The organism is Grimontia sp. SpTr1, from assembly GCF_947387585.1.
Taxonomy (GTDB): Bacteria; Pseudomonadota; Gammaproteobacteria; order Enterobacterales; family Vibrionaceae; genus Enterovibrio; species Enterovibrio indicus.
Genome location: NZ_CANDOD010000006.1, coordinates 115343 through 230685, shown reverse-complemented (window position 1 = coordinate 230685; position 115343 = coordinate 115343). Strand labels below are relative to the sequence as shown.

At 50.7% G+C, this 115343-nt stretch carries 104 protein-coding genes (1 of these 104 cut by a window edge); 61 read left to right on the top strand and 43 right to left on the bottom strand.

What is annotated here, in order from left to right:
- From mutL to QL223_RS11600, 9 genes are all read left to right on the top strand, one after another.
- On the top strand, window positions 1-1531 hold the 3' portion of the coding sequence (gene mutL / locus QL223_RS11640; protein ID WP_281544822.1) for a DNA mismatch repair endonuclease MutL. Its footprint begins 458 nt before the window's first position; only the last 1531 of its 1989 coding nucleotides appear in the window; its start codon lies beyond the left edge, outside the window; the stop codon is at window positions 1529-1531.
- Window positions 1524-2450, top strand: a complete 927-nt coding sequence (gene miaA / locus QL223_RS11635) for a tRNA (adenosine(37)-N6)-dimethylallyltransferase MiaA (protein ID WP_281544821.1) — start codon at window positions 1524-1526, stop codon at window positions 2448-2450. The genes mutL and miaA overlap by 8 nt, the downstream gene beginning before the upstream one ends.
- A 95-nt stretch (window positions 2451-2545) precedes the next feature.
- Window positions 2546-2815, top strand: a complete 270-nt coding sequence (gene hfq, locus QL223_RS11630) for an RNA chaperone Hfq (RefSeq protein ID WP_002539397.1) — start codon at window positions 2546-2548, stop codon at window positions 2813-2815.
- Window positions 2816-2841: 26 nt separating this feature from the next.
- Complete coding sequence (gene hflX / locus QL223_RS11625) at window positions 2842-4131, top strand: ribosome rescue GTPase HflX (RefSeq protein WP_281544820.1); 1290 nt, start codon at window positions 2842-2844, stop codon at window positions 4129-4131.
- 53 nt (window positions 4132-4184) lie between these two features.
- Window positions 4185-5339, top strand: a complete 1155-nt coding sequence (hflK, locus tag QL223_RS11620) for an FtsH protease activity modulator HflK (protein WP_281544819.1) — start codon at window positions 4185-4187, stop codon at window positions 5337-5339.
- Between the two features lie 2 nt (window positions 5340-5341).
- The gene (gene hflC / locus QL223_RS11615) at window positions 5342-6229 is read left to right on the top strand and encodes a protease modulator HflC (RefSeq protein WP_002539403.1); all 888 of its coding nucleotides are present in this window, start codon (window positions 5342-5344) and stop codon (window positions 6227-6229) included.
- A gap of 78 nt (window positions 6230-6307) precedes the next feature.
- Window positions 6308-6502 (top strand): DUF2065 domain-containing protein, encoded by a 195-nt coding sequence (locus QL223_RS11610; protein WP_002539404.1) that lies wholly within the window; start codon window positions 6308-6310, stop codon window positions 6500-6502.
- 122 nt (window positions 6503-6624) lie between these two features.
- Window positions 6625-7941, top strand: coding sequence for an adenylosuccinate synthase (locus QL223_RS11605; RefSeq protein ID WP_002539405.1), 1317 nt, complete (start codon window positions 6625-6627; stop codon window positions 7939-7941).
- Between the two features lie 220 nt (window positions 7942-8161).
- The gene (locus tag QL223_RS11600) at window positions 8162-8782 is read left to right on the top strand and encodes a tetratricopeptide repeat protein (RefSeq protein ID WP_002539406.1); all 621 of its coding nucleotides are present in this window, start codon (window positions 8162-8164) and stop codon (window positions 8780-8782) included.
- Window positions 8783-8843: 61 nt separating this feature from the next.
- Here the strand turns inward: QL223_RS11600 and hmpA are convergent, their stop codons facing one another.
- Window positions 8844-10031, bottom strand: coding sequence for an NO-inducible flavohemoprotein (gene hmpA, locus QL223_RS11595; protein ID WP_281544818.1), 1188 nt, complete (start codon window positions 10029-10031; stop codon window positions 8844-8846).
- A gap of 251 nt (window positions 10032-10282) precedes the next feature.
- Between hmpA and nsrR the strand changes: the two genes are divergently transcribed.
- From nsrR to rplI, 7 genes are all read left to right on the top strand, one after another.
- Window positions 10283-10717: a nitric oxide-sensing transcriptional repressor NsrR gene (nsrR, locus tag QL223_RS11590; protein WP_039850120.1), complete on the top strand. Its 435-nt coding sequence runs from the start codon at window positions 10283-10285 to the stop codon at window positions 10715-10717.
- A gap of 114 nt (window positions 10718-10831) precedes the next feature.
- The gene (gene rnr / locus QL223_RS11585) at window positions 10832-13348 is read left to right on the top strand and encodes a ribonuclease R (protein ID WP_281544817.1); all 2517 of its coding nucleotides are present in this window, start codon (window positions 10832-10834) and stop codon (window positions 13346-13348) included.
- A 3-nt stretch (window positions 13349-13351) separates the two neighbouring features.
- Window positions 13352-14089 (top strand): 23S rRNA (guanosine(2251)-2'-O)-methyltransferase RlmB, encoded by a 738-nt coding sequence (rlmB, locus tag QL223_RS11580; RefSeq protein WP_002539410.1) that lies wholly within the window; start codon window positions 13352-13354, stop codon window positions 14087-14089.
- A 197-nt stretch (window positions 14090-14286) separates the two neighbouring features.
- The gene (gene rpsF, locus QL223_RS11575) at window positions 14287-14673 is read left to right on the top strand and encodes a 30S ribosomal protein S6 (protein ID WP_002539412.1); all 387 of its coding nucleotides are present in this window, start codon (window positions 14287-14289) and stop codon (window positions 14671-14673) included.
- Between the two features lie 9 nt (window positions 14674-14682).
- Window positions 14683-14985: a primosomal replication protein N gene (gene priB / locus QL223_RS11570; protein ID WP_039850121.1), complete on the top strand. Its 303-nt coding sequence runs from the start codon at window positions 14683-14685 to the stop codon at window positions 14983-14985.
- Between the two features lie 17 nt (window positions 14986-15002).
- Window positions 15003-15230, top strand: a complete 228-nt coding sequence (gene rpsR / locus QL223_RS11565) for a 30S ribosomal protein S18 (RefSeq protein WP_002539422.1) — start codon at window positions 15003-15005, stop codon at window positions 15228-15230.
- Window positions 15231-15263: 33 nt separating this feature from the next.
- Window positions 15264-15713 (top strand): 50S ribosomal protein L9, encoded by a 450-nt coding sequence (rplI, locus tag QL223_RS11560; protein ID WP_062712349.1) that lies wholly within the window; start codon window positions 15264-15266, stop codon window positions 15711-15713.
- A gap of 225 nt (window positions 15714-15938) precedes the next feature.
- Here rplI and QL223_RS11555 read toward each other — a convergent pair whose 3' ends face one another.
- Entirely contained in the window at window positions 15939-16682 is a 744-nt protein-coding gene (locus QL223_RS11555) for a DUF481 domain-containing protein (RefSeq protein ID WP_281544816.1), read from the bottom strand.
- Window positions 16683-16858: 176 nt separating this feature from the next.
- On the opposite strand from QL223_RS11555, the gene QL223_RS11550 reads away from it, so the two are divergent.
- Genes QL223_RS11550 through QL223_RS11540 form a run of 3 tightly spaced genes read left to right on the top strand, consistent with a single transcriptional unit; the run spans window position 16859 to window position 20682 of the window.
- Window positions 16859-18268 carry a replicative DNA helicase gene (locus QL223_RS11550; protein WP_046302979.1) on the top strand — a complete coding sequence of 470 codons (1410 nt, stop codon included), beginning with the start codon at window positions 16859-16861 and terminating at the stop codon, window positions 18266-18268.
- Window positions 18269-18302: 34 nt separating this feature from the next.
- Complete coding sequence (gene alr / locus QL223_RS11545) at window positions 18303-19379, top strand: alanine racemase (protein WP_281544815.1); 1077 nt, start codon at window positions 18303-18305, stop codon at window positions 19377-19379.
- A 34-nt stretch (window positions 19380-19413) separates the two neighbouring features.
- On the top strand, window positions 19414-20682 hold the full coding sequence (locus QL223_RS11540; protein WP_281544814.1) for a BamA/TamA family outer membrane protein: 1269 nt from the start codon (window positions 19414-19416) through the stop codon (window positions 20680-20682).
- A gap of 43 nt (window positions 20683-20725) precedes the next feature.
- Here the strand turns inward: QL223_RS11540 and QL223_RS11535 are convergent, their stop codons facing one another.
- From QL223_RS11535 to QL223_RS11525, 3 genes are all read right to left on the bottom strand, one after another.
- The gene (locus QL223_RS11535) at window positions 20726-22471 is read right to left on the bottom strand and encodes a hypothetical protein (protein ID WP_281544813.1); all 1746 of its coding nucleotides are present in this window, start codon (window positions 22469-22471) and stop codon (window positions 20726-20728) included.
- Window positions 22472-22904: 433 nt separating this feature from the next.
- Window positions 22905-24584, bottom strand: coding sequence for a GGDEF domain-containing protein (locus QL223_RS11530; protein WP_281544812.1), 1680 nt, complete (start codon window positions 24582-24584; stop codon window positions 22905-22907).
- Between the two features lie 198 nt (window positions 24585-24782).
- Entirely contained in the window at window positions 24783-25208 is a 426-nt protein-coding gene (locus QL223_RS11525; RefSeq protein ID WP_002539432.1) for a secondary thiamine-phosphate synthase enzyme YjbQ, read from the bottom strand.
- Between the two features lie 356 nt (window positions 25209-25564).
- On the opposite strand from QL223_RS11525, the gene pgi reads away from it, so the two are divergent.
- Window positions 25565-27217 (top strand): glucose-6-phosphate isomerase, encoded by a 1653-nt coding sequence (pgi, locus tag QL223_RS11520; RefSeq protein WP_281544811.1) that lies wholly within the window; start codon window positions 25565-25567, stop codon window positions 27215-27217.
- Between the two features lie 238 nt (window positions 27218-27455).
- Here pgi and QL223_RS11515 read toward each other — a convergent pair whose 3' ends face one another.
- The 3 genes from QL223_RS11515 to QL223_RS11505 all read right to left on the bottom strand — a co-directional run bounded on the left by QL223_RS11515 (window position 27456) and on the right by QL223_RS11505 (window position 29119).
- Window positions 27456-27917 carry a chemotaxis protein CheX gene (locus QL223_RS11515; RefSeq protein ID WP_002539436.1) on the bottom strand — a complete coding sequence of 154 codons (462 nt, stop codon included), beginning with the start codon at window positions 27915-27917 and terminating at the stop codon, window positions 27456-27458.
- A 17-nt stretch (window positions 27918-27934) separates the two neighbouring features.
- Complete coding sequence (zur, locus tag QL223_RS11510) at window positions 27935-28393, bottom strand: zinc uptake transcriptional repressor Zur (RefSeq protein WP_002539437.1); 459 nt, start codon at window positions 28391-28393, stop codon at window positions 27935-27937.
- A 162-nt stretch (window positions 28394-28555) separates the two neighbouring features.
- Window positions 28556-29119, bottom strand: a complete 564-nt coding sequence (locus QL223_RS11505) for a MarR family winged helix-turn-helix transcriptional regulator (protein WP_281544810.1) — start codon at window positions 29117-29119, stop codon at window positions 28556-28558.
- Window positions 29120-29234: 115 nt separating this feature from the next.
- On the opposite strand from QL223_RS11505, the gene QL223_RS11500 reads away from it, so the two are divergent.
- From QL223_RS11500 to QL223_RS11480, 5 genes are all read left to right on the top strand, one after another.
- Window positions 29235-29969 (top strand): hypothetical protein, encoded by a 735-nt coding sequence (locus QL223_RS11500; RefSeq protein ID WP_281544809.1) that lies wholly within the window; start codon window positions 29235-29237, stop codon window positions 29967-29969.
- A 14-nt stretch (window positions 29970-29983) separates the two neighbouring features.
- Window positions 29984-30244 carry a DUF2024 family protein gene (locus QL223_RS11495; protein WP_046305634.1) on the top strand — a complete coding sequence of 87 codons (261 nt, stop codon included), beginning with the start codon at window positions 29984-29986 and terminating at the stop codon, window positions 30242-30244.
- Between the two features lie 198 nt (window positions 30245-30442).
- Window positions 30443-31483 (top strand): tRNA dihydrouridine(20/20a) synthase DusA, encoded by a 1041-nt coding sequence (gene dusA, locus QL223_RS11490; protein ID WP_281544808.1) that lies wholly within the window; start codon window positions 30443-30445, stop codon window positions 31481-31483.
- 170 nt (window positions 31484-31653) lie between these two features.
- Entirely contained in the window at window positions 31654-31920 is a 267-nt protein-coding gene (pspG, locus tag QL223_RS11485; protein WP_002539445.1) for an envelope stress response protein PspG, read from the top strand.
- Window positions 31921-32062: 142 nt separating this feature from the next.
- Window positions 32063-32704, top strand: coding sequence for a TIGR04219 family outer membrane beta-barrel protein (locus QL223_RS11480; protein ID WP_002539446.1), 642 nt, complete (start codon window positions 32063-32065; stop codon window positions 32702-32704).
- Window positions 32705-32780: 76 nt separating this feature from the next.
- On the opposite strand, the gene QL223_RS11475 is transcribed toward QL223_RS11480, so the two are convergent.
- From QL223_RS11475 to QL223_RS11460, 4 genes are read right to left on the bottom strand one after another with little or no spacing between them, the layout of a single operon-like run.
- A complete protein-coding gene (locus QL223_RS11475) occupies window positions 32781-33575 on the bottom strand; it encodes an ABC transporter permease (protein ID WP_281544807.1) in 795 nt (264 codons plus the stop codon).
- On the bottom strand, window positions 33572-34294 hold the full coding sequence (locus QL223_RS11470) for an ATP-binding cassette domain-containing protein (protein WP_281544806.1): 723 nt from the start codon (window positions 34292-34294) through the stop codon (window positions 33572-33574). The genes QL223_RS11475 and QL223_RS11470 overlap by 4 nt, the downstream gene beginning before the upstream one ends.
- A gap of 20 nt (window positions 34295-34314) precedes the next feature.
- Window positions 34315-35292 carry a PQQ-dependent catabolism-associated beta-propeller protein gene (locus QL223_RS11465; protein ID WP_281544805.1) on the bottom strand — a complete coding sequence of 326 codons (978 nt, stop codon included), beginning with the start codon at window positions 35290-35292 and terminating at the stop codon, window positions 34315-34317.
- Between the two features lie 41 nt (window positions 35293-35333).
- Window positions 35334-36521 carry an ABC transporter substrate-binding protein gene (locus QL223_RS11460; RefSeq protein WP_281544804.1) on the bottom strand — a complete coding sequence of 396 codons (1188 nt, stop codon included), beginning with the start codon at window positions 36519-36521 and terminating at the stop codon, window positions 35334-35336.
- Between the two features lie 191 nt (window positions 36522-36712).
- On the opposite strand from QL223_RS11460, the gene pedF reads away from it, so the two are divergent.
- The 11 genes from pedF to QL223_RS11410 all read left to right on the top strand — a co-directional run bounded on the left by pedF (window position 36713) and on the right by QL223_RS11410 (window position 49570).
- On the top strand, window positions 36713-37165 hold the full coding sequence (pedF, locus tag QL223_RS11455) for a cytochrome c-550 PedF (RefSeq protein WP_002539454.1): 453 nt from the start codon (window positions 36713-36715) through the stop codon (window positions 37163-37165).
- A gap of 15 nt (window positions 37166-37180) precedes the next feature.
- Window positions 37181-38128, top strand: coding sequence for an ABC transporter substrate-binding protein (locus QL223_RS11450; protein ID WP_046305641.1), 948 nt, complete (start codon window positions 37181-37183; stop codon window positions 38126-38128).
- A 125-nt stretch (window positions 38129-38253) separates the two neighbouring features.
- Window positions 38254-40011: a PQQ-dependent methanol/ethanol family dehydrogenase gene (locus QL223_RS11445; protein ID WP_281544803.1), complete on the top strand. Its 1758-nt coding sequence runs from the start codon at window positions 38254-38256 to the stop codon at window positions 40009-40011.
- A 317-nt stretch (window positions 40012-40328) separates the two neighbouring features.
- The gene (locus tag QL223_RS11440) at window positions 40329-41837 is read left to right on the top strand and encodes an aldehyde dehydrogenase family protein (RefSeq protein WP_002539459.1); all 1509 of its coding nucleotides are present in this window, start codon (window positions 40329-40331) and stop codon (window positions 41835-41837) included.
- Window positions 41838-41978: 141 nt separating this feature from the next.
- A complete protein-coding gene (locus QL223_RS11435) occupies window positions 41979-44120 on the top strand; it encodes a NosR/NirI family protein (RefSeq protein WP_281544802.1) in 2142 nt (713 codons plus the stop codon).
- Between the two features lie 119 nt (window positions 44121-44239).
- On the top strand, window positions 44240-44311 hold the full coding sequence (gene pqqA / locus QL223_RS25895) for a pyrroloquinoline quinone precursor peptide PqqA (protein ID WP_081796241.1): 72 nt from the start codon (window positions 44240-44242) through the stop codon (window positions 44309-44311).
- A 102-nt stretch (window positions 44312-44413) separates the two neighbouring features.
- A complete protein-coding gene (gene pqqB, locus QL223_RS11430; protein WP_281544801.1) occupies window positions 44414-45331 on the top strand; it encodes a pyrroloquinoline quinone biosynthesis protein PqqB in 918 nt (305 codons plus the stop codon).
- 14 nt (window positions 45332-45345) lie between these two features.
- Window positions 45346-46104, top strand: coding sequence for a pyrroloquinoline-quinone synthase PqqC (gene pqqC, locus QL223_RS11425; protein WP_002539464.1), 759 nt, complete (start codon window positions 45346-45348; stop codon window positions 46102-46104).
- Window positions 46105-46138: 34 nt separating this feature from the next.
- Window positions 46139-46405 carry a pyrroloquinoline quinone biosynthesis peptide chaperone PqqD gene (gene pqqD / locus QL223_RS11420; RefSeq protein WP_281544800.1) on the top strand — a complete coding sequence of 89 codons (267 nt, stop codon included), beginning with the start codon at window positions 46139-46141 and terminating at the stop codon, window positions 46403-46405.
- Window positions 46377-47507, top strand: a complete 1131-nt coding sequence (gene pqqE, locus QL223_RS11415) for a pyrroloquinoline quinone biosynthesis protein PqqE (protein WP_281544799.1) — start codon at window positions 46377-46379, stop codon at window positions 47505-47507. The genes pqqD and pqqE overlap by 29 nt, the downstream gene beginning before the upstream one ends.
- Window positions 47508-47539: 32 nt before the next feature.
- A complete protein-coding gene (locus tag QL223_RS11410) occupies window positions 47540-49570 on the top strand; it encodes an insulinase family protein (RefSeq protein ID WP_281544798.1) in 2031 nt (676 codons plus the stop codon).
- Window positions 49571-49596: 26 nt separating this feature from the next.
- Here QL223_RS11410 and QL223_RS11405 read toward each other — a convergent pair whose 3' ends face one another.
- Window positions 49597-50265 carry a response regulator transcription factor gene (locus tag QL223_RS11405; RefSeq protein ID WP_281544797.1) on the bottom strand — a complete coding sequence of 223 codons (669 nt, stop codon included), beginning with the start codon at window positions 50263-50265 and terminating at the stop codon, window positions 49597-49599.
- A 312-nt stretch (window positions 50266-50577) separates the two neighbouring features.
- On the opposite strand from QL223_RS11405, the gene nosP reads away from it, so the two are divergent.
- From nosP to QL223_RS11375, 6 genes are all read left to right on the top strand, one after another.
- The gene (gene nosP / locus QL223_RS11400; RefSeq protein ID WP_281544796.1) at window positions 50578-51780 is read left to right on the top strand and encodes a nitric oxide-sensing protein NosP; all 1203 of its coding nucleotides are present in this window, start codon (window positions 50578-50580) and stop codon (window positions 51778-51780) included.
- Between the two features lie 3 nt (window positions 51781-51783).
- On the top strand, window positions 51784-54414 hold the full coding sequence (locus QL223_RS11395; RefSeq protein ID WP_281544795.1) for a NahK/ErcS family hybrid sensor histidine kinase/response regulator: 2631 nt from the start codon (window positions 51784-51786) through the stop codon (window positions 54412-54414).
- A 117-nt stretch (window positions 54415-54531) separates the two neighbouring features.
- Window positions 54532-54762 (top strand): hypothetical protein, encoded by a 231-nt coding sequence (locus tag QL223_RS11390; protein ID WP_002539472.1) that lies wholly within the window; start codon window positions 54532-54534, stop codon window positions 54760-54762.
- Window positions 54763-55004: 242 nt separating this feature from the next.
- Window positions 55005-56828 carry an assimilatory sulfite reductase (NADPH) flavoprotein subunit gene (locus QL223_RS11385; protein ID WP_281544794.1) on the top strand — a complete coding sequence of 608 codons (1824 nt, stop codon included), beginning with the start codon at window positions 55005-55007 and terminating at the stop codon, window positions 56826-56828.
- Window positions 56828-58546 carry an assimilatory sulfite reductase (NADPH) hemoprotein subunit gene (gene cysI / locus QL223_RS11380; protein ID WP_281544793.1) on the top strand — a complete coding sequence of 573 codons (1719 nt, stop codon included), beginning with the start codon at window positions 56828-56830 and terminating at the stop codon, window positions 58544-58546. Before QL223_RS11385 ends, cysI begins: the two co-directional genes overlap by 1 nt.
- Window positions 58539-59297, top strand: a complete 759-nt coding sequence (locus QL223_RS11375; RefSeq protein ID WP_281544792.1) for a phosphoadenylyl-sulfate reductase — start codon at window positions 58539-58541, stop codon at window positions 59295-59297. The genes cysI and QL223_RS11375 overlap by 8 nt, the downstream gene beginning before the upstream one ends.
- A gap of 82 nt (window positions 59298-59379) precedes the next feature.
- Here the strand turns inward: QL223_RS11375 and QL223_RS11370 are convergent, their stop codons facing one another.
- A complete protein-coding gene (locus tag QL223_RS11370) occupies window positions 59380-60279 on the bottom strand; it encodes a LysR family transcriptional regulator (protein ID WP_281544791.1) in 900 nt (299 codons plus the stop codon).
- A 239-nt stretch (window positions 60280-60518) separates the two neighbouring features.
- On the opposite strand from QL223_RS11370, the gene QL223_RS11365 reads away from it, so the two are divergent.
- Window positions 60519-61295: a hypothetical protein gene (locus tag QL223_RS11365; RefSeq protein ID WP_281544790.1), complete on the top strand. Its 777-nt coding sequence runs from the start codon at window positions 60519-60521 to the stop codon at window positions 61293-61295.
- 286 nt (window positions 61296-61581) lie between these two features.
- On the opposite strand, the gene QL223_RS11360 is transcribed toward QL223_RS11365, so the two are convergent.
- The 8 genes from QL223_RS11360 to QL223_RS11325 form a co-directional block, all read right to left on the bottom strand.
- On the bottom strand, window positions 61582-62136 hold the full coding sequence (locus QL223_RS11360; protein ID WP_281544789.1) for a DUF2380 domain-containing protein: 555 nt from the start codon (window positions 62134-62136) through the stop codon (window positions 61582-61584).
- Window positions 62123-62992 (bottom strand): quinoprotein dehydrogenase-associated putative ABC transporter substrate-binding protein, encoded by an 870-nt coding sequence (locus tag QL223_RS11355; RefSeq protein WP_002539480.1) that lies wholly within the window; start codon window positions 62990-62992, stop codon window positions 62123-62125. The genes QL223_RS11360 and QL223_RS11355 overlap by 14 nt, the downstream gene beginning before the upstream one ends.
- Window positions 62993-63001: 9 nt before the next feature.
- Window positions 63002-63379, bottom strand: coding sequence for a hypothetical protein (locus tag QL223_RS11350; RefSeq protein WP_002539481.1), 378 nt, complete (start codon window positions 63377-63379; stop codon window positions 63002-63004).
- A gap of 12 nt (window positions 63380-63391) precedes the next feature.
- On the bottom strand, window positions 63392-63841 hold the full coding sequence (locus tag QL223_RS11345; protein WP_002539482.1) for a plastocyanin/azurin family copper-binding protein: 450 nt from the start codon (window positions 63839-63841) through the stop codon (window positions 63392-63394).
- 117 nt (window positions 63842-63958) lie between these two features.
- Window positions 63959-65767, bottom strand: coding sequence for a methanol/ethanol family PQQ-dependent dehydrogenase (locus tag QL223_RS11340; protein ID WP_002539484.1), 1809 nt, complete (start codon window positions 65765-65767; stop codon window positions 63959-63961).
- A gap of 512 nt (window positions 65768-66279) precedes the next feature.
- Window positions 66280-67065 (bottom strand): quinoprotein dehydrogenase-associated SoxYZ-like carrier, encoded by a 786-nt coding sequence (locus tag QL223_RS11335; protein ID WP_002539486.1) that lies wholly within the window; start codon window positions 67063-67065, stop codon window positions 66280-66282.
- A 15-nt stretch (window positions 67066-67080) separates the two neighbouring features.
- Window positions 67081-67977, bottom strand: a complete 897-nt coding sequence (locus tag QL223_RS11330; protein ID WP_002539487.1) for a quinoprotein relay system zinc metallohydrolase 2 — start codon at window positions 67975-67977, stop codon at window positions 67081-67083.
- Window positions 67974-68474: a rhodanese-like domain-containing protein gene (locus tag QL223_RS11325; RefSeq protein WP_239643980.1), complete on the bottom strand. Its 501-nt coding sequence runs from the start codon at window positions 68472-68474 to the stop codon at window positions 67974-67976. Before QL223_RS11325 ends, QL223_RS11330 begins: the two co-directional genes overlap by 4 nt.
- Window positions 68475-68670: 196 nt before the next feature.
- Between QL223_RS11325 and QL223_RS11320 the strand changes: the two genes are divergently transcribed.
- Window positions 68671-69606: a LysR family transcriptional regulator gene (locus QL223_RS11320; protein WP_002539491.1), complete on the top strand. Its 936-nt coding sequence runs from the start codon at window positions 68671-68673 to the stop codon at window positions 69604-69606.
- Window positions 69607-69828: 222 nt separating this feature from the next.
- Here the strand turns inward: QL223_RS11320 and QL223_RS11315 are convergent, their stop codons facing one another.
- The gene (locus tag QL223_RS11315; protein ID WP_002539493.1) at window positions 69829-70449 is read right to left on the bottom strand and encodes an FKBP-type peptidyl-prolyl cis-trans isomerase; all 621 of its coding nucleotides are present in this window, start codon (window positions 70447-70449) and stop codon (window positions 69829-69831) included.
- A gap of 243 nt (window positions 70450-70692) precedes the next feature.
- Between QL223_RS11315 and QL223_RS11310 the strand changes: the two genes are divergently transcribed.
- Complete coding sequence (locus QL223_RS11310; protein ID WP_281544788.1) at window positions 70693-71316, top strand: LysM-like peptidoglycan-binding domain-containing protein; 624 nt, start codon at window positions 70693-70695, stop codon at window positions 71314-71316.
- Window positions 71317-71376: 60 nt separating this feature from the next.
- Here QL223_RS11310 and QL223_RS11305 read toward each other — a convergent pair whose 3' ends face one another.
- Complete coding sequence (locus QL223_RS11305; protein WP_281544787.1) at window positions 71377-71829, bottom strand: GNAT family N-acetyltransferase; 453 nt, start codon at window positions 71827-71829, stop codon at window positions 71377-71379.
- Between the two features lie 166 nt (window positions 71830-71995).
- Window positions 71996-73948 (bottom strand): bifunctional 2',3'-cyclic-nucleotide 2'-phosphodiesterase/3'-nucleotidase, encoded by a 1953-nt coding sequence (locus QL223_RS11300; protein WP_281544786.1) that lies wholly within the window; start codon window positions 73946-73948, stop codon window positions 71996-71998.
- A 271-nt stretch (window positions 73949-74219) separates the two neighbouring features.
- Between QL223_RS11300 and cysG the strand changes: the two genes are divergently transcribed.
- The 5 genes from cysG to cysC are packed head-to-tail and all read left to right on the top strand — an operon-like array spanning window position 74220 to window position 80413.
- On the top strand, window positions 74220-75641 hold the full coding sequence (gene cysG / locus QL223_RS11295; RefSeq protein WP_281544785.1) for a siroheme synthase CysG: 1422 nt from the start codon (window positions 74220-74222) through the stop codon (window positions 75639-75641).
- A 14-nt stretch (window positions 75642-75655) separates the two neighbouring features.
- Window positions 75656-76564: a sulfate adenylyltransferase subunit CysD gene (gene cysD, locus QL223_RS11290; RefSeq protein ID WP_002536513.1), complete on the top strand. Its 909-nt coding sequence runs from the start codon at window positions 75656-75658 to the stop codon at window positions 76562-76564.
- Window positions 76565-76574: 10 nt separating this feature from the next.
- Window positions 76575-78008: a sulfate adenylyltransferase subunit CysN gene (gene cysN, locus QL223_RS11285; RefSeq protein WP_002536512.1), complete on the top strand. Its 1434-nt coding sequence runs from the start codon at window positions 76575-76577 to the stop codon at window positions 78006-78008.
- Window positions 78009-78013: 5 nt separating this feature from the next.
- Window positions 78014-79741 (top strand): SLC13 family permease, encoded by a 1728-nt coding sequence (locus tag QL223_RS11280; protein WP_281544784.1) that lies wholly within the window; start codon window positions 78014-78016, stop codon window positions 79739-79741.
- 51 nt (window positions 79742-79792) lie between these two features.
- Window positions 79793-80413: an adenylyl-sulfate kinase gene (gene cysC / locus QL223_RS11275; protein WP_002536509.1), complete on the top strand. Its 621-nt coding sequence runs from the start codon at window positions 79793-79795 to the stop codon at window positions 80411-80413.
- A gap of 95 nt (window positions 80414-80508) precedes the next feature.
- On the opposite strand, the gene QL223_RS11270 is transcribed toward cysC, so the two are convergent.
- Together QL223_RS11270 and QL223_RS11265 are read right to left on the bottom strand one after the other, a co-directional pair.
- A complete protein-coding gene (locus tag QL223_RS11270) occupies window positions 80509-81426 on the bottom strand; it encodes a TIGR03899 family protein (RefSeq protein WP_281544783.1) in 918 nt (305 codons plus the stop codon).
- 293 nt (window positions 81427-81719) lie between these two features.
- On the bottom strand, window positions 81720-82274 hold the full coding sequence (locus QL223_RS11265; RefSeq protein ID WP_046303061.1) for a YtfJ family protein: 555 nt from the start codon (window positions 82272-82274) through the stop codon (window positions 81720-81722).
- Between the two features lie 383 nt (window positions 82275-82657).
- Between QL223_RS11265 and QL223_RS11260 the strand changes: the two genes are divergently transcribed.
- Window positions 82658-82864 (top strand): DUF1107 domain-containing protein, encoded by a 207-nt coding sequence (locus QL223_RS11260; RefSeq protein WP_002536503.1) that lies wholly within the window; start codon window positions 82658-82660, stop codon window positions 82862-82864.
- Between the two features lie 60 nt (window positions 82865-82924).
- On the opposite strand, the gene msrA is transcribed toward QL223_RS11260, so the two are convergent.
- Complete coding sequence (gene msrA / locus QL223_RS11255; protein ID WP_281544827.1) at window positions 82925-83560, bottom strand: peptide-methionine (S)-S-oxide reductase MsrA; 636 nt, start codon at window positions 83558-83560, stop codon at window positions 82925-82927.
- Between the two features lie 303 nt (window positions 83561-83863).
- Between msrA and QL223_RS11250 the strand changes: the two genes are divergently transcribed.
- Window positions 83864-85588 carry an autotransporter assembly complex family protein gene (locus QL223_RS11250; RefSeq protein ID WP_281544782.1) on the top strand — a complete coding sequence of 575 codons (1725 nt, stop codon included), beginning with the start codon at window positions 83864-83866 and terminating at the stop codon, window positions 85586-85588.
- Entirely contained in the window at window positions 85585-89307 is a 3723-nt protein-coding gene (locus QL223_RS11245; RefSeq protein WP_281544781.1) for a translocation/assembly module TamB domain-containing protein, read from the top strand. The genes QL223_RS11250 and QL223_RS11245 overlap by 4 nt, the downstream gene beginning before the upstream one ends.
- A gap of 49 nt (window positions 89308-89356) precedes the next feature.
- Here QL223_RS11245 and fbp read toward each other — a convergent pair whose 3' ends face one another.
- Window positions 89357-90373, bottom strand: coding sequence for a class 1 fructose-bisphosphatase (fbp, locus tag QL223_RS11240; protein ID WP_046303057.1), 1017 nt, complete (start codon window positions 90371-90373; stop codon window positions 89357-89359).
- Between the two features lie 303 nt (window positions 90374-90676).
- On the opposite strand from fbp, the gene mpl reads away from it, so the two are divergent.
- Together mpl and QL223_RS11230 are read left to right on the top strand one after the other, a co-directional pair.
- Complete coding sequence (gene mpl / locus QL223_RS11235) at window positions 90677-92032, top strand: UDP-N-acetylmuramate:L-alanyl-gamma-D-glutamyl-meso-diaminopimelate ligase (protein WP_281544780.1); 1356 nt, start codon at window positions 90677-90679, stop codon at window positions 92030-92032.
- Between the two features lie 7 nt (window positions 92033-92039).
- The gene (locus tag QL223_RS11230; protein ID WP_281544779.1) at window positions 92040-92672 is read left to right on the top strand and encodes a flavin prenyltransferase UbiX; all 633 of its coding nucleotides are present in this window, start codon (window positions 92040-92042) and stop codon (window positions 92670-92672) included.
- Window positions 92673-92736: 64 nt separating this feature from the next.
- Here QL223_RS11230 and QL223_RS11225 read toward each other — a convergent pair whose 3' ends face one another.
- The 3 genes from QL223_RS11225 to argR form a co-directional block, all read right to left on the bottom strand.
- Window positions 92737-93174 carry a universal stress protein gene (locus tag QL223_RS11225; RefSeq protein WP_046303054.1) on the bottom strand — a complete coding sequence of 146 codons (438 nt, stop codon included), beginning with the start codon at window positions 93172-93174 and terminating at the stop codon, window positions 92737-92739.
- A 51-nt stretch (window positions 93175-93225) separates the two neighbouring features.
- Window positions 93226-95796, bottom strand: a complete 2571-nt coding sequence (locus tag QL223_RS11220) for a TRAP transporter permease (protein ID WP_002536490.1) — start codon at window positions 95794-95796, stop codon at window positions 93226-93228.
- 405 nt (window positions 95797-96201) lie between these two features.
- A complete protein-coding gene (argR, locus tag QL223_RS11215; protein ID WP_046303052.1) occupies window positions 96202-96672 on the bottom strand; it encodes a transcriptional regulator ArgR in 471 nt (156 codons plus the stop codon).
- 308 nt (window positions 96673-96980) lie between these two features.
- Between argR and mdh the strand changes: the two genes are divergently transcribed.
- Window positions 96981-97916 (top strand): malate dehydrogenase, encoded by a 936-nt coding sequence (gene mdh, locus QL223_RS11210; RefSeq protein ID WP_002536486.1) that lies wholly within the window; start codon window positions 96981-96983, stop codon window positions 97914-97916.
- Between the two features lie 61 nt (window positions 97917-97977).
- Here mdh and QL223_RS11205 read toward each other — a convergent pair whose 3' ends face one another.
- Window positions 97978-98664 carry a DUF3313 domain-containing protein gene (locus QL223_RS11205; protein ID WP_281544778.1) on the bottom strand — a complete coding sequence of 229 codons (687 nt, stop codon included), beginning with the start codon at window positions 98662-98664 and terminating at the stop codon, window positions 97978-97980.
- Between the two features lie 56 nt (window positions 98665-98720).
- Window positions 98721-99692 (bottom strand): octaprenyl diphosphate synthase, encoded by a 972-nt coding sequence (ispB, locus tag QL223_RS11200; protein ID WP_039849616.1) that lies wholly within the window; start codon window positions 99690-99692, stop codon window positions 98721-98723.
- A gap of 269 nt (window positions 99693-99961) precedes the next feature.
- Here ispB and rplU point away from each other — a divergent pair, with 269 nt between their 5' ends.
- The 4 genes from rplU (at window position 99962) to folA (ending at window position 102714) form a co-directional block, all read left to right on the top strand.
- Entirely contained in the window at window positions 99962-100273 is a 312-nt protein-coding gene (rplU, locus tag QL223_RS11195) for a 50S ribosomal protein L21 (protein WP_002536481.1), read from the top strand.
- A gap of 17 nt (window positions 100274-100290) precedes the next feature.
- Window positions 100291-100548 (top strand): 50S ribosomal protein L27, encoded by a 258-nt coding sequence (rpmA, locus tag QL223_RS11190; protein WP_002536479.1) that lies wholly within the window; start codon window positions 100291-100293, stop codon window positions 100546-100548.
- Window positions 100549-100932: 384 nt separating this feature from the next.
- A complete protein-coding gene (gene cgtA, locus QL223_RS11185; RefSeq protein WP_002536475.1) occupies window positions 100933-102111 on the top strand; it encodes an Obg family GTPase CgtA in 1179 nt (392 codons plus the stop codon).
- Between the two features lie 120 nt (window positions 102112-102231).
- Window positions 102232-102714, top strand: coding sequence for a type 3 dihydrofolate reductase (folA, locus tag QL223_RS11180; RefSeq protein WP_002536473.1), 483 nt, complete (start codon window positions 102232-102234; stop codon window positions 102712-102714).
- 4 nt (window positions 102715-102718) lie between these two features.
- Here the strand turns inward: folA and QL223_RS11175 are convergent, their stop codons facing one another.
- Genes QL223_RS11175 through lptD form a run of 6 tightly spaced genes read right to left on the bottom strand, consistent with a single transcriptional unit; the run spans window position 102719 to window position 109416 of the window.
- Entirely contained in the window at window positions 102719-103552 is an 834-nt protein-coding gene (locus tag QL223_RS11175; RefSeq protein ID WP_002536471.1) for a symmetrical bis(5'-nucleosyl)-tetraphosphatase, read from the bottom strand.
- 8 nt (window positions 103553-103560) lie between these two features.
- Window positions 103561-103935, bottom strand: a complete 375-nt coding sequence (gene apaG / locus QL223_RS11170) for a Co2+/Mg2+ efflux protein ApaG (RefSeq protein WP_002536469.1) — start codon at window positions 103933-103935, stop codon at window positions 103561-103563.
- A 20-nt stretch (window positions 103936-103955) separates the two neighbouring features.
- Window positions 103956-104765: a 16S rRNA (adenine(1518)-N(6)/adenine(1519)-N(6))-dimethyltransferase RsmA gene (gene rsmA, locus QL223_RS11165; protein ID WP_002536467.1), complete on the bottom strand. Its 810-nt coding sequence runs from the start codon at window positions 104763-104765 to the stop codon at window positions 103956-103958.
- On the bottom strand, window positions 104762-105757 hold the full coding sequence (gene pdxA / locus QL223_RS11160; protein WP_039849608.1) for a 4-hydroxythreonine-4-phosphate dehydrogenase PdxA: 996 nt from the start codon (window positions 105755-105757) through the stop codon (window positions 104762-104764). The genes rsmA and pdxA overlap by 4 nt, the downstream gene beginning before the upstream one ends.
- On the bottom strand, window positions 105744-107042 hold the full coding sequence (gene surA / locus QL223_RS11155; protein WP_002536463.1) for a peptidylprolyl isomerase SurA: 1299 nt from the start codon (window positions 107040-107042) through the stop codon (window positions 105744-105746). Before surA ends, pdxA begins: the two co-directional genes overlap by 14 nt.
- 22 nt (window positions 107043-107064) lie before the next feature.
- The gene (gene lptD, locus QL223_RS11150) at window positions 107065-109416 is read right to left on the bottom strand and encodes an LPS assembly protein LptD (RefSeq protein ID WP_002536462.1); all 2352 of its coding nucleotides are present in this window, start codon (window positions 109414-109416) and stop codon (window positions 107065-107067) included.
- A 161-nt stretch (window positions 109417-109577) separates the two neighbouring features.
- Between lptD and djlA the strand changes: the two genes are divergently transcribed.
- Entirely contained in the window at window positions 109578-110405 is an 828-nt protein-coding gene (djlA, locus tag QL223_RS11145) for a co-chaperone DjlA (protein ID WP_281544777.1), read from the top strand.
- A 4-nt stretch (window positions 110406-110409) separates the two neighbouring features.
- On the opposite strand, the gene QL223_RS11140 is transcribed toward djlA, so the two are convergent.
- The 3 genes from QL223_RS11140 to rapA all read right to left on the bottom strand — a co-directional run bounded on the left by QL223_RS11140 (window position 110410) and on the right by rapA (window position 115174).
- Complete coding sequence (locus QL223_RS11140; RefSeq protein WP_281544776.1) at window positions 110410-111363, bottom strand: D-2-hydroxyacid dehydrogenase; 954 nt, start codon at window positions 111361-111363, stop codon at window positions 110410-110412.
- 42 nt (window positions 111364-111405) lie between these two features.
- Window positions 111406-112128: a bifunctional tRNA pseudouridine(32) synthase/23S rRNA pseudouridine(746) synthase RluA gene (rluA, locus tag QL223_RS11135; protein ID WP_281544775.1), complete on the bottom strand. Its 723-nt coding sequence runs from the start codon at window positions 112126-112128 to the stop codon at window positions 111406-111408.
- Window positions 112129-112255: 127 nt separating this feature from the next.
- The gene (rapA, locus tag QL223_RS11130) at window positions 112256-115174 is read right to left on the bottom strand and encodes an RNA polymerase-associated protein RapA (RefSeq protein ID WP_281544774.1); all 2919 of its coding nucleotides are present in this window, start codon (window positions 115172-115174) and stop codon (window positions 112256-112258) included.
- Between the last annotated feature and the right edge of the window lie 169 nt (window positions 115175-115343).

Sequence of the window (115343 nt, the reverse complement as noted above, 5' to 3'; positions counted from 1 at the left end):
TACACCAGCCCGCCGCAAGTTTCTCCGCACTGATAAAACCGAATTCGGCCATATTGATGAGCTTCTGAAGCGCATTGCGTTGAGCCGTTTTGATGTGGCTATTACCCTTCGTCACAACGGCACCATCGTGCGCCAGTACCGCGCAGCATCGAACGATGCCCAGCGTGAAAAGCGACTGGCGGCTATTTGCGGTTCGCCGTTTGTAAAAAGCTCTGTGGCAGTGAGCCTTGAACATCAGGGTTTAACCCTTCATGGCTGGATTTGTACGCCGGAAGGTGCGCGGGCACAGAACGATATTCAGCACTGCTTTGTGAACCAGCGGATGATGAAAGACAAACTCATCAATCACGCGATTCGACAGGGCTATGAAGCATCATTGCGTCCCGATCAATTCGCCGCTTACGTTCTTTATATTGACATCGACCCGCACCAGGTGGATGTGAATGTTCATCCAGCCAAGCATGAAGTCCGTTTCCATCAGGCCCGCTTGGTTCATGACTTTATCTATCAGGCTGTAGCCGATGCTCTGATGCAAGTTGCAGCGGAACAAGCACCTGCACTTGAGTTTGAACATCCGCCAGTGAGTGATCTCAGCAGTGGGCAGAATGCTACCCAGCCTGAAACCATGCCTGACACCCCAACACCTGAAATTCATGATTCGTTGGAGCCTCAGGGGGCGGGAAATGCCTCATACTCAAACTACCCTGGTCAGACTGAACACACAGAATGGCGGCCACAGTCGTCAGGGCAAAGTCAACGAGGGTCAAGCCTTGGCCACTCATCTGGCAGCGGCTCTCGCCGAGAGCAATATGGTGATAACGCCCCATCAAAGCGTGAACAAAAAGTGTATCAAGCACTCATGACAACGCCTGTTGTCCCACCTGCTGATACGCAGGTAGCCGAAGCGCCACCTGTCTTTGTGCCTTCATCAGTAGTGCAAACCCCCGTTTCCGTCGGGCATGCAGGAAATGGCTTAGGTAAGGCGTTGGCCGTGGTGTCGTCTAAGTATTTGTTGCTTCAACGTGCTGAGGGTATTGCCCTACTGGATTTGGATGCCGCCTCTTACCTCGCCATGCTTGGACAATTCCATGCTGCGGCAGTGGGTGAAGGCTTGAAAGCACAACCGCTTCTGATCCCACAGGCGCTACCCGCTTCGACGGAAGAATTGGCATTGATTGCGAAACATGAAAGTCTGCTTCAGCAATTTGGTATGCTTCTTCGTCAAAAGTCGCCAACCCAATTGATGGTGATGGCGGTTTGTCAGCCAGTACGCAATCATAACTTGCAGCAGCTCATTCCTTCGTTGATGACATTTCTTACCAGCGAATCTGACACTTTGTCGGCTGAGTTGCTGGCAAACTGGTTTGCAGCTCAGGCGACGCAAAAAACAGACGTCTATGGTTTATCACAAGCCGTTACACTGATCTCTGACTTAGAAAACTGCTGGCAGGAAAGGCTGGCGGTGCATTATTCAACGTTGTTGCGTCCGGTTGACGTAGCAGCGGCAATAGAAGCTTTTAAACATGACTAAGCCATTGCCGAAGGCAATTTTTTTAATGGGGCCTACCGCATCGGGTAAAACCGATCTGGCGATCGGCCTGAGAAAACAATTTCCTGTCGAGATCATCAGTGTCGACAGCGCCCTTATCTATAAAGAGATGGATATCGGCACCGCCAAACCAACTGCAGATGAATTGGCACTGGCTCCACACTGTTTGATCGACATCCTCGATCCGTCAGAAGCTTACTCAGCGGCTGATTTCCGTGCTGATGCCTTGCGGGAAATGGAAGAGATTGTCGCAAAAGGGAGAATTCCCCTTTTGGTTGGTGGTACCATGCTTTACTTCAAAGCATTATTAGAAGGTTTGTCACCTTTGCCACCCGCGGATCCAGCGATTCGCGCTAAAATTGAACAGGAAGCAAAGGAACACGGCTGGCAGGCTTTGCATGATGAGTTATGCAACATTGACCCTGTCGCAGGTGCGAGGATCCACCCGAATGATCCTCAACGATTGTCGAGAGCGCTGGAAGTTTTTCGTATTTCGGGTAAAACTCTCACTGAGTTGACCGAAACCAAAGGTGAACCATTGCCATATGAGGTTCACCAATTTGCTATAGCCCCTAAGGAAAGGGGAGAACTGCATCGCCGTATTGAGCTGCGTTTCCAGAAAATGATGGAAGCGGGTTTCGAAGCGGAGGTACGCAAGCTGTATGATCGTGGCGATCTGAATCCTGATATGCCGTCGATCCGCTGCGTTGGGTACCGACAGATGTGGGATTATTTGGCGGGTAGCTGTTCGCTTGACGATGCAGTTTATCGCGGTGTGTGCGCAACCCGTCAGTTAGCCAAACGTCAGATCACCTGGCTTCGCAGCTGGGATAATTTGACATGGCTTGATAGCGACGATGCCGAGCTATCGTTACAAACAGTCACAAAGTGTCTGACCTGATCTAGGAAGAGACAGGTATACTTTGGGTTGTTGTAAGCGGCATTGTTGATTTTATTGTTGCTAATACAACTACAAACCAATAAGGAAAATTAAAAATGGCTAAGGGGCAATCTCTACAAGACCCATTTCTGAACGCACTGCGTCGTGAACGTGTACCTGTTTCTATCTATTTGGTAAACGGTATCAAGCTTCAGGGCCAGATCGAATCTTTTGACCAGTTCGTGATCCTGCTGAAAAACACTGTAAACCAAATGGTTTACAAGCACGCGATTTCTACCGTGGTCCCAGCTCGCCCAGTGAACCACCATCATAACAACTCTGAGCGTTCGCCAAATGAACGTCAGCAAGAGAAGACTGAGGAGTAATAATCCTTTGGTAAGGAGTTGATCGCTTGTTTGACCGTTATGAAGCCGGTGAACAGGCTGTTTTAGTTCATATCAACTTCACCCAGGAAGGCGAATGGGAAGATCTCAGCGAATTTGAAATGCTGGTATCGTCAGCGGGGGTTAGCAGGCTGCAAACCATTACGGGCAGTCGGCAGTCCCCGCATTCCAAATACTTCGTTGGTGAAGGTAAAGCCCTAGAAATTGCTGATGCTGTTCGATTGACAGGGGCTGACATTGTTATCTTCAACCATGCGCTTTCTCCTGCGCAAGAACGAAACCTTGAACGTCTGGTCAAATGTCGAGTGCTTGATCGCACTGGTCTGATCCTGGACATCTTTGCACAGCGTGCCCGCACTCACGAAGGTAAGTTGCAGGTCGAGCTGGCGCAGCTTCGCCACCTTTCCACCCGACTCGTCAGAGGCTGGACGCACTTGGAGCGTCAGAAAGGGGGGATTGGTTTGCGTGGTCCGGGTGAGACCCAGCTTGAGACTGACCGTCGATTGCTGCGTGATCGCGTTAAGGCAATTTTGCGTAGACTTGAGAAAGTGTCTAAACAGCGCGAGCAAGGGCGACGAGCTCGAAGCCGTGCTGAAGTACCAACCGTGTCGCTGGTGGGATACACCAACGCTGGCAAATCCACCCTCTTTAACCGCATTACTGAAGCGGGGGTCTATGCAGCGGACCAGCTGTTCGCGACCCTAGATCCGACGTTGCGTAAGATTGAGGTGGAAGATGTTGGTGACGTGATTCTTGCTGATACCGTTGGTTTTATCCGCCACCTACCGCACGATCTGGTCGCGGCGTTTAAAGCCACTTTGCAGGAAACACAGGAAGCAGCTTTGCTTCTGCATGTTATCGACGCCAGTGATGATCGCTTCCGCGAGAACATCGAAGCGGTTGACGTGGTACTTGAAGAAATCGATGCTCATGAAATCCCAACACTGTTGGTGATGAACAAAATTGACAACATGGAAGAAGCCTCGCCACGAATTGAGCGTGATGAAGAAGGTTTACCTCGTGTTGTCTATGTATCTGCACTAGCAGATCAGGGCATAGATCTTCTTTTTGAGGCACTGACCGAGAGGCTGGCGGGGACTATGGTAAGCTATCGCTTACGTATTCCACCTGCGGCTATCGGCAGAATGCACAGTAAATTCTGTCAGTTGCGCTGTATTACGCATGAAGAATACGAGCAGGACGGACATTTGCTGGTCGACGTGCGGTTACCTCAAACAGACTGGTTGAGGTTGAAAAAAAGGGAAGGCAGTGAGTTAGGCGACTTTATCGTCAACTGACAGCCTGTTACAGTATAAAAACTATCGTCATATCATACTGATGGAGTGCTCTAATGGCGTGGAATGAGCCAGGAAACAATGGCGGTCAGGACAAAGACCCGTGGGGAAACCGCGGAGGTCGTGACCAAGGGCCGCCTGACCTCGATGAGGTGTTTGGCAAGCTAAGCCGCAAACTGAGTGGCTTGTTTGGCGGCAAAGGGCCGTCTTTTGGTGGCAGCAGTGCTGCTGGTTTGGGCGTAATTGCCGTTGTGGGTGCAGTTATCTGGGGTGTCTCAGGCTTTTACACTATCGGTGAAGCAGAGCGTGGTGTCGTATTGCGCTTTGGCGAATACAACCGCATTGTGCAGCCAGGTCTGAACTGGAAGCCAACGTTTATCGATGAAGTGACTCCGGTAAACGTTCAGGCAATCCGTTCTTTGCGCGGCTCGGGCGACATGCTGACCAAAGACGAAAACGTTGTGCGTGTTGAAATGGACGTGCAATATCGCGTTGCTGATCCGAAGAAATACCTGTTTGCGGTCACCAATGCCGACGACAGCCTACGTCAGGCAACTGACTCTGCGCTGCGAGCAGTGATTGGTGATGCTGTGATGGACCAAATCCTGACCTCTGGTCGTCAGGAAATTCGTGAACGCACTGAAGTTGAAATCAACCGTATCGTGGACCGTTACGACATGGGTCTGCTGGTGGTTGACGTAAACTTTGATACAGCACGTCCACCGGAGCAGGTCAAAGACGCATTCGATGACGCCATTGCAGCGCGTGAGGATGAAGAGCGTTTCATTCGTGAAGCAGAAGCTTATCGCAACGATATTTTGCCTAAAGCAACGGGTCGTGCAGAGCGTCTGAAGAAAGAAGCACTGGGTTACAAAGAGAAAACCGTTAATGAAGCAGAGGGTGACGTAGCGCAGTTCGAGAAACTGCTGCCTGAATATCAGGCTGCACCTGAAGTCACGCGTAGCCGTCTGTATCTCCAGACCATGGAGAACGTCTTCGGTAACACCAGTAAAGTGTTGATTGATTCACAGGAAGGCGGTAACAACCTGCTTTACCTGCCATTGGATAAGCTGATGAACCAAACTCCTCAGCAACGTTCGACCACGGTTAACAGCAATGCATCAGATTACGGCATTGAGCTGGAAAGCTCGACGCAATCTGCAGCGCCAAGCAACAGCCGTTCGTCGACTTCGCGCCAGGGGAGATATTAATTATGCGTAAGTTGTTAATTCCTCTAATCATCATATCGCTCGTTTTAGGCTTGATGTCAGTATTCGTCGTCGACGAAGGAGACCGCGGTATTGTGATTCGTTTCGGTCGTGTACTGAAAGCTGACGATGACATGGCGAAAATTTACCCGCCGGGGCTTCATTTTAAAGTTCCTGTTTTCGACAGCGTTAAAGTGCTAGATGCACGTATCCAGACCATGGATGACCAATCAGACCGTTTTGTAACGTCTGAGAAAAAAGACGTGATCATCGACTCCTACGTGAAGTGGAAAATCAAAGATTTCGGTCAGTACTACCTTTCAACAGGTGGTGGTAACCGTCTGACTGCTGAAGCCCTTTTGCAACGTAAAGTGGCAGATGGTTTGCGTGCAGAAATCGGTTCGAAAACCATTAAGGAGATCGTGTCCGAGAAGCGTGAGCAGGTGATGGCAGACGTACTGAGTGAACTTCAGGAAAGTGCTAACGACATCGGCATTGAAGTGATTGACCTTCGTATCAAGAAGATCAACCTGCCTGATGAAATCAGTGAGTCAATCTACGCACGTATGCGTGCTGAACGTGAAACTGTTGCCCGTCGTCACCGTTCACAAGGTCGTGAGAAGGCGGAAGTTATCCGCGCTCAGGCTGAACTGGAAGTGGCTACCGTTTTGGCAGAAGCAGAGCGTACTGCACGTGTAACACGTGGTGAGGCGGATGCAGAAGTTGCAAGGATCTATGCAAACACCTTCAACAAAGAGCCTGAGTTTTATAACTTCCTGCGCTCTCTGCAAGCTTACGAGAAGAGCTTCAACAACAAGGGCGACATCATGGTAGTCGACCCGAACAGTGAGTTCTTCCAGTACATGAAAGAGCCAACGTTGAAGGCAAACTAATCGTTGCCAGGCAGCAAAACAGAAAAGACAAGGCGTCATGCCTTGTCTTTTTTTTATCCAAACGAACGAGAGTAAAAAATGGGCAATGAGTTGTGGCTAGCAATGGGTTTAGTGCTGGTAGTTGAAGGGCTGGGGCCGATGTTGGTACCGAAAAAATGGCGGCAAATGGTCAGCGAAATGAGCCTGTTACCTGATGCTACGCTACGTCGCATTGGCGGGTGTTTAGTCGTCGCAGGTGCGGTAATCGCATATATGATGTGGCCGTCCAAGTAAATCGAAAGAGCAAAAAACTGTGACAGCCCGATGACCATAAGCAGGACGGCGCTCAAAAAATGACTGCATCCTTCAAACGATGGTGCTAGAATCCCGTTTTAATCATCAACTGACTGGAAAAGATGAGTAATAACGTAGTCGTTCTCGGCACCCAATGGGGTGACGAAGGTAAGGGTAAAATCGTTGATCTGTTGACTGAAGACGCTCAGTACGTTGTTCGCTACCAAGGCGGCCACAACGCAGGTCACACTCTTGTCATTGACGGTGAAAAAACCGTTCTTCACTTGATTCCTTCTGGCATTCTTCGCAACAACGTAAAATGCATCATCGGTAACGGTGTTGTTTTGTCCCCAGACGCCCTGATGAAAGAAATGAGCGGTCTGGAAGAACGTGGCATTCCAGTACGTGAGCGTCTTTTCCTGTCAGAAGCTTGTCCGCTAATTCTTCCTTATCACATCGCTCTTGATATGGCGCGTGAAAAAGCACGTGGCGCGAAAGCAATCGGTACAACCGGTCGCGGTATCGGTCCTGCGTACGAAGACAAAGTTGCCCGCCGCGGTCTGCGCGTTGGTGACCTGTTCGATAAAGAAGCGTTTGCCGAGAAGCTTAAAGAAGTGATGGAACTGCACAACTTCCAGTTGGAGCATTTCTACAAAGCTGAACCAGTAAGCTACGAAGAAACCCTGGCGAAAGTGATGGAGCAAGCTGACATCCTGACCAGCATGGTTATCGACGTGACCCAAGAACTGGATGACGCACGTAAGCGTGGCGACAAGATTATGTTCGAAGGCGCGCAAGGCACGCTACTGGACATCGACCACGGTACTTACCCATACGTAACGTCTTCAAACACTACCGCTGGTGGTGTTGCTGCAGGTTCTGGTTTTGGTCCTCGTCATCTGGGCTACATCCTGGGTATCGCAAAAGCATACTGCACCCGCGTAGGTTCTGGTCCTTTCCCGACTGAACTGTATGACGGTCAAGAGAAACAAGACCCAATTGGTAAGCACCTGGGTACTGTTGGCCATGAGTTTGGCGCGACTACCGGTCGTCTGCGCCGTACAGGTTGGTTTGATGCGGTTGCAATGCGCCGTGCAATCCAGATCAACTCGATCACTGGCTTCTGTCTGACCAAGATGGACGTTCTGGACGGTCTGGAAGAAATCAAAATCTGTACGGGTTACCAGAAAGCTGACGGCACCATCCTGAATGTTTCACCGATGGCGGCTGACGAGTACGAGAACATCACACCAATCTACGAAACCGTTCCAGGTTGGAGTGAGAAGACTTTCGGTGCTAAGTCTATCGAAGAGCTTCCGCAGGCTGCACTGGATTACATTGCACGTATCGAAGAACTGACCGGCGTGCCAGTAGACATCATCTCTACTGGTCCAGACCGTAACGAGACCATCATCAAGGTTCATCCTTTCGCGTCTTAATCGGTTTCCGGTGAAAGAAAAACCAGCCTTCAAGGCTGGTTTTTTTTTGCCCAATCGGCCCTATACTGTTGATATTAGTCGGCGGAAATTTTTCGCCGGAAAAAGGGTAAAGTTCGGCAAATCCTTGCCGATATAAGGTAGGCAAGACACACCGTATCCAAGGCCAAAGAGGCGGATGTTTCCTCTTTTTGGCAGAACAATACCTGTATAGTGGGAAGGCATGAAACTGCGTACCTTATTTATATCCATGATGTTAGCCAGCCCTTTCGCGAAAGCGGAAGTGGGTCCGGCTCTTCCTGTGTATGAAGAGTCGCAACTGATCCGCCTGTTTGAGTCGAATACGCACCTCAAGAAGGTGAAAGAAGACGATTGTCAGCTCCTTCAAGATATCGAGGCCCGCGCCATTCGCGTTGAATCCCCAGCTTACCAGTTCCTTTATGGTGATATGTTGGCATGGGGGGTGTGTGTCGACAGAGATGTCGAAACTGGCGTTTATTATATGCAGGTCGCGGCGCAGCAGGGTTTGCCTGCAGCGCTAGAGCAACTTGGTCGCTATTACTCCAAAGGCACTTTGGTGCAGCAGGACAAAGAACGGGCGATCCCATACTTACGTGAAGCCGCATCTCTAGGGAACACTCGGGCGAGGCTTCAATTAGCCGAGCTTCTGGTGGCTGATTACGGCAGCCCATTGGATTACGAAGATGCCTATCGCTGGCTGTATCACACCATTACCGCTGACACATCCACGCACAATCGCATTGCCCTACTACGAAGAGCGTTGGAAGACAAAATGCCGCGAAATGTCATTGCCCGCGCGAAACGACGCGATACCTATTGGTGATGACCAGAACGAATTAAAAAATGCCCGCAGATTGCGGGCATTTTTGCTTTTAGGTGAACGCTTAAATCACTTTATGTGGGCCAAAGCACTCATAGAATATTCGGTCTTTGCTGATGCCCGCATCCACAAGCTGTGTGGCAACAGCCTGCATGAAACCGACGGGGCCACAAAGATAAAAGTCTCGGCTCGAACCTTGGGTTAACCCTTCAACTTTGCTGATGTCTATCAGGCCTTGATGGTCAAATTGTTCGCCCGGCAAATCTGCGTTTGAAGGCTCACGGAACCATACGTCACGCTTGGCAGTATGATGCTGGCTCAGCAAGGTATCAATATGAGCACCAAAAGCGTGGTGATCGCCATTTTCAGCAGCATGTAGCCAGTGGATTTCGGCATCATGCTTGCTGCTGAGAGATTCCAGCATCGACAGCATAGGCGTCAGTCCAACACCGCCTGAAATCAGCGCGACAGGGGTGTCATTGTCTGAATGGAAGAAAAAGTCGCCGGTTGGTGGCGCGAGCTCAACGGTATCGCCAACATTGAGGTGATCGTGTAGATAACTCGAAACCGTTCCCTGAGCTTCTCGTTTCACAGAGATACGGTAAAGCTCACCATTTGGGGCGGCAGACAGGCTATATTGACGGATTTCCTGATTGGCAAACTGTTCAGGAGACAGGTAAATACCGATGTATTGTCCCGGCACGTAGTCCGCCACTTGCTGACCATCGACAGGGGCGAAAACGAAACTGGTGATCACTTCACTCTCGGGTGTTTTGCTGACCAGCTTGAAAGTGCGTGTTCCACGCCAGCCGCCGTTAGAGCCAGCATTCTGTTGGTAGATTTCCTCTTCGCGATTAATGAAAACCTGCGCGAGCACTCCATAGGCTTCTGCCCATGCATCTAACACTTCCTGACCTGGCGAGAAAAGCTCGTCAATTGTAGCCAACAGGTTTTCACCGACGATGGCATACATTTCCGGTGTGATATTAAAGCTCGCGTGCTTTTGCGCGATCTTTTCCACCACTGGAAGCAGGGCTGGCAAGTTATCAATGTTGGCGGCATAGCCGTAGACCGCATTGAAAAGTGCCTCGCGTTGAGCTCCCGTAAACTGGTTACTCATGTTGAAAATATCTTTGAGTTCAGGGTGTCGGCTGAACATGCGCTCGTAAAAATGCGCAGTCAGTTTTGGGCCAGTTTCAGCAAGCAAAGGGGCAGTAGACTTCACTATTTCAATGGTTTTCTCGTTGAGCATGAGGGTTACCTTCTTATGTTTTGTGTTTTTAAAGCTTCATTTGAAATGCATGTTTAAAGTTGTATATGAAATGAATGTTTAGATCAACCAAAATTCCATAAAACGGTCAGTGAAAACGGCGAAGACGTGTATACCCAAACAACCTGAATCCTGCTTTATCAGGTTGTTTGGGTATAAACAGAAAGAAAATCAGAGAGTACGCGCCTTTTGTCTGTGATAAGAGTACAATGTGTGCAAGGAGATTTGAAAACGTGCAATTAACCAGCTTTACAGACTATGGCCTTAGGGCGCTTATGTATCTGGCTATGCTGCCTCCCGGAGAGTTGACCAGTATTACCGTGGTCACCGAGAAGTATGGGGTTTCCCGCAATCACATGGTGAAGATCATTCACCGTATGAGTCAGGTCGGCTACGTTGAAGCCGTGCGGGGAAAGAACGGGGGGATTCGACTCGGCAAGCCAGCTGACACAATTGTTATCGGGGAAGTGATCCGTTCACTTGAACCGTTGCAACTCGTCAACTGTGCGCCGCAAAATTGCCACATCACGCCAGCCTGTCGCCTGAAAACTGCCGTAGCGGCAGCGTTGGAGGCATTCCTTGCTGAGATGGATAAATACACACTTCAAGACATGGTGTCAGGTAACAATGACCTGCATCACCTTCTTATCCCAGTTCGCCCGATCTGATTCTCACCCTGTGAGACGTCATGCCAATTTTTACTGGCAATGACTACGGGCACCCAATTTCGAAATATTTAAGCGATATACTTGATATGCCAATGTCGCTAACGGGAATCTTATATGTCTCAAGACAAACACCTACACAGCAACGACCCTTTTTTGGGGCGTGAAGCAGAAAAATATGACAACCCTGTGCCAAGCCGAGAGCATCTGCTTGAAGTGATTAAAGGCTTTACCACACCGGTAAACCGCGACCAGTTATTTGAAGTGCTGGGTTTGCGCAGCGACGAAGAATACGAAGGCCTGCGCCGACGCCTGCGCGCGATGGAGCGCGATGGCCAACTGATTTTTACCCGCCGTCAATGCTATGCACTGCCTGAGCGTCTGGACTTGGTAAAAGGTACCGTGATTGGTCACCGTGATGGCTTCGGTTTCTTGCGCCCTGAAGGGAAAGGAAACCGCGAAGACTGGCTGCTGCCACATCACCAGATGAAACAGGTGATGCACGGCGATTTCATCCTTGCTCAACCTGCTGGTACCGATAAACGTGGTCGTAAAGAGGCACGTGTTGTCCGTGTGCTGGAAGAGCGAAAAGGCCAGATTGTGGGCCGCTACTTTGTCGAAAATGGTCAGGGCTTTGTGGTACCTGACGATTCTCGTTTGGGTCAGGATATTGTTATTCCGCAAGACGAGCGCAAAGGCGCGCGCATGGGTAACGTTGTGGTGGTGGAAATCTTCCAACGCCCAACCCGCCAGCATAATCCGGTTGGCCGAGTGGTCGAAGTTCTCGGTGAGAACATGGCACCGGGCATGGAAATCGAAATTGCCGTCCGTACCCACAATATTCCGCATGAGTGGCCGCAAGACGTCGAAAAACAAATCAAGAGCTTCACCGAGCAAGTACCGGAAGAAGCGAAAAAAGGTCGTGTTGACCTGCGTGACTTACCACTGGTGACCATTGACGGTGAAGATGCCCGTGACTTCGATGACGCCGTCTTCTGTGAGAAGAAAAAATCAGGCGGTTGGCGCCTTTGGGTCGCGATTGCGGACGTGAGCTACTACGTACGACCAGACTCGGCGTTAGACAAAGAAGCGGTAAACCGCGGCAACTCGGTGTACTTCCCGTCGCAGGTTATTCCTATGCTGCCGGAAGTGCTGTCGAACGGCCTTTGTTCGCTGAACCCGCAGGTAGACCGCTTGTGCATGGTCTGTGAAATGACCATTTCAGAAGCCGGCAAGCTTTCCGGTTTCAAACACTACGAAGCGGTAATGAACTCCCACGCGCGCCTGACTTACACCAAAGTCGCCGCGATGCTGGACGGTGATGAAGAGCTTCGTGAGCGTTATGCGCCCTTGGTTCCGCATCTGGAAGAGTTGAACCGCATGTACAAAGCGCTGAAAGCGTCACGCGAACAGCGCGGTGCGATTGAGTTTGAAACCGTTGAGACTAAATTCATCTTCAACGCCATGCGTAAGATTGAGCGCATTGTGCCGGTTGAACGTAACGACGCCCACAAGATCATCGAAGAATGTATGATTCTGGCGAACATCGCGTCGGCACGTTTTGTTGAGAAGGCCAAAGAGCCTTCGCTCTACCGCGTGCACGAAGCGCCGGGCGAAGAGCGTCTAACAGGTTTTAAAGACTTCTTGAGCGAAATGGGTCTGGCACTTGAAGGTGGCTTAGAGCCATCTCCAACCGATTACGCCAAACTGGCGCATTTGATTGCTGGACGTCCAGATCAGGAACTTATCCAAACCATGCTGCTGCGCTCCATGAAGCAGGCGGTATATCAGGCCGACAACTCTGGCCACTTTGGTCTGGCGCTCAAACAGTACGCGCACTTTACCTCGCCAATCCGCCGTTATCCGGATTTGCTGCTGCACCGTGCGATCAAGTATCTGATTGCCAAAGAAGAAGGACGTAACAAAGACCGTTGGACGCCAACCGGTGGTTACCACTATTCCTTCGACGATATGGACGTGATGGGTGAACAGTGCTCGATGACGGAGCGCCGCGCCGATGATGCGACCCGTGATGTTTCAGACTGGCTGAAGTGTGAATACATGCAGGATCACGTTGGCGAAGTCATGGAAGGCACCATTGCCAATGTCACAGGGTTCGGCTTCTTTGTACGTTTGAACGAGCTGCACATCGATGGTCTGGTGCATATCTCGAATCTTGACAATGACTACTACAACTACGACATGGTGGGTCAAAAACTGGTGGGCGAGAGCTCTGGTCGCATTTTCCGACTTGGCGATCAGGTCACGGTCAAAGTATTATCCGTCAACCTTGATGAAAGGATGATCGATTTCGAGCTGGACGGAACAACCCGTAAAGCCCGCGGAGCAGGAAAAACTGCCCGTAATAAAGCCAAGAAAGGCCGCGCTGAGTCAGGGAAAAATCCTGAAGCACGCCAAGAACGTATGTCTGTTCGTCAGCAATTAAAACGCGGTGCGATTCCAAAAGGTGAGGGTGATAAAGCCCCGGCCGGAAAGCGCGGCGAAAAAGCAGCTGCTGGCAAACGAGGCGGCAAAGGCGAAAACCCGGCGAAGAAGAAAACCAAGGCTGAGAAGGTGCGCAAGAAAAAAGCGCAGAAAGGCAAACCAGCCAAAGCAGGCAAGAATAAGAAGTAATCCATGAGCAATGAAATGATTTACGGCATCCACGCCGTTAAAGCCGTACTGGAATCTGATCCGTCCCGCTTCATCGAAGTCTTCGTGCTGAAAGGCCGTCAGGATGATCGTGTATTGCCTGTACTGAATGAGTTGACCCGTCTGGGTATCACTCTGCAGGAAATGGGTCGCAAGGCGCTGGATGACAAAGCCAAAGGTGCGTCGCACCAGGGCTTGATTGCCCGCGTGAAACCAGGTCGCCAGTACAACGAAAACGATCTCGATATCATTCTGGATGGTAAAGAGAACCCGCTACTGTTGGTGCTGGACGGTGTCACTGACCCACACAATCTGGGGGCGTGTCTGCGTAACGCGGATGCTGCCGGTGTGTGCGCGGTTATCGTACCGAAAGACAAATCTGCTCAATTGAATGCGACGGCGCGTAAAGTGGCGGTAGGCGCTGCAGAAGTGGTGCCATTGGTACGTGTTACTAATCTGGCGCGCACTATGCGTGCACTGCAGGAAAAAGGCGTGTGGTTTGTCGGCACGGCCGGTGAAGCGACGCACGATGTCTACGATGCGAAACTGACTGGACCTCTGGCGATTGTGATGGGCGCAGAAGGTGACGGTATGCGCCGCCTGACCCGCGAGACCTGTGACGATCTCATCAGCATTCCAATGGCGGGCAGTGTATCGAGCCTGAACGTGTCGGTCGCCACTGGTATCTGTCTGTTTGAAGCGGTGCGACAACGCCGCGGATAACCGCAAGAAAACAGACCGTTTTCAGATAAAGCAACGCCCGGTGATTTATTTCTCCGGGCGTTGTGCTTTTTGTTGCTATTAGCGGCGCAATTCTGTACTATCCTGCCTCCAAATTCCCGGTCTTTTACTTTCGTTCCTTGCTTCCGCTGGACGACCGGGCCAAGCGTGGAAGCTGAATAATCCGTAAGGAGCAACCAATGCGTCATTACGAAATCGTATTCATGGTGCACCCTGATCAAAGCGAGCAAGTTGCTGGCATGATCGAGCGTTACACTGGTTCTATCAAAGAGTCAGGTGGTCAGATCCACCGTCTGGAAGACTGGGGCCGTCGTCAACTGGCTTACCCAATCAACAAGCTGCACAAAGCACACTACGTTCTGATGAACGTTGAAGCTGAGCAAGCTGTGATTGATGAGCTGGAAACTGCGTTCCGCTTCAACGACGCTGTGATCCGTAACATGATCATGCGTACCAAAGGCGCTATCACTGAGCCATCTGTAATGATGAAGGCTAAAGAAGAGCGCGCACCACGTCGCGAAGAGCGTGCTGAAGCACAATCTGAAGACGAAGCAGCAGCTGAGTAATTTGATTTGATGACCAATCGGATTGAGCTAGCAGGTGCTATCACCCAAGGCCCGATTCGAAAACAGAGTCCTGCCGGCGTGCCCCATTGTCACTTTGTGATTGAGCATCGTTCGGATCAACGGGAAGCTGGATTGCCAAGGCAAGTCTACTGTCGTTTACCGGTCGTAGTGAGCGGGCAAGGGTCGCAAAACAAAACACAGCACTTAGCTTTAGGCAGTAACATCAAGGTAGGCGGGTTTCTCGCTTATCAGACCGGCCGAAATGGCGTAGGAAAATTGGTGTTGCATGCTGATGAAATTATAGACATTTAAGATCAGGAGATAGCCCCATGGCACGTTTCTTCCGTCGTCGTAAATTCTGCCGTTTCACTGCAGAAGGCGTACAAGAGATCGATTACAAAGACGTAGCGACTCTGAAAAACTACATCACCGAAGCTGGTAAAATCGTACCTAGCCGTATCACTGGTACCCGTGCTAAGTACCAGCGTCAGCTGGCACGCGCTATCAAGCGTTCACGTTACCTGGCTCTGCTGCCATACACTGACAAGCATCAGTAATCGGCACTGTCCAAGTTAATAGAGGAATAGATAATGCAAGTTATTCTGCTTGATAAAATCGCTAACCTGGGTGGTCTGGGTGATCAGGTAACTGTTAAGTCTGGTTACGCACGTAACTTCCTTATCCCACAAGGTAAGGCAGTAATGGCTACTAAATCTAACGTTGAGCATTTCGAAGCTCGTCGTGCAGATCTGGAAGCTAAAGTTGCTGAAGCTCTGGCAGCTGCTCAAGCACGCGCTGAGCAAGTTGAAGCGCTGGAAGCGGTTGAAATCGCTTCTAAAGCTGGTGACGAAGGTAAACTGTTCGGTTCTATCGGTACTCGTGACATCGCTGACGCTGTAACTGCAGCTGGTGTTGCTGTAGCGAAGAGCGAAGTTCGCCTGCCAGAAGGTGCACTGCGTAACACTGGTGAGTACGAAGTCAGTCTGCAACTGCACTCTGAAGTATTCGCTACTGTTAAGCTGAACGTTGTTGCTGAGTAATTCAGACACATCGTCGCTTTGAAAAAACCGGCCTTTGGGCCGGTTTTTTTGTACGTGGGATTTGGGAAAGCGATCATAGGAAAAGCATAAGCGGACCTGGTTCCTGGGAGAAGAAGGTCCTAGGAAGGGACAAAGGGCTTACCTCTATGCCTATACCATCTAAAATCATGCAGTACCCAGTACCCAGTACCCAGTACCCAGTACCCAGTACCCAGTACCCAGTACCTAAAACTTATAAAGCATATTCACAGTAAAAATCGAATCGAGGTTTTTTAATCCCGGTGGCACTTCACTGATGTATTTCTGGGTGGTGGAAAGCTTGATCGCCAGATCGTCGATGAGGCTGGTGGAAACCGACGCCCTCGCTTCAAAACTAGTGTTACTTTGCCCACTGATAGCCGTAATTCGACCTTCAAACAGGGCGGTCTTAGTCATCTGCCATGAGAGTTCTGCCTGACCACGCAAAATTGCCTCTTCCACGTCATGAGGCAAGATGAGGTCATCGTCATCCAGCTCATCCAGATTCGGGGTTTGATAACGGTAACCGGGGCCGATCTCTAGCAACAGTGACAAATCTTCCTGCCAAATGGCCTGATAACCTAACCCTGCGGCAACGGTGAGATCCTCGTAGTATGGGCCATATTTATCATCCAGAAAGCTGATGTTTCCCCACACATAGCGTTTTGGGTCAAACTTATAGTTGGCCTGACTCTCGAACTCACTTTTACGTTTGTCTTCTTCACCGTCTTTTTCAACCAACAGGAATTTGGCTTCAGAGGTGTGTCGATAGGGACCGTCTGTGAAGTTCACGCCAAGGCGGCTGTTGATCGTCATCGAGTCTGAGTTACCGGAAAGGGCCTGAAACCCCAGTTCGATTTCAGATTGCCATGGTTCAGATGTGCTTGCTTTTGCACAAAGAGAGAGTGCCACCAGACAAAACAGAGACGGTTTCAGTAGCGACGACGCCATTTAGGTTACCATTACAACATCAGGAGCCACATTCTATATGAATCCTCCTGCATTTCGTCAGCAACACGTTAAATTGGCAAGCAAAAAAGTCGTGGTCGCTCCAAAGCGCCTACCGATAGTTATTCGTCAGAGGTTCTGGGTATAATGTCGGTCGAATCGACAAGGTAATAAGTGATATGGCAGAGCAACGCAGCAAGCAATTTAATTCCAACAAACCTAAAGACCGTCAGGTTGATGCCCTGAAGGTGCCGCCGCATTCTCTGGAAGCTGAGCAGTCTGTGCTGGGTGGTCTGATGCTGGATAACGAGCGTTGGGACAGCGTGGCAGAAAAAGTGGTTGCTGCAGACTTTTACAGCCGTCCTCACCGCCTTATTTTTGAAAGCACGAAGCAGCTGCTTGATGCAGGTATGCCGCTGGATCTTATTACCCTTTCTGAAAACCTCGAAAAGCATAGCCAACTGGAAGATGTCGGCGGTTTTGCTTATCTCGCAGAGCTGGCAAAGAATACCCCAAGTGCGGCGAATATTGTCGCCTATGCGGATATCGTCCGTGAACGTGCCATGGTGCGTAACCTTATCAGTGTCGCTAATGAAATTGCTGATGCAGGCTATGACCCAGAAGGGCGCACGTCAGAAGACCTGCTCGACATGGCAGAGAGCAAGGTTTTCGCCATTGCAGAATCGCGTACCACGGAAAACGAAGGCCCACAGAACATCGATAATGTTCTGTCGAAAACCCTTGAACGAATCGAAATCCTGTTCAAATCGCCGCAAGACGGTGTGACCGGTGTGTCGACTGGCTTTACCGATTTGAACAAGAAAACCGCAGGCTTGCAGGGGTCGGATCTCATCATCGTGGCGGCGCGTCCATCCATGGGTAAAACGACCTTTGCGATGAACCTGTGTGAAAACGCCGCCATGGATCAGGAAAAGCCAGTACTGATTTTCTCTCTCGAGATGCCTGCTGAACAGCTGATGATGCGTATGCTCGCGTCGCTTTCCCGAGTTGATCAGACCAAAATCCGTACCGGTCAATTGGATGACGAGGACTGGGCGCGTATTTCATCGACCATGGGTATTCTGATGCAGAAGAAGAATATGTATATCGATGACAGCTCAGGCCTGACGCCAACAGAAGTACGCTCCCGAGCCCGCCGTGTGGCGCGTGAACATGGCGGTCTGTCGATGATCATGGTCGACTACCTTCAGTTGATGCGTGTGCCTGGCCTTCAGGATAACCGTACCCTTGAGATTGCCGAGATCAGCCGCTCGCTCAAGGCGCTGGCTAAAGAATTAAACGTGCCTGTTGTGGCCCTGTCGCAGCTTAACCGCTCGCTGGAACAACGTGCAGACAAACGCCCTGTAAACTCCGACTTGCGTGAATCGGGCGCGATCGAGCAGGATGCGGACCTTATCATGTTCATTTACCGTGATGAGGTGTACAACCCGGAAAGTCCGCTAAAAGGCATTGCAGAAATCATCCTCGGTAAGCAGCGTAACGGTCCAATCGGTAGCGTGCGTTTGACCTTCCAAGGCCAGTTCTCCCGCTTTGATAACTATGCGGGTCCTGCGTTTGATGAAGAATAAAACAGAGTTTGTTGAGTATTAACCGCGAGGTGTTATGAAAGCGGCAACAGCAATCATCCATACCGCTGCCCTTAACCACAATATCGACATTATCCGCGCCATGGCGCCGAACAGTCGAACTTGGGCGGCGATTAAAGCTAATGGATACGGACATGGCCTTTTGCCCGTGGCAAAGGCACTTTCTTCTCAGGCCGATGGCTTCGGCGTTGCACGCCTTGAAGAGGCGATGAGCCTTCGCGCTGGCGGGATTGTGAAACCTATCCTGCTGCTTGAAGGTTTTTATTCTTCTGCGGATTTGCCAACGCTCGAAGCACAGAATCTGCAAACGGCGGTTCATTGTATTGAGCAACTGGAAGCGCTGGAAAAAGCCAACCTAGAACATCCACTTCATGTCTGGCTGAAAATCGACACCGGTATGCATCGTTTGGGCGTGCGTCCGGAATACGTGGCGGAATTTGTCGAGCGACTGAATGCCTGCCCGAATGTCGCGAAACCTCTTAACTTTATGAGCCATTTCGGCTGTGCGGATGAACCGGAAAAGCCAGTTACAGAGCAGCAAATTGCGCTGTTTGAAGAACTGATTGCTGGTCAGCCGGGTTACAAATCGTTGGCAGCATCTTCCGGCAGTTTAATTTGGCCAACCAGCCATTTTGATTATGTTCGCCCTGGAATCAGTCTTTACGGCATATCTCCGATGGTAGAGCGCTGTGGCAAGGATTTCGGCCTCACGCCAGCCATGACCATGACTTCAAGCCTTATCGCTGTGCGTGAAGCCAAGAAAGGTGAAACGGTGGGCTATGGCGGCCGCTGGATGACAGATCGTGATACCAAAATCGGTGTGGTGGCGATTGGCTATGGCGACGGATACCCGCGCGCAGCGCCAGATGGCACTCCGGTAATGATCAATGGTCGACGTGTGTCTTTGGCTGGGCGTGTTTCAATGGACATGATCACCATTGATTTGGGACCAGATGCGACCGACCGCGTGGGCGATGAAGTGATCCTGTGGGGCGAGGAACTCCCTGTAGAAGAAATTGCCCGTCATGTAGGCACCATTGGCTATGAGCTTGTCACCAATCTCACATCCCGTGTTGACCTAATTTATACCTAGGGTCAATAGACCCAAACGTAAGTTGTAGAACGTTTTGAATCTGAAATTTTCTAAAGCCGTAACCCGCGTTACGGCTTTCTTATCTTTGCCATTTTTGCTTTTTCCAAATGGCGCTCTGGCATCAAGTCATCCAGAGTCGGAATTGCTGGATATTGAAGTGGTTCCCTTTGTCTTCTCCACTGAAACCTTGGGTTTCTCCGCGGGTATGGCTGGGCTTTGGAAAGGTGCGGGACAACCGCAAGCCTCGTTGTTTGCGGCGGGGCTTGGTACATCAAAAAGCACGTGGATGGGCTTTGTTGCCGCCAATAATTACATGCTTTCTGCAGACAGTCGCTGGCTGCTGAGTGGGCAGTTTTATGAAGGTGACTTCAAACAGTTTGACTACTATCTGGGTGATGCCGCGTCCAACAACTCTGTCTATGACGATCGTCTGACTGCAGACAGTCGTGATGCCCAGCATCATCTTTCCTTCCGTTATATCTTGCCTTTGGGCGAAGCAGTAAGCAGTCCCGTTCGTGCTGCGCTTTCCCCTGAGCGAGACGTTGAAGGAAATGCGCCGTGGAACAGCGGCATCTCTTCGATTGATTTCCGCCCCTTCTACAATGCCCGAACGTTGGAAGGTGAGGGCGTCAATACGCCGAGCGATTTTTCGGATGCAACCGAAGTGTGGGGACTTGAAACCCACTTGAAATGGGATAACCGCGACAGCAGTAACAACCCAACTAAAGGCAGTCTCAGCGAGGTTATTGTCACCGTCGAGCCGGGCGCTGATAACAGGGCGAGTTGGTGGAAGTGGGAACTAAATCAAAGTTGGTACTGGGATCTCGGCGGTTGGGATGATCTCGCCAATGAGCAAGTTTTGGCATTCAACCTCTATACCTCAGATACGCCAAGCTGGAACGACAAATCAGAGATAAATGGTGAGTCGGTCTATCGCAGACCCCCGGAATTCGCCGCAGCTCGCTTAGGTGGTTTGTATCGTTTGAGAAGCTTTCAGTCCGGCCGTTATGCTGACCGTTCGGCGTTGAGTTACAGTGCGGAATACCGGGTGATCCCGGAATGGCAACCTCTGGGCCAGTTACCCGTTTTCAATTGGTATGACGTGCCATGGTGGCAGTGGGTGCTATTTACTGATGTTGGTCGTGTGGCTGATGAGTACGATTTGAGTGAGCTTCACAGTGATATGAAATGGAGCGCTGGCGCAGCAGTGCGTTTTCAGGTGGAAGGCATTGTAGTGCGCTCAGAGCTTGCAATGGGCTCGGAGGAAAGCATTTTCCGCGTCATGATTAACCAGCCATTCTGATAAAAGAAAAAGCCCCGACGCATAGCGTTGGGGCTTTTTCGTTCTACCAAGTGATTTTTTCAAATCCTATTGAGACGTCATCCCCGCCACCTGGTTCGTCAGACCTGATGTTCCACGTTAGCCTGAACTTGGCAGTGCTCGATGCAGGCGTAAAGTTGAAGCTATAGTTGGTTTTAATTGGCTTAGAAGAAATTCGCGATTGATAGTTACCCACCAACTCCCAGCCATTCCCGTGGTCAACCTCAACTTTTAACTGTGATAGCCCACCAATATCTTGCGTTGAGAGGATTTGATAATGCAATGTACTGGCAGAGCCCACGGACAGGCCAGCAATCGTTCCTTCAAAGCGAGATGAGTGGTTGGAATTGTGGTAGTCACCAACCCATGCCCTTGGGTAGGAACCTGGATCAGAGCAAAAAGTAAGACTTGCAGGTTTCCACGCCCAGCTGCCGTTACTACAAAACTTATTGAAGGTGACTTGAGCAGGATCATTATCGGTAATGGTGACACTGGCTGAACTCAGGTCACTCTTATTGGTGTTCACCCACGCATCCATCGAAAACTGTTCACTGGCCTCATGCACCGAGTCATTGACCGTAGGTACCGCAATACGCACCGATGTCACGCCTTGTGGCAGGCTGATGTCAGTACCTGTTGATGAAAGGGTGGCCGACCCGGTTGAGTTATCAGAGAACAGTAATGCCACGGTGTTTGTAAAATCAGTGGTCACTTTCGCCGTACCATCTTTCAGAGCGACGTGCAGTTTGGTGTTTGTATCACTGGTGGCTTTGTCAAAGTTAACGGTGAAATAGGCTGTCGCGCCTTCTGCTACCGAGTTCGAAGCCAGCGTAATGCCAGAGACCGTTGGTTTCAGGTCACTCGGGAACACGGTCTTATCATAACAAGTGTGATCTTCAGAGGTGACAGTGGCCATTGCACTTATGCGACTAGGGAACAAGCCCACCGCTTTTTTCTCGCCGGTAGAAGGTTTGATGCGGAACAGGTGGTTACTGTTCACGTTACCTGAAACGTTTTGGTTCTTGGCGGCAACCAGCATTTGTCCGTTTTGATCCAGCGTCGCTGCGGCAACTAAATCAATAAAGTGGAAGGCTTTCAGGGTTTGTGCACCTGTGGTGGTATTAATCACGAAGGTGCGGCTATTGGTCACAAACAGCAGTTCACCGTCCTGAAACACAAAATCGCCCCAACTGGTAAAGCCGCCAAATTTCAAGTCGTCAGAAAAGTCAGCGATGTGCGTGGTCTCACCTGTGGTTGGGTTGACCTTGAAAATGGTTCTTGCGTCTGACGCATAAAGCTCACCAGAGTCTGGGTCAAATGCCATACGCATAATCTGCTTATTGACGGTTGGACCTGCGACATGCTGTCCTGTTGCCGGATCCATATACGCCAATTGATAGCTTTCGATGCGGTTAGCGTGCAGGTCTAAGCTTTTTAGCTCTTCATCTGTGTAGGTTCCTTCAGGAATATCCACATAGTAAGACGTTGGCTGAGGTGCGCTGGCGTAATACAGACGATCAGTGACGCGATCGTATGACATGCTGGAAGCACTGAAGTGTGCACGGGAATGGAAAATCGAACGATCAACCGCATCAGCGAAGTATCGGGACGACATTTGCTTGGCTTCCTTCACATCAAGCAACATGCCTGCGTGTCCGCGACCTGCATTCATAGAGTAAACGTTACCGGCACAGTTGGCGAATGCCTGCAATGAAGTCAATGTTCCAGTAATGATTACAGCAGTGAGAAGTGATTTTTTTATTTTTGTCATATTTGTAATCCATGGGTGGTTTGTAAATCTATGCATCCTGATTAGCTATATCAGGATGGTCGATTAATTTTTGTGTTCTCGCTTATGAAACAGTAGCGATAAGAAGAGTGTATTGAAATGTTCCAACGAAATGTTGATGAAAGATGATAAGCGTATTTTTTTAATAAATTATTAGGAAATAAATACGTGTTATTTGGTGGGTCGATTAAGAAAGTAGTGCGGGCAATCTCAATAGAAATGATTTTACTGGTAAAAAAGAATGAATAATGGGTGAATTAGAGATTCTTCTTGAAATGAACTTGTATGTCTGAATTTATTAGCATCGCTGTTTGATAATTTGGTTGAGTATCAGCATGTGAGACTACATTCCTCAGAATGTTGAATTAAAAAAGGTGAACACGCAGCTCACCTTTTTATGTTTTCTCAAACATATCTATCGGCTACAGCAGTTTTTACTTTTTTGCTTTGCTCGATACATGGCTTCATCTGCATGCCGGATTAAGGAAGTGGTATCTTCAGCATCGTCTGGGCACACTGCAATTCCAAGGCTCAGCGTCACCGGGATGGTTGCACTGACCAGTTTTAGTCCGGTTTCAATAGATACGACCAACTTTTCGGCGATCTCCATGGCTTCGTCTGCTTCGCGAAGATTGGTGAACAGCAGTACAAATTCATCACCACCAATTCGGGCAACAAAGTCACCATCACGCAATGCTTCCTGAAAAATACGAGCGGCGGCTTTAAGCACTTCATCGCCAATATGGTGACCCAAGGTGTCATTGACGGTTTTGAAGTTATCAAGATCAGCGAACATAACTGCAAACGGGAAATGCTCTTTGCTGTAGCTTTTTGTCATGTCTTGCAGACGATCTGTAATGAGCTGCCGAGTTGGAAGTCCTGTTAACATGTCGTGGTGCGCCATGTAAGTCAGCTCTTTTTGTAGCTTATCTTTTTCAATGGCATTGCTTTTAAATACCTCCAGCGCTTTGGCCATATGGCCGACTTCATCTTTCCGCTCTGATACAGAAATGTTGATGTCCAATTCATTGTTAGCAATACGGTTCATCATTGATGACATGGCAGCGATCGGCTTTGCAATGTCTGAAGCAAGAAAATATCCGACGATAAAAATAACGACGGTTCCTGCCAGCACTGAAAAGGCTAACGCACTGACAAAAACGCGAAGAGGGCTCAATATTTCGTCTCGCTCTATTTCAGCGATGATTGCCCAATGCAGCGACATAAAGTCAAAAGGCGCGAAGGCAGTGAGTACTTCCATCCCTCTGTAATCTTGCTCAAACTGAACGCCAGAAACGCCACTGAGTGCTTTCACAGCAGACTCGGTATGAACAGAGGCTTCCAGAATACTTTCTCCATCAAGAAATCGGGAATTGCTTCGCATCAGCTCATCAGAACCAATCAGAATGGTTTCACCGGTCTCCCCCATACCTGCGCTGATTTGCATGACACTGTTGATATATTTAATTGGCATTTCGAAGATGAGGACGCCTATGTATTCCTCACCGTTTTTGTGTATGGGTGTAGCGAAAAAGGCTTCAGGTTGATTGAAGCTGGGCTCATATCTTTCGAAATCAGTTAGGTAGGCATTACCCACTGAAGGGTTTTTATTGACCATGGTAAATGCCCGGGCCAAGTGAGTGTCTTTCCATTTGCCATTGAGAAGATTAGTGGCAAAGTCATCTTCTTTTTTGACGGTATAAAGGATATTGCCCGTTTTATCGACGAGGAAAATATCAAAGTATCCATGCTCAGCGGCTAGATTACGGAAGAAAGGGTGATATTTTTTATGGGCTTGGCTATATGCAGAACCATCTTCGGCATTCAGCAAAGCTTCTTTCTGGCCGACATCGAATGGGTTATCAGTAATATAAAGTGATTGAAGAGTTGATTGCTGATGAGGACCTAAATCTGCCCATGCCTCAGAGATTTCAATCACTGCATCTCTCGTCTGAGGAGAGCGAGCGTGAATAAAGAGATCTCGCTTTACCGTATCAAAGTACTGAAGTAGCGATTCCTTTCTTGAATCGAGCAATGCAACAAGTTTTGACTCCGCAGAGAGGATGAGCTGTTCTGCGGCGAACTTGTAACTCATTATTCCTGTTGTAATTGAAGATAAAAGCGCGAAAGAAATAATTACCAGTGGCAGCTTTCTTGTGATTTTGACGTTTTCTAACATTTGACCTCCCCAAGCCCTTTGAAAAGTATAGGAAGTGAGTCGTCAAACGAGAGGTTGTTTATGCGGTGTTATTCATGTTTTGACAAGCTAGCAGTACAGTTAGCGTGAACGGACTCAGTTTTGCCCGCCTTGTATTGTCACAATCATTCTTCGTGTACCACCGTGGTCTCGATGCTCGCCCAGATAAATACCCTGCCAGGTTCCTAATGCCAATCTGCCGTTGCTGATTGGAATCATGACACTTGCGCCCAAGAGCGATGCCTTGATGTGCGCTGGCATATCGTCGTCGCCCTCGTAGGTGTGCTGATAGTAAGGTGCGCGCTCTGGCACGAACTGGTTAAAGTGCGCTTCCATGTCGCTTCTCACCGTTGGGTCAGCGTTTTCATTGAGTGTCAGACTGGCCGAAGTGTGTTGAATAAACAGGTTCACCAAGCCGACATCCAGGCTGCGAATTTCCGGTATTTGCTTTACCACTTCGTCGGTGATCAGGTGGAAGCCTCTTGCGCGGGGACGTAGGCTAATTGTTTTTTGTGTCCACATTTAAAACAACCTGCTTTAAAAATTTTGGGTAGAGTGCGTGACGCTGCGAGTTCAAGTTGGTTAATCGGTCGTCACTGACCTAGCGCAACATTGCAGCAAATTTTTCGTGGCAAACTGTCACGCCCTTGGTGCCTGTAATCTAGTGGCGATATTTGAATGCGGCTAAAAGTATACAGGACTTGGAGTTGATGTCGGTGACATCTTGTACTCAGGTACCCTGAAACCTACACCTTCAGGAAGTTTGGGTATACCATTATGCGATTCTGGAGGCTGCCCCGAAACAAGGCGGCCTACCTCTGTAACGTGGGAAGGCAGTGCCCGCGATAACAGACTCTGTCTACAAAGGAACAATGATTATGTTGAAGTCCATCAATCCGACGCAAACCGCAGCGTGGAAAGCGCTGACGGCTCACTTTGAAGATGCGCAGGATTTGACCCTCACCTCGCTTTTCGCCAACGATCCGAACCGTTTCGATAAGTTCTCTGTGCAATTCGGCAATGACATCCTACTGGACTATTCAAAGAACCTGATCAGCGAGCAAACGCTGGACAAACTGTTCGCATTGGCTGATGAAACGGAAGTAAAAGGCGCTATCGAAGCGATGTTCCGTGGTGACAAGATCAACCACACTGAAGGCCGCTCAGTGCTGCACGTTGCCCTGCGTAACCGCAGCAACACGCCAGTGATGGTCGATGGCGAAGACGTGATGCCTGCAGTTAACGCTGTGCTGGAGAAAATGAAAGGTTTTTCCGAGCGTCTTATCAGTGGCGAGTGGAAAGGTTACACCGGCAAAGAAATCACTGACATCGTGAACATCGGTATCGGCGGCTCTGATCTGGGTCCTTACATGGTGAGCGAAGCGCTGGCTGCTTACAAAACACGTTTGAACCTGCACTTCGTTTCTAACGTTGACGGTACACACGTTGCGGAGACCTTGAAAAATCTGAATCCAGAAACAACCCTGTTCCTGATTGCATCAAAAACTTTCACGACGCAAGAAACCATGACCAATGCTCTGTCTGCGCGTGATTGGTTCCTGGCATCAGCAGAAGATCAGGCGCACGTAGCGAAACACTTCGCTGCGTTGTCTACCAACGCACAAGCCGTTGCTGAGTTTGGCATCGATACCGACAACATGTTCGAGTTCTGGGACTGGGTGGGTGGCCGTTACTCACTCTGGTCTGCGATTGGTCTGTCAATCTGTCTGGCCATTGGCTACGACAACTTTATTGAGTTGCTGGCTGGCGCGCATGACATGGATAAACACTTCCAAAGCTCGCCGTTTACTGAAAACCTGCCTGTGCTGCTGGCACTGATTGGTCTTTGGTACAACAACTTCCACGGCGCGGAATCAGAAGCGATTCTGCCTTATGACCAGTACCTGCACCGCTTTGCGGCGTACTTCCAGCAAGGCAACATGGAATCAAACGGTAAGTATGTGGACCGTGACGGCAAGCCTGTTGATTACCAGACCGGCCCAATCATTTGGGGCGAGCCAGGTACCAATGGTCAGCACGCGTTCTACCAGCTTATCCACCAAGGCACCAAGCTGATCCCATGTGATTTCATTGCACCTGCAATCAGCCACAACCCGCTGAGCGATCACCATCCTAAATTGATGGCGAACTTCTTCGCGCAAACGGAAGCACTGGCATTCGGTAAAACCCGCGAGCAGGTAGAAGCAGAATTCGCAGCAGCGGGTAAATCGGCTGAGGAAGTGGCGGATCTGGTACCGTTCAAAGTATTTGAAGGTAATCGCCCAACCAACTCAATTCTGGTGAAGCAAATCACCCCTCGCAGCTTGGGTGCGCTCATCGCAATGTACGAGCACAAAATCTTCGTACAGGGCGTGATTTGGAACATCTACAGTTTCGACCAGTGGGGCGTAGAGCTGGGTAAACAGCTGGCGAACCAAATCCTGCCAGAACTGGCGGATCAGGATGAAGTGACCAGCCATGACAGCTCAACCAATGGTCTGATCAACGCGTTCAAACAGTGGCGTGCATAATACCAATCGTAGTAAATATCTGCTCATCCTAGCTTGTTAAAATGCTCGATAACTGCGTTGAAAAATTTAATCGTAGAATAACTACTTATCGAAATTTTCCGCCTTGTTCTCGAGCATTTTCCCTGCGCTATTTCTGATCACCTATCCACTGTGATTGGTATAACCGCTGAAGTTTGAATGTCAGAAACAAAAACGCCGCATCAATGATGCGGCATTTTTTTATAGCGGGATTTTCGGTTTAGTCGAAGCAAATTTCGATATAGGCACGGCCAAATTCGGAATCGAACGGCATGATGATGATCTGACCTTCACTCTTATGGGTGATGGTATGTTCACGGCCAGACACCACAATCGGGGTCGCCATATCAAAATCGAAGCCTTTTTCCGCCAGCAGGCGTTTTGCTCCACCGGTCACCATGTTGGTGATTTCGCCCACCATATCAGTGACATCCGCATCAATAGAAGTGGGTCTTTCGCCCAGCATGCGGCTCATGATTTCCAGCGCCAGTTCTTCTTCAAAGGTCACAGAGAAAGAGCCTTTGGTCTTTGGACCGACCATGCCAATAAGACCGGATACATCGCCCTTGGCGACTTCAGATTTCTTGAGCTGAGGTTTTTTGGGCGTAATTTCCAGCTGCGCCATGGTGGTCAGCACGTTCACCAACGAAGACAAAAAAGGGTTTACAAATTCAGCGCGCATAATAGTTATTTACCGTCCTACTGCATTTTCTGTGTCGCCACCTGGCAGGCGTGACAGGTTCCATGTGTTTCAACTACGTGATGACTCACTGCAAAGTTAACCTGATTGGCTTTTTGCTGAAGAGCTGTCGACAGTGTGTCAGTGTGACACTCTTCGACTGTGCCACAAGAGTTACAAATCAATAGCTGTGAACAATGTTGCTCATGTCCGGGCAAGCAGCAAGCAATAAAGCTATTTGTTGACTCCACTTTGTGCACAAAGCCCTGAGAAAGCAAAAAATCGAGCGCCCGGTAAACCGTCGGTGGTTTGGCTTGCGGCTCTGTTTCCCGCAATACGTCCAGCAAATCATAGGCGCTAATCGCCCTTTTACTCTGAACGATAATCTCATATACCCGTTCGCGCTGTGCTGTCAGACGGACACCGCGCTGCTCACAAAGCGATTGAGCTCGGGCAATTAATTGTGAAAGATTGGCCATAAGACCTCAAAAATCAGGCTGAGGAAAACATTCTATCACAGCCAACAAATCACGCACCCGCCAAGCCGTGACCGGCGTTCGCCTTTAGATAATTGTAGATGATACTTCAGCGCGGAAAGGGTACAACGCCTAGGGTTTGAGCGTGCTTTTCACTGTTTTGTTTTAATCGAGAGTATGTTCCCGGCAAATCAGCTCCCTTCCTGCGGCATCCAGCGTTTCCTTGGTCAACTCGCAGAAGAACTTACCATCGGCAATGGGTTGATGGAATTTGCAGGTTTTACAAAGCCCAAAGCTGGCACTATTGGTGGCTTTTTGCATGCTACGTAGCAGGGTCTCGAGTTGCTCCCTCAGTGCGTGTTGACCTTCGCCTAACTGCTCCAATCCATTTTTCAGCACGGTGGGAGGAATCGCGCTTTTCGCGACCTCTTCGCCTTTTTCCGTTAACACCAGATGGGTGACACGTCGATCAACCGGATCTTTCTCTTTGGTTAGGAAACCTTTTGAAGCCAGAAGGGTGATGGACTGAGAGGTTGTGCCTTTGGTGATCCCCAGAAACTCAGTAACAGCAGCTGGTGTGTCACTGAATTTGTTGCAGCGGGAGAGGTAATACAGCACTTCTAGGTGCACAGGGTGCAAGCCATGCTCCACGCCAACCAAGCGCACTTCATTGCGATAGAGGGTAGTAATGCGTTCGAGAATGTCACTCAAAGGGTCAATGTGGCTCATTCGTTTTCTCTGCAAAAAGGTTTTTTGTCGAAACTATATTGACAAGTCTAGCAGGATCTTTATTCTGAATAAAGTTTCGATGCGAAACCAAAATTCAAAATACAAGGAGTTCATGATGAGAAAGACATCTCTTGCTTTAGCCCTTTTGGGGGCTATCAGCTCGGTACAAGCACATACCAGCGCCCATGAGGGGCATATCGTCAGCGCTAAGAACGGTTCGATTTCCCCGACATTCGATATTGTTCACGCCAAAGTGGTGAAAAATGGCGGCTCCCTGACGTTCCAAACAGAAGTAGCCGCTGACATAGGTGAGGAAAAGCCGACAGCAGTTGGCAAGCTCGCGGGTTCATCGGTTTATAGCTACGTTTGGCCAACCTCGCTAAACTCGGCAGACATTGGCTTTGATGAAGGCAAAGGCATTGTGGCGCTCGCGGTTACTGCGCACCCTGATTTTGACGACACCCCGCGTTACGACGAGAACAAGGACGGCGACAAAGCCAACGATGGTAATGAATGGCACTCGCACTGGGTGGTGTTAACCGAAGACAAAGCCTGTCCGGCGGGGCTGAAAGTCCGCGACATTCCAGAAGGAGCCACACCCAAAGTGCCTGTGACCTGGCCGGAGCTTCCAATCTATATCGACAGTCCTGGCTATGAACCACGCTTTACCAGCACAGAACTCACGGTGGAAGTGCCAGTTAAAGACATTGGTTTTAAAGACGACTTCAACTTTGATGCCGTGACGTCAGTGCTTAAAGTGAATGCGAGTGTGCACAACCCGCTGCTTTGCGTGACCGCCGTTGATGATATTGCCTCTGGCGATCTGTCGCTGCCCGGTTTCACCAAATAAGAAGGAGTGTGCGAATGGCGATTCATGTTTATGACACCTACGCGACCTCATCTTCCGGGAAAATCCTGCATTTTGATGTGTTGCTTCGGGAGAAAAGCGACGAGTTAGCGGTGAAATATGCCAAAGCTTGGCTGGCTGAGATTGGCGAAGCGGATGCCACTGTAAAATCTGGCAACTGTGCGTTTTGCCACACCACCGCTGACTTGCCTGAGTTTGATAGTGAGATAAACGAAAAAGGATATGCGATATACAAATTGGAAGGATGCCCTGTGTGACGATGGGTAAATCTTCAGAAAATGAAGGGCATAGCCGCGGGCTATGCCCTTTGTGTTTCCGGTGTCAGAATGTATGTGAAAGCACTGCACCTTCACGACTTGGGCAAACGCCCGAGTTAGGGTAGAATCCGCACACTTTTTTATCAGGTACTGTATGAGACAGTGCCTTTGCGTGACCAAGTGCAATGAGGTTTATCCATGCTGAACGAAACAACTGACATCCAAAACTCATCATCAGGCGTTGTGTCTGAGGGTGTGTCCTACCCGTCAGCGCGCTTCAGTGTGGCTCCGATGCTTGATTGGACTGACCGTCATTGCCGCTACTTCCACCGTATTCTGTCTAAGAACGCTTTGCTTTACACCGAGATGGTCACCACGGGTGCGATCATTCACGGTAAAGGTGACTTTCTGGCGTTTAACGAAGAAGAGCATCCTGTCGCGCTGCAATTGGGTGGTTCAAACCCTGCTGATCTGGCGACTTGTGCCAAACTGGCGGTTGAACGCGGCTACGATGAAATTAACCTTAACGTGGGTTGCCCGTCTGATCGCGTTCAAAATGGTCGTTTCGGTGCTTGTCTGATGGGCGAAGCGGAACTGGTCGCGCAGTGTGTATCGGCAATGAAAGAAGTGGTCGATATTCCGGTGACCGTAAAAACCCGTATCGGTATCGACGATCAGGACAGCTATGAGTTTCTGGTCGATTTCGTGCGCACCGTGAGCGAGAAAGGCAGCTGCGATAACTTCACCATTCACGCCCGTAAAGCGTGGCTTTCTGGCCTGAGCCCGAAAGAGAACCGTGAAATTCCGCCACTGGATTACCCACGTGTTTACCAACTGAAGAAAGACTTCCCGCACCTGACCATGGCGATCAATGGTGGTATTAAATCGCTGGAAGAAGCGGAAGAGCATCTGAAGTATCTGGATGGCGTCATGATTGGCCGTGAGGCTTACCAAAGTCCTTACATGCTGGCAGAAGTGGATAACCGCCTTTTTGGTAGCGATGCGCCAATCATCAAGCGCAGCGACGCTGTGAAAGCCATGTTCCCTTATATTGAAGCGGAACTAAGTAAGGGCACTTATCTGAATCACATCAGCCGTCACATGCTGGGCCTGTTCCAAAACATGCCGGGTGCACGTCAATGGCGTCGATATATCAGTGAAAACGCGCACAAACCGGGTTCAGGCGTTGAAGTGCTGGAAGCCGCACTGGCGAAAATCCCTGCGCATCTGGATGTGTAAATTAGTCTGGTTAAATTTGACACAATAGTCGGTAAAATTTACCAAGAATAAACGAAGCGCCGCAGTCAAACTGCGGCGCTTTTTCTTTATCTATCTGTTTTAAAAGGGATTGATAAAGTTGGCCTACTTCGTGCAATACCTAATACAGTCACTGACCTTAGGAGGGTATGATGATCGAGTTTCTGTTTATTGTTGGTTTTACGATTGCACTGTTAGCAACGGGTATCAGCTTTCTGGGCATTGTCGCTGCCATGGCGGTGGGATTTATCGTGATGGCACTGGCAGGCATGATTGGCTTGGTATTCAAAATGCTGCCATGGATTTTGCTGGCTGCGGTGATTGTCTGGTTGCTCAAAGGCCGCGATAAAACAGCCACCCAAGCGCGTGATTACTGCTATAAACGCTCACGTCGCTACCACCGAGCGCGCCGTTATTAAGCGGCGCTACCATTGAATCGGGCTATGATTAAGGCAAAAGGTTTCGCATAAAAATCCGGCAGATTATGCGGAATCTTTGTCTTGGTTTTGCTATAGTGCTCGCAAACCATAAACTCAAAAAATGTAAGGCGGAGCCCTTTCAATGAAAAAACTAAACCTTTCTCTGGCTGCACTGGCAGTGGCTGGTGCATTCGCAATGCCTGCACAGGCAGCAGTGCTTTTAGGGGCTAAAGTTGGCGCAGATGCATGGTATGCAGATGCGAAAGTCAACGACGTTCGTGCCGACGATGCAAGCGTTCAGCCTTCTTACTACGCCGCTTTCGAACACTTCATCCCACTGGTGCCAAACGCGAAAATCCGTTACACCGGCGTGGAGTCTGCAAAGTTTGACGTGGACTTCACCCAGTACGATCTGATTGCGTACTACGAAATTCTGGATAACGACCTGATCTCTTTTGATATCGGTCTGAACCTACAGAAATTCGACGGTCGCTTCACTGGTCGTAGCTTCGATGAGTGGCAGCCAGCGGTTTACTCAGATGTGCGTCTGGGCATTCCAGCAACCCCAGTTTCTCTGTTTGGTACCTTCAGCTTTGGTAGCTACGACGACACCAGCACTGTTGATGCAGAAGCGGGTGTGTTGTTCACTCTGGGTCTGGTTGCCGCAGACCTGAACTTCAAAGCGGGTTACCGTGTTCAGGACTACGACTTCAACTACTTCGGTGCGAACGACGGTAAGTTCTACAACGACGGTTTCTTCGGTGGCGTAGAGTTCAACTTCTAAGCACTGAAAGCGTTGAAAAAACCGCGCAAAGGCGCGGTTTTTTGTGTCTGTAGTCTCGTGAAAGTTGCTTGTTCGCTTATGGTTTTCCGCCAGGTTTGCCCTGTTCTTTCACGGGTTGGAAACCCACGACGGCGAGAATCGCAAACGCCAGTGTACAGCCGGAGACCACAAGCAGGGCGGTGATATTCAACTGCTGATACAGCGCAAACCGGATGAGCTCCACGCCAAAGGTAAAGGGGTTAAAGCGACAGATTTCATACAGCCAGAGACTCGCTTCCTGCATTTTCCAAAGCGGATACAGCGCCGAAGAAAGGAAAAACATCGGGAAGATGACAAAGTTCATCACCCCGGCAAAATTCTCCAGTTGTTTGATGCGCGAAGCGATAACAATGCCCAGTGCACTGAGCATCAGAGCGACGAGGAAAAGGGCGGGGATCACCAGCACATAACCCATGGGCTCCAGCGGTCTATCGTACAATGCAGCGATCACAAGAAAGGCACCGACCTGAAGCACACTCACCAAAGCACTGGCTATTTGTTTGGAAAGCAGCAAAAAAGGGCGCGGCAGTGGGCTGGTCAATAGCACCTTGATGCTTCCCATTTCCCGGTCATAGACAATCGACAGTGAGCTTTGCATGCCATTGAACAGCAAAATCATGGCGCAAAGACCGGGCAGGATATATTCCTCGTAATTGATGTAGGTGGCGTAGGGTTCCATGATGGCAATGCCAAGCGCTGCCCTGAAACCTGCTGCAAACACCACGAGCCACAGAAGTGGCCTGACGAGGCTGGCTGCAAACCTTGCCCGTTGGGAGAAAAAACGCAGCCATTCGCGATAGCAAATCCCGATAAACGCATACCAATAGCTCATCGGCCGTCCCCCTCGTTATCTGCGGTCAGGGTGGCGAAGACTTTCGCAAGTGTCGGATGCTGGTGCAAGGCTCTAAGTTCACTGGCCTTGTTGTGTGCTCGTAAGGTGCCGCGATGCAGGATCAACACATCATCATGGTCGTCGACTTCTTCAATCAAATGGGTCGCCCAAAGAACACATAATGGCTGCTGCTCGCAAAGGCTTCTTACTGCGTCAGAAAGGGATGCCCGCGCTTTCGGATCAAGCCCGCTGGTGGGCTCATCCAACAACAGAATAGAGGGTGAATGCATTAATGAACGGACAAGTTCTGTGCGACGCCGATGCCCGCCATTTAAGGTGCGGACTTTATCGTTCAGACGATCGGTAAGGGAAAAATGCGCCAACAGAGGCGCTGCTTTTTCGAGGCTCTGTTTTTTGCTGTAGCCATGCAGGGCGCCGTAATAACTGAGGTTTTGCCCTACGGTCAAATCAAGGTCCAGAGTGCTTTGCTGGAACACCATGCCGAGCTTCGCCATGGTCTGGCGAGATGGCGTTTCTCCCAGTAAAGTGATTTCGCCCTGTTGGATAGGCGTTAAACGGGTGAGTAAGGAAAACAGGGTGCTTTTCCCGGCACCATTCGGGCCAAGAAGCATGTGGAGGCCGCGCCCCAGCACAAGGGAGAGATCGCTCAGGGCGCAGCGCGAACCATAGTGGTGAGACAAACCGGAAACTTCAATCATGTCAGGTGTCTCACCTCTCCTTATTCCGCTTGACCAACAGCCACTCCCCAAGGATAGCGACCGACTTTTACGGTTTTCACCACTTTGCGGTTCGGAACGTCAATGATCGACACATCGCCGCTCACGCCATTGGTCGCCAGCAATTTATCCTGTTCGCCATTGAAGGCCATTTGCCATACACGGCGACCCACCAAAAGATAATCTTCCACTTCCAAGGTATCAGTATTAACCACGGCAACATGGTTTGCTGGTCCCAATGCGACAAATGCGGTTTTGCCATCTGCTGTGATTTTCACACCGACCGGCTGCACTTTGTCTTTGTGGACGCCTTTGGGCGCAAAGCCGATTTTCTTGATGATTTCTTTGGTGTCGGTGTCGATCACCGCTACCGTGCCACCAATTTCAGCGCTTACCCAAAGTTGCTCACCGTCTGGGGTAAATTCGGCGTAACGCGGGCGGGCATCAACCAAAGTGTTATGTACCATCTGGTTAGATTCGGTATCAATCCAGTGCGCCATGTTGGAGGTTTCAGAGGTGATGATGGCGATTTTTCCATCCGGGCTCACCGCGACACCTTCCGGCTCAACACCCACTTCCACTTGCGCAACCACGCTGCTGGTTGGAATGTCGACCACGGTCATCAGTGCATCATCTTCGTTGGCAATGTAAAGGCGTTTGCCATCCGGGTGTAGGGCAAACAGCTCAGGATCGTCGCCAGAAGGGAGATCGCCAACAATGGTGTTGGTGGCAAGATCGAGAATTTGTACGGTGTCGGACTCACTGGCACAGATAAACAGTTTGGTGCCGTCTTTACTGAGTTCCACGCCGCGGGGACGATCTCCCACCTCAATGGTGTCAATCACTTCCATTGTGTTCATGTCTATCACACTGACGGTGTCATCCTTTTCGTTTGCCACATAAGCCACCTCCTTTGCCAAAACGGGAGTGGCTAACAGCACCGAGAAGACCACGGCGAGAATCGATTTCGAATATTTCATTGTGATGTCCTTATTGTTAGCTGTCGTTCGATGAAACAGAGTTAAAACTGGCGGCACTGGCTTTGCGCTTCATCGATACCGAGCGAATCAAGCTCATTTCTGGGATGAAGGAAACCCTCGAATGGTGCGCTGGCCACCAGCGCTTGCGAGTCAAACAAAGGCACGGTTTGACGGAGTTGACCATTCCATGGCCGGTAGGTCAGCTTCCGACCCTTATAGGCCGCAAGCTGGAATTTGTCGCTCATGATGAAAGGCAAAACAGTTTCCACGTCGCCTTTGTTGAGTACGGTCACCGCTTCATTGATGGAACGAACTGCCACCCAAGCGGCGTAGTCTTTGGCTGTCATAGGGCGGTCGAATTGCTTGGTAAAGCGGTTCTGAAGCTGAATGGCACCCCATTGCTCGATGACATAATGCCAGCCATCTGCGCGTAAACCGTGGGTGCCGACAACCGGGCGGGGCAACCAGGTGTTGTAAGGCAGGTGCTGACCGAACAGATTGCTTTCATCAATCACCCAGACCAAGTCGTAATCACGGGCTTGCGTAAAGAGGGGAAGTTCTGCCGATGCAGTGCGGCGAAGGTCGGTATCAAAATTCCAGACCTTTTCTTCAATGACCTTTTGGTTGAATTTCTTCAGGGCTTGTTTGGTCGCCGTCAGGAAGGCGTTGTCTTCGGCAGTGGTGCCTGATACCAAAAAGACATCATTCAGGCGTCGTACACGCATCCACTGTCCCAGTGCATCAGCACGCATGGTGTAACTGAGCGCGGTATGCAGGGTGTTAGGCAGGCAAACATCGCGTCTCAATGCATCGTCCTGATTACCGATATTAAACAGCAGCGCATCTTCTGGCAGTGTTTTACGGAGCGCTTGCAGAGAAGGTGTGTCGAGATCAGCAAGGAAGTATCGCACCCCTTCGTCATACCAAGTCTTCGCGGTGGTATTGAGCGCCGTGGTATCGTCATTGGTTTCCGTGCGAAATACGTACTTTTGCCCCAGAAATTTCCCGGTGCCATTGGCATCGCCCACAGAGAGCTCTGCCCCCGCTTCCCCGTTATTTTCCGGCTCTGCAAGGTACGCAGGAACAGCGGTCGTGGTTTCTATCGGCTGCCTTAACATGCCGATTTCTACATTGACGACGGCGTGCGACGAGACGGAATAAAATATCAGCGCTGCCCACAACAAGGCGGCGTAATTGATTGTTTTTTTGTGGTTTGACGCTTTTTCCATAGCGAATGCTGCTCCGTAAGTGCCTACGGTTTTACTGTATGCAGCGGTGGCATATTTGCCAAAAGCAAGGACGAGATTTTCTGAAAATTCATCCCAAAGAATGAGGAATATCCCCGCTTTTGTACCATGTCCCCAAACTCTCGCCGCTCCTACACTTTTTCCAACGCTGACCAATTAAGGAGTCGAGAGACATGGAAAAGGTTGAACGCAACATTTGTATTTTCACGGCGGTGGCACTGGTTTCTGTGCTGAGTACCCAACTGGCATTCGCCCATGGTGATGTCACCCCACAATCCATTGATACCTCCACCATTCCCACGCTTGGACAAGAGTGGTCTGAGACCAACCCTTACCGTGAACTCGATGGTGATGTGAGGGTGGAAATCGAGCGTCTTGGCGCGTCGGCCTACAACCAGAACTGCGCACGATGCCATGGTCTTGAAGGTATTTCAGGTGGTATCGCGCCGGATTTACGCATGCTTGCACCGGACTATGACGGTGACGAGTGGTATGTCTACCGGGTGCAAAATGGGGCGGTTCGTAACGGCGCGGTTTACATGCCGAAAATGACCGAACACCTCAACCAGGAAGCACTGTGGGCGATCCGCACCTGGCTGGAATCTGTGGCGCCGGATAACGGTTAACAGGAGGGCGACGGGATGAAGTTGGTCACTGTCATTCGGACACTTTGCTTGCTGCTGTGCATGGCGCTGACTGCGCCATCCCACGCGCTTTCCTATGACGATATTCAAGCCCGTGGCGTGATTGCCATTGCGGTCTACAACGATTTCCCGCCGTACTCGTTCAAGGATGAGAATGGAAATCCGGCGGGCATTGATGTGGAGCTTGCTAAAGCACTCGCTAAGGGGCTGGATGTCGAACTCGACCTTCGCTGGATGACGCCAGACGAAACGGTCGAAGATGACATGCGCAATTACCTTTGGAAGGGGATGAATCTGACCAGCGAAGACGGCCAGCGGGTGAAAGCCGACGTCATGTTGCGAGTGCCGTATGACCGCGAATTCGCCATGAAGCGTGACGATATCGGTCATCCCGCGCATGAACTGGTACATATGTTCGCGCCATATCAGCAAGAGCGTTGGTTGATGGCTTACGATGCGGCCAAGCTCGACAGACCACAAACTGCCGCCCGTTTTATGTATCACCCGGTGGGCGTTGAAGTGGATACGGTGCCTCAGTTCTTCGTGACCACTGCCTATGGGGGGCGTTTCCGCGAAAAAAGTCGCACTTATCCCTCTACACCTGACGCGTTTCAAGCGCTCAACGATGGCGACGTTTCTATCGTCATGGGCACCGCTTCGCAGCTGGAATGGCTGCATCACAACAACAAAAAGCCGCAAGCCAACGAGCAACTCACCGAACTTGCGTTCCCACTTCTGGGGCGCAGCGAATGGGAACTCGGCATTGCTGTGCATTCGAACTACCGTCAATTGGCCTACGCACTGGAAGACATAGTGATGACCCATATCAACAACGGCGACTTTGTCCGCTGGGGGGAACGATTCGGGGTGGATTACCAACTCCCTGAACGTTTCCGTCCTAAGCCTGATGTCGCCGATGAAGGGGCTATCGCACAAACACCGTAATTCCAAACAGCCTGTTATCTCTCGCGAACCGAACTCTCCCTCATGGCGATGCGGGGGCAGGACAGGCACGACTAAAACGACAGAGCTTGCTTACCCAAGCATTCAGCCAACAATGAGGTATCCCTATGACAATTAAGTCATTTAAACGTTGCGGACTCTATGCCGCACTCTCGCTCGCGATGACGGCTTCGCCCGTTTACGCGGGTGTCACGGACAAAGACATCCTCGCCGATCAGGAGACCACAGAGGACGTGGTGACTTATGGTCTTGGGCTTCGTGGTCAGCGCTACAGCCCGATGGACACCATCAACCGTGAGACCGTCAAAGAAATCCGTCCTGTGTGGGCCTTCTCTCTCGGTGGGGAAAAACAGCGTGGTCAGGAAAGCCAGCCCATGGTGAAAGATGGCGTTATGTACATCACAGGTTCCTATTCCCGTGTGTTCGCGATTGATGCGAAAACTGGCGAAGAGCTGTGGCAATACGATGCGCGCCTGCCGGATGGCATCATGCCCTGTTGCGACGTGATTAACCGTGGTGTCGCGCTTTACGATGATTTGGTTATCTTCGGTACGTTGGACGCCAAGCTTGTGGCGCTGGATGCGAAAACCGGTAAAACCCGCTGGAAAAAAACCGTTGATAATTATCAGGATGGCTACTCCATTACTGCGGCACCGATTGTGGTGAAAGGCAAAGTGATCACCGGTGTATCAGGCGGTGAGTTTGGTATCGTTGGTAAGGTTAGAGCTTATGACGCAAAAACCGGTAAGTTGGTCTGGGAACGTCCAACGGTCGAGGGCCACATGGGCTACGTCTGGAAAGACGGTAAGAAAACTGAAAACGGGATCTCAGGCGGTGCGCCGGGGAAAACCTGGCCAGCAGACCTCTGGAAAAGCGGCGGCGCAGCACCTTGGCTAGGCGGTACTTATGATGCCGACACTGACCTTTTATTCTTCGGCACCGGTAACCCAGCGCCTTGGAACTCACACATGCGTCCGGGCGACAACCTTTTCTCTTCTTCACGTCTCGCGATCGACCCGGATGACGGCAAAATTGTCTGGCACTTTCAGACCACGCCGCATGATGGCTGGGACTTCGATGGTGTTAATGAACTGATTGCGTTCGACTACACCGAAAACGGTAAGAAAGTGAAAGCAGCGGCGACGGCCGACCGTAACGGCTTCTTCTATGTTCTGAACCGCACCAACGGTGATTTCATCCGCGGCTTCCCGTTTGTGAATGAAATCAGCTGGGCGACGGGGCTCGATGACAAAGGCCGTCCGCTTTATGTCAAAGACAACCGTCCGGGCAACCCATCTGGCGAGAAGCAGGGTAAAACAGTGGAAGCTGTGCCTTCCTTCCTCGGCGGTAAAAACTGGATGCCAATGGCATACAGCCCGGATACCGGCCTGTTCTATGTGCCTGCCAATGAATGGAAAATGGACATCTGGAATGAGCCTGTCGCCTACAAAAAAGGTGCGGCTTACCTCGGTGCGGGCTTTACCATCAGAACACTCAATGATGAGTATATTGGCGCACTGCGCGCCTACGATCCAAAAACCGGTGAACGCGTCTGGGAATACAAAAACTACGCGCCACTGTGGGGCGGTGTCATGACCACAGGCGGTGGTCTGGTGTTTACCGGGAACCCGGAAGGCTACTTGATGGCGTTCGATGACAAGACCGGTGAGCTGCTTTACAAGTTCAACACTGGCTCTGGCATCGTAGGTAGCCCTGTGACCTGGGAAATGGACGGTGAGCAGTATGTGTCCGTACTTTCCGGTTGGGGTGGTGCGGTACCGCTTTGGGGCGGTGATGTGGCCAAACGTGTGAAAGATTTCAACCAAGGTGGCATGGTCTGGACCTTTAAACTGCCAAAAAGCTAACTTGTTTATCTGATTGATAAACTTAAAGTAAAAATCAATAAGGCCGGGTTATTTCCGGCCTTGCTGCGTTTTGGTGCATAACAATCCGGCGGGGTATTGAATTTGTGACGGCCTCCTTTCCGGAAATCCTCAGATACTGAAGTGAAAGCAACATTATCCTCCTCTCTGTCTCCCTCCAAAGTATGAGATTTTGCCAACCAAGGGGCGATGGAGAGATTTGGTGGTCATTCCATACTGTTACTACAACAACGCCTGACTCCGTATCTTCGGTTCGTCAGGGAAGACACAGGGAATTTCGCCAAAAACAGGGGTGGATAATGATTTACGCAAAACCAAATACCGACGGAGCCGTCGTAAACTTTAAGGCGCGTTATGCAAACTACATCGGTGGCGATTGGATTCCGCCAGTCAAGGGACAGTACTTCACGGACACCTCGCCTTGTACAGGTGATCCCATCGCTGAAATCCCGCGCTCAACGTCAGAAGACATCGAGCTCGCGCTGGACGCCGCCCACTCGGCAAAAGCCTCTTGGGGTGCTACCTCGGTCACTGAGCGTGCCAACATCCTGCTTAAAATCGCCGACCGCATCGAAGCCAACCTCGAATATCTGGCCGTGGCAGAGACTTGGGAAAACGGCAAAGCAGTGCGCGAAACCCTTGCCGCTGACATTCCGCTTTGTGTCGACCATTTCCGCTACTTCGCCGGCGCGATTAGGGCGCAAGAGGGCTCTGCGGCTGAAATTGACTCCAATACCGTGGCCTACCATATCCATGAGCCACTTGGTGTAGTCGGTCAAATCATTCCATGGAACTTCCCACTGCTGATGGCGGCATGGAAACTGGCGCCGGCACTGGCTGCAGGTAACTGTATTGTTCTGAAACCTGCTGAGCAAACTCCAACCACCATTCTTCTATTGATGGAAATCATCGGCGATCTGCTGCCACCGGGCGTACTGAATGTCGTCAACGGTATGGGTCCAGAAGCCGGTCAGGCACTGGCTACCTCAGACCGCATTGCGAAAATTGCCTTCACCGGTTCAACCGCGATTGGTAACCATGTACTTCGCTGCGCCGCTGACAACCTGATCCCATCCACGGTTGAGCTGGGCGGTAAGTCGCCAAACATCTACTTCGAAGACGTGATGCAGCAGGAAGACGAGTTCATCAGCAAAGCCGTAGAAGGTTGTGTGCTGGCGTTCTTCAACCAAGGCGAAGTGTGTACTTGTCCTTCACGCCTTCTGGTTCAGGAAAGCATCTACGAAGAGTTTATTGCCAAAGTGATTGAGCGAGCGAAAGCCATCAAACACGGTAACCCGCTGGATACTGAAACTCAGGTGGGTGCGCAGGCTTCTAATGAGCAGTTCGAGAAAATCAAAGGTTACTTCGACATTGGCCGTGCGGAAGGTGCTGAAGTGTTGATTGGTGGTGACGCGGCTGACTTCGGTGGTGGTTACTACATCCAACCAACCATCCTGAAAGGCGAAAACCACATGCGTGTGTTCCAGGAAGAGATCTTCGGTCCGGTTGTGAGCGTGGTGACCTTCAAAGATGAAGCGGAAGCGCTGGCCATTGCCAACGACACAGAATACGGCTTAGGTGCCGGTCTGTGGACCCGCGACATCAACCGTGCTTATCGCGTTGGTCGCGCGATTGAAGCAGGTCGTGTCTGGACTAACTGTTACCACCTTTACCCAGCGCATGCTGCATTCGGTGGCTACAAGAAATCCGGTATCGGCCGTGAAACCCATAAGATGATGCTCGACCATTACCAGCAAACCAAGAACCTGCTGGTGAGCTACGACATCAACCCATTGGGTTTCTTCTAAGTCTTTGTTCTAAGTCCGTTTGTTCGATATCCGCTTGTCCGAAGGCAGTCAATCCTCCCGGTACTGCCTGAGGCGAGAGCTTTTTGCGGGGCATATGCCCCGTTTTTTTCTCTCCAAGCACACGAAGAATGAAGGTGTATCATGCGTTGGCGTAGTGCCCTGATACTGTGGCTGCTTCTCATGTTATTGCCCTTCCTCTCGATGGCTTCCCCTTGGCTGGAAGTGAGCGAGGAAGCAGCGTCATTGTTTCCCAGCGCAACCCGGATGAAAGCTTCGGAAGACGCGCTGCCTGTTACTGAGATCTACCAACTCGACCAACCCATCGGCTATGTGTTTGAAACCGATAACCTCACCAACTTTCCCGGTTTCTCTGGCGATACGATTAACCTGCGTGTAGGGCTTGATACCGAAGGGCGCATTGTGGGGCTGCTATTGCTCGGTCACCACGAACCGATTTTCCTGCACGGCCTTGGCGAAAAGCCGCTGATTGACTTCATCAGCCAATATCAGGGGTTGTCGTTGAAACAACAGGTGCTGGTGGGCAGCGACCAACAACGTATCGCGAGTGATGATATCGCCTACTTTGATGGTGTTACCAAGGCGACCGTGTCAGTGATGGTAGTGCATGACACCATCATCGCAGCGGCAAGGAAAGTGGCGCAGTCGCGGCTTTCCGGGTTCGGCTCAGCGACTCAGGCGATCTTGAATACGGAAAGCTATCGCCCGAAAACCCTAGAAGAACTGCGAAGCGAAGGCCTGCTGTTCCAATGGCAAATGAGGAGTGAAGAGGCTGAGGTTGCCCTTAACTCCTCACCGGGCAGAATTGCCGAGGCGAGAGAAGATAACGCAGACGAAGATGCGCCATTTTTGGATTTTACCTTTGCAGTTCTGAACCCCCCGCTGATAGGAAAAAATCTGCTGGGGGAGGAGGAATACGCCCGCGTTATGGCAACACTGGAGCCGGGTGAAGTGGCAGTGCTGGTGGGCTCTCGCGGTGGCTATCATCATGTGGCGGAAGACTTCGTGGCGGGCACCATTCCCCAGCGCCTGACTTTGAAGCAGGAAGCCAGCCCGCTCGCCCTTCGGGACGCGGATTTGTACCATGCACAACCTCCTGAGTTTTCCGTTGCGCTGACACCATTCGAACGCATCCATATTTTTATCTTTTCAGACCAAAGTGGCTTCGATCCTTCGCTTCCGATCACTGTTGGAATCAATGTTCAGGTGAAAAAGAATTTTCTGGAATCGGAAACAATCGCCGTTTCCACCGATTATTCACTCCCCAAATCGGTGCAAACCCCGGTTGAGCCTCCGGAGAAACCTTTGCCGCTGTGGCAACGTATCTGGCTGGATAGAACGATAGAAATCAGCGTGTTAACGGTATATCTGGTGTTGCTGACGGGGGCATTTGTATTCCAGCACAGGCTGGCCAAATTTGGCCAATACTTGACGCCAATAAGGTTGGTATCTCTCTGTTTTATCGTTCTTTTTATTGGCTTTTATACCCAGGGGCAATTGTCGGTGGTGAACATCTACACCTTGCTGTTATCGCTCTGGCAAGGGTTTGATATCCAAGTCTTTTTGCTCGATCCCATGCTGTTTATTCTCTGGAGTTACGTGTTTATCAGCCTTTTTCTATGGGGAAGGGGACTTTTCTGTGGCTGGCTATGCCCGTTTGGCGCCATGCAGGAGTTGGTTGCAGCGGTGGCTGAGAAGCTTCGTATCCGACAATGGAAGGTCGATGACGTGCTTCATAGCCGATTGATTTACCTGAAATATGGCGTGCTTTTGGGGCTGGTGGGAACGTCCTTTTACAGTCTTTCTTTAGCTGAAACCATGGCCGAAATTGAGCCCTTTAAAACGGCTGTTACCCTGATGTTTGAGCGCAGCGCCCCCTTTGTCATTTATGCGGTTTTACTGCTGCTGATCAGCGCCAAAATCCACAAGGCTTACTGTCGGTATTTGTGTCCTCTTGGAGCGGGTTTAGCAGTGCTTGGAAGGCTCAGGGTCTTCAGCTGGCTGACCCGAAGAAAAGAGTGTGGAAGTCCCTGTCGGCTTTGTGAAAAACACTGTGGGATCAACGCCATCCATAAAGATGGCGCGATAGATTACAACGAGTGTGTACAGTGTTTTGCCTGCCTGGCAATCATCAATGACAACACCCGTTGCGTGGCGGATAAATACGGCAAACGCAGACGTAAAACGAGGACGTCGGGCGAGGCGATTCCGGTTGCCATCTGTGACCCTTTGGAGGGCACTCAACAAGGCCCATCAGAGATATGAAATCAGTGTCTTAGATGAGAGAAATCATCACAAAGTAGGATTGGTAGATCCGGCACTTATGCATAGGCTAAATCAGGAGGCAAGTTGTGCCTCGAAGTATCGGTACAAGGAGCGACAGTATGTGGAAGAAACCAAGCTACACAGAACTCAGACTCGGTTTTGAAGTAACCCTTTACATCAGTAACCGCTAAGTAGCTGACAAACGGGATGCACCTTCGCTGATTCACAGAGGGGCATCCCGTTTTTAATTCCCTGCTGTTTGTCGACAGGATAGCAATCGACGAGGTGAATGGATGCAAATTGTTGTATTAGGTTCAGCCGCCGGAGGCGGATTTCCCCAGTGGAATTGTCATTGTCGTATGTGCCAGTCGGTGCGAAACGGTACCAGTCGCGCTGAGCCACGCACCCAATCTTCTATTGCTGTGAGCGATGATGGTGAACATTGGGTGGTGATTAATGCTTCCCCCGATATCCGTCAACAAATCAATGCATCGCCGCAACTCGCGAAAGCAGATGGAGCTAGAGGCTCTGCCATTAGCGCTGTGGTGGTCACAGATGCACAGATTGACCACACGACCGGATTGCTCATTCTTCGCGAAGGATTACCACTCGAGCTTTACTGCACCCCTGAAGTCGCAGAAGAGCTCAGTACCAGCTATCCGATTTTGTCGATGATGAAGCATTGGGAAGGGGGGTACCAAACCTGTACCGTCGATATCCATTCGCAGGAAGGCTGGCGAATTCCTTCTGTGCCGAATCTCGAATTCCATCCGATTTCCCTGTCATCCAATGCGCCGCCTTTTTCGCCTTACCGCAACCGCCCGCGCCCCGGAGACAACATTGGCCTCAAGATTGTCGATACCCGCACTGGTGCCACTCTCTTTTACGCACCCGGTCTGGGCGCGCCGGAAGATACTGTGCTGGCAGCCATGCGCGATGCCGATTGCGTGATGATGGACGGCACGCTCTGGACGGACGATGAAATGATCCGCGAAGGGCTTGGCACCTCTCTGGGTTCGGAAATGGGCCATCTTTCAGTCTCTGGCGACGACGGTATGTTGGCGCTAATGGAAGACTTTACTAAGCCACGCAAGGTGCTCATTCATATCAATAATACCAACCCCATTCTGGATCCTGATTCGCCGCAGCATCAGGCGGTGCTGGATGCCGGAGTGGAAATTGCCTTCGACGGCATGACGATTGAGATTTGATTCAGGGAGGCGCCATGGCACAGCCAATGACACGTGATGAATTCCAACAGGCACTGCTCGCCAAAGGGCAGTACTACCACATTCACCATCCCTTCCATCAAGCCATGTATGCGGGCAAGTGCACCAAAGCGCAAATCCGCGCCTGGGTAGCAAACCGCTTTTATTACCAGACCTCTATTCCGGTGAAGGACGCCGCCATTATGGCGAACTGCCGTGACCCGGAAATTCGTCGTGAATGGGTGCAGCGCATCCTCGATCACGACGGTCATAAGAGTCTGGATTGCAAATGGGGAGGAATCGAAGCCTGGTTGCGTTTGGCCGAGTCCGTTGGGCTGGATAGACAAGAAGTGCTCGATGAAAAATGGGTGTTGCCGGGCGTGCGTTTTGCGGTGGATGCATATGTGAATTTTGCCCGCCGAGCCACCTGGCAGGAGGCAGCCTGCTCATCACTGACCGAGCTGTTCGCACCGGAAATTCACCAGTCCCGTCTTGATTCTTGGCCGAATCACTATGCCTGGATTGACCCAGAAGGGCTGACCTATTTCCGTCAGCGTCTCAGTCAGGCCCGTCGTGATGTGGAGCATGGCTTGTCCATCACACTCGATCATTTCCAGACGGCCGAGCAACAGGCGCAGGCGCTGAATATTCTGCAATTTAAACTCGATATCCTTTGGTCGCTGCTCGATGCCATTAGCATGGCATACGAATTTGAGCGTCCACCTTATGTTGGCATTACCGACAAACCTGTCTGGCACCACGCGCTCGACAGATAACAATTAAAACAAAGAGATAACACAGGGAGGCGACATGAACAGCGATACCGTCTATCAGCGCAACAGCATGTTCCGTATGCAGTTTGAAAAAGCGCAGGACTGCCACGTACTGCTCTACCCAGAAGGAATGGTGAAATTGAGTGAAAGCGCCGCTGAGATTCTGATGCAGTTTGACGCACCAAGCTCAATTAAGGCAGTGATCTCACGTCTGGAAGAAAAGTTTCCCGGCGTGGATTTGGCTGATGATGTGAACGAGTTCGTGGAGGTCGCCCGTGACAAGAAATGGCTCGAAGCCTGTTAATCCGCCGCTCTGGCTGTTGGCGGAGCTGACCTATCGCTGCCCGCTGCATTGCGCCTATTGCGCCAACCCGCTGAATCTCGGCGATCCGGACGACGAGTTGTCTACCGATGACTGGTTCCGCGTGCTGGAAGAAGGTCGGGAGCTGGGTGCGGTTCAGCTTGGCTTTTCCGGTGGCGAACCTTTGATGCGCAAAGATTTGGAACAATTGGTCGCCTACGCCAAAGGGCTGGGCTACTACACCAACCTGATCACCTCTGCGGTTGGACTCAATGAGAAGCGGATTCTGGCGCTGAAAGAAGCAGGGCTTGATCATATCCAAATCAGTTTTCAGTCGGCCGACCCGGATTTAAGCGATGCGATAGCCGGAAAGCGTCACGCTTTCGAGCACAAAAAAAACATGTTCAAAGCCGTCAAAGACAACGGTTTTCCCATGGTAATGAACGTGGTGATCACCCGCCAGAACATCGAATCGATTGAAGCGATTATGGCGCTTGCGATTGAGCTGGAAGCGGACTTCGTTGAGCTGGCCACCTCGCAATATTATGGCTGGGCGCTGCATAACCGCGATGCGCTGCTGCCATCCCAATCCCAAATTGAAGAAGCCGAAGCTATGGTGAACGCGCTTCGCGACAGTCAAAACGGCGTTGGGCCCAAATTCATCTTCGTCACGCCGGATTATCATGAATCCCGCCCCAAACCTTGCATGAGCGGCTGGGGGAACATTTTCCTCAACATTGCACCGGATGGGAAAGCCCTGCCTTGCCATAGCGCGGCGATGTTGGATTTGCCTCATCCAAACGTGAAGGAACACTCACTTTCCTACATTTGGAATGAATCAGAGAGCTTTAATCACTTCCGCGGATTTGACTGGATGCGGGAACCTTGCCGAAGCTGTAATGAGAAGGAAAAAGACTTTGGTGGTTGTCGTTGTCAGGCCATGTTGCTGACCGGAGATCCGGCCAATGCCGATCCTGTTTGCAGTAAATCTCCGCATCATCATGTGATTGAGGAGGCGGTGGCGAAAGCCAATCAGGGTTGTCACAGCGCCGCCTTGGCGAGAACCGTGAAGAACAGCCAGATGATTCTGTCCGTCAAACCTTGATGTTTGATGAATAAAGTGAGTAAGGAGCCGCAATGGCGAAACCGCATCCTGCTGCGCCGGACTGGCTGCTGTTGCCGCCAGATGAACAGCAACTGGAAACAGGCTGGGTCGGGTATCGTCATGTCAGCGGCGCCTTGCATTGGCATCATGCTGCCTCAGAAGAAGACAGATTAAGCGCCGCGATTGTGTTTCCAACCCCCGTGGATGATGACAGCGGGATAACTCATGCACTCGAACACATGGTGCTTCGCGGTTCCGCCCGCTATCCCGAGCCGGATACTTTCCTGACCCTTCGTGCAGAACTGGCCTTGCTCGAATTTAACGCCACCACCCAGAAAGAAAGCACCCGATTTCACCTGACCGGATATGACCCACACTCAGTGCTGCGGGGCATCGGGTTCATGGCGGACTCTGTGTTGGCACCGCAGTTAGCGGATGATGATTTTGACGATGAAATCGTGCGGGAGACTGGCGATAACTTTGAAGGAGCACTGTATCGGGAGCTTGGCGAGTACATGCGCCATGAGCGTTTCCAACAATCTACAGAACAGGCGGCAATGAGTGAGCCCCGAGCGCCGCTTTATGGCGGCATGCCAGAAACCGTGCCGCTGTTGGGCATCAATGATCTTCGCCGCTATCACAACCATTACTATCGGCCGGAATCTATGGTGATCCTCACCTCTGGCAACTGGCCCATGGTGGCGCTTTGGCGGCAAATCTCTAAATCCCTCAGCAACGTTGGAAAGCCACTGCCGACGGATGTACCTGAGTTATCGCTTCAGGCTAATGTGGCTTCAGAAAATCATGCTTTCGTTGAAACACTTTCCTATTCGCCCCATTGGGCGGCGGCGCTTTACCCAACGCTCTGCTCGCTGAGAAACCAGCAAATAATGAAAGCGCACGGTGCAGCGCTTTTGCCGCTGATCACCGATTTTCAGCCGGTGCCAGCATTACGTTTTAGGTTGGATGACAATGCCGATCTCGAAGCGCTACATCGCCATGTTGAAGAGGTGGCAAAGCGCATGCCTTCACGGCGTGTTAACTGGCAATCCGGCTATTTCTCCCTGCAACAGGGACGGGACATGGTGCGTCGCTGGGGAGATGGACTGCAGCGTCTCTACCATGATTTTTCGGTGACGCCATTTGCTCCGCCTTTCCTCAAAGGCGATGTCAGTGAACCGCTGCTCGAAGATACGCAGCTTTCTATAGCCAATGCCGAATGGCTTTCGCCTTGCAAACCATTAACGCGGATGGCGATCCTCTGTCGCTGTAACGCGCGTGATGAGGACACCAAAGCATCGCTGGAGCGTTGGCTTATCCTTTGCCAACAGCGCACTTTGCGCTGGGCCTGGATGCAGGGCAAGCCTGTACTGGGCAGTATGGGGGAATGGCATTGTGCCAATGCACTGGTGCTTGGATACACAGTGGACCTGCCCCTCGAGCAGGTTAATACGCTTCGTCATTTCTGGCATAACCACTTAAGCGCGGACGAAATCAATGTGCTGGACGGCGAATGGCAGCACACCCAAAATGGCATTGAATTTTACGTCACGCAAAGCACACCGGTCTTTCGTGCTGGCAGTATCATGGCGAGTCATAAAGACGAAGAGGGCGCCATGCACGTGACGCTTTCGTTTCCTCACACCGTGGAGGCGGGAGACATTGCGACCTTTGGTCAGGCAGTGATGGCAAGTGAGATGGTGAAAAAACGCCGTCTCGGCGGGCGTTGCTACAGCTTTGGGGTCTCGATTGATTTGATGACTTACGAGCTCGCTTTCGATACGGTGGCAGACAGCGATCCCAGTGTCAGTTTTGTCGCTTTGCTGAATGCGATGGAAGGGCTGACAAAACCCATGGAAAATAGTGAGCTGGAAAAGCGCTGTCAGGGCGGATTAGGACTGGTATCAGCCCGTTACCGGAAATCCCATGCACGCTTCCACACAGCGCTACTGGGCACGATTGGACAGCCAAGCGCTGTGGATTTCACGGTCGTCACACCCACCAGTCTGGCGCAGATTGCTTCTGATGTACTCACTGCACTCAAGCATCCGACGGTGCACTAAACCTAGGAGCTGTTGACCTTTGCTTGTCAGCGTTTCAGGTAGCGGTCGAAATCAATATTGGTGACACCCACCACGGCCTGAATACGGTTATGTACCCCCAGCTTTTTCAATATTGCGGATACGTGCGACTTCACCGTGGTTTCGGAAATATTCAAATCGTAAGCAATCTGCTTATTCGCTGCGCCTTGTGCCATGGACTTCAACACCAGTAATTGGCGACGTGTCAGGGTATGGAGCATTTCTGGCGAGAATTGCGGTTCTTCTTTGCGTCGATGCGAGCCCTCACTCTCTGCTTCAGCGCGGATGATATCGGCAGGCAGATACACATGCCCATCCAGGATCTGCTCGAACGCTTCCCGCATTTTTTCGCGGGGGGCGCTTTTAGCGATAAACCCGACTGCGCCATAGGCGATGGTTTGCAGAATAATTTGTTTGTTGGTTTCGGCGGAAATAATGGCAACGGGGATGGTGGGGTGTTGGTTTCGAAGCTCAAGCAACCCTTTAAGCCCCGCCATGCCGGGCATGTTCAGATCGAGGAGAATGAGGTCAAGATCCGGGTTTTCCTCAGCCACATCCAGTGTACGTTCAATGTCTTCAGACTGCAGGATTTCACACTCTTCGAAACGTCCGCGTATCACCGCAATTAAGGCATCGCGAAACAGCGGGTGGTCGTCTGCAACGAGAAATTTGTACATGATTCAATCCTTTTTAATACTGCAAACACCGTCGTCCCAACGGGTGTCACATCAAGAATGACCCTTTAAGGAGTCACTAAAATAGCCGCTTTGTCCCTAAGGTTTTGCGTGCTATTCAGTGTAGTGACCCTGATTCCATTTGTGTTGGTCGAGGTGTCACAATCTTGAAACTTTTGACATGCAAAGTTTGCAATTTTGTAAATATCCTTCCTAAGTATGACGTTACTCCGACCTGCGAGCGATTAAACTTAAGTCATATGCCCAGCGATCAATAGGCATGCTAAGTTGTCTTAAAAGTGAGCAGGAGAGCCCATGGCAGCACTTCAACCTTCCGCACAACACCGTGCGATATTCAGCGCGGCGACATATCAGCTGGACGCCACCAAAGCGGCGCGTGAGCTGGCGATGCAGCTTGATGATGAAGATATCGGCTTTGTACTTTTCTTCTGCTCCGCCGCGTATGATTTGGATGCACTTGGTCGCGAGATGAATCAAGCCTTCTCAAATTGCGAAGTGATGGGCTGTACCACTGCGGGCGAATTGATGCCCTACGGCTATGCCAAGAGCAGCATCAGCGCGCTTGGTTTTTCGAGACGGGACTTCAAGGTCAGTGGCCAGCGGGTGTCACTTGATGGCTTCGACCTGCAATCTGCGCAGCTTTGCGTTAGTGATTTGATGGATGCCTGCCAGCAAGATCTCAAAGCGCCGATCAATACCAATACTTTCGTCTTAACCCTGATTGATGGCCTCTCACCGAACGAAGAGCGTTTTCTGGTGACGCTGGATACCGCCCTTGGCCGGTTGCCGCATTTCGGCGGTTCAGCTGGGGATGACATCAATCTCGCCAATACCCATGTCTACAGCGAAGGGGCGTTTCACAGCGAATCTGCGATAGTGGTGATGTTCAACACCCACTGTCCGTTTGAAGTCTTCACCACCCACCATATTGAAAGTCTGGATAGCAAACTGGTCGTGACCGACGCGGACTGCACTGCTCGGCGGGTGCATGAATTCAATGCTGAGCCTGCTGCTGAAGTCTATGCCCGTGAAGCGGGAATCTCGCTCGAAGATCTCCGTCCTGAAATCTATGCCCTTCATCCGCTAGCTGTACTGATCGGCGACCAGTATTACGTCCGCTCTATCCAGAAAGTGAACGAGGATTTGAGTCTCGATTTCTACTGTGCAGTCGACGATGGGATTGTGGTGACAGCCATGCGTCCCGGCGATTTGTTTGCCGATATGGAGGCCAAACTCTCTGCGATTCAGTCCCGTATTGGCGAGCCGGAACTTACACTGGCCTGTGACTGCTTCCTGCGCCGTTTGGAGATTGAACAGAAGATGATGCGCGATAAAGCCAAGATAATGTTTCGCCGATTCAATTTCGTCGGCTTTAACACCTATGGTGAGCAGCTCAATGGTATTCACATGAACCAGACACTGACAGGGGTGATGATTGGCAAACCGCCTGCTCATCCGCCAGAAATGCCGGTGACGGTCGACCTTAAGGCAGGGTAGTCAGTGGCTGAAAAGGATTTGTCGCTCGAACAGCAACTCGCCGCGCTAAAGGAAGAAAACGCGCGCCAGAAGAAAATGATTGATGCGCTGGTTAAAAGGGTTGAGCAAGGTGGTAGCGGTCAGGTCGATGCCTGGGGCGCGTTTCAGCATTCTGTGGTGCTCGCCGATCAGGTGCGCGAGAAAACCGAAGAGCTCAATCATGCACTTCACTCGATTGAATCCACCAACCGCCAGCTGACGCAGGCGAACCAACATGCTGAGCAAGCGCATCAGCGTTTTATCGATGCCATTGAATCTATCTCAGATGGCTTTGCCCTTTATGATCCCAACCGCGAGTTGGTGTATTCAAACAGCCGTTTCCAACGTTATTGGCAGGACAATGCCATCTCGCTCAATACACCGTCTTTAACGCCTGAGAAAATCCAGCAACTGGCTAAAGACCGTGGTTTGATTGTGCGTGAGGTCGCGGGCAACCGGAATGGCCATACCCTGAAATTGCAAAACGGCCGCTGGCTGCAAATCAAAGAGCGGGAAACCAGTGATGGCGGCGTGGTGATGCTCTATTCGGACATTACCCAGCTGAAACTGGCAGAAACTGCCCGTTTTGAAGCGGCCATGGCAGAGAAAAGCCGCATTCTGCAGAACATGGTGGATAACCTTTCTCAAGGTGTCTTGATGGTCAGTAAGTCCGGCGAAGTGCAGGTGTTTAACCAGCGTTTTCTCAACATGAGTGGCTTTGAACAGTCCCGCTTGATTGGCGCGTTAATTGAACCGCTTGCAGAAGAATCGCCGCTGACACTGTGGCGGATTGGCCGCGGGGGTATTCGTCCACCTGAAGGCATTCGCGTTCAGACCCTGAATGATGGCCGCGTCATAGAAGTGCGCAGCCACGCGATGGACGATCAGGGCTACGTCAACACCTACACTGACATCACCCAACGCTATTTGGATGCCAAAGAGCTGCGTGAAACCGAGCAATGGCTGCGCTTGATCACCGATAACGTGCCCGCACTGATTGCCTATGTGGGCGATGATCTTCACTACCAGTTCACCAACCGCGCTTACGACGAATGGTATGGCTTTCCGCGGGGGCAGCTCATTGGCAAGCACATATCCGTCTCACGCCGCTCTTCGACCTTTGAGGCGTTGCGCCCTTATGTCGAGCGTGCGCTGGATGGCGAATCTGTGGTGTTTGAAATTGAGGAGTATAATGCCTCCGGTGAAGCGCGTTACGTGGTGAAAAGCTATGTGCCGAATCAGGCATCCAACGGCAAAATCACCGGACTGTTTGTGCTCAACTGGGACATTACCGAACGCAAGCAAAATGCCGAAGAGCTTGAGCAAGCTTACCAGACCATGGAACACCGAGTTCAGGAGCGGACGGCGCAGCTGCAAACCCTGAACGACCAGCTTCAGGATGAAGTGGAAGAGCGCCGCGTGATTCAGGAACGTTTGCTGGAAACCAAGAAAGAAGCAGAACGGGCGAATCTCTCCAAAACCAAATTCCTTGCGGCCATCAGCCATGATTTGCTGCAACCCTTAAATGCAGCGCAACTCTATCTCGGTTCTCTGCTCAGTCACCGTATGTCGCCATCCGCGAGAAAACTGGTGAGTTCACTGGCGCACTCGCTGGAAGATGTGGAATCCCTTATTACCACGCTGGTGGATATTTCCAAGCTGGATGCCGGCGTAGTCCGGGCTGATAAACAATCTTTCCCAGTGAGCGACCTGCTCGATAACATCGCTGATGATTTCAGCCATGCGGCGGAAGGTACTAGTGTGGAAGTGCGCTATGTGCATAGTTCAGCCTATGTTTACACCGACTCTCAATTACTGGCGCGGATTATCCGTAACCTGATGACCAATGCCATTCGTTATACACCGAGTGGAAAGATTCTCCTTGGCAGTCGCCGTTGCAAAGAGGGGCTTCGTATTGAAGTATTGGATACTGGTGTCGGTATTCCAGAAGACAAGAAGAATGAGATTTTTCAGGAGTTTAAACGTCTCACTGCTAAGCAGGATGAAAGCCATACTCAGCTTGGTTTAGGACTGGCGATTGTCGACAAGATTGCCAGTGTGCTTGGGCATACGGTAACGGTCGATTCTGTACCGGGGGAAGGCTCTCGTTTTTCTGTGCTGGTGCCTTATGGCAGACCGGAACGGCAGAGCCTTCGAAATGTGGAATCACTGGTTTCAGATAACAGTGTGGTGCTTCAGGGCGCAAGGGTTTGGGTGATTGATAACGACCCGAACATCTGCCGCGCGATGGAAGAATTGTTGCAACGTTGGGGTTGTGAAGTGACTTGCGCGGGTTCCCTTGAGGAGCTGCAAATCAGCTGCGACACGGTACAAAGTCCTGTTGAGCTGTTGATTGCTGACTACCACCTCGATAATGACATGACTGGATTATCGCTGGCGAAATCCATCAATCAGCAACGTATGCAGAAGGTGCCAACGGTGATCGTCACCGCCAACCGAAGCGAAGAACTTCAGCATCAAGCCCGTGATTGCGGCTATTTGGTGATGCACAAACCTGTTTCGCCGATGCGTCTGAAAATGACCATGGTTCACCTCCTCACGGGTGATCAGGCAGATTCCATTCCTGCGAGAGTGGGAGCGTCTCACAATCGATAGATCCCGCTGTGGCACATCGTACGGTGCGGGTCTATGCTTTTCCTAACGAAATGTGTGGTTATTGTTACGTTTGTTTCGACGTAACGCATTGATTTGGCAAAGCAGCAGGAAAGTGCGATGACAAAATCAGAACTTCGTAATCTCTATTCCCAGCAAATGTTAGTCGAAGCCGTGGTAGAGCCATCTCTGTCCAGTGACGGTTGGATTGTCGAATTCCGTCATGCCCGAGGCGGACTGGTTCCCCTTACGGATGGTAACGGCATTGAGCAGTGTTTCGGCGATGTGGACATGGCCACAGAAAACGCGCTGGACATTGGCTTTCACCAAGTGAGAATCGTTGACGCCTAAGCGCACGGCCTTCCCTTCCTGCAAAAATCTTTTGCTTAAATTCTTTCCGGAATCACCCGGCAGCGTGCTGGGTGTGTAGCTTGCTGTGATTCTTTAGTGATCTCAGTTATTCAGCTTTCAGGCATCATTCCTTGTACCTCTGTGATCTAACGCAAGGTTATAAAACATGCATTTCTATTCTTTCTAGTTATTACGGCGAATAGCTAATCTATGCTCACGCAATAATAAAGGAATGTCGTGACATGTTACTCAAGGAACTTTCTGCGCTGGCGAGTCCGCTTAATGACCAGCAGATCGGCCAACTGCAGCAGGCCGTGGCAGAGTTGTCGCCACAACAGCTGGCTTGGATCAGCGGTTATTTCTGGGGTTTGAGCCAAACTCCGGCGGCAGCGGGTGCTAACCCTCAACCTCTTGCCCAAGCGGTTGCCACTGCGGCGAAACCTGCGGGTAAGCTGACTATCATTTATGCCTCTCAAACCGGCAACGCAAAAGGCGTGGCGGAAGCGTTGGAAGCAAAAGCCAAGGCGGATGGCGTAGAGGTTTCTCTGTATTCAGCAGATGATTACAAACCGCGTGATCTGGCGAAAGAAACGCACCTTATCATCGTGGCATCGACCAACGGTGAAGGCGAGCCGCCAGATAATGCGATTTCTCTGCACGAATTCCTGCAATCAAAGAAAGCGCCGAAACTCGACAAGCTGCAATACGCGGTATTGGGCTTGGGTGATTCAAGCTACGAATTCTTCTGCCAGACTGGTAAAGATTTCGATACTTACCTGTCTAAGCTGGGCGCGAAAGCTATTGCACCGCGCGTTGACTGCGACGTGGATTACGAAGCAGAAGCAGAAAGCTGGAGTGCTGATGTCCTAGGTAAAGTAAAGGAAACCATCGGCGGTGGTGCTGATGAAGTGGTTGTGCCACTGCATGCAGCCACCACAGCAGGCGCGGCTTCTGCCTATAACAAGCAAAACCCTTATGCGGCAGAGTTGGTAGCAAACCAGAAAATCACTGGCCGTGATTCAGGCAAAGACGTTCGCCATATTGAAATCGATTTGGGCGACTCGGGTCTGGCTTACCAGCCGGGTGACGCGCTGGGTGTTTACTACACCAACAGTCCTGAGCTAGCTGATGAAATCCTCGCGAAAGTGGGCCTGACGGGTGATGAAACGGTTGAAGTGGCGGGTGAATCCCTTCCACTGCGCCAAGCGCTGATCGAGAAGTTTGAGATCACCGCAGCGAATCCGCAGCAAGTGGCTGCGATTGCTGAGCTTTCTGGCAGCAAGAAACTGCAAAAACTGGCAGAAGACAAAGACAAACTGCGCCAATACGCCAACAACACCCAAGTGGTTGACGTGCTGGGCGAGAAGAAAACCAAGCTGACAGCAGAGCAACTAGCAGGTCTGCTTCGTAAACTGACCCCTCGTTTGTACTCGATTGCTTCAAGCCAGGAAGAAGTGGGCGAAGAAGTGCATCTGACCGTGGGTCTGGTGGAATTCCAAAACGGTGACAACACCCGTTTGGGTGGTGCATCAGGCTTCCTGTCGCAGCGTGCTGAAGACGCAGAGTCTGTGAAAGTGTTCATCGAGCACAACAACAACTTCAAACTGCCAGCAGACGATAACGCACCTGTCATCATGGTCGGCCCAGGTACGGGTATTGCGCCATTCCGTGCTTTCATGCAAGAGCGTGATGCTCGCGGTGCAGAAGGCAAGAACTGGTTGTTTTTTGGCGACCGTACCTTCACTCAAGACTTCCTGTATCAAGTCGAGTGGCAGAAATTCCTCAAAGACGGTCTGCTGAGCAAAATCGACCTCGCCTTTAGCCGCGATCAAGCTGAGAAAGTGTATGTTCAGCATAAGATTGTCGAGCAAGGCAAAGAAGTATGGCAATGGCTGCAAGACGGCGCTTACCTCTACATCTGTGGTGACGCGACCTACATGGCCAAAGACGTTCATGAAGCATTGATTACGGTTGCCCAGGAGCAGGGCGGTAAGAGCCGAGAAGACGCAGAAAACTATTTGAACGAACTGCGTAAGGCGAAGCGCTATCAAAAGGATGTGTATTAATGAGTGACAAGCAAGTCGTGTTGGGCCAAGAGCTAGGCCCATTGTCAGATAACGAACGTCTGAAGCGCGAAAGTGATTTTCTTCGCGGCACCATCGAGCAGGATCTGTCTGATCCCGTGACAGGTGGTTTTACCGCAGACAACTTCCAGCTGATCCGATTCCACGGCATGTATCAGCAGGACGACCGCGATATCCGCGCAGAGCGTCAAAAGCAGAAGCTGGAGCCGCTGCACAATGTGATGCTGCGTGCCCGTATGCCAGGCGGTATTATCACGCCAAAACAGTGGCTGGCGATTGATGAGTTCGCGACAGAACACACCATGTACGGCAGTATCCGTCTGACTACGCGCCAGACTTTCCAGTTCCACGGTGTGTTGAAGCCAAACATCAAGCTGATGCACCAGACGCTGAACAAAATCGGTATCGATTCCATAGCAACAGCGGGTGACGTGAACCGTAACGTGCTGTGTACCACGAACCCTGTGGAATCTGAGCTGCATCAGGAAGCCTATGAGTGGGCAGCCAAGATCAGTGAACACCTGCTGCCAAAAACCCGCGCTTACGCGGAAATCTGGCTGGACGGTGAGAAGGTAGAAGGCCATCAGGATGAAGAACCGATCCTGGGCTCCAACTATCTGCCACGTAAATTTAAAACCACTGTCGTCATCCCACCGCAAAATGATGTGGATGTGCATGCAAACGATCTGAACTTTGTGGCGATTGCAGACAACGGTAAACTGGTTGGCTTTAACGTACTGGTTGGTGGTGGTCTTGCAATGACCCACGGCGACACCAGCACTTACCCGCGTAAAGCGGACGATCTGGGCTTTATTCCTCTGGATAAAACACTGGATGTCGCGGCGGCGGTTGTGACCACACAGCGTGACTGGGGTAACCGTTCTAACCGTAAGAACGCGAAAACCAAATACACACTGGATCGCGTTGGCACTGACGTGTTCAAAGCGGAAGTGGAGAAGCGCGCAGACGTGAAGTTCGAAGCAAGCCGTCCGTACGAGTTCACTGACCGTGGTGACCGTCTGGGTTGGGTTGAAGGCATCGATGGTAAGCATCACTTAGCGCTGTTTATCGAAAACGGTCGCTTACTGGACTACCCAGGCAAGCCGCTGAAAACCGGTGTGGCTGAGATTGCGAAAATCCACAAAGGCGATTTCCGCATGACCGCGAACCAGAACCTGATCATTGCGGGGGTATCGAAGTCTAACAAAGCGAAAATCGAGAAGATTGCGCGTGAGCATGGCCTGATGGATGACGGCGTCAGCGAGCAGCGTAAGAACTCTATGGCGTGTGTGGCTTTCCCAACCTGTCCGTTGGCGATGGCTGAAGCTGAGCGCTTTCTGCCGGGCTTTGTGACCGAGATTGAAGGCGTGCTGGAGAAGCACGGCGTAGGTGATGATCACATCATCTTCCGTGTCACGGGCTGTCCAAACGGTTGTGGCCGCGCAATGCTGGCGGAGATTGGTCTGGTGGGTAAAGCGCCGGGTCGATACAACCTGCACCTGGGTGGTAACCGTGAAGGCACCCGCGTGCCTAAAATGTATAAAGAGAACATTACCGACGCACAGATCCTTGAAGAGATCGATGTACTGGTTGGCCGCTGGGCAACCGAGCGCAACGACGGCGAAGGCTTCGGTGATTTTGTTATCCGCGCTGGCATTATTGCGGAAGTGAAAGTCTCTAAGAGGGATTTCTATGCCTAAATTTCAACTGTCCGATCTGCTTGGCCGTACCAAGGCTGAGCAAATCTTAGAACTGGCGCCAATCAATGCTGAGCTTGAAAGCATGTCAGCGCAGGAGCGGGTTCGCTGGGCGTTGGAAAACCTGCAGGGCGAGTTCGCCCTGTCATCAAGCTTTGGTATTCAGGCGGCGGTGATGTTGCACCTGGTGACGAAGGAAAAGCCGGACACCCCGGTGATTCTGACAGACACTGGCTACCTGTTTCCGGAAACCTATCAGTTTATTGATGAACTGACAGAGCGCCTGAAACTCGACCTTCGCGTCTACCGCGCCGAGCAGAGCTCAGCATGGCAAGAAGCGCAGTACGGTAAGCTTTGGGAGCAAGGTGTTGAGGGCATTGAGCGCTACAACCGCCTCAACAAGGTGGAGCCAATGCGCCGCGCACTGGACGAGCTTAATGTCGGCACCTGGTTCTCAGGCCTTCGCCGCGATCAGTCTGGTTCGCGTAAAACACTGCCTATTCTGGGTGTCCAGAACGGTGTGTTTAAGTTCCTGCCAGTCATCGACTGGACGAACAAGGACGTGCATTACTATCTGAAAGATAACGATCTGCCTTACCACCCACTGTGGGACCAAGGCTATGTGTCGGTCGGTGATGTGCACACTACCCGTAAGCTGGAAGATGGCATGTCAGAAGAAGAAACCCGCTTCTTTGGCCTGAAACGCGAATGTGGTCTGCATGAAGACGACGTGAGCGACGGCGCGGGCATCTAAAGCTCAACAGACCCTAATGAAAAATAATAAGCGACGCTTCTGCGTCGCTTTTTTTATCCCAGTTCAGCAACCTTCTTCATGCTCACGCTTCATTAACCAGCTGAGACAATTTATTCCTCAACCACTGATTGGCCGGGCTGTTTTGGTTTCGGTTATGCCAAATCATTTTGTGCTGAATCTTCCTCACGGAAAACGGCGGTGTTAGCGTACGCAGGTTAAACATCTCAGCGTACTGTTTGGCAATGATGGAGCTGGTAAAGCCGATACAATCACTTCGGCTGATCAGTGCCATCATAGAGAGCAAGGAATCACATTCTGCACTGATTTTTCTTGGGCCCAGCAAATCATGGGTCAGAAAGTCAGCGAGCGTGATGTCTGAGCGTCTGGCGCGAATAGTGATATGTTTTTCCTGATAAAACTCAGCTTGTGTCACGACATCTTTGATTCTTGGGTGGTTTTTCGAACAGATCAGAACTGCATCTTCTTCTAAAAGCAGCTCCGCAGAATAAGAAGGGTTGCCAAACATGGCCACGTCGATTGCCAAGTCAGCTTGCTGCAAACGCAGTTGATCCAGCACTTCTGTTTCTGTGTTGGGGGAAAGCACAAACTGGATGCTGCACTTTCCCATGGAACTTGACGCTTCAACCAAAGGTTGCAACAACTGCAGCGTGGTTTCCGTGGTCAGCACTTTGAATTGGCGCGATGTGTCCGGAGAAAACTGATTCAGATTACTCAACGCATTGGTTATCTGGAGCAGGGCCGGCGAAATATCGTTCGCCAACTGGATCGCAGAGTGCGTTGGCGTAATGCCCCGCCCGTCACGAACAAATAGCTCAATCCCACCTAACTGTGCTTTCAGCCGCTTTAGTGAGTTACTCACACCCGGTTGTGTCATTTCCAGTGCCTCTGCGGCAAGGGTGATCGAGCGGTGCTCATAGACGGCAATAAATACGCTGAGCAAGTTGACCGCTGGTTTATCCATTTCTCATCACCTTTTGGAATGATTTGATTAAAGTCTGCTTTATGTTTTGTTATGTAATACCAAGATAACCTTTTCACCGCAATGATTTAACGCGCTTAGCCGTGATGTTTTTATCCGAATGCGAGGCGCTTTCGAATGATTGTTTGGTGGCATCTGGGTTTATAAACCCTACCAGTGTGACCAATTCGCTTTCTGTTTGATTTTGGCGGGCTCTGCTCGTGTTTACTTGAGGCCACACTATGACTTTTCAACGCGATAAAGTTTCCTTCCCCATTTTGTTTTGCACGGCGGTATTGCCCCTTTCCGTTGTGGCAGATGACAGCCTGACGGATGTACAGGATATGTCGGACCCTCTGGCGGTTTACACGCAAGCCGGGGTGGGAGTGACAAACAATGGCCTGAACTTCAAATTGGGTATGACATACGACACGGGTGACCCGACCACATTAGGGATGAACATTATTGAGTTGAAAGGGCTGGCGGGGGACTTTCTGCACCTTGGTGGGAATGACAGCTTCGATTCTGTCAGGTATCGCAACTTTGGGTTGGATACCAAGACAGGCTGGGGCTCCCAGATTGATGTTTCCTGGGACTTTGACCAAGACTTAGGTAGCGCGTCTTACAGTAAAATCCGAGCTTTGCCAGCAATGGGAGCACTGCAGCTATACCCTCTGGCGGGGGTTGGCTTAACGGTTTCGGACACGGCTGAAATCAGGGGGAGTGAGGTGCCGATTGGCAGTGTAGGTTATGCCATTCCCTCTTCTTACCTTGTTGTAGGGTCTTACTCTAAGCTAACTATCACCGAGGATATCTGGTTGAATTACAACCCGATGTACGTGAACACCCTGAACGACAATAGTTATATGAAAGGGGTGATGGACGGTTGGCATCATGAAGTGGCTGCCAGTTATCAAATCAACCCACGTCAGAATGTTCGATTGTTTGGCAACTTCTCTGATTCCGACATTGCAGGCTCTACACGGGATTGGCGGATGGAGTTTAACCACCAGTTTTAGTGGCTGATTAAAAACACAAAAGCGATGCTTAGGTATCGCTTTTTGAGTAAATAAAGAGGCCAACTCAGTAGTTTTTAAATGTCCGATCAACGTCTTTAAAGCACTGTTCTCGATCGGCGTTATTACGAATTTGGTAGCATTCGTCTTCGGCCATTTCGCGGCCAATATCGGCAGAGCAGGCCGCAAGGGTAAATACCATTAAGGTGGCGCAGAGAAAAGTTCGCATTGATGGTTGCCATTTGTGAGTCTGGGTTTGGGTCAGTGTAGCGAAATGACTGCGATCCACTCAATCTTTGTCGGCTGTAGATTTGGACATAGCACCAATTTGGCGCGCTATTTTTCCTGCCATTTTATCTATGCCCCGTCGGTTCATCTCTTCTTGTTGGCCTTTGATTTCAACAATCAACTCGGGATAAGCCAGCCCTGTTTTCACATTGACTATCTGGCTTATCAGGTATGAAAACAGAAAGCTTGGCTTGTGAAGGCGGCTTATCACCACCCAGTCAGCCTCTATCGCCTGTCCTAATTGCGCTGTTGCATCGGCATGGTCGAACAAATAGCCGAAGCCTTGGTTGGTCTTCTTATAGGTTTCCGAAGGGATAGCCACTGACGTGTATCCGTGGGTATTGGCGAGAGCGTCACGTAGCATGGGAGCGAGACTGGCCGTGCGTTCGACCTCTTTGCTGTTATCGTCAACCTGGGTTAAGTCGCTGAGCTCAAAATCGAGCACCGCAAGACGGTCTGAAGCACACAACGATGCGCTGAAAAGCAAAGCCGTGACAGAAAGAATCCTGAAAAAACGGGCAGCCAGGCTGCCCGTATAGGGGTTAATCATCGTCATCATCAGGTCTTGGTTTGGAGGAGGCTTCAACAATAGGGACACCATAATCCTGAAGTATCATCGCGATTTGCGGCGCGTTGGCATCCATCGCCATTTCGACGGTTTCTTTCCATGGTCGCTCGCCATATCGCACGCCCATGGAGATGGCGAAATCAAAGACCTTACTGCCTTCGGATGTCATGGGGATAACGGCGAGATCGGGCTGAGCTTTGGCAAAGTACCCCGCAATCGGCCCCCAGATCACCAAAACGTCGAATTCACCCTCTGCGACGCGGTTGACCATCTTGCCCGGGTAATCTTCCGGATCGCCGTTCATGATGCGGTAAAACGATGTGTTGTCTTTAAACCCATTTTCACGCAGCCATGACACCGCGGGGGAAGGGGCAAACGCAGCAATTTTCAGTGACTGTTTCACCGCTTCTGGCAAGGCGGCGAGAGCCTGCTGGTTATCCACCGCTGCCAATGCCCCTTCTTTTTTGAACAAGAGGGAATAGGCGGAGCGGTAATAGGGCTTGGTGGTCGCTGCAATGTCGAACTGCACCGGTACACCGATGACTAAATCGCAGGCGAAACGTCCGTTATCGTCAGACCAATTTTTTAGGGTATTGCGGATAAAGCCCATGCGCTGGGGAAACCAGGCGTATTCCACATCGAGCCCGAAATAATCACCGAGTTGTTCAGCGATTTTATTCTCGAATCCCTGTTGTTCGCGGTTGGAATAGGGCAGGTTGTTGGGGTCTGCACACACACGGAGTTTATCCGGCAGTGGTGAAGGGAAAGTGGTGTCAGCAGCCAATGCATGACTGCCGAAAACCAAGGAAAAACCAAGGATAAGGAGGTGATAAAAAGATTTCATACGTACCTCCTAATTAGCCGCAGCGGTGACTTGTTGGGACACAAAGCACGCTTGCTCTGCTTCCTCACGAATGGTGAGAAGCCCTTTACGCGCACTGCGACTATCTTTGGATGAGCGGAAGTAACCTCCCCGCTCTCCCCGCATGTTGCGAAGGCGCACGAATGCATCGGCATGGACGTAGTCCTCGAAGGACATCTCACTGGCAATCTTGTCGATCACGCAGCTGCAACCATACATGTTCACATAGGTTGGCCCGCCTTTTAATGCCATGCATTCCTGCACGTATTTCACACGTTCAAGGGTGGGAAAGTCATTGGCACTGGCTGGTGTTGCCAGTAATAACAGGGCGGGGACGATAAGTGCGCTTATTCTTTTAACTGCTTGCATAAGCTGACTCCTCTACAAAACACCTTCAGCCTGAAGATGTTTTTTGAATTTCTTCAGCAGCCCTTTGGCAGGGAGCAGGGATTTGTCTTTTTCAATTTCGGCGAAGTAGGCCTCGATGGTGCCTTCGATGTCGGAAGGGTTACCGACCAGTAAAATGCCACCCATGCGGGCGCCCCAGTGAGGGGTACACTTGTAGACGTAGACGCCTTCATTATCGAAGACAAAACTCACGTCTACGCCGAGTTCAGTCTGAATTTTCTCTGTGCCTTCCGGCACCATGGCGTCAATAGTTTCAATGAGATGGGCGGGCATATTCGTCCAGCTCACCCTGTCTCCCGGTTGGAGAATGACGAACATGGGGTCGAATTTCACGCCGACGGCGCGCACTTCGTATTCTTCTGCAAAAGCATTACTTACCAGCCCCAAAAACAATAAGAGTGACCCTATTAACTTCTTAGCCATACGCATTATCCTTTTGCTGCTTGTTGAGTGTAGATGCCAAAAAGGCAACTCAATCTGATGCAGTGCATCAGAGCTGAGAAAGGGGAGCAGATACTCCCCTTGGTTGTTATTTTTGATTTAGTTAGGCAGGGCGAAGACAGTCAGTACACCACCCAACTGGGTGTAGTCAGACAGTTTGCGGTAGGCACCCACCGCACCCAGACCATCGGTATCACCTTCCAGTCCTGCGGCCATACCAATACCTGCCCAGCCACCGATACCGGAGAGCACAGCGACATATTGCTTGCCATCATGCATGTAGGTATTCACGTTGCCGATAATGCCGGATGGGGTTTTGAAGCGGTAAAGCTCTTTACCTGTCTTCTCATCCACGGCTTTCAGGTAGCCTTCCAGCGTGCCATAGAACACCACGCCACCACCTGTCGCCAGCGCGCCACTCCATACGGAGAATGGCTCTGGCAGTGACCAGACGATCTCGCCTTTTTCTGCATCCCACGCAATAAAGTTACCCAGACCGCCATGGCTGTCTGGTGCAGGGAACATAGAAAGGGTTGCACCCACATAAGGCTGGCCAGCGGTGTAGGAGACTTCGAATGGTTCGTAGTTCATGCACACATGGTTGGTCGGCACATAGAAAAGACCGGTGCGTGGGCTATAGGTTGCTGGTTGTTGGTCTTTTGAACCAAGTGCAGCAGGACAAATGCCTTTGGTGTCGACATCCTCACCGTTTTGCGCGGTCGAGTATTTAGCGACAACTTGAGGGCGACCGGTTTCCATATCCACGTGGGTTGCCCAGTTCACTGCAGGGTCAAATTTTTCTGCGACCAGCAGCTCACCAGTTTCACGGTCGAGGGTGTAACCGAAGCCGTTACGGTCAAAGTGCACCAGCAGTTTGCGGTCTTTACCTTTGAACTTCTTATCAACCAGAATCATCTCGTTGACGCCGTCGTAATCCCACTCATCGTGCGGTGTCATTTGGTAGAGCCATTTCGCCATACCTGTGTCTGCATCGCGCGCCATGATGGTCATGGAGTACTTGTTGTCACCGGGACGTTGTGATGGGTTCCAGGTACTAGGGTTACCCGTACCGTAGTAGATAAGATTCAGCTCAGGATCATAGCTAAACCAACCCCAGGTGGTACCGCCACCGATTTTCCACTGATCGCCTTCCCATGACTCAAGACTTGAATCCTTGCCAATAGGTTTGAGCATTTCGGTGGTTTTTTCAGGGTCGACCAGCATTTCTTCGTCTGGGCCCGTGCTGTATGCACGCCAGGCGACGCTGCCATCTTTGATGTTGTAGGCGGTGAGATAACCACGGACACCGAATTCACCACCACTGATACCCGTAATGATTTTGTCTTTTACCACCAGTGGGGCGTTGGTGTTGGTCGCACCGACTTTCGGATCGCCATTCACCACTTTCCAAACCACTTTACCGGTGTTCTGATCCAGCGCGACGAGGGTGGTATCCGCTTGTTGCAGGAAGATCTTGCCGTCAGCGTAGGCAAGACCACGGTTGACTGTGTCACAACACATCACAGCGATAACCGACGCATCCTGTTTCGGTTCATACTCCCATTTGAGGGCTTTGGTTTTCAGGTCAATGGCGAACACTTTGTTGGGGAAAGGGGTGTGGATATACATGGTGTCACCCAACACAAGTGGCCCGCCTTCATGACCCCGCAGCACACCGGTTGAAAACGTCCAGGCAACCTGAAGGTTTTTGGCATTCTCTGCGTTGATCTGATTGAGTGGGCTATAGCGTGTACCCGAGTAATCACCGCCCCACATGACCCATTGATTCGGGTCTTCCTGCAGCTTGATGAGCTCGTCATTCGCTTGCGACGCTGCGGGAAACAGCAGCGTAAGGGAGAGTGTGGCGACTGCTGCTAAGCAGCGGCGTAACCTTACAGCACCTATCATATTTACTTCCTCCGTGACAGCACGTTAAGCCGGACACCAAGGGCATCCTGACTTCGGCTTTATTGACTCAATTTGTCTGCGTGTTCCGCGGAGTTGTGGGGACGCTGTGCTGGCCAATGCTCGCTCTGTCTCTCAACCCTTCGTGGCGTGTTTGGCGACATTCACGATCTACAACTTAGGCGGTTTCGCGCTTATTGAATGAATCCAAAGATGATTTCACTTCAACGAAATGGTGCGGGCAGCCGTGCCGCATCGCGAGGTGAAAACGTCGTGAATTGAGTGTATGGCAGCTTTAGGGGTTGTGTGAGGAGGAAAAGGACACAACACTTTTGTCCGCGGGCAACAATGTTTAAGGGGTGGGATTGTGTGGCTAAGTCCCAGAAAAACCTGACACTTTATATGTCTTATTTTGGGGAATGATATCAATGGATGGCATAAGCGCCAGGTGCCATATCCTTAAAAGTCATTAGGATACGGCACTGCCTTTTGTCTGAGACTTCGCAAGGCTGATATCAAATGTCCCACTCACTGGAAAATTCACGACCCGTGGAGTCTTTCACATCAGCTTTCAGCTTGCCGCTTTTGCCTTTATCCAGATGAAAGGTAAAGGTGGGATTCTCACTGATGGAGATACCTCCGTTAAAGCGCATGACAGGTTCACCTTCGAGCGTAATATTCACATCACTCACATAATCAGATGGGATCCAGTGGCGTGTGAGCTGGTCGATTTGCAGTCCGCTGTAGTTGGGGTGGCTGATCAACAGTTGCATCATGCGCGAATCATCTCCCGCGAGATCTTTCAGTTTCATCCTGCCCATTCGCTGGCGTGCCAGCATGTCATCAGCGCCCGCGGGGGCTGAGCAACCGCCCGAGGCTTTCACGAACTTGCTGTGCATATGCAGTTTGCCATCGGCGGTTTGGGCGATCACCCGAACCGGGCTATAGGCATTGATCCTGACGCGGGTAGCGATGTTAGCGACACCATTGTTCGGGCTCATATCGAAGCTGCCGACAATCGGTGAAGGATTGTTGTCGACGATAAGGTGTATGCGCTCAATAGGATTTGTATCGTCCTGACGGACATTGACCTTTACTTCAAGTGGCACCAGCGCAGCGTCAATCGCACGTTTCGGTGCGGTTAGCGAAACGATGTCTTCACTTTCCACAATGTCGGGTGAGCCAGGAAACAGGCTGTCACGGATCAGTGGCCAGGTGGCGCTGTCGGTTTCAGCTTCAGCAAAGCCTTGCAGTGGCAGCGCAGTGAGCAATGCCGATAGCAGCAGGGTGGTGATTTTCATCGGAGAGTCCTCTCATCATTCCCATTCCAACTCCTTGTAAGCCTGAATCACATTGCGAGGATGAAAGGCTTCGTAAAGCTTCCAGTCCCCCGGAGACGGCATGACGGTGGTGCTGGCAGTGTTGATATCGATGTTGTCGTTGATAGCGGCACGAACAGCTTGTGCCAGAGAAGAGAGATAGCGCGTTTGCTTTTCAAAAGCCTGTTTTGATTTTTGTAGTGGGCCATGCCCTGGGATCACTTGGTTATAAGGCATGGCCTCCAGTTTTTCCGTTTCAGCCAACCACCCAATCAGGTTGCCATCCAGGGTTGGCAGGTGATCGATAAACAGCAGATCGCCAGTGATCAAAGTGCCGGATGAATGATCGAATACTGAGAGATCGTGACGGGTGTGGGCCCGCTCATGGGGCGTGAGCATTAATGTGCGGTTGCCGAGATCAAGCTCTGTGGTTTCATTGATCACCCGCGTTGCCCCAATCGGTGTGGTGCCGGTAAACCATGGATTGGTCAGCCGTTGCAGGTAATAACCGGATTTGGCGTCAAAGTCGCCGGGATAACGGGCATGGGCGACAAACTCGGGCTTTTCATCGACAAAGGCAATGTTGCCGAAGTGATGATCGGGATGGACATGCGTATTGATCACAAAGCCGACAGGCAAATCGGTTTGCTGTCTAATGGCGCGAAGCACCGCACTGCCCGCCCGCTTGCTGCCGCCGGTATCAATCACTGCAACGGCTTCTTCTCCGACAATAAAGGTGATGTTGGCGACCGGATCGCTATCGACAGTAAATAGATCGGCAAGTTTGCCCTGATGCATGAAAACACCCGGTGCGACTTCACTAAACGCAAGTTCCAGCGATGCTTGCACGGAGAATGGAAGCATCATAAAAAGAATGACCAGCAGACGATTCATGGTCTTACCGGATACTGCGTTTCGAGCGCATAACCCGCCTCTTTCCAGCCTTTCACACCCGCTCGGTACCAATAGACTTCTTTAGCTCCCAGCTCAATCGCCCGTTTTCCGGCATTCCACGAATGCCAGCAATTGGGCTCGCAAAACACCACTACGGGGGCGTCATTAGGCAGTTGGCTTTTCAGCAGTTGGATAAGGGAGTCCGGTGCAATGCCGTGACCGACGTTGGCAAGCCACAGGGCATTCGGCAAGGTCTCGCGCGAAGGCTCTATCCAAAGCGTATCGGGCGAAAGGTTGTCGGGTTTGTTCGGCGCAGGGTAGACATCAATCAGTACAGGATGTCGCGTTTTGATAAAGGCAACCAGCTGTTCGGCAGACTCGATAACCTGACCGCCGGTTAATGCTGCAGGAACAGCCGACCGATAATTCTCTTTACGGTAATCACTGGGTTCCGGAACTGTTTCAGCACTGACGCTAGTGGCTTGCAATATATACAATATCGCGCATATGAAACTGATTCCCTTGGTTTTTTTAAGGATACTCATACTACTTTATTCTGATAATACTCATACCTTAGTAGGAGGCGGGCAGAGCACTACACATTATGGGTTAACATTAGGATAACAATCAGACCGTCAAGGGGCGGGTTTTATTGTTGCAGCCATCAATAAACTTCTTTTCAGTGGGGCAAAGATGAACCGTTGGAGTGGTGTTGAAGAATTTGTTGAAGTTGTCAACAGTGGCAGTTTTACCGCCGCCGCACGCAAGCTGGGCGTGTCGACTTCCCATGTCAGTCGTCGTATCGATGCACTGGAATGTCGCCTGAGCACCCGTTTGCTTTACCGTACAACACGACAAATCACGCTGACTGAAGTCGGCAAAATGTACTTTGAGCAATGTAACGATCTCATTGAGAAATTCGCTGAGGTGGAAGCATTGGTCACCCAAATGCAGACCGAACCGGTCGGCACATTGAAGATCACGGCACCGTCGGTGTTTGGTGAGAAGTTCATTGCGCCGCTCGCGAACGATTTCATTGAGGTGCACCCTAAGCTCAGTGTGGAGTTCCATTTCACCAATGACGTGGTGGATTTGGTGCATGACGGCTATGATCTGGCGATTCGCACCGGGGATCTGAAAGACAGTACCCTGATGGCGAAAAAGCTCGCGCCGCGAAAACTTTTCGTTTGCGCTTCGCCTGCCTACCTCAAGGAGTTCGGTGCACCTGCCAATTTAGAAGATCTGCAGAATCACAATTGCCTGGTCGGGCTGGTAGATATCTGGACGTTTCAGGATGGTGGCAATGCGGTCAACATCAAGCCGCATGGACGCTGGCATGGAAACAGTGGCAGTGCTGTGTTGGACGCGACACTTCGTGGGTTGGGGTTGGCCCAGTTGCCGGATTACTACGTGAACCAGAAAATTCTGAGTGGTGAGCTGGTGGAAGTGTTGTCGGACTACCAAGCACCGGATTCTGCAGTCTGGGCTGTGTATCCGTTTAACCGCAACCTGTCAGCCAAAGTTAGGCTGTTTGTGGACTTCCTTTCCGATCACTTCCAGCACCACTTGCCCTGGATGGCAGAAGAGCATCCAGACAATGACGATGAGCATCGTGAAGCCGCGGGATAATACCAATCACAGTAGGTAGCTGATCAGAAATAGCGCAGGAAAAATGCTCGAGAATAAGGCGGAAAATTTCGATAAGTAGTTATTCTACAATCAAATTTTTCAACGCAGTTATCGAGCTTTTTAACAAGCTAGGATGAGCAGATATTGACTACGATTGGTATAATGCTGCATAACAGGCACAAAAAAAGCCAGCAGGAATGCTGGCTTTCTTTTTCGCAAAACTTACAGGATATCCAGCAGTTCTACTTCGAATACCAGTGCTGCGAAAGGAGGGATTGCTGCACCCGCACCGCGCTCGCCGTATGCCAGATCTTGTGGAATGTACAGTTTCCACTTAGAACCAACAGGCATCATTTGCAGAGCTTCAACCCAACCTTTGATCACGCCGGTCACTGGGAATTCTGCTGGCTGGCCGCGCTCTACAGAGCTGTCGAACTTGGTGCCGTCAGTCAGGGTACCGTGGTAGTGAACACGTACTTGCTTGTCAGAAGTCGGGATTTCGCCGTTACCTTCAACCAGTACTTCGTACTGCAGGCCAGACTCGGTCACGGTCACTTCGTCACGCTTTGCGTTCTCAGCCAGGAAAGCTTCGCCTTCCGCTGCTGCTTCTTTTGCTGCTGCTTGGCGAACTTCTTCTGCTTGGGTGTGTAGTTCACGCAGTGCGTTGTTGATCTCGTCGATCTCAATCTCAGGCATGTTACCCGCCAGAGCGGTTGCGATACCTTTCGCGATTGCATCTACGTTCAGACCTTCCAGACCAGAACCTGCCAGTTGCTGACCCATTTGCAGACCGATGCCGTAGCTAGCTTTCTGCTCTACGGTTTCCAGTTTTACATCAGACATGTCGTCTCTCTTTATTTGCGGGTTTAAAGTGGGCAAGGATAACAGTTTCAAGCTATCCGGGACAAATCGGTTTACAGTCGCAAGGTTGTAATTCAGACGGAATTCTTTGAAAGTACAAATGTCAGACAATTGTTCAGGTTAAGCCGACTGGCTGACATTTTGCTGATATTGCAGATCTAGTATTCAGAGTTATTGGATTGACTGAGATACTGGAACTACCCCATGAGGAAATTGGGAGAGGTAATGACCTTGAAAGGAAAGCGCGAAAAAGGAACAGCATCCGCCACGCCGCCTCTGGGCGAGGTAGTGAAAAACGCGTTGGAAAAAGTGAAGGCTGCGCTGAGTCCTTTGGTTGAGCGTATTCAACCTCACTGGCAATCTCTGCCGAAATTACACCGCACGGCGATTTCAGTGTTGGGCGCGTTGTTGGTGGTGCTTTTGCTTTGGCCATCAAGCGATGACACAGCCCCTGAAACGAATACAGCCGGAGAGCGTGTGCCAGTGCCACTTGCGGTTGGGCAGCAGGAAGCCAGCAACGATGAAGGCTTTGATGCCGACGGTGAGCAAGTCATCTCCACGCAGACAGTGGGCGCGCAAACCGTGAATACGGACTGGGTGAACTACGAGGTGAAAGGCGGTGATACGCTGTCTAACATCTTCCGTGCACAGGACTTGCCGCTGCCAGACCTTTACGCCATCTCAGCGATTGAGGGTAACGATAAGCCTCTAAGCCGAATCCAGCCGGGCCAGTTGCTTCGCTTTAAGCGTAATGACCAAGGCACCTTGGACATGCTGCAGATTGAAACCTCGGGTGCATCAGTGATTTTCTTCAGGCTGTCAGATGGCAGCTTTGCCCGCCGCAAGTAATTGCTTAAAACAGAAGAGGGCTGCCATTGGGCAGCCTTTTTTATGTCTGTTTACCGTCTATCAGGCTGCGACGCGGCGCATGTCGATGTGCGGAATCCCATCTTCCAAATACTGATCTGATATTTCTTCAAAGCCGTGGCGACGATAGAACTCCCGCAGGTGATATTGAGCACCGATGGTGATCGGCGCTTTTGGCCACACGTCATGCGCCTGAATGATGGCTTGTTTGACCAGCTCACTGCCACAGCCGTTTCCGCGTTCGGTATTGGCGGTCACAATGCGTCCGATACTCATTTCCGGATAGGTGAGGCCGGCTGGCAGAATGCGGGCGTAGGCTGTCATTTTGTCATCACGGTAACCCAGTAAATGTCGGGTTTCGGGATGGGTGTCATGGCCGTCCAGCTCCGGATATGGACAGTTTTGTTCTACGACGAACACGTCGGTGCGCAACCTCAATAGGTCATAGAGTTGCCGGGTCGACAACTGACCAAAGGTCAGGGTTATCCATTGCATTATTGTTATTCCTGATTTTTAAAAATCTCTTGGGCTACTTTTTTCATAGCCCATTTCCCTTTGGGTAGCCGGATAACTTATAAAAAAACCGCGATCAAAGCCGCGGTTTTTCTGTATCAATTTTGGAGATTTTCAATAATTAAACATTGGGTTAACCAATTATTAATCATTTTTTCAGGTCAATGCGATATTGCGCGAAGCCCACATCATCTGTGCCCACTTTCTCCATTGGGTACTGACCCTTTGCCTTCACAAAATCAGCGGCTTTGTCACTTGGTGAGGTTTCAAACACCACGTTCAGATTAGCGTCGGTTTCGATTGGGGCAAACGACCAGTTATTGTCAGCCGTTGGGGTTACCACACCTTTCTCTTTGGTCACTGCACTGATGTAGTTGGCGACCACGGTACGGTTTTCATCCGGTGAGGCGAAGGCTATGAAGTCATTACCTGTGCCTGGGAATTTACCCAGGTATGCACGGTAGTTATTAGTCGCAATCAAAAATGGCTGTGCCATATCAACGGGCTTACCGTTGAAGGTCAGGTTCTGGATACGCTCTGCATCCGCGTTGACCAGATTGCAGTCACCGTCATAACGCGCTGGTTGGGTGATATCGACTTGGTAGTTCACGCCATCAATCACATCGAAGTTGTAGGTTCGGAAGCCATCCCAGTTAATCAAGGATTGCTGGGCGCTGGATTGAGGGTCAATTTGGTTAAACTGACCCGCGCTGCACTCCAGCCACTCTTTCACTTCTTTACCGGTCACTTTCAGTGTCACCAGCGTGTTTGGATAGAGGTAGAGATCCGCTGCATTTCGGAACGTCAGCTCGCCCGCTTCCACTTCGGTGAAGTTCGCTGGGTCATTCTTACGGCCACCGGCTTTGAACGGTGCCGCGGCTGACAGTACAGGAATGCCGTCCAGATCCGGGTCACCCTGAATGAAGCGTTCGACGTAATCTTTCTGTGCCAGGTTAACAATCTGTACCGTTGGGTCGTCCTGCACCAGCGAGAGGAAGCTGTACATCACGTCATTCGCTTTACCGATAGGCTGGTTGACGAAATCGCGGGTGCCTTTGTGGTCATGCTCTAACACTTTACGCATTTCAACGTCAGCGTCAGCCAGTGATTTGCCGTCAAAGATAGGGCGTGATTCGCTTTGTACCGGCGTGACAACCCATTCATCGCCTTGCTTGTCGAGTTGCAGATCCATGATACCGACATGGCTACCCCAACGACCCGGCATTACAGCCGCTACGCCTTTGATGGTGCCTTTTTGGTTATCGACGCCTTTAATGTTGTCAAAGCCTTTGCCTGGGAACACAGCGTGGGAGTGGCCGAAGGCGATGGCATCAATACCGTCAACGTCGGCAAGGTAGTACACCGAGTTTTCCGCCATGGCTTTATATTCGTCTTGCGACAGGCCTGAGTGCGGCACAGCCACAATCACATCTGCGCCTTTGGCTTTCATCTCAGGTACCAGCTTTTCCGCGCTGGCTTTGATGTCTTCAGCAATCACCTTGCCTTCAAGGTTCTTTTTGTCCCAAACCATGATTTGCGGCGGTACAAAACCGATATAACCGACTTTCACCAGATGAGCGTTGCCGTCGATGTCTTTGAAGGTGTGCTCTTTGATGATGTAAGGATTGAAGTAGTGCTTACCGGTGTTGGCATCAATCACGTTGGCGGAGATATACGGGAATTTCGCGCCTTCCAGCGAGCGGTCGAGGAAGTCGAGGCCGTAGTTGAATTCGTGGTTACCGATGTTACCCACATCGTAGTCCAGCAGGTTCATTGCCTTATAGACGGGGTGAACTTCGCCTTTCTCAATGCCTTTGGCCGCCATGTAGTCACCCATCGGGCTGCCCTGAATTAGGTCACCATTATCGACCAATACGCTGTTTTCGACCTCTTCTTGTGCAGCCTTCACGAGCGTTGCAGTGCGCACCAGGCCGATTTTTTCACTCGGCTTGTCCTTGTAGTAGTCGTAATCCATCACATTGGTGTGGATGTCGGTAGTCTCGATGATGCGCAGTTTAATGGTGTCCGCCATTGCTGGGCCTGCCATGGTAAGCATACCGGTGAGTACAGCGATGGAAAGCGGACGGGCTGAAAGAGTCATGATTATCTCCCAAGGACAGAAATGTGCCTGTATTTTGCATATCGACGACTAGGAATAGTTACATTTCATCTCTAACTGTGATCTATGACTTGATTAAGTGATATGTAATCGAATGCAGTGCTGGCGCGGCTTCGCGGCGGTTGGAGAAAATTTCGTCGCTATGAGAGTGAAGGTCTAATAGCCATAACGTTATAAAAAATGAATTTTTAGAATTTCAAGTAATAACATCAACTCTCTATAGTGGCCTCAATGGATTGAAAGGGCTGACACTATGGATTACTTGCCAATTTTCGCAAAGCTTGAAGGACGCGCTTGTCTGGTCGTCGGCGGCGGTGAAGTCGCATGGCGCAAAACGCGCATGCTGATGAAAGCCGGGGCGTCTGTCACTGTCGTGGCGCCTGAAGCGGATCATGACGTTATTGAAGCGGCTGAAAATGGCGAGCTGGTGTGGCTAAAAGAAGGCTTTAAACCGGAGCACCTAGATAACGTGTTTCTGGTGATTGCCGCCACTGATAACCCGCTGGTGAATGAGCTGGTTTCTAAAGCTGCCGATAAGCGTCGTGTGTTGGCAAACGTGGTGGATGACACCCCGAAGTGCAGCTTTATCGTTCCCTCTATTGTTGATCGCAGCCCGATCGTGATTGCGATTTCTTCTGCCGGTAAATCTCCGGTTTTAGCCAGACTCATCCGAGAGAAGCTCGAAACCCTGATCCCGTCGCACGTTGGCCGCATGGCAAAACTGGCTGGCGATTTCCGCGACACCTTAAAACAGAAAATCTCGACCCTGAATGGTCGCCGCAAGTTCTGGGAAATGGCGTTTGATGGCCGCTTTTCCTCACTGGTTGCTTCAGGTGATGAAGAGGGTGCCAAAGCAGAGCTCGAGCGACTGACTGACGGCGTTTCTTTGCAAGGTGAAGTGGCGCTGATTGGTGCTGGCCCGGGCGACCCAGGTCTTCTGACACTGCGTGCGCTGCAACTGATGCAGCAAGCCGACGTGGTGCTTTATGACTATCTGGTCTCTGACGAAATCATGGAACTTTGTCGCCGTGATGCCGAGCTGATTTGTGTTGGTAAGCGCGCGAGCTATCACAGCGTATCGCAGGAAGAAACCAACGCCATGTTGGTGAAGTATGCGCAGAAAGGCCATCGCGTAGTGCGTCTGAAAGGCGGCGACCCATTCATGTTTGGCCGTGGTGGCGAAGAGCTACAAGTGCTGCAGGAAGCAGGCGTACCGTTTCAGGTGGTACCGGGTATTACTGCCGCAGCAGGTGCAACCGCGTATGCCGGTATTCCGCTGACACACCGCGATTATGCGCAAACGGCGATGTTCATTACCGGACACCTCAAAAAAGAAGACGACAGTTTCCGCTGGGCGACACTCGCGCGTGGTCGCCAGACGCTGGTGATATACATGGGTCTGATGAAAAGCGCCCATATTCAGCAGCAATTAATTCAGCATGGACGTGACCCGGAGACCCCGGTCGCAATCATAGAAAACGGCACGCGTACCAATCAAAAAATCTATAAAGGCAAACTCAACGAGCTGGAGTCGCTGGCGGAAGGTGTAGGTTCTCCTGCATTGATCGTCGTCGGCGAAGTGGTGCAGCTCGCAGACCAGTTGAACTGGTACGGAAAGCAATCATTCGAAGCGGTAGGTGATGTTCGTGCACCGTCCGTGGTTAATTTAGGCTAAGGAAACAACATAGAATGGAAGCCAAAACTCTTACCCACCTCAAACAGCTTGAGGCAGAAAGTATCCACATCATTCGTGAAGTGGCGGCGGAATTCGATAACCCGGTGATGATGTACTCCATCGGTAAAGACAGTTCCGTGATGCTTCACCTGGCTCGTAAAGCCTTCTATCCGGGCAAGATCCCTTTCCCTCTTCTGCACGTCGACACTGACTGGAAGTTCAAGGAAATGATCAAGTTCCGCGATGAAACGGCGAAGAAATATGGCTTCGAACTTCTGGTACACAAAAACCCAGAAGGTCTGGCAGCGGGCATCAATCCGTTTGACCATGGTTCTTCCAAGCACACCGACATCATGAAAACCCAGGGTTTGAAGCAGGCGCTGAACAAATACGGTTTTGATGCAGCATTCGGCGGTGCGCGTCGTGACGAAGAGAAAAGCCGCGCGAAAGAGCGTGTTTACAGCTTCCGCGACAAGAACCACGTCTGGGATCCAAAGAACCAACGTCCTGAGCTGTGGCACACCTACAACGGTCAAGTGAACAAAGGCGAAAGCATCCGCGTATTCCCGCTGTCGAACTGGACCGAGCTGGATATCTGGCAATACATCTACCTCGAAGGCATCGATATCGTGCCGCTGTACCTGTCTGACGTGCGCCCAGTGGTTGAGCGTGACGGCATGCTGATCATGGTTGATGACGACCGTATGAAGCTGCAGGAAGGCGAGGAAATTGAACACAAGAGCGTCCGTTTCCGCACCCTGGGTTGTTACCCACTGACCGGTGCTGTGGAGTCGGAAGCCAACACCCTGACAGGGATTATTGAAGAGATGCTGGTGGCGACGTCGAGTGAGCGTCAGGGACGTGCGATCGACCACGATCAGTCCGCCTCCATGGAATTGAAGAAACGTCAGGGATACTTCTAAGGGATTAAACATGAATAGTGCTATTGAACAACAAGTGGCCGAGCTGGGTATCGAGGCCTATCTGGACCAACATCAGAACAAATCCCTGCTGCGTTTTCTGACTTGTGGCTCGGTGGATGACGGCAAAAGTACGCTGATCGGCCGCCTGCTGCATGACTCTAAGCAAATTTATGAAGATCAGCTGGCAGCGATCCACGCAGACAGCCAGAAAGTGGGCACCACAGGTGAAAAACCGGATCTGGCGCTGTTGGTAGATGGTCTGGCCGCTGAACGCGAGCAGGGCATCACCATCGACGTGGCATATCGCTACTTCTCGACCAAAAAACGTAAGTTCATTATCGCGGATACCCCGGGACATGAGCAGTACACCCGTAACATGGCGACCGGTGCGTCGACCTGTGATCTGGCGGTGATCCTGATTGATGCACGTAAAGGCGTATTGGATCAAACCCGTCGTCACTCGTTTATCGCGAGCTCACTGGGCATCCGCCACTTTGTGGTTGCGGTGAACAAAATGGATCTGGTGGATTTCGATCAGGCACGTTTTGAAAGCATCCGTGATGATTACCTGGCGTTTGCTGAAAAGCTGAATGCGGACATCGACATCAAGCTGGTGCCACTGTCAGCGCTAGAAGGCGACAACGTGGTAGACCGCAGCCCAAGCACTCCTTGGTATGACGGCGATACCCTGCTGACCTTGCTGGAAGATGTAAACGTGACTGCGGAGAAAGATAACGGTGCATTCCGTTTCCCAGTGCAGTACGTGAACCGTCCAAACCTCGACTTCCGTGGTTTCTCCGGCACCATCTCTGGTGGTGAAGTGCGCCCAGGAGATGAAATCAAAGTGCTGCCATCGGGTAAAACCTCGACAGTTGCGCGTATCGTGACTTTTGATGGCGATCTTGATTACGCACACGCAGGTCAGGCCGTGACTATTACTCTGACTGATGAAATCGACATCAGCCGCGGTGATTTGATTGTACCTGCTGCTGACACCCAGCAAGCGACCAACAAACTGGCTGCGCGCATTGTTTGGATGGCTGAGCAACCGCTGGAAGTGGGCCGTCAGTATGACGTCAAAGTCGCGGGCAAGAAAACTGTTGGTGCCGTGAGTAAAATCCGCCATCAGGTGGACATCAACTCGCTGGAAACGTTCGACACTGAAAGCCTGCCACTAAACGGCATTGCTGAGTGTGAGGTTGAACTGACCGAATCTGTGCCGCTCGACGTTTACACCGATTGCGCCGACACCGGTGGTTTCATCCTGATTGATCGCCTGACCAACGTGACCGTGGGCGCAGGTATGATCAGCGAGCTGCTCGAAGACAGCGTTGCACAAACTTCAGGTACTGATATCTCTGCGTTTGAGGTAGAACTCAACGCGCTGATCCGCAAGCACTTCCCACACTGGAATGCACGCGACATCAGTAAGCTTCTGGGGTAATTCCAATGAGCTGGGATCAGTCTCTGGTATTGGGATTGCTGCTGGCGATTGTGGCAGGTTTGGTGTTTACCAAAATCAAACCTGCCGTACTCTTCGCAGGCGCAGCTTTCGTTGCATTTCAATCCGGACTGGTATCGGTGGAAGCGATGGCAGGGAACTTCACCAACAGTTCCCTGTTAACGCTGGTACTCCTCATTCTTGCCTCTGCGGCACTGGAAAAAACACGTTTGGTCAGTTGGGTCAGCGGGCAACTTGCCAGCGGCCGTTTAGGAACTGTCGTTGCTAAGTTAGGTGTCTCGACCGCGTTTCTAAGCTCGTTTACCAACAACACCGCTGTGGTGGTTTCCCTGATTGGTGCGGTGAAGCGTAACCGCCGTCATGCGCCTTCACGACTGCTGATTCCTCTTTCTTACGCAGCCATTCTTGGCGGCACTCTGACCCTGATAGGCACCTCGACAAACCTGATCATCAACAGCTTTGTTGAAAGCGCGGGTTTGCCTGCCTTGAGCTTCTTTGCGCCCTCAACCATTGGCCTTGCTGTGTTGGCAGGTGGCCTTCTGGTGTTGATCCCGTTTTGTTATCTCCTCCCTAACTATGACGACGACAGTGATGACGATTTGCCATACGTACTGGAAGCAGAAGTCAAAAGGGGCTCGCCGCTAGCGGGTAAAACCGTGTCTGAAAATGGGCTGCGTGCGCTTCGCCGTTTGTATCTGGCGGAAATCGTACGCGATGGTGAACTTATCGCGCCGGTTTGCCCGGATACCGTGATGCGTGAAGGCGATAAGCTGCAGTTTTGTGGTGATGTGGAAAGTGTGGCGACCTTGCAGGAAATCGAAGGTTTGGCGCTGTTTGGTCAGCACCACATTAACGGGCAGAACCTGCTTGAGGTGGTGGTGAGCCACAGTGCATCGATTCTGGGTAAGACACTGAAAGAGGCCAAATTCCGTGAAAACTTTGATGCGGTTGTGGTCGCTATTCGTCGCGGTCATGAAAAGCTCGAAGGCGGTTTAGGCAATATTACCCTGCTTGCCGGCGACACTTTGGTGATTGTCCCTGGTAAAGGATTTGCGAAAGAGCAACAACGCATGCAGCGCGAATTCGTGCTGGTGAATGGTTTGGACTCCAGCGCGCGCCTCGATAGCAAAATGAGCACTTGGGTACTGGCAGGTTTTGCTGCAGTAATTGGTTCCGCTTTAATGGAGTGGATGCCACTGCTGAATGGTTTGGCTGCCTATCTGACAGTGCTGTTGCTGACAGGTGTGGTGAATCTGGTGGAGCTGAAACGCCGCTTCCCAGTTGAGATCGTGGTGATTGTCGGTAGTGCGCTAAGTCTTGCGCAGTTGATGATCCAATCTGGGCTTTCTGAGCAAATGGGCGAGCTGTTTATCTACTGGTTTAACGGCTGGGGCGTTTATGGCGCGCTGATTGCAACCTATTTGCTAACGCTGGTGTTAACGGAGCTTGTGACCAACAATGCCGCAGCGGCACTGTCATTTCCGATCGGATATAGCCTCGCTCTCGGATATGGCGTAGATCCAATGCCGTTTATTATGGCAGTCTTGTTTGGTGCCAGTGCGAGCTTTATTTCGCCATATGGTTACCAGACTAACCTTCTGGTCTACAGTGTGGGTAATTATCAGTTAACGGATTACCTGCGGATTGGATTGCCGTTGTCGTTGGTGTACTCCGCATTGGTGTTGGGTCTTATCCCTCTGTTTTTTCCATTTTAATCACCTCAAAGGCCAATAGAGCCTGAGATGAGGTCAACAAAGGATTGAGTTATGAGTGCAGCGGATACGCCGCATCCGGATGAAAACGTCGTTTGGCATAAACACGTTATCGACAAACAATACCGCGCAGAACAGAAAAAACAGCGTCCGGCGCTGCTTTGGTTTACTGGCCTTTCAGGCTCTGGCAAATCCACCGTAGCTGGCGCGCTGGAAAGCAAACTGGCACAGATGGGTTACCACACCTACCTGCTTGATGGTGACAACGTGCGTCACGGTCTTTGCCGTGATCTGGGCTTTTCTGACCACGATCGCCGCGAGAACATTCGCCGCGTGGGTGAAGTTGCGAAACTGATGACAGATGCGGGTTTGATTGTCTTCTCCGCATTTATCTCTCCGTTCCGCGAAGAACGCCAATTAGTACGTGAACTTCTGCCTGAAGGTGAGTTCTTGGAAGTCTTTGTCGATACGCCTTTGGAAGTGTGTGAATCACGCGACCCGAAAGGCCTCTACAAAAAAGCCCGTGCGGGTGAGATTAAAGCCTTTACCGGTATCAGCTCTGCCTATGAAGCGCCGGAAGCACCGGAAGTGCATCTTCATACTGACGAGCATTCTGTTGAAGCTTTGGTGGATCAGTGCATTGCATCATTGCGTCAGGCAGGCATTATCGGCTGACTTTGATAGTTGCTGAAAAATGAAAAACGGCTGGGATTTCCCGGCCGTTTTTGTTTTTAGCCTTTCAGTGTTTCATCTCCAAAATGGGGTGGAGATTAGGCTTTCTCGTTGACGGTGGAGCCTACATCGCTCTCTACCACAAATGCTTTCGAAAGCAGCGCTATCAGGGCATCGAGATATTCAGGATGCGCTTTTTGACCCACGAGTTTTGCCAACTCATTACCTGTTGGGCTGAAACGGTAGTAATAAATCCGGATGCCTTTACGCAGCGGTGTCAGCATAAAGGTTTTGTTTTGCCCGATCAGCGGGAAGGAAGCCGGCGGCTCAAGAAGACCGGATTCCAATTCTGTTCTCAATATGAGTCCCAAATCCATCAACAGCATCAGGTCGGTGAATGGCAATTTGAAATTTCCCAGCGCCAAACGCTCGGCAATGTCCGGTTTGAAATAGCGCTTCATGCCATCTTCCGGTTTTCTGAACCCCGTAATCAGTTTGTTGCTACCATCGCTGCCGAAGGTACAGGCCAAAGCGCAAGCACGTTGAAGAGCTTGTGCTTCGCGCTGTGTCATGGTTTCCAGCAATGACAGGGCCTTCAGCGAAGTGCTGCCGGGTTTAATGATTTCCTGTTTCAGGATCCGTGCCCACAGGTTTTGCATGCCATCGCCATAGATGGTTTTTGCCATTTCAAAGAAACGGTACAACCAGTCCGGATCGGGTGAGCTCGCCGTTTCATCGCGACAAAGATCGTTACAGATCTTGATGATTTGCTCGAGGTTCTCTTGCTGCTTTTGTTTGATCTCAAGTTGGCGGAAAGCAGCTCGGGTAGTCAGGGTGTCGTGTTCAATATCGTGCAACTTTGCATCAATGTGGTGAGCTGCAGCAATGGCGGCCAGACGATGCTGACTGGATTTAATGTGGCTATCCTGCTGGCTTTGTGACTTTTCGCCACGCTTCGGGTTCTCTTTTTCGACACGCTCGGCGTCAATCACGACTGGTTTGTTTGGTTCGGCCATGCTGTTCCCGCTTTGAACACGTTAAGGTAATGTTTTCGCGATGGTTTGGCGCAAATCGTGTGCAATCAACTATGTTAAAATTAAATTAAATTTGTTAACATTTATCCATGTCATGGAAGCGAAAGGAGGAATGATTGCTGTGAAGAAGTTCAAGTTGAATTCAGTCAATATCCTGCTTGTCGTGTTTTATATTGCCACGCTGCTCTATCTTTCTCAGTTTATCGGCTAATTTCCGCGAAACATTAAAAAAACCCGCTTTGAGCGGGTTTTTTCATTTCAGGTAGTGAGCAAGATCACTTCATGAGCTTATTCACTAAATCAATCACTTGAGTGATCTCAGCCTCATTCAGAGCGCCTTCTTTAACAAAGCGAACGGTGCCTTCGGCATCTAGCAGCACGATGGCTGAGCTCTCGTCCTGAAGTCTCCATGCGCCAGCAACAGCCCCGTTTTTATCCAACACAATGGATGACCAGCTGAATTCTTTTTTGCTGTCTTCTGCTGAAGATTTCACAAAGCCACCGGTTCCCCAGATAGCATCATCTTGGTTGATGATGGTGGTGGTTTGGTATTGTTCTCTAGGAAAATCAGCCGCTTTGATTGCTTCAATCAAAGGTGCATTCATTTCTTTTGAGCTGCTTCGGCCAGCTATCGCCTGAATGATGCGGACTTTACCTGTGAGATCGGCGCTGTTCCAAGTCTGATAATTGACACTATCGCCATTCAGGGTGAGTTCGCCATGTTTTTCAACGGAGACCGAAGGCAGCGCCTGACCGTTTGAGAGGTTGTGAGCCGAGGCAAAGGTGGAGATGAGAGCAGTCGCCAAGGCCAGAGTTTTAATACGACGCATGAGAGATTGTTTCCTGTTCATTGATATTTAGTTTTTATGCGTAAGCCCACTGAATTTGTTCAGTTTTAAGGCTACGTTAATCAATATAGCCGATACAGGATGTGAGCCCGAATCAATAACTGGCCTTACCACTCAAATTTCGACATTGGATCGCTATCTCTTTGAATCTTTTTTAAGACGCTGTGTCGTATATTTGCCATGTGAGAATTTTTGTCTACGCTTAGTTCGGTGGGGGAAACCTGAGTCCATTGTGTTGTCAAAGTTTTTATGGCCACTGCCCCGAACACTTGGCATTTAGATTGCATTGTACAAATGTCAGCCAATCCTGAACGGAATGGCGTGCAATGCAGGTCTTTTATCATTGGCATGGAAGGAGTTCATCAATGTTACGTATATTTCATCAATACCGTCCTCGTCAGGTTGCCCGCTATGTAAAAGGCTTTTTCCGCGGAAGAGTATACATCGATGGCGTAGGCGCCTTTGAGTTTGACCGAGGCAGGCTATTACCGCCGCACAACAAAGACAAACGCGCGCTGGCGGTGATGACCGAAGTGAACAATGAAATTAAAGCGATGGCAGCGGCTGCCTGATAAGACTTTACGAACATAGAAAAACGCCCGTCGTATGACGGGCGTTTTGCTTTTCAGGGGTTATCTTTCCCACGGTGGCAGACAAACCCCGGTACCACCAATACCACAATAGCCGTTTGGATTTTTCTCCAGGTACTGCTGGTGATAGGTTTCAGCAAAGTAGTACGTGCCTACTGGAGCAATCTCTGTCGTGATTTCAGCTTTACCTTCCGCGTTCAATGCGGCTTGGTACGCATCGCGGCTGGCTATTGCTGCCGCTTTCTGATCGTCATCGAAATAGTAGATAGCCGAACGGTACTGGGTACCCTTGTCATTTCCCTGACGCATACCTTGCGTTGGATCGTGACTCTGCCAAAATTGTGTCAGAATTTCCTCCAGAGAAATGCGCGCAGGATCGAACACCACTTGCACCACTTCGGTGTGGCCGGTCTGTGCACTGCATACGTCTCTATAGGTCGGATTGACGGTGAAGCCGCCGCTGTAGCCGACTGAGGTAGATGTTACGCCATCAAGTTTCCAGAACAGTCGCTCTGCGCCCCAAAAGCAGCCCATGCCCAGGAGAATTTGCGATTGTCCGGCGGGTACCTCTTTACTCAACAGTGAGCCATTGACGGCATGCGGTTCTGACGGAATAATTTCGTCGAGTCGATCTGGCAACGCCTGATCAGCGGTGATGGAGAGTTGCTTGTGGTTGATAAGCATATATCGACTCCTTGTCGTGTCTGGATTGCGCCTGTCTTTCTGTCAGGTATCCACTATGGAACCATACAGGCAGGAAAACACAAGAACGGCGCAATGAGCTTATTCTTTCATTGCTGCTCGAATCGGCTCAAGCTGCACGCGTAAGATGATTCTGCCGCATCCTCATATGAATCGTTGAGGACATTTTTCCTTGCATTGATGCATATTTGCAACAGAACAACCGAGTACATGGACGGTCATACTGTCACTAATCTTATTTTAAACAGGCTCTCAGGGTGAGAGAAAAGCATACGGTTGATGATTAAGAAACGATTAATACCTTGGGTTGTCGTCGCAACAACATGGATTCCTGGGGTAGCAATCGCCGAAGTGGACTTCGATATCAAAGGGTTGGACGATGCCCTTGAGCAGAATGTTTCCATATACCTCGACGCTATCCCTGCCAGCGAACGCCGACTGACTTTCCGTTTTCAGTCCCGTGTCTCTGATGAGGTGACAAAAGCGCTGCAGGCGCTGGGATATTACAACCCTACGATTGCTTACAATGTCGAGGACAAAGAGTCCATTGATGATGCCACGGTGGTACTGGATATTGTGCCGGGCGAACCTGTGCGCATCGCACAAGTAGATATTGAGCTGACGGGTGATGCGAAAACCGATGAGGCATTTACCGAGCTTCTGAAATCCGCGCCGAAAGTAGGCGACATCCTTAATCAGGGACAATACGATGCTCTGAAATCGTCGATTCAAAGCCTTGCAGTGCGTCGCGGTTACTTCGATGCCGAATACACCCTTTCCCGTCTGGAAGTGGCACCTGGTCGCCATCAAGCCTTTATTCGCCTGCACTTCAGCAGTGGTATGCGTTATCACTTTGGCTCGGTGATTTATCATAACAGCCAGATCAATGAAGAGCGGCTCGACAGTATGCTGACCTTCAAAGAGGGCGACCCGTATCTGGTGTCAGATCTGGGGGCGTTTAACCAGTCGCTTTCGAACACTGGCTGGTTTTCTTCTGTGCTTGTCGAAGCAGGGCTCGATGATCTTCGCGATGATAGGGTGCCAATTTCCGTCAACCTAGAACCTGCACCGCGCAACCAATTTGAAACCGGTATTGGGTATTCCACTGATGTAGGACCGCGGGTCAAAATCGGGTGGAAAAAGCCTTGGTTTAACAGCCGTGGACATAGCCTGAATACCGACTTGTATGTCTCCCAGCCAAAACAGACGTTGGAATCTACCTATAAGATCCCGCTTGAAGACGTCCAGCGTGAGTACTATCAAGTGCAGGTGGGTCTGGAAAATCTCGATAACAACGACACCGAAAGTTTGGAGCTGACCTCCTCAATTTCCCGTCACTGGAAGTACGACACTGGCTGGCAACGCGCGCTCTATCTTCGCTGGCTCTACTCTGATTACACTCAGGGCAGCGTCTCGAATATCTCGAATCTGATCCTGCCAGGCATTAACTTTTCCCGTGTGCGAAGTCGTGGCGGGGCGATGCCGTATTGGGGAGACAAACAGTCGATCACCTTTGAGGCGGGCGACCCTGCACTATTGTCAGACATCAGTATCTTCCGCGTGGTGGGGCAGACGGCGTGGATCCGCAGCTTAAACAGCGATAACCGTTTCCTGACTCGCGTAAATGCGGGCGGTATTTTTACCAGTGAATTTGAGCGCGTGCCGCCATCGCTTCGCTTCTTCGCGGGTGGTGATAACAGCATTCGTGGCTATAGCTATGAATCGATTTCACCTCGTGACGATAAAGGCAAGCTCGAAGGCGGTGCATATATGACGACAGGTTCGTTGGAGTATAACTACCGCGTGACGGGCAACTGGTGGGCCGCACTGTTTGTCGACGGCGGTGATGCCTGGACGAGCAGCGACCCGGAATGGAAAACCTCAGCAGGTGTCGGTGTCAGGTGGGAGTCGCCGGTAGGTCCTATCCGATTTGATATTGCCCATGGCTTTGAAAATAAAGACGATGATTTCATGATCCACTTTAGCCTTGGACCAGAACTATGATGCGTTGGATCAAGCGATTCGTTATCGCCATCGTATTGTTGTTGGTTCTGGTCGTCGCCGGTGTCTTTGCGGTGTTGCTGACCCCCGCGGGTGTGAAACTCGCGGTTTGGGGGGCTCAAAAAGCCCTGCCTGAGTTAACCATAGAAAAAAGCAGTGGTGCACTGTTGAATGGCTTTGCGCTGGAAGGCGTGGCGCTCAGCATGGAAGGTTTCTCGCTGTCGGGTAAATCTCTTTCCCTTGATATCAACAGCCGATGTCTGAGTGGTCCTGCGCTGTGCGTGGAGTCACTGACTGGTGACGGCATTGAGGTGGTGGTAGGAGAAACTGAGCCATCACCGGAATCGCCGCCTTCAGAGCCCCTGACGGAAATTAAAACGCCAATCCCACTCTTTCTCAACGGCGTCGCACTCTCGGATATCTCTCTCGATATTCTCGGCACCAAGGTGCATTGGGACAGTCTGACCACCGCCGCCCAGATGCAGGGCAACACGCTGACGTTAAAGCCTACCGAATGGAAAGGCATCAAGGTCGAGCTTGCCCAGAGTGAAGAAAAGCCGTCTGAACCTGCTCCGTCTCCAAGCAGTGACGCACCGATTGAACTGCCCGCCGTGAATATTCCGCTGAATGTGGTGATTGAAGGCTTTGCACTGAAAGATGCAGAGCTCTTGTTGCCGCAAAAACAGGTGATTCATGAGTTCTTCGTGAAAGGTAAAGCGGGCGGTTATGACATTGCTTTGGATGAAGTCCGTCTTGATGCTGAGCAGGGCAAAGTGACGCTCAATGGCGATATCACGCTGCAAGATAACTACCCGCTGAGCCTTGCTGCCAAGGCCAATGTTCGGATGGAGCCATTACAGGGACATTCACTGACGCTGGATGCAAATGGTGACCTTCGCGCTTTGGCGCTTAAGGCGAATCTGAAAGGCGTGCTGCAAGCCGTGCTTTCCGGCAAGTTGGATGTGCTTGATCCCAACCTGCCTTTTAATGTGCTGCTGACCAGTAAGAACCTGCAGTGGCCGATTGACAGTAAAGCCGAATACATATTGGCTTCCACGGCGATTAACGCCAGCGGTAGCCTGAAAAAATACAGTGCATCGGTCAAAACCAAAGCCTCGGGTGAAGCGATTCCGAATATCGACTTGTCGACCAAGTTAACGGGGGATCTCGGCAAAGTGATGCTGGGGGATATCTCGTTGAAAACCCTCGGTGGTGGCATTGATGGTTGGGCAAGTGTCGATTGGTCTAAGCAGGTGAAATGGCAAACCCGACTGGCATTTTCCGATATTCAGCCAGGGCTGCAGTGGCCGGAAGCAGAAGGAAAGCTCTCTGGTGAGGTGCAAAACAGCGGTGAACTGACGGAGCAAGGAGGCTGGTTAGTGCGCCTGCCAGAGCTTGATATTGAAGGCATTATCCGCGATCAGGCTCTGGATTTAAGCGGCCAACTCAATGCTTCCGACGTGAAAGGCAAAGGCGACTTGCTGGTAGAAACCAATGGGCTTTCTCTTCGTCATGGCCCAAACCGGATTGATGTGTCAGGCAAGGTGGATAAAGCGCTGGCGCTGAAACTCAATCTTGACCTTCCCAAGCTTTCTGCTTCGGTGCCACAGGCTGGCGGCAGTATTAAAGGCAATATCGGTCTTTCAGGTACACTGGAAAAGCCCGAGGCGGCACTGCAAATCAATGCCAATGCGTTGCGTTGGGAAGAGCTGGTCACGGTGCAGGATATCAGTATCCGCGGCTCTGTGACGCCACTTCCTATCATTGGTGGCGGTCTGATTGTCGATGTGAATGGCGTAAAAGCAGAAGGTGTAGAGGTGAAAAGCCTGGCTCTTCGTGCGTCAGGGGATGAAAAAGATCAGACCGTGAGCCTCAAGGTTGATGGAAAACCTGTGGGGGCAAACCTTTCCGTTCGCGGCAGTTTAGACAGGGAAAAAGGCTGGAAGGGAAGCTTGTATTCTTCTTCGCTCACAACGCCTGTAGGGCCTTGGAAGCTCGCGAATGATATTCCTCTTGATGTGGATTTTACATCGGGTGCTGTCGATATTGGCGCGTTTTGCTGGACACAAAAACAAAGCAAAGTGTGTCTGGACAAGCCCGCAAAAGTGGCGGACAGCGGCGAAGCCCAACTTTCTATCGTCGATTTCAACCTAGATATTGTGCAGTCCTTCCTGCCTGTGACGACCACGATTGAAGGACTGGTCAATGCCAACGCCAATGTCGCGTGGAAGCCAAACACACTGCCAAACCTTAAAGCATCGGTAGACTTGTCAAAAGGGAAGGTGACGGAACAGTTGGATGCGCCGCTGACCATTGGTTGGGATGCTGTGAACATTGATGCGACGCTGGCTAATAACACCCTGAACGCAGATGTGCTGCTGGCACTGACTGACAACGGTAAAGTGTCGCTCAACGCGGTAATGGGTGATTTGGAGAGCGAGAAACGCACCCTCAAGAGCACCTTCGGCATTGATAATATCGACCTCGACATTCTTGCTCCGGCTTTGGGTGAAGACACCACACTGGAGGGGATGCTGAATGGTAAGGTTATCCTCAATGGCGATTTGGATGCGCCAACCGCCAAAGGCAGTATTGAGCTAAGCGGCCTTCGACTCCAGAGCCTTGCTGCGCCTGTGGAGGTGCGGGAAGGTCAGATAACGGCTTTGTTAAATGGCACCAATGGTCGCATCAATGGCGATATCAAAACACCAGATGGCGATCTGGTGCTTACCGGTCAGGCGGACTGGAAAGATCTGAATGCCTGGCTGGCATCGCTGAATGTGAAAGGGCAACGCCTGAAAGTCGTCGTGCCCCCCATGGTTGCACTGGAAGTCAGCCCAGACATGACGCTGAATGCGTCGCCGAAGTCCGTGAATGTGAATGGCAGTGTCTCGGTTCCTTGGGGGCGTATTGTGGTGGAAAACCTGCCAGCATCGGCGGTACAGGTTTCGAGTGATGTGGTGATCCTGAACGACGATCTTCAGCCTGTTTCTGAGGAAGAAAGCAACCCGATCACGGTGAACGCTAACATTGCGGTCAATATTGGTGATGACGTTCGCCTTGAAGCCTTTGGTCTGAAAACCAATCTGGTAGGTAAACTGGATGTGGCCAGCAATAGAAAAGGACCAAACATTAACGGCGAGATCAATCTGGAAGAAGGGACATACCGTTCATTTGGTCAGGATCTGCAAATCAAAAAAGGTCAGATCCTGTTTAATGGTCCGCCTGAGCAGCCGTATCTGCAAGTGGAAGCGATCCGCAATCCAGACGCCATTGAAGATGGCGTCGAAGCAGGTATCCGTGTGACAGGACCTGCGGATGCACCGGAAGTACAGGTGTTCTCAGACCCTGCCATGCCGCAGGCAAATGCTCTGTCTTACCTCACACGCGGCCGGAATCTGGACAGCGAATCAGACGGCAATGCAATGACGTCGATGCTTATTGGCCTTGGCCTTTCCCAAAGCGGTAAGCTGGTGGGTCAGATTGGCGAAGCCTTTGGTGTGCAGGATTTAACCGTGGACACATCAGGTAGCGGTAATGACGAGAAGGTCGAAGTGTCTGGTTATATTTTGCCGGGGCTTCAAGTGAAATATGGTGTGGGTATTTTTACCAGCTTGCCGGAATTCACTGTACGTTACCGCCTGTTGTCTGATCTGTATGTTGAGGCGGTTTCCGGCGCGGACAATGCGGTCGACCTGCTTTACCAGTTCAGTATCAAGTAAGCCAAAAACAAAGCCCGGCAATATTGCCGGGCTTTGACGTTTTAGATGCTTACTCTTCGCCAGGGTATGTTTCGAGGAACTCTTCGACCTTTTCCACCATATGGGTGGAGCCAACAAAAAACGGCACGCGCTGGTGAAGCTCAGTGGGTTTGATGTCCATGATACGCTGCGCGCCATCAGACGCCTTACCACCCGCCTGTTCGATGATGAAGGCCATGGGGTTGCATTCATAAAGCAGGCGAAGCTTACCGCTGCGATATGCGGCAGTGCTTGGGTACAGATACAGACCACCCTTGAGCATGTTGCGGTGGAAGTCTGACACCAGTGAGCCAATGTAGCGCGACGTGTATGGGCGTCCGTCTTCCGGCACATTCTCCTGACAGTACTTGATGTACTTCTTCACCCCGAGAGGGAAGCGGATGTAGTTCCCTTCGTTGATGGAGTAGATTTTGCCATCCTCTGGAATTGTCATGTTCTCGTGGGAAAGACAGAACGCACCGATGGATGGGTCATAGGTAAAGCCATGCACGCCATTACCAGTGGTGTAAACCAGCATGGTTGAGGAGCCATAGATGATGTAGCCTGCCGCGACTTGTTGGCTACCCGGCTGAAGGAAATCCTCCATGGTAGCCGGCTGACCAATAGGAGAAACGCGGCGGTAGATGGAGAAGATGGTGCCTACTGAGACGTTCACGTCGATATTGGAAGAACCATCGAGTGGATCCATCAGGATGACATATTTGGCGTTGCGGCCAAGTTCGGTGTCGAAGATAACGGCGTCATCTTCTTCTTCACTGGCTACGCCACACACTTGATCCCGTGCAGCCATCGCTGCTTTGAATTTCTCGTTGGCGTAGACGTCCAGTTTTTGTTGTTCTTCGCCCTGGGCGTTCTTTCCACCAAATGCACCAGTGATATCAGCGAGTCCCGCTTTGTTGATTTCACGGTTGACGATTTTGGCAGCAAGTCGGATAGAAGAGAGGAGTGAGCTGAGCTCTCCACTGGCGTTCGGGTATTCATGTTGCTTTTCAACAATGAACTCGCCAAGTGTACGCATATCGGACATTCCAGATCCTTTTGATGTCTGTTATTAGATTCTTGGGTAAGATGCTGGAAAACAAAGTCGCAAGCGAAGAGCAATAAGGCCTTTGCTTTCCTGGTTGATTCGAAGCGTCCGGTGCATCGCTTGGGTGGCAGGCAAAAGTTTTTGCCAAAAACGTGACGTCACAACCGGACAAAAAATCAACTTGTTACACAGTTTATAGTGTAGAACTTTTTATTCGTATCGAAGTAATTTGGACATGTCGGGATCTGTGATCCTTAGGGAATCAGACCGGGCAAAGTCACTGATTTAAGCTGACGGAACCTTATGCATATACACATTTTAGGGATTTGCGGCACCTTTATGGGCGGTGCAGCCATTCTAGCCAGACAACTGGGTCATAAAGTGACAGGTTGTGACGCCAATGTTTACCCGCCAATGAGCACACTGCTGGAATCTCAGGGTATTGAGATCATTCAGGGCTATGATCCTTCCCAACTTGATCCTGCGCCGGATCTGGTGGTGGTTGGAAATGCCATGAGCCGCGGAAATCCGTGTGTGGAATATGTGCTGAATAACAATCTCAACTACACCTCTGGTCCTCAGTGGTTATTAGACTTCCTGCTGAAAGATCGTTGGGTGCTGGCGGTGGCGGGCACGCACGGCAAAACCACGACAGCGAGCATGCTGGCTTGGGTTTTGGAAGATTGCGGTTATCAGCCGGGTTTTTTGATTGGCGGTGTACCGGGTAACTTTGGCGTATCTGCGCGCCTCGGTGAAACCATGTTCTTCGTGGTCGAAGCGGATGAATACGACAGCGCTTTTTTCGATAAGCGTTCTAAGTTCGTGCATTACCACCCACGCACGCTGATTATGAACAATCTTGAGTTCGATCATGCTGACATCTTTGACGATCTGAATGCTATCAAACGTCAATTCCATCATTTGGTAAGAACCGTACCGGGGATCGGTCGTATCATTGCTCCTTCGAATGATGAAAACATCAAATCGACGTTAGAGATGGGTTGCTGGAGCGAGCTGGAGTTTGCTGGTGAAGATGGCACCTGGAAGGCGGAAAAGCGCGTGGCCGACGGCAGTGAATTTGATGTTTGGTTTGAGGGCGAGTTGGTTGGCACGGTGAAGTGGGATCTGATTGGCGACCATAACGTCAGCAATGCATTGATGACCATTGCTGCCGCCCGTCATGTGGGAGTGACACCGGATTTGGCATGTGAAGCCTTAGGCCGTTTCATCAACACCAAACGTCGTCTCGAGCACAAAGGTGACTTCAATGGCGTCACGGTTTACGACGACTTTGCCCACCACCCAACTGCGATTAAAACCACGCTGGAAGGCTTGCGCGCCAAAGTGGGAGAACGCCGTATACTTGCGGTGTTAGAGCCGAGATCCAACACTATGAAGCTTGGCGTACATAAAGATGAGATTGCACCATCAATGGATGCTGCCGATGAAGTATTGCTGTTCCAACCGGAACACATCAAGTGGTCGGTGAAAGACGTGGCAGAGGCCTGTAAAGCGCCGGCGAAAACCTTCGACGAGATTGATGCTCTGGTTTCAGGCATCGTCAGCGAGGCAAATGCAGACGACGTTATACTGGTGATGAGCAACGGTGGTTTTGGCGGCATACACGACAAGCTCAAAGCCGCGTTGGAACAACGATAAGGAACACATGACAAGTTCAATGAGTGACAAACGCATCACACTGGCCTGGAGCGGTGCTTCAGGCGCACCGTATGGGCTTCGTCTGCTAGAGTGCTTGTTGGCGGCTGACTATGAAGTTTATCTTTTGGTGTCATCTGCGGCACGTGTGGTGTTGGCCACTGAACACGGTTTGAAACTGCCATCAGGTCCTGAAGCGGCAAAAGAAGCCTTAGTGAAGCACCTCAATGCACCCACTGACAAATTGGTAGTGTGTGGCAAGGAAGACTGGTTCTCGCCAGTGGCATCTGGCTCCGCAGCACCCAAGAAAATGGTGGTGTGCCCATGCTCCGCTGGCTCGCTGGCAGCGATTGCCCATGGGATGTCGGATAATCTGGCAGAGCGTGCTGCAGATGTGGTGCTGAAAGAACGCGGCCAATTGCTATTGGTGGTGCGCGAGACTCCGTTTTCCACTTTGCATTTAGAAAACATGCTGAAGTTGTCGCAAATGGGCGTGACCATCATGCCCGCGGCGCCGGGCTTTTATCATCAACCCAAGTCTATCGACGATCTGGTGGACTTTATGGTGGCGCGCATTCTCGATCACCTCGGTATCGAACAGGTCCTCGTACCGCGGTGGGGTTACGATCAGCGCGATAAATAACTCTGATTGAGATAAAGAAAAAGGGCGGTATCTATATCGCCCTTTTTAGCTCTTGGTGTTGCAATCAGCCTTGTGGCTTCATGATCAACACGTTGATTTTTGACTGCTCCAGCACCTTAGATGCCACAGAGCCGATAATAAGTTTGTTCGCTTTAGAGCGTTTGTGGCTAGGCATCACAATCAAATCGCAGCCAAGGCTGTCAGCGGTTTTGACGATGGCCTTGTAAGGTTTGCCCTCCGCTACAGATAAATCATACGCCAGACCTTCCGGCACCATGCGCTCGGCAAAGGCTTTCAGGTTGTTACGCACGTCCTGCTTCATCTGGCGGGCAGCGTCTTCCGGGAAGTAAGACTGCACCATGGAGTTGTGAATGCCCGGTAGGGCGGTCAACAGATGCAAGGTTGCACCCGTTTGTCCTGCGATCCAAACAGCGTGCTCAACGGCTTTGTCAGCGAAGCTTTCATCATTCAAATCAACAGGGACCAGAATGTGTTTATACATATCGTCTACTCTCTTGTGTGGTAGTGACCGGGGCTTTAAGCCCCGGACTGATTACGCTGTTTGTTGTTTTTCTGCTCTCGCACGGCGGCGTTGATTCCATGCCATGGCAGCAAGCAGGATAAGAGTTGGCACAAATACCCATTCTTTCGCTGGGCGCTCAGCAGGTGTGCTTACCTGAACAATTTCCCAGTCGAAATCGATACCTGCATCAGACGCCGGGCTGCCCCACTGAACCATATCGACCAGTTTCGAACCTTCTTCATCACGAAGTTCTAAACCGGTAGACAGCACACGTGCCAGACCTTCTGCTTCTTCATAGTTCACTGGAAGGTGTACGTGTTTGGTGATGACATCGCCATCAATGGTCTCACCACGAACCTGTAGGTTAAGCGTTTGACCATTTGGCAGTTTTTCTGCCACTTCAATGATAGCTGAACCTGGGTAATCGTTCGTTGGTGGAAACACTTGATCCCACCAGTAACCCGGACGGAACAGTGAGAAGGTGATCAGCAACATGAGGAGGGTTTCCCACCACTTGTTCTTGGTAAACCACCATCCCTGTGTGGCGGACGAGAATACCAGCATGGCGATCACTGCGGAGCCTATGGTCAGCAGAAGATGCACAGGGCCTTCAATATCCATCAACAGCAGTTGGGTGTTGAAGATGAACATAAACGGCAGGATTGCAGTACGGATATCGTAAGTGAAACCCTGAATACCAGTTTTTATTGGGTCAGATTTCGCAATCGCCGCTGCCGCAAAGGCCGCGAGACCAACTGGTGGGGTGTCATCTGCCAGAATACCGAAGTAGAACACGAACAGGTGAACGGCGATCAAAGGAATGATAAGACCTTCCTGAGCACCCAGTGTCACGATAACTGGTGCCATCAGGGTCGATACCACGATGTAGTTTGCCGTCGTTGGCAGACCCATACCCAAGATCAGGCTGATGATTGCGGTGAACAGCAGCATCAACATGATGTTACCGCCAGAGATGAACTCGACGAAGTCAGTCATCACCAGACCGATACCAGTCAGTGTGACCACGCCTACCACAATGCCTGCAGCAGCAGTCGCTACACCGATACCAATCATGTTACGTGCACCGGCAACAAAGCCCTCTGCCAAGTCGATGAAACCGTTTTTGATTTCTTCACCGAAGTTAGATTCGCCATGGAAGAAAGCAAACAGTGGGCGTTGAGTGACGACGATGAACATCATAAACAAGGTTGCCCAGAATGCAGACAGACCTGGTGAGAAGCGTTCAACCATCAGACACCAAACCAGTACTACGATTGGCAGCAGGTAGTAGAGACCAGAACGAGCGGTTGGACCCGGATCCGGCAGCTCTGAAAGGTCAGTGTCTGCAGGGTCTTCTACTGCGTCTTTCTTGTATTGCGCTGAGTAGCGAACCAGTGCGATGTAGGCAATGAAAATCGCAACCGCAATGATTGGGCTTGCCGCAGCGCCAAACACATCTTTCGTCCAGCCAATACCGTAGTAAACCGCAAAGCTCAGCACGCAGATACCAATGACGATGGTCAGGAAGCTCAGCAGAGACTGTACCAAGGTTGATTGATGGCGACGTGGAAGGCCTGTCATGCCTGCCTTACAAGCTTCAAGGTGAACGATGTAGATAAGTGCGATGTAAGAAATGATGGCAGGCAAAATCGCCGCCTTAATCACTTCGATGTAAGGAATACCGACGTATTCCACCATCAGGAAGGCCGCCGCACCCATGATAGGTGGTGTCAGCTGACCATTCGTTGACGCAGCAACCTCTACCGCACCGGCTTTTGTTCCTGGGAAACCGACACGTTTCATCAGTGGAATGGTGAATACACCAGTGGTTACCACGTTTGCGATAGATGAACCTGAAATCAGGCCGGAAAGGCCAGAAGCCACAACGGCTGCTTTTGCCGGACCACCACGCATGTGGCCGAGCATAGAAAACGCCACTTTGATGAAGTAGCCACCTGCACCCGCACGATCAAGCAGGGCACCGAAGAGTACAAACAGGAAAACAAAAGACGTTGATACACCCAGCGCAACACCAAATACACCCTCTGTGGTCAGCCACATGTGGGACATGGCTTTGTTCAGGCTTGCCCCTTTGTGCGCGATAACATCGGGCATGTGGGGACCTGCGAAGGTATAGAGCAGGAAGACCAGCGCAACCACCATCAGCGGTGGGCCTAAGGCGCGTCTTGTCGCTTCCAGCAACAAAATCATACCTGTGACTGCAACAACAATATCAAACGTTGTTGGTGCACCAGCGCGTGAAGCGAGTTCGGTATAGAACAGGAAGAGATACCCGGCTGCAAAACTTCCTGCGAGGGCAAATATCCAGTCTTGGACAGGAATGCGATCTCGTGGAGAGTTTTTCAATGCAGGGTAAGCGGTGAATGCCAGAAAGATAGCAAACGCCAAGTGAATCGATCGTGCCTCGGTATCATTGAGCGCGACGGTAAATGGTGAGGCATACCAGAGCTGGAAAATAGACCAGCACAGGGGAACGAACCAGAGGATCTTCCCTGATATACCTGACGGAGCGCGGGCTCCGGTGTCCGCTTGAGCGACGATATCCTGCGCTTCTTGCGGTGTCTCGGTCGTCTTCGTCATGCCATTGTCCTTTAATCGGCAAGTAAAAGTGTAAAAAAACCTGACATCAGATGCGGATAACCCGCAACAAAGCGGGCTATCTCCACAGCGTGTTTCATACGCCTTTATTGTCTTCACCTAATGACGAGTACTGCTTTGCACGGTCTTGTGTAAGACTCAGTTTATTTTGTGTATTTAGGATTCTTTGGTTATGAATGATAACAAATCCGTTTCCAAAATTTAAAACTAGCGAAATATTTTGTCATGGTATTTCGCATCGAATTGAGGCGTGAGGGAAGATAAAAGCAAGAAAGTCTCAATAATGAGATGGGAGGTGGTGCCGAAGTGTGACTACTTGGATAAAGAAATAGGCTGGATGATCGGAAAATCATCCAGCCTATTTTTAGACGGTTTTCTCTGTTTGAATTAGCGGGAGTAATCGAAAAGTCCGCAAACGGCCTCAAACAGTCGCGCAGTGGTGGTTGAGCGCGTTGGGGTGATAAAGATGGTGTCGTCACCAGCCACTACACCAAGGATACCTTCTGCTTTACCCAGAGAATCCAAGAGGCGAGCGATAAGCTGAGCTGCACCAGGACCAGTATGGATAACCACCAACGCATCGTTGTAGTCGATATCCATGACCAGCTCTTTCAGCGGGCTGCTGGTAGTGGGTACGCCAAGTTCCACTGGCAGGCAGTACACCATTTCCATTTTTGCGTTGCGAGTGCGTACAGCGCCGAACTTGGTCAGCATGCGGGAGACTTTAGATTGATTAATGTTCTCAAAGCCTTGCGCTTTCAGAGCATCCACGATTTCGCCCTGGGAGCTGAATTTCTCTTCTTTCAGGATGGCTTTAAAAGCCTTCACCAATTGATCTTGTTTATCTGAATTGCGCATATTTCTTCTTTCTTCCCCGTGTCAGGATGGCGCATTCTTGCATAGTGATTCAGTCACGGGCAATAAAATCAGCGGTAAAGTGACGCACCTATCACCTTTCAACAGGCTTGAGGAGCTTTGACGGTAAAAATGAGAAGCGCGGCTTATCCTCATGCCGATAAGCTTGTGGTTATCTATGATGGGAACGTATCATGCACAAAGGTCCGTTATGCATACGGGGTTGTCAGTGAATGTAAGTAAACCACCTTATGCTGACTTACCTCGTATCCAAGGTCTGAAATAATAAAATCGTAAATAAGGAGAACGAGATGAAAGTTGCTGTGATTGGCGCCGCTGGTGGCATTGGTCAAGCTTTAGCCCTGCTTTTGAAAAACCGTCTGCCTGCGGGTTCAGATTTGGCTCTGTATGACATTGCGCCGGTAACGCCAGGTGTTGCTGTCGATCTTAGCCACATCCCGACCCCAGTATCTATCAAAGGTTACAGCGGTGAAGATCCATCACCTGCACTGGAAGGTGCTGACGTGGTTCTGATTTCTGCCGGTGTAGCGCGTAAACCAGGTATGGATCGTTCAGATCTTTTCAACGTGAACGCGGGTATCGTTCGTTCTCTGAGTGAAAGAATTGCTGATGTGTGCCCGAAAGCACTGATCGGTATTATCACTAACCCTGTGAACACCACTGTTGCTATCGCGGCAGAAGTGCTGAAAGCAAAAGGTGTTTACGACAAGAACCGTCTCTTTGGTGTGACCACGCTAGATATCATCCGTTCTGAAACTTTTGTGGCTGAGCTGAAAGGTAAAGATCCAAGCGATGTTCGCGTACCAGTTATCGGCGGTCACTCTGGCGTAACTATCCTGCCACTGCTGTCTCAGGTTGAAGGTGTTGAGTTTACTGAAGAAGAAGTGGCTGCACTGACACCACGTATCCAAAACGCGGGCACTGAAGTGGTTGAAGCAAAAGCGGGTGGCGGTTCTGCGACTCTGTCTATGGGTCAGGCTGCATGTCGCTTTGGTCTGGCGCTGGTTCGCGCAGCTCAAGGCGAACAAGACGTTGTTGAGTGTGCTTATGTGGAAGGCGATGGTAAATACGCACGCTTCTTCGCTCAACCAGTACGTCTGGGCAAAAACGGTGTGGAAGAGATCCTGGATCACGGCCCACTGAGTGCTTTCGAGCAAAACGCACTGGACAGCATGCTGGATACACTGCGTAAAGATATCCAACTGGGCGAAGAGTTCGTTAAGTAACTTTTCCCTCAAAGAGAAAAAGCGGCTGGTAAGCCGCTTTTTTTATGCCCGCGCTGTTCGATTATTCGCTGGTAACTTTACTGTCGAGTGTTTTGCCTAAGCGCTCGACCCAAAAGTTGATCGCATCTTTGGCATCGTCCAGTGAGTCAATCATGGTGGACAAGTCTTTATTTCCTGTCTCTCGGTCTATGACGGCGAAAAGTGGCTTGTCATCACTTGCGTCACTGACCAATAACTCAATCGTCGCGCTGCCGACATTCGTGTGTTCACCAGTGGTGATCTTTGAGATCGTAGAAATACCTAATCCGACAGGGAGCAGGCTACTGGTCACCGCCAGAATTGGATTTGGCGTTTCTACGTTGCTGATTGCAATACTCAGTCGAAGCGTATTGTTTTCAGGTGTTTCAACGATACGTTTGTGCGGAGCAATCTTTTCTTTAATTGTTTGTGCAAGATATTCTGTTAACTCGTGAATATCTTCGTCATCTAGTTCATTGCTTTCTGACGTTAATACGTAAATCCTGTCCAAAACGACGGAGTCATATTGGGCAAGCTTGCGTTTTAATCTTGCTTCATCGCGTAATCCCACGCGCGCCCATACCAGATCAACGCCGCCTTCAGGGCCGGTTTTAAAATCTTCGTATGAGGTGAATGAAGTCGCGGGAATACGATTGCCTCCGGCACAGCCGAAAAGCATGGCACTGCCTAACACAATGGCAGCGGCTTTCATGGGAAAGGGCTTCAACATTTCTTCCTTAAAATCGCATCAAAAAGAAAACGCACCCTGGGGTGCGTTAAACAAGATTACTTTTTACGGTGCACAGCAATGTGTGCCAGCGCTTTGAGCGCCTCTTTATATTCTGAATCTGGAATAGGCGCGAGGGCTTCTATGGCCTTCTCCGCTTCTTCCTCCGCGCGTTGGCGAGTGTATTGCAGAGAGCCGCATTGCTCCATGCAGGCAAGGATAGGATCGAGTTTGTCCAGACCATTACCTTGTTCGATCGCTTCACGGATCATGGCTGCCTGCTCGGTGTTACCGTTGAGCATGGCGTGTAGCAATGGCAGGGTAGGTTTGCCTTCAGCCAAGTCGTCTCCGGTATTTTTGCCCATCTCATCGCCTTGTGAGGTGTAATCCATCACATCATCAATAAGCTGGAAAGCGGTGCCAAGGTAGCGGCCGTAATCCTGCATCGCTTTTTCAATATCTTCTGAAGAATCAGACAGGATCGCACCGATCTGGGTTGCCGCTTCAAAAAGACGCGCAGTTTTTGAGTAGATCACCTGCATGTAACTTTCTTCAGTGGTGTCGGGGTCATTACAGTTCATCAACTGCAAAACCTCGCCTTCTGCGATCACATTGGTAGCTTCACTCATCAGATCGAGGATCCTCAAAGATCGAAGCTCTGTCATCATCTGGAATGAGCGTGTATAAATGTAGTCGCCCACCAGCACGCTGGCTGCATTGCCAAACATAGCATTGGCAGTTGCTTTGCCACGGCGAAGGTCCGATTCATCGACAACATCGTCGTGTAGCAGGGTAGCGGTATGGATGAATTCGATAAAGGCAGCGGCGGTGATGTGTCCTTCACCTTGATAATTCAGCGCACGGGCTGATAAAACAGCAAGCATTGGGCGCAGGCGTTTGCCTCCACCACTGACGATATAAAAACCTAATTGGTTAATCAGGGCGACGTCAGAATTCAGTTGCGCAAGTATTTTTTTGTCCACTTTTGCCATGTCATCGGCAGTCAGTGCTTGGATGGTGTTAAAATCCATTGATGCGTCCGGTCCAAGGGAAGATTGCAGTTTGCTGCTCTCGTTTTTGCGATGATAGTACACTAAAATTCCTTACTCGACACAGTATCAATGTTGGCAAAATAAGCGGTTAAATACAGTGAACAGGTTTTCGCCAATTTTCTTTCACTACCCTCTTGCCAGAAGGCGAATCTTACCGTAGAATTCGCGCCCTATTGATGAATTAAATGCGCACCCCTCACTGCACAATTTTTAAACGCAGAAGGCTGTGCGGAAATGCGGAGAAAACCATGTACGCAGTTTTCCAAAGTGGTGGTAAACAACACCGTGTAAGCGAAGGCCAAACTATTCGCTTGGAAAAGCTAGACATCGAAACTGGCTCAACTGTTGAGTTTGATTCTGTTCTGCTGGTAGCTAACGGCGAAGAAATCACCGTTGGTGCACCGTTCGTAGCAGGCGGTAAAGTAACTGCTGAAGTAGTTACCCACGGTCGTGGCGACAAAGTGAAAATCGTTAAGTTCCGTCGTCGTAAGCATTCTCGTAAGCAAATGGGCCACCGTCAGTGGTTCACTGAAGTCAAAATTACTGGCATCAGCGCTTAATCTAGGAGAAGAGATAAATGGCACATAAAAAAGCTGGCGGTTCTACTCGTAACGGCCGTGATTCAGAAAGCAAACGTCTTGGTGTTAAGCGCTTCGGTGGTGAGTCTGTTCTGGCAGGTAACATCATCGTTCGTCAACGTGGTACTAAGTTCCACGCTGGCACTAACGTAGGTTGCGGTAAAGACCACACTCTGTTCGCTCTGTCTGATGGCAAAGTGAAGTTCGAGGTTAAAGGTCCTAAGAACCGTAAATTCGTTAGCATCGAAGCTGAATAATAGCCCTCGATACTGATTCTGAAGCCCTGCCTTACGGCGGGGCTTTTTGTTGCATAGCTAAGTGACTTTTGTCCAAGAGCATTTAGCTATACAACATAAATGTAAGCTCAGGCGGCTCAGCAGCGAATTTACGCATGCCGCGTATCGTTCGCGGCTTGAAGGGAATCGCGTCACGTGAATGTCACAGATGTCACTAATGCATCTGTCGGCATATATAGCGAGACAATACTGAACGCAACCCGGCTTTTGATCCTAAGATCTTCAATAACGGACAAGGATCATCGGCCAGAAGTGCTCCATCAGGGTGCTGCTCGATCGCCAATGTAAACCCAGAACACGTAATACCTTCCAAGACGAAGGTGGTGAAGGGCATGGAGAAGAAAAATGAAATTTGTAGATGAAGCGGTAATCCGCGTTGAAGCCGGCGATGGCGGTAACGGTACAGTCAGTTTCCGTCGTGAGAAATATGTGCCTAAAGGTGGTCCTGACGGCGGTGACGGCGGCGATGGTGGCGACGTTTACCTGCTGGCAGATGAAAACCTGAACACCCTGATTGACTACCGCTTTGAGCGTTTCCACGCAGCGGGCCGTGGTGAAAATGGCCGTGGTGGTAACTGTACCGGTAAGCGTGGTGACGATCTGATATTGAATGTCCCTGTGGGTACCCGTGCCGTTGATGAAGACACCGGCGAAGTCATTGCTGACCTGACTCACCATGGTATGAAAATCATGGTGGCGAAGGGCGGTTGGCACGGCTTGGGTAATACCCGTTTCAAGTCCTCTGTAAACCGTGCTCCTCGCCAAAAATCGATGGGTACCAAGGGCGAACTGCGTCACCTGCGTCTTGAGCTGCTTCTGTTGGCTGACGTGGGTATGCTGGGTCTGCCTAATGCAGGTAAGTCTACCTTCATCCGTGCGGTATCAGCGGCTAAGCCTAAAGTGGCGGACTATCCGTTCACCACATTGGTACCAAGTTTGGGCGTGGTGCGTGTTGCTGACAACAAGAGCTTTGTTGTTGCCGATATCCCAGGTCTGATTGAAGGTGCTGCGGAAGGTGCCGGCCTCGGTATTCGATTCCTGAAACACCTTGAACGCTGTCGTGTGCTGCTGCATATGATTGACCTGATGCCCGTTGACGGTTCTGATCCTGTCGATAATGCATTCACTATTATCGAAGAGCTTCAACGCTACAGCGAGAAGCTGGCTGATAAGCCACGTTGGATCCTGTTTAACAAGATCGACCTGATGAGTGAAGAAGATGCGGAAGCGGAAATCGAGCGTATTCTTGATGCATTAGGTTGGGATGAACCTTACTACGCGATCTCTGCTATCAACAAAGGCAATACTCAGCAGCTCACTTACGATCTGATGGAATTCATCGAATCGCTGCCAACGGCCATTGAGCCGGAAGAAGCGGCTGAAGAAGCTAAAGTTGAATTCAAGTGGGATGACTACCACGAGCAGGAAATCAAGAAGCAGTCTAAGTCTGATGATGACGACGATGATGACTGGGATGATTGGAACGAAGACGATTACGACGTAGAGATCATCTACCGTCCATAATCCGGAATACATAGAAAACCGCCTAGATAAAGGCGGTTTTTTTTCGCCCAAATCAGTTCCGTAGGGAAAACCTGTGATGTAGCATGTCGCAGCCGTTTGAAAATAAAGGATCAATAGCAGATGAAGATCAGTATGATTGCCGCAATGGCGAAGGGACGTGTGATAGGGAAAGACAACGCCATGCCTTGGCATCTGCCTGCCGATTTTACCTGGTTCAAACAAAACACGTTAGGCAAGCCAGTCATCATGGGTCGGAAAACTTATGAGTCCATTGGCCGCCCGCTGCCGGGTCGACGTAATATCGTGATCAGTCGAGATGAAAACTGGTCAGCAGAAGGAGTGGAGAGCACTACCAGCATTGACGCAGCGATTGCGCTAGCAGGTGATGTTGAAGAAGCGGTGATCATTGGTGGTGGTACCATTTATGAAGCGAGCATGCCCCGGGCTGATAAGCTTTGTCTGACCTTTATTGATGCGGAGATAGACGGTGATACCTGTTTCCCTTATTGGGGGGAAGGATGGGCAGAGACGCACCGCGAATCCTATCAGGCTGATGAAAAGAACCGCTACAACATGGAGTTTGTGGTGTTAGAGCGGGCGTAAGCGGTCAGGCATGAATCGGGCAAGGGCGAGAAAACCTTTGCCCATCTTCCCATCTCACCATGGTGAGTGAACCACCCCACACACAGCCAGTATCCAGCCCTAACAGATTGTCAGTTAATACGCCGCCAAGTGCTGCCCAATGGCCAAAAACCAGCGTTTCGTCAATCGTGCGACGATTTGGCATCTGAAACCAAGGCATGAGACTTCCATCTTTCACTTTCTCCGGAGGGAGTTTGCAGGCCATATCCAAGCTGCCATCCGGTTCACAAAAACGCATGCGTGTCATGGCATTGATGGCATAGCGATACTTCTCAATGCCTTTTAAGTTTGGTGACCAAAGTGCAGGTTCATTGGCATACATGTTTTTGAGTAGCCAAACATAACGATCACTTTTCAGGACGCTTTCCACTTCCCGGGCGTTTGTCTTAGCCGTATCAATATCCCAGACAGGAGGGATACCAGCATGGGTCATGACAAAACCTGGACTCTCTTCATTGGCCTGATCAACATGGATCAGCAGGGGCTGCTGGCGAAGCCAATTGAGCAACTCATCACGATCTTCAGCTTCCAGTATCGGTAGGGTTTTGTCTTTATCTTTTGGTTTCATGATCCCTTCAGAAACCGCTAAAAGGTGGAGATCATGATTTCCAAGAACCGTATGGCCATGCTTTCCTAAGGATTTAACAAACCTCAGTACTGCAAGGGAGTCTGGGCCACGGGCAACGAGATCTCCAGCTATGTATAGGTGATCGCTGTATGGATCAAAGCTAGCTTCTTTCAATAGTGCGTTAAGATCGTCAAAACAGCCCTGAATGTCGCCGACAAGGTAAGTAGCCACAGATGTTCCTAGTGGAGAATATTGGGAAGCGCGAGACGGAAAGGTGAGACTTCGATGTCGAATTCTTTCTCGTCGACATCGATCATGGTGTAGAACCCTTGCATCACTCCCACTGGGGTTTCCAGCACAGTGCCGCTGGTGTAAGTATATTCGTCGCCCGCTTCGATTAGGGGCTGTTCACCCACAACGCCTTCGCCCTCGATCACCAGTTTTTTGCCATTGGCATCGGTGACCAGCCATTTGCGGCGAAGAAGTTGCGCGTGACGATCACCATTGTTTTCAATGGTGATCGTATAGGAAAACACATAACGTTTTTTATCCGGCTCAGATTGTTCTTCTACGTAGTGAGTCAGCACACGAACCGTAAAGTTGTTGTTTATCATCCCTGAAGTGTTCCCTGAAATTATTGTTGATGGTTTGCATCCATCCAGTTTGCCAGTGCAACAAACTGTGCCAGCGTGAGGCTCTCTGGGCGTGCCGAAGGATCGATACCCAGCGATTCCATGGTTTCTGCATCAATCAGTGATTTGAAACAGTTACGCACTGTTTTACGGCGTTGGTTAAAGCCTTCTCGGCAAACACGCTCCAACCATTTAAGGCTAGTGGTTGGGTGTGGCAGCTCTTTGTGTGGAATAAGGCGCACAACGGCCGAGTCTACTTTTGGCGCAGGTTTAAACGCTGTTGGCGGCACTTCCAATACAGGTACAACTTTACAGTAGTACTGTGCCATAACTGTCAATCGGCCATAGGCTTTGCTGTTTGGACCGGCAGCCAGACGGTTAACAACCTCTTTTTGCAGCATAAAGTGCATGTCTTTGACTTTACCCGCAAAGCTAAAGAGGTGGAACATTAATGGCGTGGAAACGTTGTACGGCAGGTTACCGAAAATACGCAAAGGATTCTCTTCAGAGGACAATTGCGTAAAGTCAAACTTCATCGCATCGCCTTCATAGATGGTCAGTTTATCTGCCAAATCCGGGTGATGGCGAAGGCGTTCTGCGAGATCGCGGTCTAGCTCTACCACGCTCAGTTTGTCGACTTCGCGTGCAACAGGCTCGGTTAATGCCCCCAGACCTGGGCCTATCTCAACCAAGTTTTCGCCTGGCTGTGGATTAATCGCGGAAACGATGCCATCAATGATGTACGGATCGTTTAGGAAGTTCTGGCCAAAACGCTTGCGGGCGCGGTGACCAAGGTGGACTTTATCGCTCATGCTTTCTTATCTACTAATTCGAGGGCGTGGGATAGCGCTGTCCGCAGGCTTCCAGTATCCGCCGTTCCGGTACCCGCTAAATCCAATGCGGTACCATGATCTACTGAAGTTCGGATGAAAGGCAGGCCAAGCGTGATGTTGACTGACTTTCCAAATCCTTTGAATTTTAACACAGGCAGCCCCTGATCGTGATACATCGCCAATACGGCATCTGCATCTTTCAGGTACTTGTCCTGAAAAAGTGTGTCTGCAGGCAAAGGGCCAATGAGATTCATGCCTTGCTCGCGAAGTTTTTCAAGTGCTGGCTCGATGATGTCGATTTCCTCGCGGCCTAGGCAGCCATCTTCCCCAGCATGGGGATTCAAGCCGCAGACATAAATCTTAGGTTCAGTAATACCGAACTTGGATTTGAGGTCGTCGTTCAAAATACCAATCACCTGGAATAGGCGATCTTCGGTAATAGCTTTCGAGACATAGGCTAACGGAATATGGGTGGTGACCAAAGCAACGCGAAGTCCTTCAGTTGCCAACATCATGACGACTTGTTGCACATTAGCGTGGTGCTGGAAGAACTCAGTGTGGCCACTGAATGACACGCCGGCACGGTTAATCACACCTTTGTGAACCGGACCTGTCACCACTGCGGCAAACTCCCCCTGCATGTTACCTTCGGCTGCGCGGGTTAGGGTGTTTAACACATAGTGGCCATTCGCTTCATTGAGCTCGCCTGCTACTACGTCAGCTTCAAGTGGCTCATCACAAACTACCAGTACGCCCGGTTGATGGGCCTTGGGTGCTGCTGATGGGTCGTAATCTTCAAAGCTGACGCTAATACCGAGCTGCTTGGCGCGCTCTGCCAGCATTGCTTTATTGGCACAAACCACCAGCTCGTGGGGCCAATTGTCATGCGCAAGCGCGAGAACCAAATCAGGACCGATTCCCGCTGGTTCTCCTGGGGTGATCGCAATGCGTTTTGGATTAGCTGTCTTCATCAAGGTTACCCACTTGTTCTACGTAAGCACCAGCACGAAGTTCTTGCAACCAAGCCTGTGCTTCTTCATTAAACTTACGGTTCAGCAGCATGCGGTAAGCACGGTTTTGCATTGCAGCGTCGGTGCGGTCAGCCTGGCGACGATCCAACACTTCGACAATGTGCCAGCCATGAACGGTTTTAAATGGTTCGCTGATTTGACCTTCTGGGAGCGTGTCGACTTTATCTTTGAATTCAGGCACATAAAGCTCTGAGGTTTGCCAGCCAAGGTCGCCTCCTTTCACCGCAGAGCCTGGATCGGCACTGTATTGTTTGGCTAAATCGTCAAAGGTTTTCTCGCCCTTGTTGATTTGCGCAATCATTTGGTTGAGCTGACGTTTCGCACCATCATCACTCAGTACGATAGAAGGCTTAATGAGGATATGACGGGCTTTCACTTCGGTGACGGCGACAGATTGAAGGCCTTTTACATCAGCAATTTTCAGAATGTGATAACCCACACCGCTGCGGAATGGACCAATGACAGCACCTTTGCCGTTGCTTTTGATTTGATCGGCGAAGATGGTTGGCATTTCCTCAAGGCGCATCCATCCCCAATCACCGCCATCAAGTGCTTTCGGGCCTTTGGAGTTTGCAAGAGCGAGCGCTTTGAAATTGGCGCCAGCCTCAAGCTCAGAAACCAGCTCGTTGGCTTTGGCCGCGACAGCATCACGCTCGTCCTTGTCTGCATCTTCATCTAATCGAAGTTGGATATGACTCAGTCGGTATTCAACGTTCTCTAAATTCTTTGCGTTGAGTTGGGATGCCAGTGACTCCACTTCCTGAGGAAGAATATTAATGCGGCGTCTAACCTGAGCATTACGCGCTTCGCTGATGGTCATCTCACGGCGGATTTGGTCTCGGTAAGACGACCAAGTGATACCGCTACGTTTTAACTCTTCACGTAGTTGGTTTACAGACACATCCTTGTCTTTGGCGATAGAGTCAATGGCCTGCTCTAAGCGGGTGTCGTCGATACGAATACCCAATCTTTTGGCTTCTTGAAGCTGGAGTTCTTCAATGATGAGCTGGTCGAGGATTTGTTGCTCGAGCACATCTTCTGGTGGTAGGTTTGCCGTATCTGCGTTCAAAGCCACTGTCTTTTTTAGAGATTCGACATCACTTGAAAGGATCACTCCTTCATTCACAACAGTGATAACGCGATCTAATTCTGCCGGGGAAGCCGACACCATTAACGAACTGGCTGAGATTGCCGTGGCCAGTAAAGCTTTCGTCCATTTATTCATTTGTGTTTCCAAAATCTCAAAATTAGTTCTTAAGGCCAAACGGATTGCGGTAACCCAAGGCGTTGCCGCTGGCGGTGCTGTAGCCAAAGCCTGCGTTAGCACCAAGACCAAGCAGACTGAATGACAAGCTGATGTTGTTGTCGTATCGCGCAGTATTATTGATATTGCTGCGCGCCAGCAGATATTCGTTGTAACTTAGGCCAATCACCCAGCAAGCAGATGTGTATGTCAGACCAAACTGGTTTTCTAACATTAGATCTTGCGTTAAGTCGTGAAAGTACTGCCCCTGAAAATTCACATTTGAAGTGATGGGAAAGCCAGTGACTAAACCAACTTGGGAAATCCCGTCTTCAGTGATCTGGTCTAAATTGTCGAACCCAACGGTACTCGCGATGTAATCTTTTGCTACGTATCGATAACTGGTTTGAGCATAAAACTCGCCATCCCGATATTCCAAAGTGGCATTGCCAAATTGCAAGTCACTGAGATTACTATCGTATTCCAATGACCCTCTGACAAACAGGTAATCATTGAGGTTCAGCTCACTTTCAATTGCCCACGCGGAGTAATTAATGGATGTATCTTCCTGATTGCCGAAGCGATCAAGATAATAAATCTGTCCAAATGCCAGATTAAATCGTTCTTTGTATCCATCGTCAAAGAAGCGGGTCGCAGCACCAACCGTAAATTGGTTAGCCGGGTTGATATAGTCGACACTGCTGTATTGGTTAGCCCTAAACAGGCCATAGTAATCCGTTTGTAGGCGCGCAGTATCGTAGCCACCACCTGAGTAGTTGACCGGGTTGTAAATGCCAGATTGGTCAACGTCTTTGATGTAAAGATACTGAATTTGCGGTTCCAGAGTCTGTGTATATGGGGTATCGAAGAATGCACCATTGCGTTCCAGCGTCACGACGGCGTGAAGTCTTGTCATCGGCACCACGCGGGAGACTGTTTCCTCAAGCTCCTCACCATTAACACCAATCACACCATCAATATTTGACTGGTCGTAATAGGTGTAAAATAATTTACCTTCTGCAGTCGCACTCAACCAGGGCAGGTTGTAAGGCAGAACAATGGTGGGCTCAATGTTAAAGCGAAGCGCATCAGGTTTACTGTTGTCATCAGTTGCAAATTTACTGATTTGCGCTGGCATGTAAAAGTCAAATCCGAAGCCTGCCTCTGGACGATAATAGTTCATCGCTAACTGAGGCAATAAGCGGTATACAGAAGTGTCTTGGCTTAGAGGCTGAAAATTACGAACCGTCAGTGTTGAGTCCCAGTTCAGGTCACGATAGGACACTTCACCTGTTTGCAACAAGGTGTTGTCTTCACGGCTACCCACGCGCGAATCGGTGTGGCGTGTGAAGTAACTAAAATCACTGACCTTGCTGTAGTCAATATCGTATAGCCAGTGGTTTTGGATTCCGGAATGACTCCAGTTGAAACCCCAGCTCTTATCAAACTCAGGGTAGAGTTTATCTTCCCCCATGTATTCGAGCACCATGCTGCCTGAGCCCATTTCGGTGAGGTAACGGGGTTCCATGGTCATAAACAAGCCACGGTTAGACATATATTTAGGGGTAATGCGCATGTCAGCCTGGGGATGAATATTCCAGTAAAACGGCGTTTCCAGTCCGAAACCGTCGGTATCGTTCCAACTGATGGAAGGATAAAGGAAACCTGTCAGTCTGCCGTCTTCAACCGGCACGCGAAGGTAAGGCAGATAGAAAATCGGGGTATCTAACACTTCAAAGCGGGCGTGGTAGAGGTCAGCAAAAATGTCACCATCTTCCTTTTCCAACTTACCGGCACTGAAACGCCAGCTTTTGTCATCGTCAGGGCAGGTGGTGTAAGTGCCATCTTCCAACTCGTAGAAGGTGGTGCCGTTTTTAAATACGCGCTTGGCTTCGCCGCGGCCCGGGGTACACATCATTTTGTACTGGGCATCGTTCAGAGTAGTGTCTTCATTATCCAGATTGGTTTGCAAAGACTGACCGGAAATAGCGATTTCCCCGTCATGGAAATATACACTCCCTTCCGCGGTAACGATATTTTCCGGCTGGCGCAGCGTCGCTGTGTCGGCTTTAACAGTGCGATTACCCTGAGTCACCACGACGTCACCACGGTAAATGGCTTTTTCGTTGGCTTTGGCTTCAGCACTGTCTGCCTCAATTCTCACCGGTAAATTGTTGATATCATCTGTGTTGCCTGTATTTGGGCGACAGCGGTATTCCGGTGCAAGGCATTTTTCAGTCGGGATCACCAGCGGTTCTGTGCTGTCCTGAGTAACTTGGCTCTCTTCCGCCATGGCCTGTCCATAAAGGGCAAGGCAAATCATCGAGGATAAAAAACTTCTGGCAGTCAGTGACATTAAAACTCAATCCTGTTGTTGGCATACAGCACTGGTATACTCTTGCGCTGCGTCCTGGCAATTTTTTGCTGAAAAATGGGGGTTATGATAATGCAAATCATCTCTCACGGCACCTGCTTGCTGGCGGAATCGAGATAAATTAGTCAAATAGAGAATAATGCATGGCGATTTGGGGAAAAGTGCTGGGGGCATTTTTTGGCTTCCTGCTCGGTGGTCCTTTCGGATTATTGTTAGGTCTGTTTTTGGGGCATAAGTTCGATAAGGCAAGACAAAACGTTTCCTTGGGCGGTGGTTTTCAGGGGCAGAACCAGCAAGCGCGTCAACAGGCTTACTTTCATGCCACTTTTTCAGTCATGGGACATGTTGCCAAAGCCAAAGGTCAGGTGACGCAAAACGAAATTCGTCTTGCGACAGAGCTTATGGATCGGATGGGGCTGCATGGTGAAGCGAGACGGCAAGCACAAGATGCATTCCGTGAAGGTAAAGACGCCACGTTCCCGCTGGAAGAGACATTAGCGTCGGTTCGTCGCAACTGTGGTGGCCGGTTTGACCTGCTGCAGTTCTTCCTTGAGGTGCAAATTCAGGCTGCGTATGCCGATGGTTCTATGCACCCGAGCGAGCGTCAGGTGCTTTACACGATTGCCAGCACCCTAGGTTTTTCCCGTCGGCAACTCGAGCAGCGCTTGGCGATGCAGGAAGCGGCTTACCAGTTTTATCAACAACAGGGTGGCCAGCATCAAGGTCAGCAACAGTGGCAAAAAGGTTTTGGCGGGCCCAATATCGCTGACGCCTACAAAATTTTGGGTGTTGATGAAGATGCGAATGCACAGACAGTTAAACGTGCTCACAGAAAGCTGATGAATGAGCACCATCCGGATAAGCTAGCCGCAAAAGGTCTGCCACCTGAAATGATGGAGATGGCAAAACAAAAAGCGCAGGAAATTCAGGCAGCTTACGATCTGATCAAAAAAGAAAAGGGCTTTAAATAAGCCCTTACACGAGATTCTGTGGTTTACCTTCGATAAAGGCATTCAGGTTGTCGGTAAGTTGATTTGCCAGTGTCTGGATGCTGGAATCGCTGCCCCAAGCGACATGAGGGGTCAGGATTAAGTTCGGCATTCCTGCATGCGCCAACAATGGATTGCTGGTTGTAGCAGGCTCTTCAGTAAATACATCCACCCCTGCGCCAGCAATTTCGCCTTTCTTAAGCGCCTCAACCAGCGCCATTTCATCAACCAAGCCACCTCGTCCCGTGTTGATTAACACCGAAGTAGACTTCATTTTTGCAAGTTCTTCAGCGCCAATCAGGTTTCGGGTAGCATCGCTGAGCGGACAATGCAGGGTCAGGATATCGGTCTGTTGCAACATATCCTCAAATGAAACATACCCGTCTCGGACCGATGTTGCGCCTTTTCGTTCTGAGCGAATCACCTTCATGCCGACAGCGTTAGCGAGTATCGCTACTGCCTGTCCCAAACTACCTGACCCAATAATCCCGAGCGTGGCGCCAGCAATATCACCGATAGGATGAGTGAAGAAGCAAAATTGGTTCTTCTCTTTCCAAACACCCAGCTCAATGTCCCTGTGGTAGGCATTGAGGTTTCTTCTCAGAGCAAAAGCGAGCGCGATGACATGTTCTGGCACGGAGCGGGTGGCATAACCACGGATATTACAAACAGGAAGGTGGTTGGCTTTGCACCAGTCGATATCGACATTGTTATAGCCTGTTGCGGCCACGGCAATCAGCTTTAGCGATGGGAGTTGAGCCAACAGTTCTCCATTGAGGATGACTTTGTTAGCTATAACAATGGTGGCATCTTTGAGTCTGCTGAATACTTCTTCGGGTGATGTTTCTTCGAAGCTTTCCCATTGGTGAGGAAAAGAGGGCGAGGGAATACGGATATGAGAGGGGATAGTGGCACTATCCAGAAAGACAATCTTTTCCATGGCGGGCTTCCTTTTTCCGCCAGTGTAAAGCCGAACTGTTGATTACTTCAACAGTTCGGGGTCAGCTTTGATGCCTCGTCGTACCAGCGTGTCACTTGGCGCGTTGCCGTAAAAATCGCATGGTGCTGACAGGTGCATAGGTTTGCCTGATCCTGGATGGAGAAAACAGAGCTCTCCTGCATGAAGTTGCAGTCTCGGTGAGTATTTCAGTGCCTGTGGATGAGCGTAAAACTCGTCGCCGACAATTGGGTGTTCGAGCGCCAGCATATGAACGCGAAGCTGATGGGATCGACCCGTGAGAGGAAGAAGACGCACCAGTGAGGTTTTCTTTTCCCGCTTAATCACCTCGTAGTCTGTTACTGACGGCTTGCCGTTTTCGAAACACACCATTTGCTTTGGACGGTTTGGCCAGTCACAGATCAGCGGCAGGTCGATGCGTCCTTCATCCTGCTCTACATTGCCCCAAACGCGTGCGTAATAGAGCTTGTGGGTTACACGTTCACGGAACTGGGCTTTCAGGTGGCGTTCTGCCTCTTTATGTTTAGCAAACACAATCAGGCCAGAGGTCGACATATCGAGTCGGTGAACCAATTCAGCGTCAGGATATTCCGCCTTGATGCGTGACCATGCACTGTCGTAATGTGCAGGGTCGCGACCCGGGTTGGTCAGAAGACCACTCGGTTTGTTGATGGCAATGATGTCATCATCCTGATAGATAACATCCAACCAAGGATCCGTTGGCGGGTTATAGATAAAGTCGCTCATGGCTTTACTCGAAAAGGAACTGCTCGAAGGTTAGACGGGCGGCAGTTTAGCATGCCCCGATGTAAAGGGAAGACTGGATACAAAAAGGCACCGCCGAAGCAGTGCCTTGCCTTTGGGCTAGCACAGATTACTGATGGCTGACCACAATCACACGCAGCGCATCCAGATTTACCTGCGCTTGATTGATATAGCCACGAAGCTCGCCCATCTGGGTTTCAATTGCTTCCAGCTCATCGTCACGGATGTTCGGGTTCACGGCTTTCAGTGCCTGAAGGCGATCCAGCTCGGCACGAAGCTTGGCTGTCATCTCAGCTTCTGCCGCTTCTTTGACCACGGCCAGTTGTTTTTCAGCCAGCGGGTCGCCCATTTCGATCAAACCATGAATTTGGGTTTGAACTGAGGACACCAGTTTGCTTGCCAGATGGCGGTTCACAGGGCTCAGTTGACGGTGGAAGCCTTCAAACTCTACCTGCGCTGCCAGATCGTTGCCTTTTGCATCCAGAAGTACACGGATTGGGGTCGCTGGCAGGAACTGGTGAATGCCTGAGCTCTTCGGTGCCTGTGCATCGGCTACATACAGCAGCTCAAGGAACAGGGTGCCGACAGGGAGAGCCTTGTTTTTCAACAGGGAAACCGCAGTGGTGCCCACATCTTCAGAAAGCAGTAGATCAATACCGCCCTGGATCATTGGGTGTTCCCAACTGATAAAGTGCAGGTCTTCACGAGATAGCGCTGTTTCACGGTCAAAGGTGATGGTGCAGCCTTCGCTTGGCAGGCCAGGGTAGCTCGATACCAGCATGTGCTCTGAAGGCGTGACCACAATGGCATTCTCGCCTTTATCGTCCTGATTCAGACCAACCGTGTCAAACAGGCCTAACGCAAAGGTCACCAGATTGGTGTCGCCGTCATGGGAGGCGATGGTTTCTGCCAACGCCTTGGCATTGTCGCCGCCATTAGAGTGCATCTCCAGCAGACGGTCGCGGCCTTTTTCAAGCTCCGCTTTCAGCCTGTGGTGCATCTCGGCACTGGTTTCAATCAACGTATCCAGAGACTCGTCCAGACTGCCTTTCGCCAGCAGTTGCAGCAAATCTTCCTGAACGTGTTCAAAGACAGCACGGCCTGTCGGACAGGTCTCTTCAAAGGCGTTCAGGCCTTCATTGTACCAACGCGCCAGCAGTGCTTGCGACGTCCCTTCCATGAATGGGACGTGGATTTCGATGTCGCGCTTCTGGCCGATACGGTCCAGACGGCCAATACGTTGCTCCAACAAGTCTGGGTTCATTGGCAAATCGAACATCACCAGTTGGTTAGCAAACTGGAAGTTACGGCCTTCTGAGCCGATTTCAGAACAGATCAGCACCTGTGCGCCAGCTTCATCCTGTGCGAAGTAAGCAGCTGCTTTATCGCGCTCCAGAATCGACATACCTTCGTGGAAAACAGTACCGCGAATACCTTCACGTTCGCGAAGTGCTTGCTCCAGCGACAATGCAGTTTGTGCGCGTGAACAAATCACCAGCACTTTCTCTTGACGGTTGGATTTCAACAAATCCAGCAGCCAGTCAATACGTGGATCGAAGCCCCACCAAGAGGCGTTTTCACCTTCAAATTGCTGGTAAATATCTTCAGGGTACAGCCACTGAACCGCTTTTTGTTCGATAGATTGGCTGCTGCCACCCATCATGGCGGCAACACGCATCGAGGTCTGGTACTGGCTTGGCAGTGCCAGTGGGTACAGGTTCAAATGGCGCTGTGGGAAGCCCTGAATCGCCGCGCGGGTGTTACGGAATAACACGCGGCCCGTACCGTGGCGGTCCATCAGGTTGTCTATCAGCTCGTTACGAGCGTCACGGCGTTGGTCGTTATCGACATCTCCAGCTTCAATAATACGCAGTAGCGGCTCAACATCCTGCTCGGAAAGCAGTTCGGTAATGCTGTTTTTCGCTTCATTGCTGAGCTTGTCTTCAGACAGCAGCTGGCTCACTGCGTCAGCGACCGGCGCGTATTGGGTTTCTTCTTCTACAAATGCCTGGTAGTCATAGAAACGGTCTGGGTCGAGAAGACGCAGACGGGCAAAATGACTTTCGTGACCCAGCTGTTCTGGGGTTGCCGTCAGCAGCAGCACGCCTGGGGTGTTTTCAGCGATGCCTTCAATCACCTGATATTCGCGGCTGGCTTTCTCTTCGCTCCACTCAAGGTGATGCGCTTCGTCGACGACCAGCAGATCCCATTCGCCTTCGGCGGCTTGCTCCGCACGTTTACGGCTTTTACGCAGGAAATCCAATGAACACAGTACCAGCTGTGCAGTATCAAACGGGTTATCCGCATCCGCAAACGCTTCGATGCAGCGCTCTTCGTCGAAAATGGAGAAGTGCAGATTGAAGCGACGAAGCATCTCAACCAGCCACTGGTGTTGGAGGGTTTCCGGCACAACAACCAAAACACGGGACGCACGACCTGACAACACTTGCTGGTGGATGATCATGCCTGCTTCGATGGTTTTACCCAAGCCTACTTCGTCAGCCAACAATACGCGTGGCGCGTGACGGCGACCCACTTCATGGGCGATGAAAAGCTGATGAGGGATCAAACCCGCACGCATACCACACAGGCCGCGCATAGGGCTCTTATGCTGCTCGTATTGGTTCTTCAAGGCGCGGTAGCGCAGTGCAAAACGGTCCATGCGATCGATTTGACCGGCAAACAGCTTGTCCTGCGGGCGGTTAAAACGGATTTGGTGGCTCAGGAAAATTTCACGAAGCAGCGTGTTTTCTTCACCCGAGTCGGTGCGTGTACCCACATAGGTCAGCACGCCGCCTTCCTCTTCAACACGTTCAACGGTCAGGAACCAGCCTTCATGACTTTCAATGGTATCGCCTACGTTAAACATCACGCGCGTGATGGGCGCGTCGTTATTGGCGTAGAGTCGATTTTCTTCACTGGCTGGGAACATCAGGGTCACAGTACGCGCATCAAGCGCAACAACTGTACCCAGACCCAGGTCACTTTCGGTATCGCTGATCCAACGTTGTCCGAGGGCGTAAGACATAGGGGAGAAACCTCTGGTTAAAGCTGACACAAATTGGAGATGACGTGCCTCATGCGAACTACAGTGTAGGCCATGATGCGCACGGAGAAAAAGGTTGCCAATGGTACTCGAACTTGTGAGCAGGGTCACGGCGAATGTTGGAAATTTGGCGGTCGTAACAAACAAGTAA

Coding starts and splice junctions, on each gene's coding strand:
- miaA (WP_281544821.1), top strand. CDS start 1,524: ATGACTAAGCCATTGCCGAAGGCAATTTTTTTAATGGGGCCTACCGCA.
- hfq (WP_002539397.1), top strand. CDS start 2,546: ATGGCTAAGGGGCAATCTCTACAAGACCCATTTCTGAACGCACTGCGT.
- hflK (WP_281544819.1), top strand. CDS start 4,185: ATGGCGTGGAATGAGCCAGGAAACAATGGCGGTCAGGACAAAGACCCG.
- hflC (WP_002539403.1), top strand. CDS start 5,342: ATGCGTAAGTTGTTAATTCCTCTAATCATCATATCGCTCGTTTTAGGC.
- QL223_RS11610 (WP_002539404.1), top strand. CDS start 6,308: ATGGGCAATGAGTTGTGGCTAGCAATGGGTTTAGTGCTGGTAGTTGAA.
- QL223_RS11605 (WP_002539405.1), top strand. CDS start 6,625: ATGAGTAATAACGTAGTCGTTCTCGGCACCCAATGGGGTGACGAAGGT.
- QL223_RS11600 (WP_002539406.1), top strand. CDS start 8,162: ATGAAACTGCGTACCTTATTTATATCCATGATGTTAGCCAGCCCTTTC.
- hmpA (WP_281544818.1), bottom strand. CDS start 10,031: ATGCTCAACGAGAAAACCATTGAAATAGTGAAGTCTACTGCCCCTTTG.
- rnr (WP_281544817.1), top strand. CDS start 10,832: ATGTCTCAAGACAAACACCTACACAGCAACGACCCTTTTTTGGGGCGT.
- rlmB (WP_002539410.1), top strand. CDS start 13,352: ATGAGCAATGAAATGATTTACGGCATCCACGCCGTTAAAGCCGTACTG.
- rpsF (WP_002539412.1), top strand. CDS start 14,287: ATGCGTCATTACGAAATCGTATTCATGGTGCACCCTGATCAAAGCGAG.
- priB (WP_039850121.1), top strand. CDS start 14,683: ATGACCAATCGGATTGAGCTAGCAGGTGCTATCACCCAAGGCCCGATT.
- rpsR (WP_002539422.1), top strand. CDS start 15,003: ATGGCACGTTTCTTCCGTCGTCGTAAATTCTGCCGTTTCACTGCAGAA.
- rplI (WP_062712349.1), top strand. CDS start 15,264: ATGCAAGTTATTCTGCTTGATAAAATCGCTAACCTGGGTGGTCTGGGT.
- QL223_RS11555 (WP_281544816.1), bottom strand. CDS start 16,682: ATGGCGTCGTCGCTACTGAAACCGTCTCTGTTTTGTCTGGTGGCACTC.
- QL223_RS11550 (WP_046302979.1), top strand. CDS start 16,859: ATGGCAGAGCAACGCAGCAAGCAATTTAATTCCAACAAACCTAAAGAC.
- alr (WP_281544815.1), top strand. CDS start 18,303: ATGAAAGCGGCAACAGCAATCATCCATACCGCTGCCCTTAACCACAAT.
- QL223_RS11535 (WP_281544813.1), bottom strand. CDS start 22,471: ATGACAAAAATAAAAAAATCACTTCTCACTGCTGTAATCATTACTGGA.
- QL223_RS11530 (WP_281544812.1), bottom strand. CDS start 24,584: ATGAGTTACAAGTTCGCCGCAGAACAGCTCATCCTCTCTGCGGAGTCA.
- QL223_RS11525 (WP_002539432.1), bottom strand. CDS start 25,208: ATGTGGACACAAAAAACAATTAGCCTACGTCCCCGCGCAAGAGGCTTC.
- pgi (WP_281544811.1), top strand. CDS start 25,565: ATGTTGAAGTCCATCAATCCGACGCAAACCGCAGCGTGGAAAGCGCTG.
- QL223_RS11515 (WP_002539436.1), bottom strand. CDS start 27,917: ATGCGCGCTGAATTTGTAAACCCTTTTTTGTCTTCGTTGGTGAACGTG.
- zur (WP_002539437.1), bottom strand. CDS start 28,393: ATGGCCAATCTTTCACAATTAATTGCCCGAGCTCAATCGCTTTGTGAG.
- QL223_RS11505 (WP_281544810.1), bottom strand. CDS start 29,119: ATGAGCCACATTGACCCTTTGAGTGACATTCTCGAACGCATTACTACC.
- QL223_RS11500 (WP_281544809.1), top strand. CDS start 29,235: ATGAGAAAGACATCTCTTGCTTTAGCCCTTTTGGGGGCTATCAGCTCG.
- QL223_RS11495 (WP_046305634.1), top strand. CDS start 29,984: ATGGCGATTCATGTTTATGACACCTACGCGACCTCATCTTCCGGGAAA.
- dusA (WP_281544808.1), top strand. CDS start 30,443: ATGCTGAACGAAACAACTGACATCCAAAACTCATCATCAGGCGTTGTG.
- pspG (WP_002539445.1), top strand. CDS start 31,654: ATGATCGAGTTTCTGTTTATTGTTGGTTTTACGATTGCACTGTTAGCA.
- QL223_RS11480 (WP_002539446.1), top strand. CDS start 32,063: ATGAAAAAACTAAACCTTTCTCTGGCTGCACTGGCAGTGGCTGGTGCA.
- QL223_RS11475 (WP_281544807.1), bottom strand. CDS start 33,575: ATGAGCTATTGGTATGCGTTTATCGGGATTTGCTATCGCGAATGGCTG.
- QL223_RS11470 (WP_281544806.1), bottom strand. CDS start 34,294: ATGATTGAAGTTTCCGGTTTGTCTCACCACTATGGTTCGCGCTGCGCC.
- QL223_RS11465 (WP_281544805.1), bottom strand. CDS start 35,292: ATGAAATATTCGAAATCGATTCTCGCCGTGGTCTTCTCGGTGCTGTTA.
- QL223_RS11460 (WP_281544804.1), bottom strand. CDS start 36,521: ATGGAAAAAGCGTCAAACCACAAAAAAACAATCAATTACGCCGCCTTG.
- pedF (WP_002539454.1), top strand. CDS start 36,713: ATGGAAAAGGTTGAACGCAACATTTGTATTTTCACGGCGGTGGCACTG.
- QL223_RS11450 (WP_046305641.1), top strand. CDS start 37,181: ATGAAGTTGGTCACTGTCATTCGGACACTTTGCTTGCTGCTGTGCATG.
- QL223_RS11445 (WP_281544803.1), top strand. CDS start 38,254: ATGACAATTAAGTCATTTAAACGTTGCGGACTCTATGCCGCACTCTCG.
- QL223_RS11440 (WP_002539459.1), top strand. CDS start 40,329: ATGATTTACGCAAAACCAAATACCGACGGAGCCGTCGTAAACTTTAAG.
- QL223_RS11435 (WP_281544802.1), top strand. CDS start 41,979: ATGCGTTGGCGTAGTGCCCTGATACTGTGGCTGCTTCTCATGTTATTG.
- pqqB (WP_281544801.1), top strand. CDS start 44,414: ATGCAAATTGTTGTATTAGGTTCAGCCGCCGGAGGCGGATTTCCCCAG.
- pqqC (WP_002539464.1), top strand. CDS start 45,346: ATGGCACAGCCAATGACACGTGATGAATTCCAACAGGCACTGCTCGCC.
- pqqD (WP_281544800.1), top strand. CDS start 46,139: ATGAACAGCGATACCGTCTATCAGCGCAACAGCATGTTCCGTATGCAG.
- QL223_RS11410 (WP_281544798.1), top strand. CDS start 47,540: ATGGCGAAACCGCATCCTGCTGCGCCGGACTGGCTGCTGTTGCCGCCA.
- QL223_RS11405 (WP_281544797.1), bottom strand. CDS start 50,265: ATGTACAAATTTCTCGTTGCAGACGACCACCCGCTGTTTCGCGATGCC.
- nosP (WP_281544796.1), top strand. CDS start 50,578: ATGGCAGCACTTCAACCTTCCGCACAACACCGTGCGATATTCAGCGCG.
- QL223_RS11390 (WP_002539472.1), top strand. CDS start 54,532: ATGACAAAATCAGAACTTCGTAATCTCTATTCCCAGCAAATGTTAGTC.
- QL223_RS11385 (WP_281544794.1), top strand. CDS start 55,005: ATGTTACTCAAGGAACTTTCTGCGCTGGCGAGTCCGCTTAATGACCAG.
- cysI (WP_281544793.1), top strand. CDS start 56,828: ATGAGTGACAAGCAAGTCGTGTTGGGCCAAGAGCTAGGCCCATTGTCA.
- QL223_RS11375 (WP_281544792.1), top strand. CDS start 58,539: ATGCCTAAATTTCAACTGTCCGATCTGCTTGGCCGTACCAAGGCTGAG.
- QL223_RS11370 (WP_281544791.1), bottom strand. CDS start 60,279: ATGGATAAACCAGCGGTCAACTTGCTCAGCGTATTTATTGCCGTCTAT.
- QL223_RS11365 (WP_281544790.1), top strand. CDS start 60,519: ATGACTTTTCAACGCGATAAAGTTTCCTTCCCCATTTTGTTTTGCACG.
- QL223_RS11360 (WP_281544789.1), bottom strand. CDS start 62,136: ATGACGATGATTAACCCCTATACGGGCAGCCTGGCTGCCCGTTTTTTC.
- QL223_RS11355 (WP_002539480.1), bottom strand. CDS start 62,992: ATGAAATCTTTTTATCACCTCCTTATCCTTGGTTTTTCCTTGGTTTTC.
- QL223_RS11350 (WP_002539481.1), bottom strand. CDS start 63,379: ATGCAAGCAGTTAAAAGAATAAGCGCACTTATCGTCCCCGCCCTGTTA.
- QL223_RS11345 (WP_002539482.1), bottom strand. CDS start 63,841: ATGGCTAAGAAGTTAATAGGGTCACTCTTATTGTTTTTGGGGCTGGTA.
- QL223_RS11340 (WP_002539484.1), bottom strand. CDS start 65,767: ATGATAGGTGCTGTAAGGTTACGCCGCTGCTTAGCAGCAGTCGCCACA.
- QL223_RS11335 (WP_002539486.1), bottom strand. CDS start 67,065: ATGAAAATCACCACCCTGCTGCTATCGGCATTGCTCACTGCGCTGCCA.
- QL223_RS11330 (WP_002539487.1), bottom strand. CDS start 67,977: ATGAATCGTCTGCTGGTCATTCTTTTTATGATGCTTCCATTCTCCGTG.
- QL223_RS11320 (WP_002539491.1), top strand. CDS start 68,671: ATGAACCGTTGGAGTGGTGTTGAAGAATTTGTTGAAGTTGTCAACAGT.
- QL223_RS11315 (WP_002539493.1), bottom strand. CDS start 70,449: ATGTCTGATGTAAAACTGGAAACCGTAGAGCAGAAAGCTAGCTACGGC.
- QL223_RS11310 (WP_281544788.1), top strand. CDS start 70,693: ATGACCTTGAAAGGAAAGCGCGAAAAAGGAACAGCATCCGCCACGCCG.
- QL223_RS11305 (WP_281544787.1), bottom strand. CDS start 71,829: ATGCAATGGATAACCCTGACCTTTGGTCAGTTGTCGACCCGGCAACTC.
- QL223_RS11300 (WP_281544786.1), bottom strand. CDS start 73,948: ATGACTCTTTCAGCCCGTCCGCTTTCCATCGCTGTACTCACCGGTATG.
- cysG (WP_281544785.1), top strand. CDS start 74,220: ATGGATTACTTGCCAATTTTCGCAAAGCTTGAAGGACGCGCTTGTCTG.
- cysD (WP_002536513.1), top strand. CDS start 75,656: ATGGAAGCCAAAACTCTTACCCACCTCAAACAGCTTGAGGCAGAAAGT.
- cysN (WP_002536512.1), top strand. CDS start 76,575: ATGAATAGTGCTATTGAACAACAAGTGGCCGAGCTGGGTATCGAGGCC.
- QL223_RS11280 (WP_281544784.1), top strand. CDS start 78,014: ATGAGCTGGGATCAGTCTCTGGTATTGGGATTGCTGCTGGCGATTGTG.
- cysC (WP_002536509.1), top strand. CDS start 79,793: ATGAGTGCAGCGGATACGCCGCATCCGGATGAAAACGTCGTTTGGCAT.
- QL223_RS11270 (WP_281544783.1), bottom strand. CDS start 81,426: ATGGCCGAACCAAACAAACCAGTCGTGATTGACGCCGAGCGTGTCGAA.
- QL223_RS11265 (WP_046303061.1), bottom strand. CDS start 82,274: ATGCGTCGTATTAAAACTCTGGCCTTGGCGACTGCTCTCATCTCCACC.
- QL223_RS11260 (WP_002536503.1), top strand. CDS start 82,658: ATGTTACGTATATTTCATCAATACCGTCCTCGTCAGGTTGCCCGCTAT.
- QL223_RS11250 (WP_281544782.1), top strand. CDS start 83,864: ATGATTAAGAAACGATTAATACCTTGGGTTGTCGTCGCAACAACATGG.
- QL223_RS11245 (WP_281544781.1), top strand. CDS start 85,585: ATGATGCGTTGGATCAAGCGATTCGTTATCGCCATCGTATTGTTGTTG.
- fbp (WP_046303057.1), bottom strand. CDS start 90,373: ATGTCCGATATGCGTACACTTGGCGAGTTCATTGTTGAAAAGCAACAT.
- mpl (WP_281544780.1), top strand. CDS start 90,677: ATGCATATACACATTTTAGGGATTTGCGGCACCTTTATGGGCGGTGCA.
- QL223_RS11230 (WP_281544779.1), top strand. CDS start 92,040: ATGACAAGTTCAATGAGTGACAAACGCATCACACTGGCCTGGAGCGGT.
- QL223_RS11225 (WP_046303054.1), bottom strand. CDS start 93,174: ATGTATAAACACATTCTGGTCCCTGTTGATTTGAATGATGAAAGCTTC.
- QL223_RS11220 (WP_002536490.1), bottom strand. CDS start 95,796: ATGACGAAGACGACCGAGACACCGCAAGAAGCGCAGGATATCGTCGCT.
- argR (WP_046303052.1), bottom strand. CDS start 96,672: ATGCGCAATTCAGATAAACAAGATCAATTGGTGAAGGCTTTTAAAGCC.
- mdh (WP_002536486.1), top strand. CDS start 96,981: ATGAAAGTTGCTGTGATTGGCGCCGCTGGTGGCATTGGTCAAGCTTTA.
- QL223_RS11205 (WP_281544778.1), bottom strand. CDS start 98,664: ATGTTGAAGCCCTTTCCCATGAAAGCCGCTGCCATTGTGTTAGGCAGT.
- ispB (WP_039849616.1), bottom strand. CDS start 99,692: ATGGATTTTAACACCATCCAAGCACTGACTGCCGATGACATGGCAAAA.
- rplU (WP_002536481.1), top strand. CDS start 99,962: ATGTACGCAGTTTTCCAAAGTGGTGGTAAACAACACCGTGTAAGCGAA.
- rpmA (WP_002536479.1), top strand. CDS start 100,291: ATGGCACATAAAAAAGCTGGCGGTTCTACTCGTAACGGCCGTGATTCA.
- cgtA (WP_002536475.1), top strand. CDS start 100,933: ATGAAATTTGTAGATGAAGCGGTAATCCGCGTTGAAGCCGGCGATGGC.
- folA (WP_002536473.1), top strand. CDS start 102,232: ATGAAGATCAGTATGATTGCCGCAATGGCGAAGGGACGTGTGATAGGG.
- apaG (WP_002536469.1), bottom strand. CDS start 103,935: ATGATAAACAACAACTTTACGGTTCGTGTGCTGACTCACTACGTAGAA.
- rsmA (WP_002536467.1), bottom strand. CDS start 104,765: ATGAGCGATAAAGTCCACCTTGGTCACCGCGCCCGCAAGCGTTTTGGC.
- pdxA (WP_039849608.1), bottom strand. CDS start 105,757: ATGAAGACAGCTAATCCAAAACGCATTGCGATCACCCCAGGAGAACCA.
- surA (WP_002536463.1), bottom strand. CDS start 107,042: ATGAATAAATGGACGAAAGCTTTACTGGCCACGGCAATCTCAGCCAGT.
- lptD (WP_002536462.1), bottom strand. CDS start 109,416: ATGTCACTGACTGCCAGAAGTTTTTTATCCTCGATGATTTGCCTTGCC.
- djlA (WP_281544777.1), top strand. CDS start 109,578: ATGGCGATTTGGGGAAAAGTGCTGGGGGCATTTTTTGGCTTCCTGCTC.
- QL223_RS11140 (WP_281544776.1), bottom strand. CDS start 111,363: ATGGAAAAGATTGTCTTTCTGGATAGTGCCACTATCCCCTCTCATATC.
- rluA (WP_281544775.1), bottom strand. CDS start 112,128: ATGAGCGACTTTATCTATAACCCGCCAACGGATCCTTGGTTGGATGTT.
- rapA (WP_281544774.1), bottom strand. CDS start 115,174: ATGTCTTACGCCCTCGGACAACGTTGGATCAGCGATACCGAAAGTGAC.